General features: G+C 45.5%; 74 protein-coding genes (1 of these 74 cut by a window edge). 41 read left to right on the top strand and 33 right to left on the bottom strand.

Annotated features, from left to right (window positions below):
• Positions 1 to 809: 809 nt before the first annotated feature.
• Positions 810 to 1,832 carry a LacI family DNA-binding transcriptional regulator gene (locus FS818_RS18530; RefSeq protein ID WP_145333621.1) on the bottom strand — a complete coding sequence of 341 codons (1,023 nt, stop codon included), beginning with the start codon at positions 1,830 to 1,832 and terminating at the stop codon, positions 810 to 812.
• Positions 1,833 to 2,322: 490 nt separating this feature from the next.
• On the opposite strand from FS818_RS18530, the gene FS818_RS18525 reads away from it, so the two are divergent.
• The 3 genes from FS818_RS18525 to FS818_RS18515 all read left to right on the top strand — a co-directional run bounded on the left by FS818_RS18525 (position 2,323) and on the right by FS818_RS18515 (position 5,546).
• Positions 2,323 to 3,666 carry an ABC transporter substrate-binding protein gene (locus tag FS818_RS18525; RefSeq protein ID WP_123064072.1) on the top strand — a complete coding sequence of 448 codons (1,344 nt, stop codon included), beginning with the start codon at positions 2,323 to 2,325 and terminating at the stop codon, positions 3,664 to 3,666.
• Positions 3,667 to 3,834: 168 nt separating this feature from the next.
• Entirely contained in the window at positions 3,835 to 4,728 is an 894-nt protein-coding gene (locus FS818_RS18520) for a carbohydrate ABC transporter permease (protein WP_145333818.1), read from the top strand.
• Complete coding sequence (locus FS818_RS18515) at positions 4,728 to 5,546, top strand: carbohydrate ABC transporter permease (RefSeq protein WP_145333620.1); 819 nt, start codon at positions 4,728 to 4,730, stop codon at positions 5,544 to 5,546. Before FS818_RS18520 ends, FS818_RS18515 begins: the two co-directional genes overlap by 1 nt.
• Before the next feature lie 176 nt (positions 5,547 to 5,722).
• Here FS818_RS18515 and FS818_RS18510 read toward each other — a convergent pair whose 3' ends face one another.
• From FS818_RS18510 to FS818_RS18500, 3 genes are all read right to left on the bottom strand, one after another.
• A complete protein-coding gene (locus FS818_RS18510; RefSeq protein WP_090921690.1) occupies positions 5,723 to 6,682 on the bottom strand; it encodes an MraY family glycosyltransferase in 960 nt (319 codons plus the stop codon).
• A gap of 132 nt (positions 6,683 to 6,814) precedes the next feature.
• Positions 6,815 to 7,669, bottom strand: coding sequence for a hypothetical protein (locus FS818_RS18505; protein ID WP_145333619.1), 855 nt, complete (start codon positions 7,667 to 7,669; stop codon positions 6,815 to 6,817).
• On the bottom strand, positions 7,669 to 7,980 hold the full coding sequence (locus FS818_RS18500; RefSeq protein WP_145333618.1) for an ArsR/SmtB family transcription factor: 312 nt from the start codon (positions 7,978 to 7,980) through the stop codon (positions 7,669 to 7,671). The genes FS818_RS18505 and FS818_RS18500 overlap by 1 nt, the downstream gene beginning before the upstream one ends.
• Before the next feature lie 211 nt (positions 7,981 to 8,191).
• Here FS818_RS18500 and FS818_RS18495 point away from each other — a divergent pair, with 211 nt between their 5' ends.
• Entirely contained in the window at positions 8,192 to 8,581 is a 390-nt protein-coding gene (locus FS818_RS18495) for a nuclear transport factor 2 family protein (protein WP_145333617.1), read from the top strand.
• 889 nt (positions 8,582 to 9,470) lie between these two features.
• Here FS818_RS18495 and gntK read toward each other — a convergent pair.
• The 4 genes from gntK to FS818_RS18475 form a co-directional block, all read right to left on the bottom strand.
• The gene (gene gntK / locus FS818_RS18490; protein ID WP_145333616.1) at positions 9,471 to 11,021 is read right to left on the bottom strand and encodes a gluconokinase; all 1,551 of its coding nucleotides are present in this window, start codon (positions 11,019 to 11,021) and stop codon (positions 9,471 to 9,473) included.
• A gap of 156 nt (positions 11,022 to 11,177) precedes the next feature.
• Positions 11,178 to 12,005 (bottom strand): carbohydrate ABC transporter permease, encoded by an 828-nt coding sequence (locus FS818_RS18485; RefSeq protein ID WP_145333615.1) that lies wholly within the window; start codon positions 12,003 to 12,005, stop codon positions 11,178 to 11,180.
• A 21-nt stretch (positions 12,006 to 12,026) separates the two neighbouring features.
• Positions 12,027 to 12,977 carry a carbohydrate ABC transporter permease gene (locus FS818_RS18480; protein ID WP_260984694.1) on the bottom strand — a complete coding sequence of 317 codons (951 nt, stop codon included), beginning with the start codon at positions 12,975 to 12,977 and terminating at the stop codon, positions 12,027 to 12,029.
• Positions 12,978 to 13,072: 95 nt separating this feature from the next.
• Positions 13,073 to 14,347: an ABC transporter substrate-binding protein gene (locus tag FS818_RS18475; protein ID WP_145333614.1), complete on the bottom strand. Its 1,275-nt coding sequence runs from the start codon at positions 14,345 to 14,347 to the stop codon at positions 13,073 to 13,075.
• A gap of 402 nt (positions 14,348 to 14,749) precedes the next feature.
• Here FS818_RS18475 and FS818_RS18470 point away from each other — a divergent pair, with 402 nt between their 5' ends.
• The 5 genes from FS818_RS18470 (at position 14,750) to FS818_RS18450 (ending at position 20,982) form a co-directional block, all read left to right on the top strand.
• Positions 14,750 to 15,523, top strand: coding sequence for a GTP cyclohydrolase II (locus tag FS818_RS18470; RefSeq protein ID WP_145333613.1), 774 nt, complete (start codon positions 14,750 to 14,752; stop codon positions 15,521 to 15,523).
• A gap of 259 nt (positions 15,524 to 15,782) precedes the next feature.
• On the top strand, positions 15,783 to 16,352 hold the full coding sequence (locus FS818_RS18465; RefSeq protein WP_145333612.1) for a glycerol-3-phosphate responsive antiterminator: 570 nt from the start codon (positions 15,783 to 15,785) through the stop codon (positions 16,350 to 16,352).
• Between the two features lie 22 nt (positions 16,353 to 16,374).
• Positions 16,375 to 17,862, top strand: coding sequence for a glycerol kinase GlpK (glpK, locus tag FS818_RS18460; protein ID WP_145333611.1), 1,488 nt, complete (start codon positions 16,375 to 16,377; stop codon positions 17,860 to 17,862).
• A 405-nt stretch (positions 17,863 to 18,267) separates the two neighbouring features.
• On the top strand, positions 18,268 to 19,926 hold the full coding sequence (locus FS818_RS18455) for a glycerol-3-phosphate dehydrogenase/oxidase (RefSeq protein ID WP_145333610.1): 1,659 nt from the start codon (positions 18,268 to 18,270) through the stop codon (positions 19,924 to 19,926).
• Positions 19,927 to 19,995: 69 nt separating this feature from the next.
• Positions 19,996 to 20,982, top strand: a complete 987-nt coding sequence (locus FS818_RS18450) for a Gfo/Idh/MocA family protein (RefSeq protein ID WP_145333609.1) — start codon at positions 19,996 to 19,998, stop codon at positions 20,980 to 20,982.
• Positions 20,983 to 21,104: 122 nt separating this feature from the next.
• Here FS818_RS18450 and FS818_RS18445 read toward each other — a convergent pair whose 3' ends face one another.
• On the bottom strand, positions 21,105 to 21,392 hold the full coding sequence (locus FS818_RS18445) for a winged helix-turn-helix transcriptional regulator (protein WP_090921779.1): 288 nt from the start codon (positions 21,390 to 21,392) through the stop codon (positions 21,105 to 21,107).
• Between the two features lie 525 nt (positions 21,393 to 21,917).
• Here FS818_RS18445 and FS818_RS18440 point away from each other — a divergent pair.
• A complete protein-coding gene (locus FS818_RS18440) occupies positions 21,918 to 22,301 on the top strand; it encodes a DoxX family protein (RefSeq protein ID WP_186331753.1) in 384 nt (127 codons plus the stop codon).
• Between the two features lie 108 nt (positions 22,302 to 22,409).
• Here FS818_RS18440 and FS818_RS18435 read toward each other — a convergent pair whose 3' ends face one another.
• The 5 genes from FS818_RS18435 to FS818_RS18415 all read right to left on the bottom strand — a co-directional run bounded on the left by FS818_RS18435 (position 22,410) and on the right by FS818_RS18415 (position 25,834).
• The gene (locus FS818_RS18435) at positions 22,410 to 23,246 is read right to left on the bottom strand and encodes a DNA alkylation repair protein (RefSeq protein WP_145333607.1); all 837 of its coding nucleotides are present in this window, start codon (positions 23,244 to 23,246) and stop codon (positions 22,410 to 22,412) included.
• A gap of 84 nt (positions 23,247 to 23,330) precedes the next feature.
• Positions 23,331 to 24,035 carry a Crp/Fnr family transcriptional regulator gene (locus FS818_RS18430; protein WP_145333606.1) on the bottom strand — a complete coding sequence of 235 codons (705 nt, stop codon included), beginning with the start codon at positions 24,033 to 24,035 and terminating at the stop codon, positions 23,331 to 23,333.
• A 127-nt stretch (positions 24,036 to 24,162) separates the two neighbouring features.
• On the bottom strand, positions 24,163 to 24,681 hold the full coding sequence (locus tag FS818_RS18425) for an AbrB/MazE/SpoVT family DNA-binding domain-containing protein (protein WP_145333605.1): 519 nt from the start codon (positions 24,679 to 24,681) through the stop codon (positions 24,163 to 24,165).
• A gap of 104 nt (positions 24,682 to 24,785) precedes the next feature.
• Positions 24,786 to 25,466, bottom strand: coding sequence for a CidB/LrgB family autolysis modulator (locus FS818_RS18420; RefSeq protein ID WP_145333604.1), 681 nt, complete (start codon positions 25,464 to 25,466; stop codon positions 24,786 to 24,788).
• Complete coding sequence (locus FS818_RS18415) at positions 25,463 to 25,834, bottom strand: CidA/LrgA family protein (RefSeq protein WP_145333603.1); 372 nt, start codon at positions 25,832 to 25,834, stop codon at positions 25,463 to 25,465. Before FS818_RS18415 ends, FS818_RS18420 begins: the two co-directional genes overlap by 4 nt.
• Positions 25,835 to 26,035: 201 nt before the next feature.
• Between FS818_RS18415 and cidR the strand changes: the two genes are divergently transcribed.
• From cidR to FS818_RS18390, 5 genes are all read left to right on the top strand, one after another.
• Positions 26,036 to 26,926 carry a cidABC operon transcriptional activator CidR gene (gene cidR, locus FS818_RS18410; protein ID WP_145333602.1) on the top strand — a complete coding sequence of 297 codons (891 nt, stop codon included), beginning with the start codon at positions 26,036 to 26,038 and terminating at the stop codon, positions 26,924 to 26,926.
• Positions 26,927 to 27,349: 423 nt separating this feature from the next.
• Positions 27,350 to 28,081, top strand: a complete 732-nt coding sequence (locus tag FS818_RS18405; protein ID WP_145333601.1) for a hypothetical protein — start codon at positions 27,350 to 27,352, stop codon at positions 28,079 to 28,081.
• A gap of 237 nt (positions 28,082 to 28,318) precedes the next feature.
• Positions 28,319 to 29,176, top strand: coding sequence for a carbon-nitrogen hydrolase family protein (locus FS818_RS18400; RefSeq protein ID WP_145333600.1), 858 nt, complete (start codon positions 28,319 to 28,321; stop codon positions 29,174 to 29,176).
• 50 nt (positions 29,177 to 29,226) lie between these two features.
• On the top strand, positions 29,227 to 29,907 hold the full coding sequence (locus FS818_RS18395) for a GNAT family N-acetyltransferase (RefSeq protein ID WP_145333599.1): 681 nt from the start codon (positions 29,227 to 29,229) through the stop codon (positions 29,905 to 29,907).
• Between the two features lie 160 nt (positions 29,908 to 30,067).
• Entirely contained in the window at positions 30,068 to 30,739 is a 672-nt protein-coding gene (locus FS818_RS18390) for a GNAT family N-acetyltransferase (protein WP_145333598.1), read from the top strand.
• Between the two features lie 734 nt (positions 30,740 to 31,473).
• Here the strand turns inward: FS818_RS18390 and FS818_RS29510 are convergent.
• The gene (locus FS818_RS29510; protein WP_145333597.1) at positions 31,474 to 31,971 is read right to left on the bottom strand and encodes an antibiotic biosynthesis monooxygenase family protein; all 498 of its coding nucleotides are present in this window, start codon (positions 31,969 to 31,971) and stop codon (positions 31,474 to 31,476) included.
• A 187-nt stretch (positions 31,972 to 32,158) separates the two neighbouring features.
• Here FS818_RS29510 and FS818_RS18380 point away from each other — a divergent pair, with 187 nt between their 5' ends.
• The 3 genes from FS818_RS18380 (at position 32,159) to FS818_RS18370 (ending at position 37,716) form a co-directional block, all read left to right on the top strand.
• A complete protein-coding gene (locus FS818_RS18380; protein ID WP_145333596.1) occupies positions 32,159 to 34,477 on the top strand; it encodes a helicase C-terminal domain-containing protein in 2,319 nt (772 codons plus the stop codon).
• 204 nt (positions 34,478 to 34,681) lie between these two features.
• Entirely contained in the window at positions 34,682 to 36,181 is a 1,500-nt protein-coding gene (locus FS818_RS18375) for an alpha-amylase (RefSeq protein WP_145333595.1), read from the top strand.
• 878 nt (positions 36,182 to 37,059) lie between these two features.
• Complete coding sequence (locus tag FS818_RS18370; RefSeq protein ID WP_145333594.1) at positions 37,060 to 37,716, top strand: hypothetical protein; 657 nt, start codon at positions 37,060 to 37,062, stop codon at positions 37,714 to 37,716.
• Between the two features lie 10 nt (positions 37,717 to 37,726).
• Here FS818_RS18370 and FS818_RS18365 read toward each other — a convergent pair whose 3' ends face one another.
• Positions 37,727 to 38,479: an MBL fold metallo-hydrolase gene (locus FS818_RS18365; protein WP_145333593.1), complete on the bottom strand. Its 753-nt coding sequence runs from the start codon at positions 38,477 to 38,479 to the stop codon at positions 37,727 to 37,729.
• Between the two features lie 301 nt (positions 38,480 to 38,780).
• On the opposite strand from FS818_RS18365, the gene uxaC reads away from it, so the two are divergent.
• The 4 genes from uxaC (at position 38,781) to FS818_RS18345 (ending at position 44,808) form a co-directional block, all read left to right on the top strand.
• Positions 38,781 to 40,220 carry a glucuronate isomerase gene (uxaC, locus tag FS818_RS18360; protein ID WP_145333592.1) on the top strand — a complete coding sequence of 480 codons (1,440 nt, stop codon included), beginning with the start codon at positions 38,781 to 38,783 and terminating at the stop codon, positions 40,218 to 40,220.
• Positions 40,221 to 40,619: 399 nt separating this feature from the next.
• On the top strand, positions 40,620 to 41,198 hold the full coding sequence (locus FS818_RS18355) for a MarR family winged helix-turn-helix transcriptional regulator (RefSeq protein ID WP_145333591.1): 579 nt from the start codon (positions 40,620 to 40,622) through the stop codon (positions 41,196 to 41,198).
• The gene (locus FS818_RS18350; protein ID WP_145333590.1) at positions 41,195 to 42,922 is read left to right on the top strand and encodes an ABC transporter ATP-binding protein; all 1,728 of its coding nucleotides are present in this window, start codon (positions 41,195 to 41,197) and stop codon (positions 42,920 to 42,922) included. The genes FS818_RS18355 and FS818_RS18350 overlap by 4 nt, the downstream gene beginning before the upstream one ends.
• Positions 42,919 to 44,808: an ABC transporter ATP-binding protein gene (locus FS818_RS18345; protein WP_145333589.1), complete on the top strand. Its 1,890-nt coding sequence runs from the start codon at positions 42,919 to 42,921 to the stop codon at positions 44,806 to 44,808. The genes FS818_RS18350 and FS818_RS18345 overlap by 4 nt, the downstream gene beginning before the upstream one ends.
• Before the next feature lie 275 nt (positions 44,809 to 45,083).
• Here FS818_RS18345 and FS818_RS18340 read toward each other — a convergent pair whose 3' ends face one another.
• Positions 45,084 to 45,746 (bottom strand): hypothetical protein, encoded by a 663-nt coding sequence (locus FS818_RS18340; RefSeq protein ID WP_145333588.1) that lies wholly within the window; start codon positions 45,744 to 45,746, stop codon positions 45,084 to 45,086.
• A 472-nt stretch (positions 45,747 to 46,218) separates the two neighbouring features.
• On the opposite strand from FS818_RS18340, the gene FS818_RS18335 reads away from it, so the two are divergent.
• Positions 46,219 to 47,115 carry a diacylglycerol/lipid kinase family protein gene (locus FS818_RS18335; protein WP_145333587.1) on the top strand — a complete coding sequence of 299 codons (897 nt, stop codon included), beginning with the start codon at positions 46,219 to 46,221 and terminating at the stop codon, positions 47,113 to 47,115.
• Between the two features lie 35 nt (positions 47,116 to 47,150).
• On the opposite strand, the gene FS818_RS18330 is transcribed toward FS818_RS18335, so the two are convergent.
• Positions 47,151 to 47,732: a GNAT family N-acetyltransferase gene (locus FS818_RS18330; protein ID WP_145333586.1), complete on the bottom strand. Its 582-nt coding sequence runs from the start codon at positions 47,730 to 47,732 to the stop codon at positions 47,151 to 47,153.
• A 192-nt stretch (positions 47,733 to 47,924) separates the two neighbouring features.
• On the opposite strand from FS818_RS18330, the gene pdxR reads away from it, so the two are divergent.
• Positions 47,925 to 49,439, top strand: coding sequence for a MocR-like pyridoxine biosynthesis transcription factor PdxR (gene pdxR / locus FS818_RS18325; RefSeq protein ID WP_260989908.1), 1,515 nt, complete (start codon positions 47,925 to 47,927; stop codon positions 49,437 to 49,439).
• 133 nt (positions 49,440 to 49,572) lie between these two features.
• Here the strand turns inward: pdxR and FS818_RS18320 are convergent, their stop codons facing one another.
• Positions 49,573 to 50,208 carry a TetR/AcrR family transcriptional regulator gene (locus tag FS818_RS18320; protein ID WP_145333584.1) on the bottom strand — a complete coding sequence of 212 codons (636 nt, stop codon included), beginning with the start codon at positions 50,206 to 50,208 and terminating at the stop codon, positions 49,573 to 49,575.
• A 296-nt stretch (positions 50,209 to 50,504) separates the two neighbouring features.
• On the opposite strand from FS818_RS18320, the gene FS818_RS18315 reads away from it, so the two are divergent.
• Both FS818_RS18315 and FS818_RS18310 read left to right on the top strand, forming a co-directional pair.
• Positions 50,505 to 52,736: an MMPL family transporter gene (locus tag FS818_RS18315; protein ID WP_145333583.1), complete on the top strand. Its 2,232-nt coding sequence runs from the start codon at positions 50,505 to 50,507 to the stop codon at positions 52,734 to 52,736.
• A 267-nt stretch (positions 52,737 to 53,003) separates the two neighbouring features.
• Positions 53,004 to 53,957: a nucleoside hydrolase gene (locus tag FS818_RS18310; protein ID WP_090924098.1), complete on the top strand. Its 954-nt coding sequence runs from the start codon at positions 53,004 to 53,006 to the stop codon at positions 53,955 to 53,957.
• Positions 53,958 to 54,147: 190 nt separating this feature from the next.
• On the opposite strand, the gene FS818_RS18305 is transcribed toward FS818_RS18310, so the two are convergent.
• The 3 genes from FS818_RS18305 to FS818_RS18295 all read right to left on the bottom strand — a co-directional run bounded on the left by FS818_RS18305 (position 54,148) and on the right by FS818_RS18295 (position 58,354).
• Positions 54,148 to 55,854, bottom strand: a complete 1,707-nt coding sequence (locus FS818_RS18305; RefSeq protein ID WP_260989907.1) for a methyl-accepting chemotaxis protein — start codon at positions 55,852 to 55,854, stop codon at positions 54,148 to 54,150.
• A 385-nt stretch (positions 55,855 to 56,239) separates the two neighbouring features.
• The gene (locus tag FS818_RS18300) at positions 56,240 to 56,971 is read right to left on the bottom strand and encodes a DUF3105 domain-containing protein (RefSeq protein WP_222128827.1); all 732 of its coding nucleotides are present in this window, start codon (positions 56,969 to 56,971) and stop codon (positions 56,240 to 56,242) included.
• Positions 56,972 to 57,418: 447 nt separating this feature from the next.
• Positions 57,419 to 58,354: a zinc ribbon domain-containing protein gene (locus FS818_RS18295; protein WP_145333580.1), complete on the bottom strand. Its 936-nt coding sequence runs from the start codon at positions 58,352 to 58,354 to the stop codon at positions 57,419 to 57,421.
• Between the two features lie 357 nt (positions 58,355 to 58,711).
• Here FS818_RS18295 and FS818_RS18290 point away from each other — a divergent pair, with 357 nt between their 5' ends.
• Genes FS818_RS18290 through FS818_RS18280 form a run of 3 tightly spaced genes read left to right on the top strand, consistent with a single transcriptional unit; the run spans position 58,712 to position 61,981 of the window.
• Positions 58,712 to 59,587, top strand: coding sequence for an ABC transporter ATP-binding protein (locus FS818_RS18290; RefSeq protein WP_145333579.1), 876 nt, complete (start codon positions 58,712 to 58,714; stop codon positions 59,585 to 59,587).
• Positions 59,584 to 61,209, top strand: coding sequence for a hypothetical protein (locus FS818_RS18285; protein WP_145333578.1), 1,626 nt, complete (start codon positions 59,584 to 59,586; stop codon positions 61,207 to 61,209). The genes FS818_RS18290 and FS818_RS18285 overlap by 4 nt, the downstream gene beginning before the upstream one ends.
• Positions 61,190 to 61,981: a DUF4097 family beta strand repeat-containing protein gene (locus tag FS818_RS18280; protein ID WP_145333577.1), complete on the top strand. Its 792-nt coding sequence runs from the start codon at positions 61,190 to 61,192 to the stop codon at positions 61,979 to 61,981. Before FS818_RS18285 ends, FS818_RS18280 begins: the two co-directional genes overlap by 20 nt.
• Positions 61,982 to 62,020: 39 nt before the next feature.
• Here FS818_RS18280 and FS818_RS18275 read toward each other — a convergent pair whose 3' ends face one another.
• From FS818_RS18275 to FS818_RS18265, 3 genes are read right to left on the bottom strand one after another with little or no spacing between them, the layout of a single operon-like run.
• Complete coding sequence (locus tag FS818_RS18275; protein WP_145333815.1) at positions 62,021 to 63,139, bottom strand: sensor histidine kinase; 1,119 nt, start codon at positions 63,137 to 63,139, stop codon at positions 62,021 to 62,023.
• An 11-nt stretch (positions 63,140 to 63,150) separates the two neighbouring features.
• Positions 63,151 to 63,867 (bottom strand): response regulator transcription factor, encoded by a 717-nt coding sequence (locus FS818_RS18270; RefSeq protein ID WP_145333576.1) that lies wholly within the window; start codon positions 63,865 to 63,867, stop codon positions 63,151 to 63,153.
• A 23-nt stretch (positions 63,868 to 63,890) separates the two neighbouring features.
• Positions 63,891 to 65,144, bottom strand: a complete 1,254-nt coding sequence (locus FS818_RS18265; RefSeq protein WP_145333575.1) for an MFS transporter — start codon at positions 65,142 to 65,144, stop codon at positions 63,891 to 63,893.
• A gap of 433 nt (positions 65,145 to 65,577) precedes the next feature.
• Between FS818_RS18265 and FS818_RS18260 the strand changes: the two genes are divergently transcribed.
• The 5 genes from FS818_RS18260 (at position 65,578) to FS818_RS18240 (ending at position 90,235) form a co-directional block, all read left to right on the top strand.
• Positions 65,578 to 72,576 carry a non-ribosomal peptide synthetase gene (locus FS818_RS18260; RefSeq protein WP_145333574.1) on the top strand — a complete coding sequence of 2,333 codons (6,999 nt, stop codon included), beginning with the start codon at positions 65,578 to 65,580 and terminating at the stop codon, positions 72,574 to 72,576.
• A gap of 22 nt (positions 72,577 to 72,598) precedes the next feature.
• The gene (locus tag FS818_RS18255) at positions 72,599 to 80,230 is read left to right on the top strand and encodes a non-ribosomal peptide synthetase (RefSeq protein ID WP_186375536.1); all 7,632 of its coding nucleotides are present in this window, start codon (positions 72,599 to 72,601) and stop codon (positions 80,228 to 80,230) included.
• A 27-nt stretch (positions 80,231 to 80,257) separates the two neighbouring features.
• Positions 80,258 to 87,832 (top strand): non-ribosomal peptide synthetase, encoded by a 7,575-nt coding sequence (locus FS818_RS18250; protein WP_145333572.1) that lies wholly within the window; start codon positions 80,258 to 80,260, stop codon positions 87,830 to 87,832.
• Positions 87,833 to 88,375: 543 nt separating this feature from the next.
• Entirely contained in the window at positions 88,376 to 88,855 is a 480-nt protein-coding gene (locus FS818_RS18245) for a Dps family protein (protein WP_145333571.1), read from the top strand.
• Positions 88,856 to 88,981: 126 nt separating this feature from the next.
• On the top strand, positions 88,982 to 90,235 hold the full coding sequence (locus FS818_RS18240) for a nitric oxide synthase oxygenase (protein WP_397351792.1): 1,254 nt from the start codon (positions 88,982 to 88,984) through the stop codon (positions 90,233 to 90,235).
• A gap of 37 nt (positions 90,236 to 90,272) precedes the next feature.
• Here the strand turns inward: FS818_RS18240 and FS818_RS18235 are convergent, their stop codons facing one another.
• From FS818_RS18235 to FS818_RS18230, 3 genes are all read right to left on the bottom strand, one after another.
• Complete coding sequence (locus FS818_RS18235; protein ID WP_222128826.1) at positions 90,273 to 91,535, bottom strand: MFS transporter; 1,263 nt, start codon at positions 91,533 to 91,535, stop codon at positions 90,273 to 90,275.
• A 172-nt stretch (positions 91,536 to 91,707) separates the two neighbouring features.
• Positions 91,708 to 91,902 carry a hypothetical protein gene (locus FS818_RS28870; protein ID WP_145414021.1) on the bottom strand — a complete coding sequence of 65 codons (195 nt, stop codon included), beginning with the start codon at positions 91,900 to 91,902 and terminating at the stop codon, positions 91,708 to 91,710.
• Between the two features lie 85 nt (positions 91,903 to 91,987).
• Positions 91,988 to 92,236 (bottom strand): hypothetical protein, encoded by a 249-nt coding sequence (locus tag FS818_RS18230; RefSeq protein WP_145333568.1) that lies wholly within the window; start codon positions 92,234 to 92,236, stop codon positions 91,988 to 91,990.
• 251 nt (positions 92,237 to 92,487) lie between these two features.
• On the opposite strand from FS818_RS18230, the gene FS818_RS18225 reads away from it, so the two are divergent.
• From FS818_RS18225 to FS818_RS18205, 5 genes are all read left to right on the top strand, one after another.
• A complete protein-coding gene (locus FS818_RS18225) occupies positions 92,488 to 93,597 on the top strand; it encodes an ABC transporter ATP-binding protein (RefSeq protein WP_145333567.1) in 1,110 nt (369 codons plus the stop codon).
• A complete protein-coding gene (locus tag FS818_RS18220; protein ID WP_145333566.1) occupies positions 93,587 to 94,420 on the top strand; it encodes an ABC transporter permease in 834 nt (277 codons plus the stop codon). Before FS818_RS18225 ends, FS818_RS18220 begins: the two co-directional genes overlap by 11 nt.
• Positions 94,395 to 95,204 (top strand): ABC transporter permease, encoded by an 810-nt coding sequence (locus FS818_RS18215; RefSeq protein WP_110895773.1) that lies wholly within the window; start codon positions 94,395 to 94,397, stop codon positions 95,202 to 95,204. Before FS818_RS18220 ends, FS818_RS18215 begins: the two co-directional genes overlap by 26 nt.
• Positions 95,201 to 96,274 carry an ABC transporter substrate-binding protein gene (locus FS818_RS18210; RefSeq protein WP_145333565.1) on the top strand — a complete coding sequence of 358 codons (1,074 nt, stop codon included), beginning with the start codon at positions 95,201 to 95,203 and terminating at the stop codon, positions 96,272 to 96,274. The genes FS818_RS18215 and FS818_RS18210 overlap by 4 nt, the downstream gene beginning before the upstream one ends.
• A gap of 378 nt (positions 96,275 to 96,652) precedes the next feature.
• Complete coding sequence (locus FS818_RS18205) at positions 96,653 to 97,405, top strand: CPBP family intramembrane glutamic endopeptidase (RefSeq protein WP_145333564.1); 753 nt, start codon at positions 96,653 to 96,655, stop codon at positions 97,403 to 97,405.
• Between the two features lie 285 nt (positions 97,406 to 97,690).
• Here FS818_RS18205 and FS818_RS18200 read toward each other — a convergent pair whose 3' ends face one another.
• Together FS818_RS18200 and FS818_RS18195 are read right to left on the bottom strand one after the other, a co-directional pair.
• Positions 97,691 to 98,191, bottom strand: a complete 501-nt coding sequence (locus FS818_RS18200; protein WP_145333563.1) for a hypothetical protein — start codon at positions 98,189 to 98,191, stop codon at positions 97,691 to 97,693.
• A 125-nt stretch (positions 98,192 to 98,316) separates the two neighbouring features.
• The gene (locus FS818_RS18195) at positions 98,317 to 99,378 is read right to left on the bottom strand and encodes an AraC family transcriptional regulator (protein ID WP_145333562.1); all 1,062 of its coding nucleotides are present in this window, start codon (positions 99,376 to 99,378) and stop codon (positions 98,317 to 98,319) included.
• A 134-nt stretch (positions 99,379 to 99,512) separates the two neighbouring features.
• Between FS818_RS18195 and FS818_RS18190 the strand changes: the two genes are divergently transcribed.
• Both FS818_RS18190 and FS818_RS29330 read left to right on the top strand, forming a co-directional pair.
• Positions 99,513 to 100,100 carry an NAD(P)H-dependent oxidoreductase gene (locus FS818_RS18190; RefSeq protein ID WP_145333561.1) on the top strand — a complete coding sequence of 196 codons (588 nt, stop codon included), beginning with the start codon at positions 99,513 to 99,515 and terminating at the stop codon, positions 100,098 to 100,100.
• A gap of 24 nt (positions 100,101 to 100,124) precedes the next feature.
• Positions 100,125 to 100,259, top strand: a complete 135-nt coding sequence (locus FS818_RS29330; RefSeq protein WP_260989906.1) for a hypothetical protein — start codon at positions 100,125 to 100,127, stop codon at positions 100,257 to 100,259.
• A gap of 18 nt (positions 100,260 to 100,277) precedes the next feature.
• Here the strand turns inward: FS818_RS29330 and FS818_RS18185 are convergent, their stop codons facing one another.
• The 3 genes from FS818_RS18185 to FS818_RS18175 form a co-directional block, all read right to left on the bottom strand.
• Positions 100,278 to 101,279: a cation diffusion facilitator family transporter gene (locus FS818_RS18185; RefSeq protein ID WP_145333560.1), complete on the bottom strand. Its 1,002-nt coding sequence runs from the start codon at positions 101,277 to 101,279 to the stop codon at positions 100,278 to 100,280.
• A gap of 180 nt (positions 101,280 to 101,459) precedes the next feature.
• On the bottom strand, positions 101,460 to 102,068 hold the full coding sequence (locus FS818_RS18180) for an SMI1/KNR4 family protein (protein WP_260989905.1): 609 nt from the start codon (positions 102,066 to 102,068) through the stop codon (positions 101,460 to 101,462).
• 297 nt (positions 102,069 to 102,365) lie between these two features.
• A protein-coding gene (locus FS818_RS18175) for a DODA-type extradiol aromatic ring-opening family dioxygenase (protein WP_145333558.1) crosses the window boundary here: on the bottom strand, positions 102,366 to 102,804 show its 3' portion. The gene runs 335 nt beyond the window's last position; the window shows 439 of its 774 coding nt (coding positions 336–774); its start codon lies beyond the right edge, outside the window; the stop codon is at positions 102,366 to 102,368.

The following is a 102,804-nucleotide window of genomic DNA, read 5'->3' as shown; positions in this document are numbered from 1 at the left end:
GAAGTCGCCAGTCGCCCGAAGTCGCCAGTCGCCCGAAGTCGCCAGTCGCCCGAAGTCGCCAGTCGCCCGAAGTCGCCAGTCGCCCGAAGTCGCCAAAAGTCGGTGCCCGACTATGTAGCTCTCATCATGTGCTAACTATCGTCCAATGAACACCCTCGCGCCTGCTTATGTACTCCCCACTATGTACTGCCAAGCTACAATGCAAAGGGCGTGTATGCCCTTATTGTTATGAAGGTTTCGTTGGGCCGTCTCCATCACGCTCCAGAGTCAATTCTACATCTCTGCCTTGATGACAATGCGGCTAACGATCACAGATGACCCTATTTGGCCCGTTTTAGCTCTTTTCGAATTCTAACGATCATGAGGAAAGCTATTTTCTCGTTTTGGCTCGATAATTGCAGTTCCCAAGCCGTTTTAGTTCAAATAGCGTCGCTGGTGATCGTTAGAATTTTTACCGAGGCCAAATCCCGCAAATAAGGCTTCTGGTGATCGTTAGAGTGTAGAGGTGGAGAGAGACGTAACTAGTGCACACCGGGTTACAGCAAAAGTAATAGCTGAGTAACTATTTAGCGTCACCACAGTGTCAACCAACCCGAGCAACAGCACCAACATCAACGCCAGCCCCAGCACCAACGAACTACTATCGATCTATCCATCTAATCAGAGCCTCGTGCAATACATACCTGACACAACAGACGATGTTTCTACCCCCCACGCTCTCGAATCACAGTGCTACTCACCTTGAATAACGTGATATCCAGCCGAGTAGCCCAGTCCTTCTTTACACTACACTACACCGTCAAATTCATTTACTGATATGCCAGCAAAGTGCCGCAGGAACGGCGTAACACCAGTTCCGGCTCTACTTTGATGCAACGATTATCCATTTGTTTGTTCATCAGGTCGAACAGGATCATTGCCGCAAGACGTCCGATTTTGTCTGTATCCTGCTTAACAGTTGTGAGTGGCGGATCACTGTAACGACAGGCTTCGATGTCATCACATCCTGCAACAGCAATGTCCTCGGGAACACGGAGTCCCGCCTCTTTAAAGGCTCGTACTGCTCCGAATGCAAGCAAGTCCGTAGCGGCGAATACAGCTCGCGGCAAGACATCTGCTTTTAACAGCTGTTTGGCTGCCTCGTAACCGTCGGTAGCGGCATAATCTTGGCTGTATACCAACCATTCCGGTTTCTCTTCGAGACTAAACTGCTTTAGGGATTGTTTGAAGGCTTCTTCCCGTTGCTGCATGACGAGGGAGGCACGCTTTAGCCCGATAAACCCGAGATCCCGATAGCCATTCATATAAAATTGTTCCACCACTTTGGTAGAGATTTTCTCGTTATCCGACATGATATAACAGGAGTTCTGTCCGGTCAGCTCGATATCAATTCCGATGCACGGAATGGGACTGGCATCAAGGTCAGACACGCTACTCTCCACCTCATCTCCCGCAATGATAATACAGCCATCCACTTGAAAATATTTGGAACGTGCCAGGTAGTCCTCTCCCTGATCCAAAAATTTTTCATTGGAAAAGAAGAGTAAATCATATCCTAACAGGCCGATCTGTTTCTTAAAGGCATTAATGACTTCCACAAAAAAAGGGTGACTGAAATCGACATTCAACTTCCCTGCAAAGACAACACCCACCAGATTGGACTTTTTAGTTGCCAGTGTTTTGGCGGAAGATGAGGGGCGATAGCCTGTTTCCTCCATAATCTTAAGTACGCGTTGGCGTGTCTCTTCACCAATGTCAGGGTAGTTGTTAATAATTTTGGACACCGTTGCAACAGACACACCGGCTAAACGAGCTATCGTTTTGATATTCATTATATATCCCTCAAATTCTAAACTAGTTTCGTAGATTGTGGCTGTGTCATTTTATAGCTTTCTTGCCAACATTCTATGCCACAACTATCTTAGAGTCAATAACAGAAAGGGGAATCGTCGAGGTGAATATGATATGTATGGATATTTTTTAAGTGTTTGCACTCAAATCTAACGAAAACACCGAGATATTTTAGTAAAAATAACCTGATTTAGCTGAAAGTGAAGGCTCATTTTTACTAGATTGACAGGAAGAGCAGAGGTGGAAAAACCAAGCCACCGAATATAGGTTTCGTAAAATAAAATATGGAGTTGCTCTCAAAATGACGCTAAACCCCAGACATAACGCAGTTTCATCACATATTTTGTAAAAATTCAAATAAACTATTTACAAATTTATCAGGCGGAGTCATAATGAGGGTGTAATTAACGAAACTGATTTCGTAAATTTATTGAATTGTAAATTAATCTTGAATGGTTGGGGGAAAGTGATATGAAGAGAAAGATTTTATCTATTACACTTGTAACCGCTTTAATGTTTGTGCTTGCAGCATGTGGCAACGGTTCGACCGATTCGGACGGGAAGGCGTCTACGGATGGGAACAAAAAGGTAACGTTAAAGATCATTCACTGGCAACAAGAGAACATCAACAATTACATCAAAGAATTCAATAAAAAGTTTGAAGAGAAGTACCCGGACGTGAAAGTGGAGTATACCACAGTTCCGGCAGATGCAACGTATGATCAATTGATGCAAACACGGATGAACGCAGGGAGTACAGGGGATGTAGATATCATTCCGCTCAAGTCCAGCTTCGTGGGCGCTCCGCAGGACTGGTCTAAGGGTGCGGCTGATCCGATGTGGAAGCAATGGATCGATGCAGGGCTGATCAGTGACTTGTCGGGTCAGGCATTTATCAAAAACTATAACGAAGTTGACGTGCAGAACGCGATGACGTACAACGACAAGGTGTACGGCGTCAACATGGGTAAAGTGGCATTCACAGGCCTGTTCTACAACAAAGACCTTTTTGCCAAATACAATCTGCAAGTGCCAACGACTTGGGATGAACTGCAGAACGTCATCAAAGTATTCAAAGATAACGGTGTAGAAGCATTAGGTTTTGCAGGTAAAGATGTTTGGCCGATTGGTCTTGCGGTACAGGGGCTTCAAGCCTCCATCCATGACGACCAGCTTAGCTACATCAAAGGTCTGTGGACGGGGCAAACCAAGTTGACTGATCCGGTACAGATCGAAGTTTTGCAAAAGGCTCAAACGTTGATGAACAGCGCAATGCCTGGTTTCATGGGGATTGACTACGGAACACTGCCAAGTCTGTTTGCTACAGGTAAGGTGGCGATGATTGCGGACGGTACGTGGGATGCTACGACGATTCAAGCGGCTAACCCGGATCTGAAGTTTGGATATTTCCCGATTCCGGGCAGTAATGATGCGGCAAAAAACAAAGACTTGGCTGGCAAATACGATATGACCTGGATGGTTGTAGATAAGTCACCAAACAAGGATTATGCGCTGAAGTGGCTTGAAATGTTGTCGGAGAAAGGGAACTATACGGATTTTGTTAATGCAGCCGGATTCCTTCCGACACAGCCTGATGTAGAAATCAAGAGTGAGTTTATCAAAGACATTCAACCATACCTGGAGAACTTCAAGTTGTCCTGGGATCAGTTGTTTATTAATCGTCAGAATGTAGGACAGTACATTGCGGAGTCCAGTGTTCATGCAGAGATGCTTAAACCGGCTGGGCCAATTGCTACACCAGAGGAACTTGCGAGCAAATCACAAGCAGACTGGGATGCGGCAGCTCCCAAGTAAGCAAATGATTGGACCCGTGTACTATAAATAATTCGAGTATCGATCTAAAATTGCCATACAGAATAACCACCGGAATAGCGCTTGGGGTAAGAGCCTTCAGGCCAGCCTCGATCAAGCAAAGCTGTTATTCCGGTTTTTTGGTTTTACCCGATGAAAGGTGTGAGGACGATGTATCCGTTTGGAAAAGGGAAGGCGCGGCTGATTCCTTATCTATATTTAAGCATTCCGTTGCTGCTTTATGTCGTGTTTGGCTTTGGCCCATCACTCGTGACTGTGCTGTTTTCGTTTACCGACGCGACTGGAGTGAGAGGACAGGAGTGGAGCTTTGTCGGTTTCGAAAATTATAAAACCTTCTTTGGCGCATCTAATGCGGGAGATCGACTGGACGCGATCGGGCGATCCTTATATTTTGCGTTTGCCGTAGTCATCATCCAAAACGCAGTAGGTCTGTTCATGGCAATCCTGATTAACAAAAAGCTTCGAGGCGACAAGCTGTATCGTGCGGTATTCTTTTTGCCCGTCGTGCTGGGTGTAACGGTGTCTGGCCTGATCTGGCAGCTCGTAGCGAATCCGCTTGGCGGGCCGGCGCAGTCTCTTCTGAATTTCTTTGGTACCAGCTCCAACTTTTTCGGGGATTATAATATTGCCTTCGAGCTGATTATTTTCGTGCAAATCTGGATGTACATGGGCTACTCCATGACCATCTTCCTTGCCGGGCTGCAGACGATTCCGAGTGATCTATACGAGGCGGCTTATATGGATGGTGCATCGGGCTGGAAAGCCTTCACTAATATTACCTTCCCGATGATTGCTCCTTCTTTCACCGTGAATATGCTGTTGTCCATCATCGGCGCACTGCAAACCTTTGACATTATCTACGTCCTCACAGGCGGTAAATTTAATACAACCACTCTGGCATTTGACGTTTATGCAACAGCGTTTGGCAGCGGTACGGCGGATTATGGTCTGGCTTCTGCGGTAGCGATGATCCAGTTCCTGTTTGTGTTTACGATCTCCATGGTCGCATTGTTCTATCTTCGCAAAAGAGAGGTGGAAGTATAATGAAGCAAAGCAGAACATCAAGAACAATCAGCTACATTATTGTGCTGCTGATGCTTGCGCTATACGTCTTCCCTCTGTTCTATCTGTTTAATGTGTCGATGAAAACACAGACGGAGTATTTGCTGAATCCCGTAGCGCTGACAGAAGGCATTCGGCTGGAGAACTTTGCCGAAGCATGGACGAAGGGCAGTTTCTCGCAGTACATGTGGAACAGTGTGCTTTACACGGGCATGTCTACCTTGTTGACGTTGATCTTGTCTGTGTTTGCAGCATTCCCGCTTGCTCGTAGATACGTGAAGTTCAGCACGTTCATTTATATTTTCTTTTTGATTTCCATGTATTTGCCGAACCCGTTGATTCCACAGTTCTCTTTGATCAATCAACTGGGTCTATATAATACGCAAACGGGTTACATTTTGCTGAAAACGACGGGTACGGGCATTGCGTTTCTGATGTTTGTCGGTTATATCAAATCGGTGTCCCGCGAGTTGGATGAGGCGGCTGCCATGGACGGATGCGGATACACCCGTTATTTGTTTACTATCCTTGTTCCGTTAATGAAGCCGATCCTGGCAACAGGCATCATTCTCACAGCCATCGGGGTGTGGAATGATATTATTGGGCCGACCATTTATTTATCTGACCCGAATTATCAGCCGGTGACCAAAGGTTTGTTTACCTTCTATGGGCAGTATATGAATAACTGGCCGCTGCTGGCGTGCGGAATTTTAATTGTAACGCTGCCGCTGGTTGTGCTGTACGTTGCGTTGCAGCGTTTCATCGTCGGCGGTGCAATGGCTGGTGCGGTTAAATCATAGGTCTTTTCGAATTAGAAAAAACGACTAATCTAGATTTCTTCTTGATGTGTAGATATCGATGTAACAAGATATGGGATAACAACAGAAGCCACCCTCATTCGATATGAGGGTGGCTTCTTGTATTTCTATTGAACCATTCATTGGCATAGCTTGCATTGGGTGATCCAACGATTTTTTTACATATCCACTAACAATAAAATAATGGAGGACAGACACAGACAGGTGCTGACCAGATAGAGCACGGCAACCACCTGTTTGTGATTCAAACCGGCACGTAACAGGCGATAGTGAGCTTGGCTTGCATCGGCCTGATAGATCGCTTTGCCTTGCAGGAAACGTTTGATCACGACAAAAATATTATCGAAAATCGGTACGCCGAGCGCCAAAATCGGAATGAAAATGGACAGCATCGTTGCTTGTTTGAATGCACCGTCAAGTGCGATAACCGCTAGGATGAAGCCTAGAAACGTAGCGCCGGCATCGCCCATAAATACTTTGGCTGGAGCCTTGTTGTATTTAAGATAGCCAAGCGTTACCCCGACTAATGTGATGGACATCAGTGCAGAGTCGCTCTGGCCCTTCGTAATGGCTACGATAAACAGCGTGATTGCCGAGATCGCGGACAAACCACCAGCAAGTCCATCCATGCCATCCGAGAAGTTAATCACCGTTGTTACTCCGAAAATCCACAAGATCGTCAGAATGAATTGCAACCAGATCGGCAGGAGCACATACTCTGCGTTGAACGGATTCACGAACCCGGTAAACGCAATACCTGACGCAAAGACGAGCACTGCAGCCGAGACTTGAATAATCATTTTAGGTAGCGCAGGAAAGTCTTTTCCTTTGGTTTTGTACCAGTCATCAATCGTTCCGATCGTCAGGAGAAGCATTCCACCTGCAACCAATGCGGCGGTCTCCCAGGTCAATTCTTTAGTAAGAGCAATGTATGTCAGGAAAAATCCAGTAAATATCGCGTAGCTAGCGGTCAGTGGTATCGGTTGCCTGTGCAGCTTGCGCTCCACATCTTCCCGGGGCTTGTCCACAAAATCCAGTTTGTGCGCCAGTCGGCCCAGCGGCGGAATCAGCAGAACCACGACAGCAAAAGACAATATGAAAGCCAGTATGTACATCATAAACTCGCTTGGTTCACTCCCATCATCCTCATTTCCTCTTATTATACGAGTCCAACCCGAAATCTGTCGATGTCAGTATTGTAACCTGGAGGTTAGATAGTAATGCGCGTCAGATGTAATAGATGAAGCAAATTAGACGTTACTTTGAGGCAGGTAAGGCCCGAAGTAATCAAGTACGTTTTCGGCATGATAGCCATCATCGCCCTGCCAAGTTGCGACAAAGATAAAGTCGCCCGAACCACCTTTACGTTTCCTTGGCGTATCCCTAGAAACGAGAATACCGGCGGCCGCCCAGATTTCTAGCAGTGAGTCCCGTTCTTGTTTACTGGACGGTACACAATCCTTCCACTTTTTCTCCAGAGAGCGTGCGCTGTCTTGCGGGTCTCCTGTCTGTGAGGCTTCCAGCATCTTGGCGAGAATCGTTTGGTCTTCCTCAGTCACTTCGTAAGGGGGAATATGATTGCTCTCCGTGCTGTTGCTACTATAATCGTTGTAATCCTGAAGCAACAATTCCAGATCCAACAGGAAGTAGAGCAACCATCCGTGCCGCACGCCACTCCATTTGATTCGTTCAAAATTGAGCACGTTTAAATCTGCATCCACATATTGTTTATCCGATTGTAAACGAAGGAAGTTACAGTCCCCGCAGGCACTTGTATTGGCATGCAAAGCCGGGCGTTCACCGTAGGTATGCAGAGGCATGTTTCGTGTCAAAGCCCAGCTGGATAACGCGCTGCGCAGATACACTTTTTTGGTGGATAGGCTGTGTAGAAAGGCTGTAATGACGCGCTCTTTAAGCGCAGGGTTCTGATGCATGTGATGCAGGCGCTGTACGATCTCGTCATGGCTGATCGTGAGAGGGTCGAACATGACGCCCTTGCTTTTGGCATATTCAAAATCGTCACCCGCAAAGGGGGCGTGGGGGGATTTCCAACCGCCACCACCCCAGAATGTACTCAATAGAATTTTAGCTGCTTTTTTATCCATTAGGCTGAGCCTCCTGTTTGTAGAATCATAGCGACCAGTCCTGGAAAACGTGCAATGAGTTCGTCCTTTCTAAGGGAATAAAAGTGCTGTTTACCGTCAATGCGTGGCTGAATAATGCCAGCTTCGCGCAAGATTTTGATGTGATGGGACAACGTTGATTTGGAGATATGGTCGACTTCAAAAGCCGAGCAATTTTTCTCACCCGAGCTGGCCAGGCAGTATGCGATTTTCATACGGATGGGGTCACCGAGTGCATTGCAGACCGTGGTCAGACTCATTTCCGAAGCGGTAGGTATCGTTATAGTTCTCATAAGATAGACGTTAGCATAGTTGGCTTTTTCTTTCAATGTTCGAAAAAAATCGAAATATGTGTTGCGATGAAGCTTGGAAGTGTGGTAAGGTTCTTTTCGCATTATATTGTTCGATATTATTCGAACTGATAACATGTATAACATGTGATAAGCATACGGCATGCGATTTTTCGTTCGAAGCGACATGAGACCAACAGGAGGCTAATTATTAATGAATACAGCAGCGAACATTACGATGTTGAATAACTATTTCCGATTATTTGATGCTTCACGGACAGATCAGCGGGCTATGGAGGATTTGTTATCCCTGTTTACACCGGATGCGGAGATTGTGTTGAATGGCACTAGCCATACTGGGTTTGAGGGATTTATGAAAGCTTTCTATAATTACAACCAAGACATTAAACATATGTGGGATGCCTGGGTGCCCCAGCCGGACGGCAGTTATCAAACGAATTGGGCTGTGTGCGGACAGGCAGCGGATGGATCGGTGTATGCGAAGACGGGCGTGGATATTGCGCGTGTGAATGATGCAGGCCGGATTGTATACTTGGAAAATGTACAAGCGGACGAGAATGCGTTCAGCAAATATAATTCGTAAGAGTGAACAAACGGACAAGACTCAACAAATTCGTAACAAAGGACTAATTAAGTTTAACAAGATCCAACCTCTTCATAGGGCATTTTTGATTGAGCAGTATAATGGAGTGCTGATAATCGGTCATTCCCGTTGTGTTGTCAACTCCACAGCTTTAAGCCGTGGAGTTTTTTTTTATCTTTGGAGAGAGTGTGCCTTACATAATGAACATATTTATTGAAAAAAAGATGGAATGAAATAGGCTCTTCCCATCTCCTGATTCGGGAAGAGCCTTCATTAAGGAAAGGAGAGACAAATGAATGCTACGCTACCATGGTTGCTTCATTTCATATCCCCGTGTAGCTCACCGCTACAAAATAAGAGGTCTTGAAGGTCAGGGTGTTTGAAAAGAAGTCCCACACACGAATCGAATTCTAACGATCACCAGAGACGCTATTTGGCGGAAAAAGTAAGCTTTCAGATTCTAACGATCACCAGAAACGCTATTTGTTCGAGATAGCCGTTTCTGGGACACTTTTAACCTGAAAATGTGGAAATAAGGTGTCTGGTGATCGTTAGATTTCAAAAACCTCTGAAAAGCACTAAATAAGCTCTCTGGTGATCGTTAGCGCTTTACCTTTCACTAACTGCTACCAATGATCGTTACCATCATTCGCGTGTACTATCCGCAACCGTAGACCATTGCCATCATTCCCGTGTAGTATTCGCTTCAAGAGATAATATCGTCAAGCTTCTGCTTAGACTTCCTGCATCATTCGAACACTGAGGGCGCTAGTAATTCGCTCCAAAACCTCTAGCTCCGAGAATGGTTAACACCAGTTCTCCGCTATCCATCTCTATCCGTCTAGTTCAGAGAGAGATCCTAACTGTGCTCTATTGTGCCAGCGGATTACTACTCCTGCATCATTCGATTCTGAAATGCCGCAATATCCGCATATTCCTCTTCGAATTTGCGTGAGATGCGGATGAAAATCGGCAACAGTTCGCGATACACACGCACACGTTCCGGGTGTGGCTTATGGCGGTGTGTTGAGCCAATCATGCCGGAAACGGCGCTCAGGGAATCGATGCGGCCTGTGGCATACAGCCCGAGCACAGCGGCACCAAGGCAGGAACTCTCGATGCTTTCGGGGATGATGACATCCTGATCGAAAATATCGGCCATCATCTGCCGCCACAGCTCGGAGCGAGCGAAGCCTCCAGTGGCCTGGATCTTTTTCGGACGACCAATCTTTTCCTCAATGGCGAGCATAACCGTGTACAGGTTAAACAGCACACCTTCCAGCGCTGCACGGATCATATGCTCCTTCTTGTGATGCAACGTCAGACCGAAAAACGATCCGCGTGCGTTCGGGTTCCAGAGTGGTGCGCGCTCCCCGGTCATATAGGGGTGAAACAGCAGTCCGTCTGAACCTGGGGGTACATTTTCAGCGACACGTGTCAGGACTTCATACGGATCGATCCCGAGCCGTTTTGCCGTTTCCACCTCAGACGCCGCAAACTCATCCCGAATCCAGCGGAAAATCACGCCGCCATTGTTCACAGGCCCGCCAATCACCCATTGATCCTCCGTAAGCGCATAACAGAAAAATCGTCCTTTGGGATCGGTTACTGGTTTATCCACGACCGTACGAATCGCCCCGCTGGTACCGATCGTCACAGCAACAACCCCTGGGTCAATAGCATTTACGCCCAGATTCGAGAGTACGCCGTCGCTTGCCCCAATCACAAACGGAGTCGTTTCCGCGATACCCATCGCTTGGGCATATTCGGGATTAAGCCCTTCTTTGAATACATGAGTTGTCGGTACAAGGCTGGACAGATGCTCCGGCGTAATGCCTGCGACATGTAATGCTTCCGCATCCCATTCGAGTTTTTCCAGATTCATAAGCCCGGTGGCGGAGGCCATCGAATGGTCGATAACAAATTCAGAGAATAGCTTGTAGAACACATATTCCTTCATGGAGATCAATTTATGTGTCTGTCTGAACAAGTCCGGTTCTTCCCGGGTAAGCCACATCATTTTAGTTAGTGGAGACATGGGATGAATGGGTGTACCCGTTCGCAGGTAGATTTCATGTCCGTTCATCTCCGATTTGAGTGCTTCTGTCCACTCGGCACTGCGATTGTCTGCCCATGTCATCGCTCGCATCAACGGTTTGCCTTGTACGTCTACAGGCAGAATGCTATGCATGGCCGAGCTGAACGAAACAAACAGAATGTCGTCCGGCTGTACCCCTGCTTTAGAGGTGGCTTGATGCACGGAGGAAATAACGGCTTGGAAAATGTCCTCTGCATCCTGCTCTGCAATCGCGGGTGTTGGTGTGTATAGCGGATAATCTGCACCACCTTGTGCAACTATGCTACCGTCTTGCTTGAACAACACAGCCTTGGTTGAGGTTGTGCCGATATCTACGCCGATCATATAAGGTGAAGCCGCCATGGTGATCATCCCTCTTCCATTTCAATTACTGCGTCTGAAAGTGCTATGAATTAACGTCTGGTATCTCATCTATAGAATAAGAATATCAGACTTGAGGGAAGGATCAAAATGGCGTCACATATATACACCGCTCCAGGGAGTCTTACCTCCCCTGGGTCAGTCCTTCACCGCTCCTGCGGCAATATCCGAGATAAACTGGCGGCTGATGAACAGGAACATGATGATGAGTGGAAGAACGGCAAGCAGTGTACCTGCAATGACCATCGCATAATCCGTGTTATAGAGTCCGTTTAATTGAGACAAAGCAATTTGCAACGTGTATTTGCGTGCATCTGTTAGTACAATTAACGGCCACAGGTAGTCATTCCACACACCGATAAAGGTGAATGCACCGAGAAAAGCAAATGCTGGCCGCAGAATCGGCAATGCGACGTTCCAATACAAGCGAAAGAAATTACATCCGTCGATCCGTCCTGCATCGAGCAGATCGTTCGGGATGGATTCCGTCGCATACTGACGGATCCAGAAGATGCCGAAGGCATTGACCATGCCCGGAATAATGAGGGCTTTGAAGGAACCTACCCACCCGAACGTGGCCATCAGCACGAAGGAAGGCACCAGCGACAGCTGGGAAGGCACCATCATGGTGGCGAGCAGCAGGACGAAAAGCCATTTTTTGCCCGGAAACTCAAACTTCGCAAACGCAAATCCCGCCAGTGAATCAAAAAACAACACCAGAATGGTTACTACACCCGATACAAACAAGGTATTCAGAAAGGCTCCCCAAAAATCAATCTGCTGCAAAACCCGTGTAATATTGTTCCACAGTTCACCGCCGAACCAGAGCTGGGGCGGAAACTTGTAAATGTCGGACGTTGTTCGGGTGGACATAACCATGAGCCAATAGAACGGGAACATGGATATAAGCATGCCACCGATCAGGCCGGTATACAGCACCAGCGACTTGAGATGTTTGGACGCCATGAGCGCTCCCCCCTTGTCACATCAGGATGATTTGCCTTGAACAAGCTTCCAGTTCACGATGGAGAACAGGGCGATAATCAGGAACATGCCCCATCCAACGGCTGCACCGTATCCAAAATAATTGTTGATAAATGACTCACGGTACAAGTAAAGTACGATGGTCATACCAGCTGCTCCGGCACCGCCGTCATTGCCCACCAGCACCTGCGGTTCAGTGAACAGTTGCATGCCGCCAATCGTAGACGTAATGACCGTGAACAGAATGACCGGGCGTAGCATCGGAATGGTAATACGGAAGAAGGATTGCACAGCGGATGCCCCGTCGATTCTGGCCGCTTCATACAGCGTCTGCGGGATGCTCTGAAGTCCGGCCAGATAGATAATGGCGTTATATCCGGTCCAGCGCCAGACCACCATGGATGAGATGGCAATTTTGATGCCCCATGGTGCATTCAGCCACTCGACGACCGGAAGGCCGACCGACTGCAGCAGATAGTTAAGGAAACCGTAATTGTTTGCAAACAAAGCCCCGAAGATGATGGCTACCGCCACAATGGATGTGACGTTGGGCAGAAAGTAACCGACCCGGAACAAGGTACGGAATTTGATGAAAGGCGCATGTAGTAGAAACGCAATAATAAGAGCGAAGAAAAGCATCGGAATGGTCGAATAGATCCAGATCATCAACGTGTTGCCAACCGCTTGCCAGAATTCAGCATCGGTGAGCATGTATTTAAAATTGTTCAAGCCGTTATACGTCATCACACCGATTCCATCCCATTTGTGGAAAGCCAGATATAGTGAGAATGCGATCGGGAACAGTCCAAACACGGCGAACAGAATGTAAAAAGGCGAGATGGCAACATAGAGCGCACGATGCTCCCATATGCGGGCCCAAAGTGACTTTTGCCGGTCCAGATCGGGCAGGAACGGACCGGAATCAGGGGACGTGCGAGGTTCGGTGACAGCCATAACAACTCCTCCTTTACGGGTACGAAACCAACATTAAACGAGATCGAGTGAAGGTAACCCATATATGTCATAACCGTTGGGATCAAATACATGCCTTAACGTTGTAATTCCCGCTCGACCCGGTGCACCGTATCCGACCAGGCTTGCTGTGGATAAGCGTTTTGTTTGGCAATATCGTTCAGCCGCCGGGTGATAATGTTGTGTACAGACGGATATCGTTCGCCAAAAAAGGCATCTGGCACATGCTGTGCAGATTCAGCAAATATCGGACCTGTTGCTTGCCCGCCGAAGAAAGGTTCCTTTTCTTTCATGGCTGGTTCATCAAACACACGTGGAGCTGACGGGAACAGGTTGAGCGTCTGATACTGCTCCAGTTGGTTCTCTGGACTTTGCAGCCAGCGTATTAACTCGAAGGCCTCCTTCGGATGTTTGCTTGATTTTAAAATAGAGAGAAAGGAGCCGCCGTTATTGCCGTCTCCCCCGGGAGCGCGAGTCACACGCCATTTGCCCGAAGTGTCCGGTGCGGCTTCCTGGAGCACCTGCTTCATCCAGACTGCACCAACGAACGAGGCAATTTCGCCGTTATTCATCGCTGCATTCCAGGTGGGTGTCCAGCCGTCAGCGTTAGCAAGCAGTCCCTTTTCCTTAAAAGCAACGGCTGTGTCCCAGCTTTTGCGTACAGCAGGAGAATCCATGCCGATAAACGACCCGTCTGGACGGAAATAGCGTTCTTTAGCTTGGGAAAGCACTTGGTTGTAAACGCTTCCGATATTATCGGTCAGAAAAACCTTGCCGCCAAACTTCTCCTTTATCTGCTCTCCGGCAGCAGCATAGGCATCCCAGTTATCAATCTGGCTTGCAACCTGCTCCGGTGCGGAAGGTAGCCCTGCTTCCTTGAACAAGTCTGCACGATAGAAAAGAGCTGTTGGCCCCGTATCCATCGGAAAGCCGATCATCTGTCCATTTGGCGTCACACCCTGCTTCCATTTCCACGGCAAATACTGGTCTTCCACCTCTCCTGCGCCTAGATCATACAGGTTATAGAAGCGATCCTCGCTCGGGAATAACTCCATGATCCAGTCGTTAAGTGCGACGATATCTGGCTCACCTGAGCGTGCAGCGAGGGTGGTTTTGAGCTTGGCTTTGAAATCCCCGCCGATCTTCTGGGCAGTCAGTTCAATATTCGGGAATCTCTCTTTAGCCTTCGCAATGAGTTTGTCATCAATAGATCGATTCCAATACCACAATGTAAGCGCTACCTTTTTACTGGATGCTGAATCATCCTGTCCCGGCCAGATGGAGCATCCGCTGATTAGCAGGACACAGACCATGATGATGGCTATCCAACAGGTTCTTCTACGGCGGTTCATAGGCTAACCCCCTCATCATTAGGTTTGACGCAAGAAGTATCAAGGACTAAGGCTGGGCTTCGTGGACTACACCAATAGTGTATGAGTAGTTTCTAAACTCATACCCAATTTTCCTTAAATGAAACACGTGGATTGTGTCCATTACGTAACATAAATTTAGTAGTTACTTTAAAAATAAAAGTTACTTGACACAATATAATTTTTATTCTAAACTAACTTACATTAAGTAACTAATTATAGTGAGGATTATATAGATACGTAATATTTCGCTGTGAGCAGGGCTTGAAAACAAGATCTCTTTGAATGTATTACGTCAGCAAGTGATCCAAAATCAAAGCGGTTGCGAATGCATAATATTATGACACATTTTGAGATGAAGATGCGTAACAGGAGGAACGAACGATGATCAATTCACATATTATTCAACTGCTTGCCCCTAAAATCCAGACTTTTCCGAGTGGAAAAGAATTCATACATTTGGTGGGACCCATTAAACTGCCGGTCAATCTGGATGGGGAAACGAGAACATTTCAATGGTACAGCTGGCTGAAAACGGACAAAGCGATGGAAAGCGGCGAACTGATCGCATCTCTTGCGGGTGCTGAACTGGCAGAGCGTCAGCAATCCAGCGTGCTGGTGTATGGCGATTTTGCTGAGGCGCAGGATGCGTTGATTCGTATGCATAGCATCTGTCACACGGGCGATATCTTCGGTAGCAAACGCTGTGACTGCGGTTTCCAGCTGGAGCAGTCCATGAAGATGATTGCGGCACACGGCGCAGGTGCGCTGTTCTATCTTGCGAACCATGAAGGACGGGGCATTGGCCTGTTCAGCAAAGCAATGGCTTACATTTTGCAGGAAGAAGGTCTGGATACGGTAGATGCGAACCTGCAACTTGGCTTCACGGATGATGCACGTAATTATGACGATGCGATTGCTGTATTGCGTGCACTTCGGTCAGCTCCGGTTACGTTGATTACGAATAATCCACGTAAGCTGGCTGCACTGCAGGAAGCAGGACTCAATGTCGGCGGGCGCGTTCCGCTGTGGGGAGATCGGTCGGCATTTAATGAGAAGTATCTGCAAACGAAAGTGAACCGTTCAGGTCACTTGGCGGAAAGCGATAGCTGGACAGATGCGGGGACAGAGACACGTGTTCCACATGCACAGGCTTGATTGATTAAGGATGAATATTTGGATTTATATGGTGATTTATAGTGATCATACGTAGGTTGTAGTGTAGACGGGCTGTTACGGTACTTTTCATATTGAAAAGTGCAGTAGCAGTCTTTTTGCGGTGTAAGATACCTCGCCGGGAGGAATATGCGGCATGTCGCCTGAGTTCTGGAATTTGGCGACTTCCCCCAAATCACTTGCCGTTGGTGTGTGACGAATTATACAATATAGGCATCTGATTAATGCAGGAGGAACGATGGTGGCATTTGAGGGACAGCGTATTTTGCCAGCGGCGAAGAGTATGAAGCAGTTTGAAGCAATCATCGAAGGCCCTTATACATACGGGGTCATGTTGGAGACGCATATCGCACAGCTGCAGAGCATGATGGAGCAGGCTCGGCGGTATGGGAAGAAGATTTTGCTACATGCCGATCTGGTGCAAGGGCTGAAAAATGACGAGTACGCCGCAGAGTATCTGTGCCAGCATATTCGTCCTGCCGGACTAATCTCCACAAGGGCCAGTATCATCCAGAAGGCGAAACAAAAAGGCATTACGGCGATTCAACGGGTGTTCCTGTTGGATACCCATGCGCTGGAGAAAAGTTACCAATTGGTTGCCAAAACACAGCCCGACTATATCGAGGTATTGCCTGGTGTCATTCCGCATATTATTGCGGAGGTGTCTGAACGGACAGGTATCCCCATTATTGCAGGGGGGCTGATTCGTACACCTGATGAAGTGGAACTTGCACTCGGTGTGGGAGCGGCGGCTGTAACGACATCCAATGATGATTTGATCAAGCATTTTGGGAAATCGCTTACATTTTGATTACACACTGGAGGCACAAGGTATGGAAAAATTTATTTTGGCTTTGGACCAGGGTACAACAAGCTCCCGGGCAATTCTGTTTAACCACAGCGGCGAGATTGTGCATATGGCACAGCAAGAGTTCCCGCAGTATTTTCCCAAACCGGGCTGGGTAGAGCAAAATGCCAACGAAATCTGGAGCTCCATCCTCGCCGTAATGGCATCCTGTCTCGCGGAGAGTGGCATCAAACCCGCACAGATTGCAGGGATCGGCATCACCAATCAACGGGAAACCGCGGTGGTGTGGGATAAGCAAACCGGCAGACCGATCTATAACGCAGTGGTATGGCAGTCCATACAGACAGCATCCATCTGTGATGAGTTGAAAACGCAAGGGCTGGACGACCTGTTTCATCAGAAAACAGGCTTGCTCATTAACCCTTACTTTTCGGGTACGAAAGTAAAATGGATTCTGGATCATGTCCCTGGTGCACGTGAACGGGCAGAGAAAGGAGAGTTACTGTTCGGCACCATCGACAGTTGGTTGATCTGGAAGCTGAGCGGCGGTACCCATGTTACGGATGTTTCGAATGCTTCGCGCACCCTGATGTATAACATCTATGAGCTGCAGTGGGACGATGAATTGCTGGATATTCTGGATATCCCTAAGGCGATGCTGCCTGAAGTGAGGGGCTCTTCCGAGATCTATGCGCATACGACAGATTACCATTTCTTCGGTCATCGGGTTCCGATCGCGGGTGCGGCAGGTGATCAGCAAGCTGCATTGTTTGGTCAGAGATGTTATATCCAGGGCAGTATGAAAAATACATACGGTACCGGATGTTTCATGTTGATGAACACGGGCGAGAAGCCTGTACAATCGGATCACGGGTTGATTACAACGATTGCCTGGGGTGTGGATGGTAAAGTTCAATATGCGCTGGAAGGCAGCATTTTCGTAGCAGGTTCAGCTGTGCAGTGGCTGAGGGACGGCCTTCGCATGCTTCGTTCTTCCAAAGACAGTGAGGACTATGCGAAGCGAGTGCCTTCGACGGACGGGGTCTATATGGTGCCTGCCTTTGTGGGACTCGGAAGCCCGTATTGGGACAGCGATGTGAAAGGAGCCGTATTTGGCCTTACTCGTGGCACCACGAAGGAGCATTTTATCCGTGCTACACTTGAGGCGCTGGCTTATCAGACCAAGGATGTACTGGAGGCTATGGTGACCGATTCCGGATACCCCGTACATACGTTACGTGTTGATGGAGGCGCTGCGGCGAATGATTTCCTGATGCAATTCCAGAGTGATATTCTGGGCATTGCTGTGGAGCGTCCGTCAGTGAACGAAACGACAGCTCTCGGTGCAGCCTATCTGGCAGGCCTGGCGGTCGGGTTCTGGTCGAACGTAGATGAATTGAACCAGCATGATCATACGGAGCGAGTTTTTGAGTCTGTGATGGCCAAGGACGAGCGGGAGCAGTTGTATTCCGGTTGGCAACGAGCGATCAAGGCGGCCATGGCTTTTAAATAAAATAGATTTACGTCTTCTTCATTATATGCAAATGGTCATTTGTACTTTTTCGTCAAACATATGTTATAAATGATATTTACTGGTGGAAAAAGATGTTTCATTTACAGGGATTATCTTCCTGGATGGAGAGAATGCATTGTCCACAATAAGGAAAATTGTAAAGTTAGTGGCTTGCTTTGAAATTCCATCCTTGCACAAAAAAAGTTTTTTAAATTTTTTTGAATAATGTGTCAATTCAGGCCTTCACGCCACCGAAAATCTGTGATAGGATTAGGTTACAAGTTAAAAAATGATGTCTGGAGATCGGGAGGGACCACGTGCGTTCAGCAATTGCTGAACGAATGACGTGGTCCTTTTTTTGTTGTTTTTTAGAGAAAAATAAGGGAAATTATGGAGGGTTTATACATGACAGCAACGTTCTCGGCGGCAAAACGAACCGAATATATGGAACAAATGGCGAATGCACATTTTGACGTATTGGTGATTGGTGGAGGCATTACGGGCGCAGGAATTGCACTGGATGCGGCATCTCGCGGATTGAAGACGGCGCTTGTGGAGATGCAGGATTTCGCGGCAGGCACATCGAGTCGTTCCACAAAACTGGTTCATGGCGGCTTGCGCTACCTGAAGCAGTTTGAAGTGAAGATGGTAGCCGAGGTTGGAAGAGAGCGGGCGGTGGTTTATGAGAATGGACCCCATGTGACGACACCAGAACCAATGTTATTGCCTATATACACGGGAGGCACGTTTGGCCGTTTCAGTACGTCCATGGGTTTGATGGTGTACGACCGACTTGCTGGAGTGAAGCGCAGTGAACGTCGCCAGATGCTGAATGCCAGTGATACATCTGCAAGTGAGCCTCTGCTGCGGAAGCAGGGACTGCTGGGAGGCGGACGTTATGTGGAGTACCGAACGGATGATGCGAGACTTACGATTGAAGTCATGAAGGAAGCAGTGCGGCACGGGGTGCTGGCTGTTAATTATATGAAAGCAACTTCTTTTCAGAAGGAGAATGGAACGATTACAGGCATCCATGTGATGGATCAACTAAACGGAAATCGTTATAAACTAATTGCGAAAAAAGTAATCAATGCTTCGGGGCCATGGGTAGATACCCTCCGTGAAGTGGATGGCTCACGTCAAGGCAAAACGCTACAGATGACCAAAGGCATTCATCTTGTATTTGACGGGGCACGATTCCCGCTACGGCAAGCGGTTTACTTTGATACGCCAGATGGACGCATGGTCTTTGCGGTGCCGCGGGATGGCAAAACCTATGTAGGTACAACCGATACCGTATTCCGTGATGACCCGGCTCATCCGTTAATTTCGGAGTCAGACCGTGATTATGTCATTGATGCAGTGAACGGCATGTTCCCGGATGTCCGGATTCGTGCAGAGGATGTAGAGTCAGGCTGGGCAGGCGTGCGTCCATTGATCCATGAGGAGGGTAAGGGCCCTTCAGAGATTTCGCGTAAGGATGAGGTCTGGGTATCGGATTCCGGCCTGATTACCATTGCCGGAGGTAAATTGACGGGGTATCGCAAAATGGCCGAGATGGTCGTGGATCTGGTTGCACGTCAGATGCAGCAAGAGTTCGGGTACACCCCGGGACCTTGTGTAACCAAAAAGATGCCGATCTCCGGCGGAGATGTTGGCGGTTCGGCCGGATACGTCACGTACACCGAACGCAAGATCAAGGATGGCGTTGCCCTAGGTTTGGACCGGAAAGCGGCGGAGCGGCTTGCCCGTACGTATGGCTCCAACGTGGATGCGCTGTATGAGCGCATGCCTGACCCGCGAGCCAAGGCAGAGCTTCAAGGCATGCCGCAAGAGCTTTTGCTGATGCTTCGTTACGCGATGGAGGAAGAGATGGCGGCAACGCCCGCTGATTTCTGGGTACGCCGAACGGGAGATTTATTTTTCCGCATCGATGAGGTACGCCGTTATAGATCAGCAGTCAGCATGTATATGGCAGAACAGCTTGGCTGGTCAGAACAGCAGGTAGCAACCTACGCTAAGGAATTGGATCAACTGTTGCTGGAAGCATCCGGCAAGAGCTAGAAGAGCAGGAATTTGCCGAGCCGGGTCGAATGGAACATGTAAGCGCGTAACAGAGAGGGGATTACATCCATGACATTACAGATCGGAATCATAGGAACAGGCTGGTTCAGCAAAGTACACGCAGATATTCTTACACGCATGGAAGGTGTTCGTGTCGCAAGTGTATGCGGAACAACACTCGAAAAGGCAGAAGCGATGGCTTCCGTATATGATGCAGCGGGTTACGATAATCTTGAACATATGCTGGAAGGTGAGAAACTGGACGCCGTATACATCTGTGTACCTCCGATGTCTCACGGATTCATCGAGTCAGAGTTGATCAAGCGGGGCATTCCGTTCCTGGTGGAAAAACCATTGAGCACAGGAATGGACGTACCGCTCCAGATACTGGAGCAGGTGCAACAGTCTTCTTTGTTAACCTCTGTAGGCTATCATTTCCGTTACCAAGGTGCTGCGCAGGTCATGAAACAAGCCATGCAGGAGCAAAAGGTGGGCATGGCTCTGGGGCGCTGGATGGGCGGCATGCCTGGCGTTGGTTGGTGGCGCCGTCAAGACGGATCGGGAGGCCAGTTTGTGGAGCAGACGACCCATATTGTGGATCTCCTGCGTTTCTGTGCAGGCGAAGTGACGGAAGTCTATGCGGTTGCAGCCCAGCGCAGCATGCATGAGAAGCATGAGCATGTGACGGTGGATGATGTCGCTAACGTGACACTGAAGCTGGAAAGCGGTGCGATTGCAAGCATTGCGAATACGTGTTTACTGCCTGACGGTGAGGGTGGAGCAGGGCTGCAATTCTACACGGATGCCGGTGTGTGGGACTGGACACCTGACCGTCTTCTGTTACCGAGTGCGGCTTCGCATCCGATGGCAGGACTTGAGGTTTCAGCTGGACAGAATCCTTATGAACGGGAGAACGAAGCATTTATTCATGCACTTCGCACGGGAGATCGATCACGCATTTTGTCCGATTACGCAGATGCCTGCCGTACACAGGCGATCACCGTCGCTGCTCAGGAATCCGTGGACTCCGGCCTGCCTGTAAAGATCAAAGCTTAAACAGATCGTTAGCGCACAAAAACGCCTGCGACCCGAACCATGTTCTCTGTGGTTCCGGGTGCAGGCGTTTTTCCTATAAAATTTAGGATAAATAAGACCTCTTGTTTGTAGTTGTATCTGAACTACTTCAATTGTTGCTGTTCTTTTAACCAGTCCGAAGACCAGCTGTAGATTTGATTAATAACAGGTTCAATCGCTCTACCTTTAGGGGTAAGCTCATATTCCACACGGGGCGGAATCTCGGGATACATATGCCGGGTTACGATGCCTTCCGTCTCCATCTCTTTCAGACGCTCCGATAACAGCCGTCCGCTAATCGCCATCTCGGCCTCCAGTTCCGTGAACCGTTTTGGTCCGGACAGCAGCTGATACATAATCAGCAGTACCCACTTTTTCCCGATGATGTCCATGGCTTGTGTAATCAGACAAGGGCTTGGGGATTTTACTTTTCTCAGCTTCAACGTGTTTCACCTCGATTCATGGAAAATGTGCAATACAAGCTATATAAAAGGACAAAAGCTTCTGCCGCTCTGGAAAATAAAAGTCCTTCATGTGAAGGGTGGTCACTACAAAATATACTGTAACATACCTTTTGTATGTATTATACATCATTTTACGAAAAATTACTTGATGAAATTATCTTATTATTATATACTAACTTCATAAAAGTAAGTTTGTGAGTAATAATGCGTATTATAAATGTACATACCATTTCCGGTTAAGTTGTCACACAATCAGAGCAGTGGATAAACCTCGGTAATTTGAACGTTATCAAAATTCTAGGGAATTTTATGAAACTACAGTTTCTCCTAGGGAACTTTTACATAGATGAGTGCTGCAGCACAAACTGTATTTTGCTGAATTTTGTGCAGAAAAGATTAGCGATAAGTTAAAGATTCTCAAAATAACACTTGGACGAATGGGAGATGGAAGATATGAAAAGGGTGTTGGGATATGTTTTTTTGGTGGTGCTGGCAGGTGTTTTCGTCATGACGGGATATACGAAAGTTACGGGAGCGGAGATGATGATTGATACCTTCGAGAGTTTCTCTTATCCTACATGGACGATGTATTTGATCGGTGTGTTGGAACTGCTTAGTGCGGTTGGGTTGCTCATTCCGCGTACCCGTATTCTGGCTTCGGGAATACTAACGTTCATTCTGATCGGAGCTGTAGGCAGCCATTTAATCTATGCACAATATGCGGCTATACCGCTCCCGGCAGTATTGCTTGTAGCAAACATCGTCGTGTTACTGGTTAGTCTGCACAGACTGGAAGAAGAAGAGAGCAACATGGATATGGATATCGTACAGGCATAGTTAGAGTATAGAAATTCGTTTTCATAAATAAATGAGTAACGCCCGTTATCCATTGAAGGATGTGCTTGCCTCTAATTTGTTTAGATGTAAGCACATCCTTCCCGCGCATCAGATACTTCGTTGACCACGCTTAACGATTCGTTGTGTAGGTTTGGTATCCGATTGTTCGATCCACATGGCACATGTCTGCCGAACCCAATCCGGGTTTGTTTTACTGGCATCGTTCAACCAGTTGCTGACGGAGTCCTGTACATAGGGGTGTGCATCGGATTTCACAGGGGATAGCAAGGGAAGGGCAATCTCCGGATGATCTTTCAAAGGCTGGATGTGTTTCGCCCATACCCCGCGAGGACGGGTGGATTCAATGGCGAAGCGGCGAATCATCGGATCGGGATCGCTACTCCACGGGATTAAATCTTGGAGGGCCGTTAATAAATCTGCACGGATGGAATCCCGCACGGCCATCCAGGCGATCTCTCTTACGCCAAAGTGAGCATCCGCTGCAAACGGGCGGATCTGCTCCAGCTTTTCCGTCACATGCAGATGGGGATTCAGCCCAATGATATAAGCTACCCAGCAGCGAACACTGTCTGATCGGTGATTTGCTAACCATATGAAAAGGTCTGCTCCGTCCTGCCTTGGTATTCCCTCCATATATTCCAGCCAGAGTGAGCCTATTGCAGGGATAACTTTCATGATGCGGTGTTGATCCTTCGGCTCCAATTTTCCATAGACATCCTGTGTGGAGATGGGAACATCAAGTTCGCGGGTGATCTGTTGCAAAAGAAGAATATGGTCTACCGCCAGCCACTCCGTCAGATTCACGGATTCGATCGTTCCGCTTTGTAACAGGTGGCGAATGTGTTCTGGAATTTCGGCGGCTTTACGCGCACCTTTGCGAAGTAGGATATCTTCGTTGATGGTATTGTCAGGGCTCGTTTCCATGGTTTGGCCTCCTTGCTTGTCTGCATTCATTTATACATAACGTACAATGAAACAGGTGCACAGGGATGTAAGGCAGCTTACAAGTTATCCGTCTTGCAAAGGGGAAATTAATTGGCGAAAGGCCTTGAGTTCACTTGCATGAAGAGAAGCTGATTTGAATCCGGTACGGATACGGCCTGATTGCGAGAGTTCTTTTATAGCTACCGTAACAGATTCCCTGGAGGCACCTGCCATCCAGGCAATTTCCTGATGTGTAATAGTACACTGAATCAGGCAGTATTCATCCTTTTTCGTCCAACCCATTTGCTCGGCCAACCGACATAAACTATGAATGATTTTGTCATGCAAATTCCCGAGTGCAAGAGTCTGTGTCAGTTCACTCATTCGCTTCATTCGTTCACTCAGCACATGCATCATTCTCATCATAAATGCCGGATGATCGATTAAAAACTGCTCAAATCGGTTTCTGTCCATCAGGCAGATGTCGCAGTTCTCCAGCGTTTCGATATATAAATCACGCGTGCCGAGGGAAATGCCCTTCATTTCTCCAAAAACGTTACCTTCACTCAACATATCCACCGTAAATTGTTTTCCCTCAGGGCTTAATGTATACAAGCGAACTTTGCCCCGTTTGATAAAATAAAACCCTTCTGTGAATGTATCCGGTCTCTGAATGGTTGTATGTTTAGGGAGTGTTGTTATCGACGTCATACTGTCCATCTCAACGAGATCAGCCTCGGATAAGGAAGACATGAGGTCGAATTGAGACAGATACATAATTTTATCCATGAGACTCCTTTCGCTCACCATATAAAATGATAAAAAAAGAAGAACCCGATGAAGCCAGGGTTCTTTGGCAGCGTGCTATCCATTGCTTAGGAGTACGCTGTTTATTTATGATGATATGCCGTTCCAGCTATAATAACTTTTTTAGTTGAGAGACGCGTCCCTGGCTAATGCCAAGTTTCTCCGCAATTTGCTGTTGAGCGAGGCCAGGATTCTGTTCAATAATCTCTTTCATCTGTTGCAGCATGCGCGCCGTTTTTGGCCGCAGGTCGGGGTAGTCCTGATTCGCAGCAGCATCTCCTTCTTCCCAGGAGGAAGCTGAGGCAGCAGCGGGTTTAGGCACAGGACGTTCTTTGGGTGCAGAAACCTGTTTGTTTTCAGGTACGAACCAGTCGGGAGTGTCATCTGGGTGTTTTAATTGAATCGCACAAGTCCGGCAGATGAATTGCTCTTTGAAATACATTTCCGTATCCACGTCACCGCAAAAAATACACAATGTTGATTTGTACTTTCTTAAAATCAACTCTTTCCCTTCAATGAAAAATTCAAGCGGATCGCCGATATGGATTTCCATTGTATCCCGCATCTCTTTGGGAAGGACAATTCGTCCGAGACGGTCCAGAGATCTCTTCATTCCGGTTCTTTTCATCGCATCTCCCCCGCAATATTAACATTAAAACCTGTCCTTATTGTAAGGAAGAAAGGGCTTTAATACAACAATAATATTTCAAAAAAAAGGGATTATTCCAACTATTATGGGAAAATAAGTTTGGAGAGCGCGGGAGCGACGGCTAAAGTGAAGAGCGCAGCCAAAACCATGGAGATACTGGAGATCGTTCCTGTCAATGAACTGAGCTCGAAGGCTTTCGAAGTTCCTGTGCCATGAGCACCTGTTCCGAGGAGTGTACCGCGAGCAATCTCGCCATCAATACGAAGCATTTTGACGATAGAAGGCCCCATAATAGCCCCAAGTAGCCCGGTCATAATCACGAATACGGCCGTCACTGCCGGGATGCCCCCGATAGAAGCAGATACATTCATCGCAATGGGCGTTGTAATCGAGCGCGGAATCAGACTATGAATCAAGCCGGAGTCGAGATGCAACCATTTTGCAAGCATAGCGGAAGAGAGTACAGCCACAATTGAGCCGGTCATGACACTGATCACAATCTCGGAAATATGTTTTTTGAGTACATGGAAGAAGGTGTAGAGCGGTACGGCAAAGGCAACCGTAGCAGGTTGCAGCAGAAGGCTAAGCCATTTGCCTCCGCTACTATATGCGGCATAATCCGTTCCAGTCACTAGAAGTATGCCTACAACCAATAGCGGCGTAATAAGTAGCGGTGACAGATATACTTTGGGCAGACTGCGATACATTTTCTTGGCAACCAAGTAGATCCCGACCGTTAACAGCAAACATAAAAATCCAATCATCCGGTGTGACGCTCCTTTCGTTTGGCAATACGTGTAGCAACAAGGCCGGTACAGGCCATAACCAGAAATGTGCTTAGCAGCACGATAAATAAAATTTGCAATCCGTCATGCTCCAGCATAGGCATGTAATTCATGATGCCAACCGCCGACGGGATAAAGAATAACAGCAGTTCACCGAGCAACCATGCCGCTCCGACCTCAATCCAACGCAGCTTCACCACGCCAGTTTGCAGCAAGACGAACAGCACGATCATTCCGAGAATAGACCCGGGTACAGGCAGGTGGAGAGTACGGGCCAGCAGGTCCATCAGCAGTGAAAAAACCATTAGTAACGCAATTTGCATAATCCCGATGCCCCATTTTTTCACGCGAATCCCTCCTTTATATATATCAACATGTGTCTAATAAATTTGCTTTGAATATTTGTGAAAATGAATGGAAATGTTGCTTCGTATCACAAATTTTACATCGCATTCTTTCATGAGTAAAATGCATATTAAGAATGTTTTCTATTCCATTTATCTATGTTGATAATAGATGGAGCCAGAATCACAGGAGGGGATGAGACGATGGATATTCGTCATTTGCAATATTTTCTCGAAGTTGCCCGGCAACAGAGCTTTACAAAGGCCGCCGAGGTGCTGTATATCACTCAACCTACAATAAGTAAGACGGTTAAAAGTCTGGAGGAGGAGCTGGGCGTGACCTTGCTGGATCGATACGGTAAACAGGTGCAGCTAACGGATGCGGGGCATGTCTTTTTTCGGCAGGCGCTGGAGATTGAAAAATCGTTCCGTAGTCTTTCATCGGAATTGGACGATCTGATGAATTTGAAGAAGGGACACCTGCGCATTGGTCTACCGCCAATGGTAGGATCGAGTTTCTTTCCAATGATTATCGGTGAGTTCCATAAAGCGTATCCCCAAGTGAGCATTCAATTGTTTGAGGATGGGGCGAAAAAAGTGGAGGCTGATGTCATCAGCGGTGCGCTGGATATCGGTGTGGCGGTGTTGCCGACGGTCGATGAACTGCTCGATCATTTTGTGTTTGTTCAGGAAAAGCTTAATCTGCTCGTGCATCCTTCGCATCCCCTTGCTGAAAAGGAGTCGGTCGCACTCCATGAACTGGAACAGGATGCGTTTGTTTTGTTTCGGGAAGATTTTGCGCTCCATGACCGCATTATTGCGGCTTGCCAGCAAGCTGGATTCCAGCCGCATGTGGTCTATGAGAGTTCCCAGTGGGATCTGTTAAGTGCGATGGTTGCGGCGAATCTGGGTGTGGCCTTGCTACCGGAGACGATCTGCCGTGAGGTTGATCATATGCGCGTAAGAATCATCCCCGTTATTGAACCGGTCATTCCTTGGCAACTCGGCATGATCTGGCGGAAGGATCGATATCTGTCATTTGCTACCCGTGAATGGATCGGATTTACCCAGTCCATGCTGGGGAACAGAGAGTGAGGTCGATCCTTGAGCCTGAGCATCCATAGGTTAGTTATCGTTTGGAGTTCCGTTATGAATGGTCAGAAGCCCATTACTCAATCACTAATGATCTGATTAACGGGCTTTTTCCAGTTTTATCGATCTTTTCTTCTAATTTTATTGTCATTCCAACCGATATAAAGTTACTGAGGGGGTGTGTATTAGGAAGATACTAGTAAGGGAAGCATACAAGATTTCCGGAAAAAGATAAGTTAAAAATGGGTTGGTGTCTGAGCGTTCAGAAGTTAGATGATTTGAAGTCTGTGGAAAATATACAGAGTAGAGTTCGCGGTAATTACATATATTTACCACCTGTGACATGTGAAGTATGAAGTATGTTATATGTAGCTCGAATTTCAAAAGAGATGCCAATTATTCTTAATTCGAAAGGGTTGTGCAAAGTTGAAGAAACGTACTGCAAATAAAGGATTCAAGTTGTCTATAGTGATTGGTTTGATGACGATTATGCTGGTAGCTTGTGGTAAGCCGTTAACCGAAAAACTATACTCAGAAACAGTACCCGATGATATTAAAAATAGCACTGAAATCACGCAAGAAGATAAAGATCTCTTGGGGAAGGCTATCTTATATTCAATGGGTAGCAATACGGATCTTTCTACTAAAACGGTGGGTCAAATTATAACCGATGAGAAGCAAAGACAGCTGAAGCTTGAGGAAGAAGAGAAGAAGAGACAGGAAGAAATCAAAAGAAAACAGGAAGAAGCTGAAGCAAAAAAACAAAGTGAACTAAAACTGTTGGATGAGTCTGTACAGGTTGGTTTAATCAAAAAAAGTGTGACATTGAAAGACACGAAAAAATGGATATTCAGCGACGTTATACATATGACGCTTGACTTGAAAAACATTTCGGACAAGGATATTAAAGGGTTTCAGGGAGTCATTACCTTCAAAGACATGTTTGATAATGAGATCAAGTCACTAAACGTTAAATATGATGAACCTATCAAAGCCGGAGCTTCCACGTCTTATGAGGGTAGTTTCGAATTAAATCAGTTTATGGATAAAGATACTGAGCTTAGGGAGACACCTTTAGAAAAAATCAAGGTTGAGTTTGAGATGGATCAAATCATCTTTGGTGACGGCAATATTGCGAAACGTTCGGATATTGAGTAAATTAGTTTAGGCATTGAATTGAATAAATTAGTTTTAGGGATTGATTGGATAAATGAGTCTACTAAAAGTCTCTTCATAATATGAAGAGGCTTTTTTGTATAAAATTGTGCATGATGTAGATGGATGAGTATCGTAGGTATCGTTGCTAAATCGGCTTATCCCCATAGCTATAGCATTAGATAAATCATCGGATCATTGATACAATATAAACACAAATACTAGTGGGGGTGTGGACTTATGAAACTGCGGGTATCCGCTGTGCAATATCAATTGCAGACAATCCGTTCATTTGAGGAATTTGCCGCTCAAGCGGAGCATTACATACGGACAGCTGACGAATTCGGGACGGAATTTGTGCTGTTTCCTGAATTTTTCACAACCCAATTAATGTCCATTGGAGACGCAGAAGGAAATGCGTTAACGATTGAAGATTTGCCTGATTTTACAGGGCAATATGAGCAGTTGTTCGTCTCCCTTGCTGCCAAATACAATATGCATCTCATCGGGGGCACTCACGTTATTCGGAAGGAAGGCAAGCTGTATAATACGGCGCATATGTTCTACCCGGATGGACGAATTGCACGCCAGGCCAAAATTCATATTACGCCTACCGAAGTGACCGAGTGGAACATGGCTGCGGGTGACGGACTGGAAGTGTTTGATACGTACAAAGGCCGCATTGCGATGCTGACCTGTTACGATATTGAATTTCCCGAAATTGTACGTATGGCGAAAGCCAAGGGAGCAGACGTGATTTTCTGTCCTTCTTGTACGGACGACCGCCACGGATTTTACCGGGTACGGTATACGAGTCATGCTCGTGCGGTGGAGAATCAGATTTACGTTGTATTAACCGGAACGGTGGGCCATCTGCCTACAGTGGATTTCATGCGTGCCAATTATGGACAAGCTGCGATCATTACCCCGAATGATGTACCATTCCCTCCGCGTGGCATTCTGGCTGAGGGTGAGATTAACAACGATATGATTGTAACCGCCGATCTCGATCTGGATTTGCTCTACGAGGTACGTGAACGGGGCTCAGTAACAACCTGGCGTGACCGCCGTACAGATCTGTACACCGATTGGGAGTAGATCTGTTTTTGGAAGCCGAGTAGAGTTAGACAAAGGAGGGGTTAAGCGGGATGTATGTCAAAGAAATGCTGATAACGGCAGCGGGTGGCAGTGACAAACTGGGTAGAGCTAAAGCGGTCATCCGCAATTATGCGGCCCATGACTTTGAAGAGCTTATTCGTATACAGGCAGAGAGCTTCCCACCACCATATCCGGAGGAACTTCTTTGGAACCAAGAGCAACTCAGTAGCCATATTCAGCATTATCCTGAAGGAGCCATCTGCATCGAGGTGAATGGGGAACTGGCTGGCTCAATGACTTCACTTCGAATGCAGTGGGATGCTGCGCACCCATCCAGCCATACGTGGGCAGAGGTCACCGATGATGGATATATCCGCAATCACCAGCCGGATGGGAACACGTTATACATTGTTGACCTCTGCGTCCGGCCGAAATATCGGAAGTGGGGGCTCGCCCAGCTCATGATGCAGGCGATGTACCATCTTGTCATTGCACAGGGGATGGATCGTTTGCTTGGGGCAGGGCGGATGCCGGGATATCACCGGGTATCCGAGCAAATGTCAGCACAACAGTATCTGGATCAGGTTGCCGATGGAGAGAGGCATGACCCGGTTATTTCTTTTCTGCTACGATGCGGGCGTATGCCTGTTGGAGTGACTGCCGATTATCTGGATGACGAGGAATCTTGTCATTACGCGGCTCTGATGGAGTGGCGCAATCCGTTTAAATAGGGAAGTTGTTACTTCCATGTGCGCATCCAGCTTTAAATTTTGTGGGTTTTTAATAAAAATTCAATCGTGCTGATGTTCTTGAGATTGCTATACGTTAGAATGAATGACTGCAATCGGCGATTTCACCGAATACATACTTGAAATAGGGAGGAATTTATCTATGGAATTTACACGTATTACATCCATTCAGGACCCGCTGTTCGCTCAAATGCACAAGCTGATGCAGGAAATTTTCCCGCCAGAGGAAGTGCTGGATTTCCCGTTATGGGCTGAACCATTGGAAGACCCGGGCATTCGGGTGTTTGTCGCTGTACATGAAGGCCAAGTGGTTGGTGCGACGGAGTACCGTTACTACGAGGACTGGAACGTGGCCATGACTGATTTTACGATTATCGGACGAGAAGGCTTGGGAATCGGCGCATTCTTGGCGAATCGCCGCAAGCTGGATCTTCAGCAGCTCGCTGCTGCCAATGGCAAGTCGTTGTTTGGCATGTTTGCCGAAATCTACAATCCATATTTGACTCAGGATCACGCGTTTGGCGGCATCAAACCGATGGACCCGTACGTGCGCCGCGAAGTGTTGTCCCATCTGGGTTATCAGCGTCTGGACTTCCCTTATGTTCATCCATCCTGGCAAGGCGACGGTGAAGCCGTGGGAGGATTGGACCTGTGCTTTATGCCGGGCGATGAGTCTCTTGCGCAACTGCCAGCCAGCTTGGTGTCCGATTTCCTAAATCGATACTATGCTGTGTTGCCAAACAAACCGCAGGAATGGCTGGCTATGGTGGAGCAGTTGAATGCGCGTGAATCCGTGGCATTGCGTCCGTTGTAAGTTGAAGCACTGTATCGGATGTAGAGCAACTAGGCTGCTGAGAACACCTAAACTATAAAAGTAAAAAATCATAGATGGAGTAAAGTTAAGAAGTATAAGAGCGGAGTTATGGTGCTAGTGCTGAGTTAGATATGGATATGAATGGGGTGCTGGTGCTGGAATTTGAGCTGGTACTGGAACGTGGTATACGTATAACTAAAGTATAAATGTAAGTACCCGTAATTCAGTCTGTTTCAGTTCTGGATTGCGGGTACTGATTTTTTCGATGAAGGGTAACTGAGGCTTTCCTGAATCCTGAATAAAGTTGAATAAACCTGAATAAAGGATGAGGAAATGCGCTAACGATCTCAGAAAGCCTTATTTGGGAGTTCAAGCACACGTTCAAAATCTAACGATCAGGAGAGAGCTTATTTTAGCGAAAGGAGGCTATTTTAAAGAAAATAATGCAAAATTTTTCAAAATAACTCTCCTGAGATCGTTAGAACTTCAATGAATACGAGATGGTTCATGTTACACTTCTGCGTTGATGCCAACTCGTAACTTCGCACCACTTACTTCGCAATTCATGCTTATGCGAGAGTCCCATACTCTGCGATTCAGATTTGTGAGCAACCCCGCAACGTCATGTTTTGTGGCTGTTGAACTCGGCGGTATGAATGCTCAACCAGGGTCTCTGAAATCCTAGCTCCAGCAGTTCTACTTAAGCGTAACTCGCGAACTTCACTCCACTATCTCTACTCAATTGTATAGGTCGTCACAAATGAAGGTCGCGGGAACATGGCTGGTTTCTGTGCCGTCAGCCCTTCACTCGTGCTGCGATTGCGGTGAGCGTGGTTGTAGGCTTGCGACTGCTGCCAGCCTTTGAAATGTTCTTCCTTTTGCCACAGTGTCAGAACGACATACGTATCACCTTTGAGTGGACGGAGCACACGAATACCAATGAATCCAGGCTCATCTTCAACTTTGCGGGCACGATTCTTAAAACGTTCCTCAAAATCATTCCGACCATCTTCTGTGACAGGAATGTTGTTCAGCACAGCGAAGCCACCACCTGTCCATGATCCGGCATCGTCAAATGCTTCATATGCAGCCACCTGCTCATCCGATTCAATGTCCAGCAAACGATCAGTGGTTTCCAGAGCGAGAAGTACCTGATCTTCAGCGCGTAGTGTCAGATGTGGGTATGCTGCAAGTGCATCTGGAAGTGGAGATGGAACCAGATAAATATACATAGGAAGTTTGCCCCCTCTTAAAATACGTAAACTCCATCATAAGTTTGACTATACTTTCGTGATCTAGTTCAACTTATACAACCCAACATAGCATACGGGAACGGACGAGTCCAATTTGCCAAAAATCTGGTTAGAGGAGCCTGTTTCGTGATAAAGTAGAACCACTACTAGCAGAACGGGTGATCGTATGAAAACAACAATTCGGATATCAGTCAGGCCGCTGGTCGAGTATGTTTATCGGAGCGGCAGCATCCGTCCGGGATTCCGCACCAATGCCTCGATGCAGGAGGGAACGCGAATCCATCAGCGTGTGCAGAAGGCATATACCGAAGAGGATTTAAAAGAAGTAGTACTGGAAGCCGAGCTTCAACATGGGGATTTGACCTACGTCATTGAAGGGCGATGTGACGGCTTGATTCGCCTGGAGGGTCAATTAACGGTGGATGAGATCAAATCCACGGCGGGTAACCTGGACGAGCTGGAAGGTGGCCTCGACGTGCACTGGGCCCAGGCGAAGATGTATGCCTATATGTATGCCGTGCAGCATGGTGAGCCTCGGATGCAGGTGCAGTTGACGTATGTGCATTCGGTGACGGGTGAAGAGCGGCGGTTTCGCCGCATGGCGGAGCGGCAGGAGCTGGAGCAGTTTGCGGCAGAAGTTATCGCCGGATATGCACCGTATGCGGAGATGATTGCTGCCTATGAAGCGGAGCGGGACGTTAGTGTGCGCGAGCTTCCGTTTCCTTTTCGCAAATACCGGGAAGGACAGCGTAAGCTGGCAGGCGCAGTGTACAAAACGATTCGTGAAGGACAGGGACTTATGGCCAAAGCGCCTACAGGCATCGGTAAGACCATGTCCGTGCTCTTTCCTACGGTGAAAGCCATCGGTGAAGGCGAGGCCAGCCGTTTGTTCTACCTGACCGCGAGAACGACAACGAGAGTGGCGGCGGAGGAAGCTTTTGCCCGGATGCAGGCGGAAGGGTTGAACATGCATGTCATCAGCCTGACGGCGAAGGATAAAATTTGTTTCAAAGACGAGGAAGCCTGCGACACGGGACAGTGCGGCATGTGTGAAGGGTATTATGACCGAATTAATGGTGCTGTGCTGGACATGCTGGAACATGAAACGTTGATGACAAGGCCCGTTATTGAGCAGTATGCCCGCAAACATCGGGTGTGTCCGTTTGAGTTTTCGCTGGATGCGGCATATGCAGCCGATGCGGTGATCTGCGATTATAACTACATTTTTGATCCGCGTATCTCCCTCAAACGTATGTTGGAGGAACAGAAGCGCAAGACGGTGCTGCTGGTGGATGAGGCGCATAATCTGGTGGATCGTGGGCGTATGATGTTCTCGGCAGAGCTGGAAAAAGCCGTATTTCTGGATGTCAAAAGAGAGTTCCAGACGCTGGACAGCAGTGTACCTGCCGCCAAAGCGATTGTGGATTATACCGGAGCCATCGACAAGTATCTGATCACCCTTCGTAAAAACGGCGGAGAAGAGGGCAAGATCATACAGCAAGAAGCACCAGAGGAACTGATTGAACGGCTTGAGCCATTTGTCATGGTGGCGGAGCAATGTCTGGCCGAGGGTGGGTCTGGCCATGCTGAGACGGATCAGCTGTTGCTTGATGCCTATTTTACAGCGCAGAACTTCGTACGAATTGCCAGGTTATATGACGAGCGTTTTATCACCTATGCAGAGTGTGTACGAAGCGAGGTACGGGTGAAACTGTTCTGTCTGGACCCGTCTTTGCTACTGCGTCAGACGGCGAAGGGTTTCCGCTCAACCATTCATTTCTCGGCAACCTTGTCACCTCTTCGGTATTACCGCGATATGCTGGGAGCAGAGGAAGAGGACTACACCCTGCAGATTCCGTCTCCGTTCAACCGAGAACAGCTGGATGTGCGGCTCATGCCTCTGTCTGTACGTTATAAAGACCGGGAGCGGTCCAAACGCCCGATTGCCGAGATGTTACAACAACTCGTATCCGAGTGGCCGCGTAGCAATCTGCTGGTCTTTTTCCCTTCCTATCCGTACATGCGTGAGATTTATCAAGCATATACACAGCTTCCGGGGGCCAGCGATGCGGATACGGTGATGCAGGAGCAGGGCATGAACGAGCAGGAGCGAGAGCAGTTCCTGGCGGCGTTTCAGCCGCATCCTGAGCGCACACGTCTTGTTTTTGCCGTAATGGGCGGCGTGTTCTCCGAAGGAGTCGATCTGCCGGGAGACCGTCTGAATGGCGTTGTCGTTGTAGGTGCAGGGCTTCCGCAGATCGGTCTGGAGAACAACGTGCTGAAGGATTATTTTGACAAGTCGGGCCGCAACGGCTTTAACTACGCCTATGTATTTCCGGGCATGAATAAAGTGCTTCAGGCCGGGGGCAGGCTCATTCGAACGGAAGAAGATAAGGGTGTGCTTGTGCTAGTGGATGACCGTTTCATGCAGGAGCCGTATCGTTCTCTTTTACCTGACGAATGGATGGATTATAAACGGATTTGATGACGTTTACGTTTTTTTATGTCTTTATCGTGTTGTTTTCATTGGTTTACGAAAAATTTTCTTTGAATTTCTTAACATTCTTTCATTTTCATGATTGAAACATAGGGTAATCGGGTTATAACTTGGTTAGCACGAACGAACAACGGCGATACCCTATCCGTTCCGCGGTCCGCTTCGAATGCAAATCAAGGAGGTCGGTTTGTGATGAAGAAAAATCATACGATGATGCAGTTTTTTGAATGGCATTTGGCTGCAGACGGCGATCATTGGAAACGACTGGCTGACATGGCCCCGGAACTGAAAGCAAAAGGCATAGACTCCGTATGGGTGCCTCCTGTAACGAAGGCAGTGTCTGCAGAGGATACAGGTTATGGCATATATGATCTGTACGATCTGGGTGAATTTGATCAAAAGGGTACGGTACGCACGAAATATGGCACCAAGCAGGAACTGGTGGAAGCCATCGCAGAATGTCAGAAGAGCGGCATTGTCGTTTATGTGGATCTCGTAATGAATCATAAGGCCGGAGCAGATGAGAAGGAAGTCTTTAAGGTGATTGAGGTTGATCCCAACGACCGGACGAAGGAGATTTCCGAACCATTCGAGATTGAAGGCTGGACGAAGTTCACATTTCCAGGCCGGGGCAATGAATATTCTTCCTTCAAATGGACATCCGAACACTTCAACGGCACCGATTTTGATGCAAAAGAAGAACGTACGGGTGTGTTCCGCATTGCCGGCGAGAACAAAACCTGGAATGAAAACGTCGATGATGAGTTTGGCAACTACGATTATCTGATGTTTGCCAATATAGATTATAACCACCCGGATGTACGGCATGAGATGATTGAGTGGGGGAAGTGGCTGATCGATACGTTGCAATGCGGCGGGTTCCGACTGGACGCGATCAAACATATAAACCATGAGTTTGTTAAAGAATTTGCAGCAGAGATGATCCGCAAACGCGGGCAGGATTTCTACATCGTCGGTGAGTTCTGGAATCCAAACCTGGATGCCTGTCGTACCTTTTTAGATACGGTGGATTATCAAATTGACTTGTTTGACGTGTCGCTTCACTATAAATTTCACGAAGCCTCGTTGGCGGGGCGTAATTTCGATCTTTCCAAAATTTTTGAAGATACCCTGGTTCAGACGCATCCAACCCATGCGGTCACCTTTGTGGACAACCATGATTCACAGCCTCATGAGGCTTTGGAATCATGGGTTGGCGATTGGTTCAAGCCAAGCGCGTATGCACTGACGCTGCTACGTCGTGACGGATATCCCGTCGTCTTTTACGGCGATTATTACGGGATTGGCGGACCTGACCCGGTGGAGGGCAAAAAGGAGATTTTGGACATTCTGTTGTCCGCTCGTTGCAACAAAGCCTATGGAGAGCAGGAAGACTATTTCGATCATCCCAACACCATTGGTTGGGTTCGCCGCGGCGTGGAAGAGATGGAAGGCTCCGGTTGTGCGGTGGTCATCTCGAACGGGGATGACGGTGAAAAGAGAATGTTTGTCGGGGAGCATCGTGCCGGGGAAGTCTGGGAAGACATGACCGGTAGTTGTGAAGATTCGATCACCATTGAGGAAGATGGCTGGGCTACGTTCCACGTCTGCGGCGGAGGGGTGGCCGTCTGGGCATTGCCGGAAACGAGAGAGAACTGTGGCACAGATACTGTAAATACAGATACAGAGTAATGTACGTTCGTTCGCAGAAGGCATAAGCTGGACGCTGGAATAGATATGGCTGGTGTTGTAGATACAGTAGTGCCCAAGTACTCAAGAAAAACGGATGCTGAATACTGATGTAGATACCCATTGGTTGAACGACAGATGGAGAAGATCAAAATAACCGTGGGCTCATGCTTGCAAGAGTAAGCTTTGAAGCTTTGGCATAGTTAGTACGTAATAAATTAAAAAGTTGATACGATAAAGAATCGTAAGCTAGGATGAAACCACTTGAAGCTGAACTGCATCCCACCTGTTCGATCGTGTCCAACGAGGGAGGGCAGTTCAAACAGACACGCTGTGGCGTGCTGATTCAGGTGGTTTTTTCTATTTTGTAACTCCGATTTACAAGTTCGCAGGCTCCGGAATTCAAACGTAGAGAACTCGAATTCGAATTTGGAGAACTCGGGAATTCTAACGATCCCAGGAAAGCTTATTTCCCCCTAAACCGGACGGTTGGAAATCTAACGATCCTCAGTGAGCTTATTTCACCAAAATTCAGCCAAAACGGTAGCATTTACAGCAAATTCACCCAAATAACGTTTCTGGTGATCGTTAGAATCATAAAACCTCAAATATATGCCAAATAAGGTTTCTGGTGATCGTTAGAGTAAAATATGTGGCCAGTTCGAGTTACAAATCAACAATATCCTCTTGCTCTCGCTTACCAAGCTGAGCATTTAATCCACATCCACTCCACAGACGAATCAATTACTGTGTTACCAAGGATGAACTGCACATCCTCTATAAACTTTGATAAAAATCATTAGAATATATGGTATAATCATCCAAAAGAAGTGAGGAATCCTATGAACTAGGTTGCATTATCCAGCAAGAAGGGGGCTAACATGCAAACCCAAACCCAAACTAAAGACCCGACTACACAAGCGAGGAAAAGAAAACGTCTCTTTTTACTTGTTCTGTGTCTGCTTGTAACAGCAGTGTGTCTGGCAGCATGCAGCTTTGGTGTAGAACACGGGCCGCGTGGAGAAGTACAGCGAACAGACAAGTATACGTTTAACACGGAACGCAGGGATATAGAGGCACGCATGAATAAGGATCGGGAGAGTTTCCGAGAAACCCTGCCAGAGAGATATCATCTGGCCGCAACAGTGGATGTGAACCCCGGATCTGAAGCGGACGGGATCACATATGAGATTATACTTAATGATGTTCGCATACCAATGATGAATGTCCTTCAGTCGTTCACGCTTGATTCCGACATGATTCATACGCTTCAAGCAGCTGAACTGTTCAACTCGAATGTGAGTAATACATATGAAACAACAATGGGACCGGGTAAGGAGCCGCCAGGATTGAGTTTGTCGAGAAGTTATGTTCTGAAACCCGAATCCGAAATTAGCCCTGAATATCTTCAGAACTACACTGATGTGTATGTCAAAATATCATATGGACCAGAAGATCAGCGGACGGAGGAATATTTTCATCTTAAAGCAAGGCCATCTTCAAGAATGATTGAATATATGAAATCATGGGAGGGCTAAGCCCTCCGAATTACTGATCCAACTCAAAGGACTCCAGCGTGCCAGCCATGCGCAGATCGTCCGCGTACGTACGGTTGAATGTTGCTCGTTTGTCCACATCGGCATATTCGTCATGATAATGCATCAGTACCGTTTTCCTTCTCACTTCGGCGGGCAGCTGCTCCAGATCCTTCAGTGACGTATGGGATTTGATCACCAAGTCATGCATATGGCATTCATGGAAAATCAACTGCACATCGGGTGCGATCCTCTCCACTCGCTCACGATCAAGCGTGCTGTCTGCACTATAGTAAAAATAAGGCTTCGCCATCAGTCCGTTGCTGACCATGCCGGGAACATGCTTCGTGCGAAATGTCTCAAATGTGACTCCGCCGAGCTCAAAGCTTCCGCCATCCGGTAGCGGAATGACATCATAATAGTCGCTCATTGTACGCTCGCCGTCCGTTGTATACCGCATCCCTGGAGAGAGGATGTTCCACAGTGGATCAACCAACTCTTCATGAATGAACAGGCGTGGCTTGCGATCCCCGACAATCTGCGCATAGTAGCCCAGCATCTGAACCCCGTTAATATGATCCTCATGCAGATGGGTGATAAACACATTATGAATACCTGTCATCGCGAAACCATATTCCTTGAGCGCTTTGGCATTAGACTCTGGAAAATCAATAACCAGATGGGTATCGCCGAATTCAGCGAACATACTGTTGTGATGTTGTTCCACACTAAACATATCTCCTGTGCCTAGAAAAGTGATTTTCATCGCATTTCATCTCCTTGTTTGGCAAATGTAAGACCGCTGTAGGTTCAAGCTTCAATTTCAATATCCTGTACGGATTCTATCTTAGTATATCAATATTAATATTAGTAACATCAGTATCAATCTTTAAATCAGTATCATTCACGTTAAATCCAGTATACTGTGTTTCCGGGAGTGTGCCTAAACCAACCTTTTTTGAGAACGCTATCATTTTATATTGAACTTTGGCGCCAAACGGTGTAGCTTAAAGATGGAAGTGAACCTAAATGAACGTAAACTCACCTAAAGGGAGCGTGCAAGGCGAATGAAATCTTTTCTGGATGAACAATTTTTACTTCACAATGAAACGGCGGTCAGACTGTACGAGCAATATGCAAAAGACATGCCGATTATGGATTATCACTGTCACCTCAGTCCTCAGGAAATTTACGAAAACAAAACATTTGGCAATCTGACAGAGGCCTGGCTGTACGGCGATCATTACAAATGGCGTCTGATGCGGGCTAACGGCGTTGAAGAGAAATATGTGACGGGCGGCGAAGGCGTAACGGATTATGATCGTTTCCTTGCTTATGCCAAAACAGTGCCGATGATGATCGGTAACCCCCTATATGCATGGTCACACTTGGAATTACAACGTTATTTCGATGTCCATGAAGTGCTTAATGAGAAAAGCGCCCCAGCGATCTGGGAAAAAGTAAATGCCCAACTAACCGGCGAAGGTTTCGGTGCGCGTGATCTGATTACCAAATCCAATGTCACCGTGGTATGCACCACCGATGACCCAACCGATTCCCTCGAATATCACCTGAAGATTCAGGAGATTGAAGGTTTTGACACAGCCGTACTGCCGTCTTTCCGCCCGGATAAAGGGTTGGAATTAAACCGGGATACATTTATTGAATGGGTAGGCAAGCTTTCACAGGTTGTGGGCAAGGACATTACAGATTATGACTCATTCCTGGCTGCGCTGGAATCCCGTGTGGAGTTCTTCCATTCCGTAGGCGGCCGTGTCTCTGACCATGCACTGGACTATGTGCCTTATGCTGCAGCGACACGCGAGGAGGCATCCGCTGCATTTGCCAAAGCACTCGCTGGCGAGAAAGTTTCACGCACGGAAGAGGACGGCTACAAGACGGTTACACTCACATTCCTTGGCAAGCTGTATGCGGAGCGTGGTTGGGTCATGCAATTCCACATCAATGCAGCGCGTAATAACAATACGAAAATGTTCAAGAAGCTCGGGCCTGACACAGGGTACGATGCCGTGAACGATATGCCGTTATCAGCGGCTGTTATCGGATTGCTGGATACGTTGGAGCAGCAGGATGCTCTGCCAAAAACGATTCTCTACTCCCTTAATCCAAGGGATAACGAAGTGCTTGCTGCCATTATTGGTAGCTTCCAGGGTGGAGGCGTTCCAGGTAAAATTCAGCTTGGCGCGGCATGGTGGTTCAATGATACGAAGGATGGCATGCTCGCTCAGATGAAGGCGCTCGCGAATGTGGGGCTACTCAGCCGTTTTGTCGGCATGTTGACTGACTCAAGAAGTTTCCTCTCGTATACGAGACATGAATACTTCCGCCGCTTGCTCTGTAACCTGATCGGTGAATGGGCAGAACAAGGCGAAGCACCAAACGATATGGAGCTGCTCGGTCAGATCGTACAAGGTATCGCCTACAATAATGCTAAAGACTATTTCCCGTTTGCTACTGTGCCAAAAAGCGTGTCTGCTTCCAAATAAATACCGATCCAACAGGTCTACTTTAATAACATTGCATCGCAAAGAATTCTATTTCAAAAGGCTGCCCAGTTCTTCCGTTTGTCCTTAACCGAACGGAGAGATTGGGGGCTTTTTTGTTATGCTGATGGATCAGAGTCATCATGCTGTCATTGTACAGTAAGTGATGATATGGGCGAACATATGGCATGAAAGGCCTGTGGGCATTGGATGCTTTTGACATGAATGAAATGATTGACATATGCATAAGCTGATAATATACTTAGGTAACCTAATTAATTGTGTTGCTATTAAATTGGTTTGCTATTAGATTGAATGGCTATTAAATAAAAGACCTACTTAATAGGGAAACTATTAATTGTTTTACGGGACATGATGTTCCGATGAAGGGAGGACGATGAGATGACTGGGATTGATCCGGTAGCCCAGAAGCTTTTATATTCCATCATGCAGTTTAACAAAGGCAAATGGAGACAACATAAACCGCATGGACGCAATCACAACGAAATTATGGTACTCGCTTGTTTGCTTCATGGGGCACATCCAGGGGAGCGCATGGATTGGCGGGATAATCCGCCCGATTTCGAGAGCCATTTAAACCAGGAACATCCGGGATTAAAAGTGTCCGAAATTAGCGCTTTAATGCGTGTAAAATCACCGACCATTACACCCGTGATTCGCGGCCTGGAGGATGAAGGGCTGGTTGAGCGGACGATGGACCCCGAGGATCGCCGGGCTGTACGGATTACGATTACAGATGCTGGCCGTGCGATTATTCGTGCAGCCCATGAAGAACGAATGGCTACCTTCAACAGACTGGTTGAACATTTGGGCGAAGAGGATAGTTTGCAACTGGCTGGACTGCTCAGCAAGGTGTATACCTTCTTTGATGCACAGGTTTCCGGGCATGATGAAGGACATGAAAACGACAATAAAGCACCTGATACAGAAACACCCGAACAAGGAGATGATACGCCATGATGAAGTTATTTCGCATGTTAAAGCCCTATCGTATTCCGATTATTTTTATTTTGGCACTCATCTTTCTGCAAACGATGGCGGAGCTGTACTTGCCTACGTTAATGGCTGATATCGTCAACCTGGGTATCGTCAAAGGCGATGTACCTTATATCTGGAAAATTGGCGGTTTCATGCTACTGATTGCCATTGGCGGAACCACATGTTCCATTATCGCGAGTTATCTGTCCTCGCGCACAGCAGGCGGATTTGCCAAGCAGCTGCGCAGTAGAGTGTTCCGGCATGTTGAGAATTTTTCACTACAGGAATTCGACAAGCTGGGCACCGCTTCATTGATTACGCGTACAACGAACGATATTACACAGGTGCAGAACGTATTAACGATGATGCTACGCATGATGATTATGGCTCCGATGATGTGTATCGGGGGGATTTTCATGGCCGTTTCTCAGGACGCGAAGCTGTCCACTATCTTCCTGGTTGTTCTGCCTGTACTTGCAGGAGCAATCGCCTTAATCGGTTCCAAAGGATTTCCGCTATTCAAGCAAATCCAGAAAAAGCTCGACCGCCTTAATCTGGTCCTGCGTGAACAGCTGACAGGTATCCGGGTTGTTCGTTCTTTTAACCGTGGCGAGCATGAGCGTGTTCGTTTCAACGGGGCAAATACGGAATTAAGGGATGCGTCGATCAAGGTCAATGTCCTGATGGCGACCGTTATGCCCGTGATGATGCTGGTCATGAACTTTTCGATGATTGCCATTCTGTACTTTGGTGGCCTGCGTATTGATGGCGGTCATATGAACATTGGTTCCCTGATTGCCTTTGTGCAATATGCGATGCAGATTATGTTCTCGCTGATTATGGTATCCATGATTTTTGTAATGATTCCAAGAGCATCAGCTTCGGCAGAACGGATCAATGAAGTGCTTGATATGCAGCCCGATCTGTATGACCCTGCACAGCCCGGCACGATGAAATCGATGCAAGGAACGATTGAGTTCGATCGTGTCACTTTCCGCTATCCGGGTGCAGAAAATGCTGCCCTGTCCGATATTTCGTTTACGGCTCGTTCCGGTGAAACGACAGCGATTATCGGCGGTACGGGTTCAGGCAAAACCACATTGCTCAGCCTCATTCCGCGTTTCTATGATGTGACCGAAGGTACTGTGCGTGTGAATGGGGCCGATGTGCGGGAGCTTAAACAAGAAGAACTTCGATCCAAAATCGGGTTTGTCCCGCAAAAGGCCGTCCTTTTCACCGGTACGGTTGCAGATAACATTCGGCAAGGTAAGGATGATGCGAGTATGGATGAAGTTATTCATGCGGCACGTACGGCCCAAGCCGAAAACTTCATCTCCGAGATGAAGGAAGGGTATGACAGTCTGATTGCACAAGGCGGGAATAATGTGTCAGGTGGACAGAAACAACGTTTGTCCATTGCACGCGCACTCGTTCGCCGTCCTGAAATTTATATTTTCGATGACAGTTTCTCGGCCCTTGATTTTAAAACGGATGCCAAACTTCGTGCTGCGCTCAAATCGGAAACGACGGAAGCGGCTGTGCTGATCGTAGCTCAGCGGGTAAGCACGGTAATGGATGCAGACCGTATTCTCGTCATGGATGAGGGCAAAATTGTCGGTTCCGGAACACATAAAGAGCTGCTGGAGAACAATGAAGTATATCGTGAGATTGTATCCTCCCAGCTTACTGAGGAGGAGATCGCATGAGTGAACGTACAGCACAGCACAAAGCATCCAGTGCTCCACGCGGACCCGGACCGGGTCATCCTGGCGGCGGAATGGGTATGCGGCCTCCAGCCGAGAAAGCGAAGGATTTCAAAGGTACACTGCGCCGATTGGTTCAGTATCTCCGGCCACACAGCTCTCGTCTAATCGGCGTGCTGATTGCTGCCATTCTAAGTACCGTGTTTGGCATTATTAGTCCGAAGATTATGGCTGAGGGTACAGATATCCTTGCCCATGGAGCCATTGCGATAATGCAGGGTGTGCAGGGAGCCGGGATTGATTTTCCAGCTTTGATGCGAGTATTGTACCTGTTGCTTGGACTGTATCTGCTCAGTGCCGCTTTTGCGTATGTACAGCAATATCTGATGGCTGGTGTAGCTCAGCGGGTCGTCTATGATATGCGCGAGCAGATCAGTGCCAAGGTTGGACGTTTACCGCTGAAATATTTCGATTCCCGTACACATGGAGAGACGCTTAGCCGTGCAACCAATGACGTGGACAATATCAGTAACACACTGCAACAAAGTTTGGCCCAGTTCATTACGTCCGTTGTGACGATTGTGGGTGTCATCATTATGATGCTGACGATCAGTCCATGGATGACGCTGATTACGATTTTGACTTTACCGCTTAGTGTCGTGGTCGTTATGCTGGTTGCTTCCCGTTCGCAAAAGCATTTTGCCGGGCAACAGAAGTCGCTTGGTGAACTGAACGGTCACGTAGAAGAAATGTATACCGGCCACAAGGTGGTCAAAGCCTTTGGACGTGAAGAGCAATCCGTACAGCAGTTTGAGAAAGTGAATGAAGAGTTATATGCATCGGGTTGGAAAGCTCAGTTTATCTCCGGGATTATTATGCCCTTGATGAACTTTGTCGGTAACCTGGGATATGTGCTGATCTGTGTGGTCGGCGGGATTTTTGTTACACGGGGTTCCATCTCCATCGGGGACATTCTGGCCTTCACACAGTATTCGCGTCAGTTCACACAGCCGATTAACCAGATTGCCAACATCTCGAACATTATTCAATCCACGATTGCTTCGGCAGAGCGTGTGTTTGAACTGCTGGATGAGGAAGAGGAAGTTCCTGAGTCGAAACAACCTGCAACGTTGCGTTACCCGACAGGGGCTGTAGCTTTTGAGGCAGTGGATTTTGGTTATAAAGAAGATGAACTGCTCATTCGCAATATGAATATTAATGTGGCACCAGGTCAGACCGTAGCTATTGTTGGGCCGACAGGTGCCGGGAAAACAACACTGATTAACTTGCTTATGCGGTTCTATGAACTCCAGAGTGGCCGGATTACTATTGATGGCATTAACATTAAAGACATGTCCCGTGGTAATCTGCGTGGTCTGTTCGGTATGGTGCTTCAGGATACGTGGCTGTTTAATGGTACAATCCGGGATAATATTGCTTATGGACGGGAAGGTGCAACGGAAGAGGAAGTGGTTAAAGCCGCTGTAGCTGCGCATGCCGATCATTTCATTCGCACACTGCCGGACGGTTACGATACGATTTTGAATGAAGAGGCGTCCAATATCTCTCAAGGTCAGAAACAACTGCTGACGATTGCGAGAGCGATTCTGGCGAACCCGTCTATCCTGATTCTGGATGAAGCAACCAGTAGCGTTGATACACGGACCGAGGTCTTTATCCAGAAAGCGATGAATGAGCTGATGCAAGACCGTACAAGTTTTGTTATCGCTCACCGTTTGTCTACCATTCGTGGTGCCGATCTCATTCTGGTCATGGATCATGGTAACGTTATTGAGCAGGGCAATCATGAGGAACTGATGGCGAAACAGGGCTTCTATGCCGATTTGTACAACAGTCAGTTTACGGAGCAACAACCACAGGCGATCTAACAGACTAGAGTGGATATCTAAAAGGCTGTCAGGACCCGTCAGGATTGTCTAGAACCATAGTTTTTTGGGAAAATAGAACCTCCACCACGGTGCTCTTCGCACCTCTGGTGTAATATAAACCCAAACAAACGGGACGTCGCAGTCGTTGCACTGCTTCGTCCCGTTTGTGTTATCACTGCTATGCCACAAAGTTTTCCTGCGGATCGATGTTGTGCCTTGTCCCGCCAGCCATGTTCGCTTGCAGATATGCAATGTATGGAAGGCAATTTAACGTACTATTTAAGCTTGGTTCTCCACAGGAAACCCTTCTTACCTTCACTGGTGCTCTGATGGTTCTGTATGATTTCCTCTTCCTCTTTCGTATCAGCATGCTGCTTTGTTTCATGTTCAGCTATATCCTGCAAGTTTTCCTCAAGGTGATGGAGGGTAGCTTCCTCCAGTGATGCCGTTGCCGGTTCACCAGGCAGGCCTTCGCGCTGTTCAATCATACGCTTAACCACTTCATAACAGTCGTCGATATGTTTGTTGCCCACATACCGCATGGCAGTGAAGCTGAGAGCGGCGGCGAGACCTTGCCCCGCAAACGGAACAAACTTGGCGACCGATTTAGTCGCTACTCGTACACCTACCCGTTTGAGCACCTGAACGACCAGTTCCTTCGTGACCATACGGCCGATGATTTTACTCCCGATCGACATCACAAATCCGTAAATCATGGACTTCGTCTCAGGGTCCATGCCGTCGAGCTGTTTTTGAGATAATCCGAATTTATTGTTAATGGCAGGTAACAGCTGCATCAGCATTCCCACATCAGCGATGACATCTGTACCGGGAAGCGGTACGAGTGTGGAGCCGGCTGAAGCAGTTGCTCTTTTGCGAACCATCGTACGGCATTCCTTGCGAACTTGCTCTAATTGCTCCATTGTAGCTGGAATCATAGGGAATTCCTCCATTCGTGTATAGTGTACATATAACCGTTTTGAAGCGAATTGAATGGGTTGCTCCCGCGAAGTTGTTGCTTATATCTCATAGGTTGCGGAGGAACCTTTTTTCTCATGCATACATCCGGTTAAAGCAGGTAATGGCTATAAGAGCAGAGATGGGAAACGATGATAAAAGATGATGATACATTTGTTGTTACAGACAGAACAGAAGCTTTATTTTTATAGAATAATAACATACAGCTCACGTTGCCATAAATGAAACGAAAGTAGCTTGTCCTGTACAGCTATCTGGTATTACGCATGAACAACAAAAACGATGCATATTCCGTCTGTTGCTTCTTCATATGAAGCTTCACCTTCACAACCACGGTTCGCATGTCACGATCATGCGCTGAGCCATGGTTTTGTTTATCACTTCAACCTTTTTGGGTAAAGGGAAACAAGCATTGGAATGGAGGAAAGCAGCATGGAATGGAATAAAGCCTTGTTAATACATCATCTTCATGCAGGGAAAGCCAATCGGGAGAATACATTAGGTCTGGTCACAGGCGTACTTGCTCCAGCTATTCATGAATTGGTCGTGGTTCGGACGGATGAACCGGGTGAAGGAGAGAAGCTGTGCCGGAAGCGCGGGGAAGAGTTCAATGTGGTGTTTATTCTGGGCGGCGACGGTACGGTGCATGAGTGTGTGAACGGGCTGGCATCCTTGCAAAATCCTCCACAGATCGGTGTACTTCCAGGCGGTACATGTAATGATTTTGCACGTTCACTTGGGATTTCACCGGATACAGAGACAGCGGCACAAGAGATGCTGGCAGGTCGTGTTATCTCGGTGGATGTGGGACGAGCAGATGATCGGGTGTTTACGAACTTTTTCGGAATAGGGCTCATCAGTGAGGCTTCACAGAACATTAACGAGAATTTAAAAGGGGCGCTCGGCAAAGTCAGTTATTTCATCAGCACACTCCAGACGCTAACCCGTTCCGAGCCATTTCAGTATGAGCTAGAGATCGATGGAGAGCGGACAACAGGCGAAGCGGTGATGATCTACGCGGCGAATGGACGTTTTCTGGGCACGAATGCGTTACCGTTTGCTCCGGATGCGTTGCAGGATGGTAAGTTGGATGTGCTTATTATTCATGAGACAGGCATTCCACTTCTGCGTGAGGTGCTTTCACATAAGCCAGAGGGAGAATGGCAACCCCGGAATGAGAGTATTTCCTACTTCAAGGCGTCTACGTTGAAAATAAAAACAGATGTACCAATGCCAGCCGATACGGATGGCGAATTGTACATGGAGACACCCGCCGAGCTGTCGGTGCTGGCGGGTCATCTGCATTTTCTGACCGGGGCGGAGGAATAACCTCCCCGGTTTTTGTATTTTTTGCGTGAACTCTATCATTTGTCTATTTTCAGATGTTTCTCCCGGAACTCATGCTCAAGAATGCTCATCAGAATGGCATCATGATACTGGTGATTGTAGTACAACATGTCCCGCTTCACGCCTTCACGCTGGAAGCCGAGCTTCTCATACGTGCGAATGGCGCGTTCGTTAAAAGCAAAGACCTCCAGCTCGATCCGGTGTAGATTGGCAATGCCGAAGCCGTAGTCCAGCATAAGCAGTAGCGCTTCACTACCATATCCCTTGCCTTGGTGAGCTGGCTGATCGATGGCGATGCGAATATGTGCACTGCGATTTTTGGCATGCATGTCCATCAGAGCGACATCCCCGATGATTTCGTCGGTGTTTTGTAATGCAATAAGCAGGTTCAGTCGCGAGTCGTCCTGAGCTAAACTCTCTACATACTTTTCAACCTGAGAACGGATAAAGCTCGCTTGAGTTCCTGTTTGTTTACGCATTTCGGGCTCAAACAGGCTTGGATAATAAGCATCCACATCGGTGATATCGAATGGGCGCAGGTAAATGCGTTCAGTCTGCATGAGTTTGGCGATACGATTTGTAGATGTAAGGTGTGACATAGGTTGGTTTCCCTCCTGATCTATTTCAAGCAAACTTGTGAAGCGCGAGATTTTTGAGGCATCTAGCGTGTTGTTTCGCCTGAATATTATTTGCAATTCCTTGCTTCTGACATGAGTATATCTCAATGCTGTATACTTCCAAATATACAGTTTTAATAAAATGAAAAGGACAGATGGAGTGAGGCAGTTATGATGCAATTACCTAAACTTGATGAGCACGACAGTGCACCCGTCTATATTCAGCTTTCGGATCATATCAAACGGGAAATTTTAAGCGGAGAATTGGTGGAACACAGCCGTCTTCCTTCTGTGCGAAAATGGGCAGAACTGCTGGGCATAAGCACAACACCAGTGGAAGCAGCGTACCAGCAACTTATTGCGGAAGGATACGTATATAGCGAGCCACGTAGAGGTTATCGCGTTCGAGCTGTGGTCGAAGGTTATCACGATATGCTATTGGGGAAGTCCGATATACCTTCGGCAGAAAATGAAAAAGAGGTTAACTATACCCGTACAACCAACAGGCAGGAACAGGCAGGTTCTACAGTAGTATCACCAGACCTACAGAGCTTGCGTCCGGTGACGAATGTTACCTATGATTTTCATATGTCGCACAATGATTTTAGCCTGTTTCCTTATGTGAAATGGCAGCAGTACGCGAACCGGGTGTGGCGTGAAGAATCCAAAGGTTTATTATTTTACGGAAACCCGCAGGGTGAGTGGGGATTGCGCAACGAGATTGCAGCCTATTTAGGACAATTTAGAGGAGTTCGTTGTACGCCTGAGCAGATCGTGGTAGGTGCAGAGCAACATCTGCTTATGTCCTTGCTTACACAGACGATGCTTCGGAAAGGTGGAGTTCGATCCATTGCCGTGGAGAACCCCGGGTATCGCCTGTTACCCGGAACCTTTCGAAATTATGGATACGGGATTATCCCAATCTCGCTGGACAGCGAAGGCATAAATCTGGATGAACTGGATCAGGCAGATGTGTCGTTAGCTGGTGTTTCCCCGTCGCATCAGTTTCCCATGGGCATGCCGATGCCTATCAGCCGCAGGCTCGCTTTGCTGGACTGGGCGGAACGTTCCGGGGCCTATCTGATTGAGGATGATTATGACGGTGAATTCAGATATTCCGGCCGTCCCATTTCTTCGATGCAAGGACTGCGGGAGAACGCTCCTGTCATCTATATGGGGGGATTCTCTCAGGTGCTGGCACCTTCCTTTTGTGTGCACTATATGGTCTTGCCGAAGGCGCTCCTTCCCCATTTTGGCGAGGTTTATCGAACGGTTCTGTTCGAACAGTCAGCTTCACGTCTGCATCAGCGGACATTGGAGTTATTCATGCGAGACGGAGAGCTGGGTAAACATATTCGTAAAATGCGCAACCTGTATAAACGCAAACATGACCTGACTGTGCAGGCCATCCAGCAGCATTTCGGGAGTCAACCCGGAATGGAGATCAAGGGCGAACAAGCCGGATTCCATCTGGTATTAAGGCTGATCAACCCGAATGCCGCCAGGAATATGGTGGCTGCGGCGTTAGGGATGGGTATACGTGTGGCCTCGGCGGAGTATCTGTGGGCAAACGGAAGTGCTCCGGCTGACGGCAAAAGAGAGTTTATCATCGGATTTGCCGGCATTGAAGCAGAGAACATCGAGCCAGGCATCGCTGCGCTGGCGCGTGTATGGGAGACGTTCTGCTGATCTACGTCAAGGTTGTTCTAGCCCAATTTGGCCGATTTAACGATCACCGTAATCTTACTAAATGTTCTCCATGTGATGCCAGATGCGCACATGGAACGGTAGAGGGTAAGGTGTGTTTACACGTCTAATCATCCTATGGATGTTTAACCGCTCCGTTCAAAAAGAGTCCGACGAGTTCCTCGGCTAGTTCGGCAATCGTATCGTGCATACGACGCACTTCCTCACGATTGGCGAGCATCAGCAGGGACGTGAAGGCCTGAGCAAGCAGCAGGGGATTGGCCTCTCTCAGATACCCATGATCCATTTCCCGCTGGAAATGTGTAGCGAGAACTTCGAAGATACGATTTTCCGCATCCCGGATCTGAGCAAACTGGTCGGCATTCAGATACGTTTCGGCTTCACGCATCATCGTTTCCGTATCCACATGAGACTGTTGCATCTTGGCATCCGCCACGTTGACCAGCCGTTTGTACAACGTGCCGGGTTCTTCAAGCCGCAGTGTGGTCTGTTGCATGCCCATCGCCATCATACGGGTAATGGCTATGGTGAAAAGTTCCGGTTTGCTCGAAAAATGATAATAGATCGATGCTTTGGTCACCTGACATAACGAAGCGATCTGCTGAAGGGAAACGGCTTCGTATCCGTATTCCATAAACAGCCGTGAGGCCGTCATTAGGATGTTATTGTAGGCGGAAGCTTGATCTGTACTTGCTTTGGGTCTGCCTGGAGCACGCGCCGGGCGTGCTTCTTTTCTTGTTTTTTTGTTCATCATACTCGACCTCATTTACGATAAAATAACGTATTGTGACTTTTCAAAAAATTAGGGATTGCATAATTAACCTTCCGGTATATATAATTAACTCGATTATATTATGACCCATGGTTCATTTCCATACCATGACATTAATTTAAAAGCTGTTTTTGATAAAAAGATTTCTCGTATGAGTTGAACTGTTTACTTTGCACAGCTACTTTCCAGGTTATTCTGTCATCGAAGTGTCTGTGCAAACCATCTTTCTGTTCAACTTATATGGATTAAAACAAAACTAGGGAGATGATTAGACCATGCAGGAAGGTTCAGGTTATGGCCGCTTCGTAGCGGGCAAACGAAGTAAATGGGTGACACTGCTCGTATGGATTATCATTGCGGTTGTACTTGGTCTGGTGTGGCCGGCAGTAAATCAACGTGAGACCAACAACGCACAAGATTTAAGTGATTCAAAACCTTCCGTACAGGCCGCTGCCTTGGCGAAAAAGGAATTCCCTGGCGGCGAGGGCTTACCCGCGCTGATTGTCTGGCGTAACTCTGCTGGACTCACAGAGGATCAAATCCAGCAGATTCAGGCGTTAACCGAGCGATTGGATCAAGACCCAGTGGAGCAGCAACAGTCCGTTGTGCCACTGTATCAGCTGCCACCGCAGGCGATTAAAGGTCAGCTCTCGGAAGACGGAAGCACCATCGTCATGCCGCTGTTTTTCAACAAAGATGCCGACTCAGAGCAACTGAAGGCAGGTGTAGAAGGGTTAGAGGAGAAAACAAAAGCCATCTTCGGCATGAATCCATTTGATACGGCAATAGATACTGAAGGCAAGTTAATTGCACGCGTAACCGGACCAGTGGGCATATCGATTGATGCAAGCGGATTGTTCTCATCCGCCGATGTGTCTCTGCTCATCGCAACTGTCGTGCTTGTACTCGTGTTGCTCTTGCTGATCTACCGTTCACCGGTGCTAGCGATCATTCCGATTATTGCCGTAGGTTTCGCTTATATGGTCACCAGTCCGATTCTCGGATTTATGGCGGATCAGGGCTGGATTACAGTTGACGCCCAGTCGATCTCCATCATGACTGTATTACTCTTCGGAGCAGGTACGGACTACTGTCTGTTTATGATCTCCAGATACCGTCAAATTCTCTATCATGAGCCGGATAAAAAGAAAGCGATCTTCCAAGCCATCACCGGTTCATCTGGCGCGATTGCGATGAGTGGATTTACGGTTGTCGCAGCTCTACTCGTATTGCTGTTAGCTGAATACGGTGCATATCATCGTTTTGCCGTACCTTTCAGTCTGTCCATCTTCATCATGTTTATTGCAAGCCTGACACTGGTTCCGGCGCTGCTGGCCATCTTCGGACGGGGATCGTTCTATCCGTTCGTTCCACGTACTCACGAGATGGAAGTGGAGCGGGCGAAGAAAAAAGGCAAACCGGCTCCGGCTCCGCGTAAAGTCCGTGAAAGCTGGATCGGACGCATCGTAACGACTAAACCTTGGACGGTTCTGGCGATTACGGTAGTGCTGCTCGGTGGACTGGCTGCTTTTTCAACACAAGTGAAATTTACGTACGACTTGTTATCCTCCTTCCCGGAAAATGTACCTTCCCGTGAAGGCTTCAAGGTCATTGGGGAGCAATTTTCGCAAGGTGAGCTCGCTCCAGTTAAAGTGATCGTGGATGCCGGGGGCAAAGAGACAGATCTGAAAACACGTCTCGAATCACTGGATTATATCAGCAAGGTGGGTGACCCGCAGCAAGGCGCGGAGAATGCCAACATTACGGCGTATAACGTAGAGTTCAATCTCAATCCTTACTCAATCGAAGCGATGCAGCATATTCCTGACTTGCGGGCTACGGCGGAAGCGGCATTGAAAGACGCCGGAGTTACCAATGTGGATCAACAAGTGTGGATTGATGGGCAGACTGCCGAACAATATGATATCGAAGTCGCTGGAGAGCGGGATGCAAAGATTATTATTCCGGTCGTCATCGGTATGATTACACTGCTACTGCTGCTCTATCTGCGCTCGATCGTTGCGACGGCATACTTGATTGTCACTGTAGTCCTGTCGTATTTCTCCGCACTGGGCCTAGGCTGGATCATTATCCACTATGGACTTGGAGCAGAAGCGATTCAGGGAGCCATCCCGCTGTACTCCTTTGTCTTCCTCGTAGCACTCGGCGAGGATTATAACATCTTCATGATCTCAAGCATCTGGCAGAAACGCAAAACGATGCCACTTCGTCAGGCGATCAAGGAAGGCGTAGGTGAGACAGGATCGGTCATTACCTCTGCAGGTCTGATTCTGGCGGGTACGTTCGCCGTTCTGGCAACCTTGCCGATTCAGGTGCTGGTGCAGTTCGGGATTATTACCGCGGTAGGTGTTATGCTCGATACGTTCCTGGTTCGTCCGTTCATGGTGCCAGCGATTACAGCGTTGCTGGGCAAATGGGCTTTCTGGCCAGGCAAGTATACGGAGATTGCCGAGAAGCAAGAGAAGAAACCAACCCGATCCCTGTAAACCATGGAGAGGGACAGATGGACGGCGGGGCTTGATGCCCGTGGTCCATCTTTCTTTTTACCAGAGGCGAGAGCCTTGGGTTTGTATGTCTGAGATGGAATGGATAAGCTGGTAAAAATGCGCAGGATATGTTGCGGATACGGGATTCTTTGGGTGCGGAAGGTTTACTCGGCTTAGGGTTATGGGACATAATAGAAGAAGCGTCGGCCTTGGGCAGACGGACAAGTTCACATCAATGGGGTAACCAGAGGAAGGATGAAAGCAAGCATGACGAACAAACTGAATGTGTATTTCAATCATGACGGCGGCGTGGATGATCTCGTATCGCTGTTTATGCTTCTGCAAATGGACAATGTAAACGTAACCGGTGTATCGGTTATTCCGGCAGACGGGTATTTGGAGCCGGCAACCGATGCGAGCCGTAAAATTATCGATCGTTTCGGGACGTATTCTATCGAAGTGGCTAAATCCAATTCCAGAGGCAAAAACCCGTTTCCAGCTGCATGGAGACTGCACTCATTCTATGTAGATGCACTGCCTGTTCTGAATGAATCCGGCAAAATGGAAGCGCCGCTCTCGGCTATTCCTGCGCATCAGCATCTAATTGAGAAAGTACGTAATACCGAAGGCAAAACATTGCTGTTGTTCACTGGCCCGCTGACAGACCTCGCGCGTGCGCTGGACGAAGCACCGGACATCGAAGAGAAAATCGACAAGCTGGTATGGATGGGCGGTACATTCGAACGCGGAAACGTAGAAGAGCCGGAGCATGACGGTACGGCGGAATGGAACGTATTCTGGGACCCGGAAGCGGCTTATCGCGTATGGCAGAGCGGCATCCAGATTGATCTGGTTGCACTGGAAAGCACGAACAAAGTACCTCTTACACCCGCAGTCCGTAACCGCTGGGCAGCAGAACGCCGCTTCGAAGGCGTGGATTTCCTGGGGAACTGTTATGCAGGTTGTCCGCCACTGGTGTACAGTGAAACCAACTCCACGTATTATCTGTGGGATGTGCTGACTACGGCTTCCGTAGGCCGCGAGGACATCGTGAAGAAAAAAACCGTGAACTGCATCGTTATTCCAGATGGCCCAAGCCAAGGCCGCACGGTGGAGCAAGCGGACGGACGTCCGGTACAACTGGTGTATGATACAGATCCGGAAGCATTTTTCACATACATGACGGATTTGGGTAAAAAAGCTGCTCCGCAGCGTTACTAATGATCGGCAGCCGCAGGGCTGACCTTCATGTAAGATAAAAAGACCTTTATACGATACGTATCAACGATACGCATCGTATAAAGGTAAGAGCTAAAGAAAGCCGCAGGCTGTGTTCCGATGATCGGGAAGAATCCCGATGATGTGGATCACTGCCATGCGGCTTTTTGGTGTGGAGCAAGTGGGCAACGAACTAGATCTTAAAGCGGCTGATCAGGCCATTCAGCTCGCTCGATAAAACACGTAGCGACTCGGCAGAAGCACTGATCTCACCCATGGATTGCAGCTGCGTTTCGGCAGCCTGAGATACCTTCTGGATGCTGGATGAGGATTCTCGCGAGATATGTTCCATGTTTTCAATGGATGCCGACACTTCCTCCGAGCTTGCTGACAGTTGTTCAGAAGCTGCGGACACTTCATGCAGGCGCTCGTTGATCGTTTCAATGCCGCCATGAATGGAGGAGAACGATTGACCTGCCTCTTGCACAACGGTCAGACCGGATTGCACCGCTGTAGTGCTTGCCGACATATGTTCTGCAAGCAAAGAGGTCTGACGTGTCATCTCTGCAATCAACTCGGCTACATGTTGTGAAGATTGCTCGGATTCTCCTGCAAGCTTGCGGACCTCGGAAGCAACTACGGCGAAACCATTGCCGTGTTCACCTGCACGGGCTGCTTCAATACTGGCATTGAGTGCGAGCAGATTTGTCTGTGAAGCAATATTTTTCATCAATTGGGCTACCGATTCAATCTGGCTGGAGTAATCCGTAAGCTGGGTCGTCGATGCGGCCATCTGTACGTTGGCCCGATGAATCCCGTCCATGCTACGGATGGCTGTATCCAGCTTCGCCTGTCCTTGAATGGCATCGTTCGTTGTCTGTTGTGATACGTCGGCAACTCTGGAAGAAGAATGAGCAATGTGCTGCATGCTACGTGTGATTTCTTCCATGGCTACAGTGACTTCTCCAGCGCGTACCACCTGTTCGGAAGCCCCTTGTGCAGTATGATTCGTATGCTCTGCAATCCGCTGACTGGCCTCGGCCGTTGCCTGGGAATGCCGGGATACGCCTTCTGCGGCGTGAAGCAGGGAATCCGAGCTTTGGCGAATGCCCGTCATGACTTGCCGGGTATCCGTAACCAGGTGTTTGAACTCGGAAGCGAGCTGGCCAATTTCGTCTTTGCGTCCAAGCTCCACGTTGACGGTGAGGTCCCCTTTTCCAACTTCGGCAATGAGCTGTTTCAGCTTCACCAGTGGCCTTGTCAGATAACGTGCGAAAATATACACCAGCAATACACTGAGCAATACAATCGCCAGCGCTGTCCAAACCATCGTGATGCGGTTGCTCGACATGAGTTCATAGACGGCGGTAGAGTCCAGATCTGCGCCTACAATGCCTAACATCTTGCCATCCGATCCATGAATCGGTACATAAGCGGTAATCGTAGCCCCGTAATCTTCATCCCGAGTAAGCTCTCCGCGAACGGATGTGTCTTCTGAAAAGGCTTGAAGCATGCCATCGTACAGTGTTTCCTCCGTTGTACCGTACGGGGAAAAATCATCCTCGGCTACATCCGGCGCGGCCCCGTCTACCACGTAATAATACGCAACCTTTCCACTTTCCTCGCGTGTGCCAAGTGTGTACAAATATTTGAGTCCGTTGGCTTCACGCAACTGGCTAAGTTGTGCGCGCAGCGTATCGTAATACGCCGTTTTGTCCTGCCCCGTGCTGAGTGGAGCATACAGTGTCGTATCAATCAAAGCGGCTGCCCGTTCAGCTACAGCCTGTGCCTGCATCCCCATCGATTGTTCAACCAATTGAGCAGACGCCTGATACATGGTGATGCCCAAAATGGCCCCCGCAGCCAGCATCAAACAGGAAAAAAACAAAAAAATTCGCATAAACAAACTATTCATCGTTCCAATTGCTCCCCCTTGTGAGCGTATATGTTATGTATGCATTTCTACTTCCATTTATCGGCATATGATTGGGAAAGGATTAGGGGAGGGGGCGGAGGTTGACGCTGGTATTTTATGTGGCGGCATCCTGCTGTGTTCAGTTGTGGGGCCTAACCATCCTGAGAAGCGCTAATTGCTTCTTTTGGAACAGTTGAAAATGTAACGATTCCCGAGAGACCTTATTTTGCGTAAAAGGATTGTTTCTGAGCGTAAGCTCTCCTTTTTCAGGAGATAAGGGTTCTGGAGATCGTTACATTTAAATTTGCCTATAGTGTTTATTTTACATCAAAGGGGTTATATCTCTTCTTACGCGGATTGATTATCCACGCTACATTGTTCCGCCGCCTTGGCGAATGGATGGCGGGATCTTCTCAGGCCCTTGATTGATGTAACGATGGATAAACGTACCTACCTTGGCATCATCAAACTTGTCCAGCTTCATTGTTTTGGTCCAGGCGGTCACAACGACCTCGCTACCGTCAGGAATATCTTTGTTGGGTACGGCAAGAATGCCTGACCCGGCTTGGCGAAATTTTGCGAGATATTGGAGATGCTCCTTCAGCTCGTTACTGGCATTTTCACGATAATAGATGATGATGTCTCCATGCTCCATGTTGTGAACCAGATAAGGATACCCCGGGAAGTCGGTATAAAATCCAAATTGGATATCATGTGGATTATGTGGACCTGATGTCGGTATTTTCATTTCATACTGGATCGGCTCCTCGGTGTGGGTGGCTCCATAGTATTTGTCATCCGTCACATCAATGGTTGCATTGTTCGGGAGGTCGGCTACATCATATGTCTTTCCGGCACCTTGAAGGAAGAAAAATCCAAATGAGATGATTGATACAGCCATCAGAGCATGAGCCGTAAGCCGAATCGAACGACTTTTCTTCTGAATGGTTGCTCGTTCGTTCTTTTTCATATGACTAACAATTTTGCCACGTGTACGTGATGCCCAGATATAAGCTGCAATCGAAAGTAGTAGCACAGCGGCTCCAATGATCAGCCCCAGATATGAGGTACCTGTTTGTTGTTCCATTTGCATATGATCCATGTGGGTCATGTCCATTCCAATTCCTCCGCTTTCGTCTTAAATTAGTTCATATTTACACTACGCAATGTAGTGATAAAGGTGAAGCAAAATAAAGAAAAAATACAAACAAGCTAAATAAACATTAGAAACCAAGCAAGAAACAAAGAAAAAACAGTAGAGCAACCATCAATCAAAGCTTAGCAATACGAAAGCAAACTTGTCCGTACCTACGACTGAAGAAACGAGCTACATTTCCTAATCCAAAAGGCTGATATACTCCCCTCTAGAGAGCAAAGTCGCCTATCCCGATACTCACTCCTATAAGTAAATACAAACATATTTTTTACACTACACATTATAGTGTATGGAATATGATCCGCGCAATGTTGCCTTTGGCAAATGAAAAAGACCCCCCCCCACAATCGGGGGAAGTCACCATTTCAGCAATTTTAAGTAGAAGAAACGAATTTACAAGCGTCCAAACGGCGAGAATAACGGGCTCAACAAGCCAGCTATAGTCGAAAATAACAAACGATACATTAAGTAAAACAATACAGCATTCACAATCAACACGCTGTACGTGCTGTCAATGGCAGCTTTGGTTCGATTGAGCGGATGCTGGAACAGCACCGTATTCATCGCAACAAACACCATAATATACGACAGCACCAGTAGCGAGATCGCAAACGAGTAGGAGATCACAATCATCAAGTTAGCGAGCAGAAGCGTAGCGATTGCAGGGACCAGTAAAGTTCCGAACTGGGCAACCAGAATTTTCGGACGGAACGTAATTCGTTCCAGCTTAAGTACACCATAGATGAGCGCAACAGCAGCAACCAGAATAATAGCTGAAAACAGGAGCGGGCGCAAAAATCCGCTAATAAATATGCCTTCCGCACCGAGGCGGCCAAATGTGATCAGAACATATGTAGAGGTTAATACAGCAAACAATGCCATCGTTAGCCACCCGTTCAGGGCATGCTGTTCGCCGACGGTTTTCATCGATTGATACGGACGAGCCAGTACGCTGAGGAAATAGGTCAGGTATTGTTTGCTTACTTCTTTGGCTTGTTGTACTTTCTCATTCTGAACGAAGTTGTTCCATTGATTGCCACTACTGCTGTGAGCAGAACCATGCTCCCTCGCATCATTGTTACTGGAATCGTCATGATCATGAGCAGGTGACGGGATTGGTGAGATGGATGAGCTTGCGGATACCGCTCTATTCGAAACGGGCTCCTGCGTGCTGGACCAGCGGGTGTATTCCGAGCTTGCATCAGATGAGTCTGTGTGTGCTACAGATTCCACATTATTGTCTGATTCATGTGTTCCATTCAGGTTAGAGCCGCACCTCTCGCAAAAACGGGCATCTCCATTTTCGTGATTACATACTGGACATTTCATGTCGTAAGCCTCCGATTTATTAAAATTTAAATAGTGGATACATTGTGTCTAATTTTACCGTTCGATGCCGAACTTTGTCTATGTATCACCTATAAATACCCAAAAAATACTTGTGAAACAGAGGAATGACCATGTTATATTTTCAAATTTACATAAAGAGGAAGCACGATTATGACGTCTTTATTGAAATTACCGATTATTATCGACCTGAAGAATTCTGCACAGACAATGAAAAAAATATATAAATATATCTAGGATTTTACTATTTTTTTAAACACGTACGGTATTCTTAAATTACTTAAAGGAGAAGCTGTTGCTAGGGTTAATCAAAATTTAGAGTGTAAATGGGGGATTTGAATGGAATTAACGATGGATCATGTTAATAAAACCTATGGCTCTAAGCAAGCATTAAGAGATATGTCTCTACATTTAAAGCCAGGAGTATTGGGATTACTTGGCCCTAACGGAGCAGGCAAATCGACACTCATGCGTATATTGGCTACCATTGAGAAGCCTACAAAGGGAACTGTTAGTTGGAATAACATAGACATTGCTAAAAATCCTGATGAATTAAGGAGTGAGTTAGGGTACTTACCTCAGGACTTTGGTGTATACCCTAATATGAATCCGGTTGAATTCTTAGAATATATAGCAGCTATGAAAGGCTTGACTATGAAGTCGGCTAAGAAACGGATTGACGAACTTTTGGAAGCACTCAACCTTTCTCATGCACGAAAGCGTTTGTTGGGTGGATTTTCAGGTGGGATGAAACAGCGAGTAGGCATTGCACAATCATTGTTGAATGATCCCTCCCTTTTGATTGTTGATGAACCAACGGTTGGCTTGGACCCTGAGGAACGGATAAATTTCAGAAATCTATTGTCCTCTCAATCCTCTAATCGCATTGTAATTTTATCCACTCATATCGTGACGGATATCGAATCAATTGCTCCGAATATTGCGGTTATGTCCGAGGGGCGTCTCATAACCTATACAACACCAGAACAATTTATTCAAACGGTCGATCACAAGGTGTGGGATTACGTAATTCCCTCGACTAGCTTGCAGGAGGTACAGGAGAAATATGCAATCAGCAGTGCAATTCATCGGCGCGATGGAGTGCACGTCCGCATCGTTTCGGACGTTCGTCCCGGTGAGAATGCGGTACCGTTGCAACCTTCACTAGAGGACGCTTATTTGTACTCTGTAGCTGCTTTAGGAGTGACACCATGAGAAGTAATTACTTATATTTACTCAAAGGAAATGTAATCCAGGAAATGAGAAGGTACTCGTTTCTGTTGATTATGGGTATCACCTTGTTCCTTGGATATGCTTTGATTCCTGCGGCGTCGGACGGTTATGAGGTCTTCTATATCAAGGGTGTACGGGGTATTTATAATTCATACTGGCTAGGTGCAATGGTTGCGATGCTATCTACCATGCTGTTATGGCTGTTTGGATTTTATATGCTAAGAAGTAAAATTTCTGAGGATCAGCGCCTGAAGATGGGTCAAATTATCGCATCTACACCTATTCGTAATCTTCGGTATATATCCAGCAGATCGTTATCAAATTTTTGTGTGCTTATGATCATTGAACTGGTACTAGTAGTAGCCTTTATGGGAATGCAGTTGCTTCGGGGAGAGGATTTGCACATCAACCTTGCAGCTTACTTGCTCCCTTTGCTATTTGTAAGTATCCCCTCTTTGCTACTTTTATCAGCATTTACAGTGCTGTTTGACGTTTTTCCTGGGTTAAAGGGTGTATTAGGGAATGTATTGTTTTTCGCCATTTGGATTTTTCTTAGTGTGATGTCTATTTCAAACTCCAGTAGTCTATGGGATGTTTTTGGGATAAATGCAATCCAGACGGGAATGACGAAAGAGGCGGCAACTCATTTTGACTTTATTTCCGCAAATGAAATAGGAGGAAGTATCGGCTACTATCCCATTGAAGGGAGAACCCCTACCTTTGAGTGGAGCGGGGTGAATTGGACGGGTCACTTACTAACTTCGCGTTTGATTTGGGTACTCGCGGCAATGTTTATCATTCTGCTTTCTTCTCAGTTGTTTAATCGATTTGCAACAGTTAAAACAGCTTTTTCTGTCAGGCTTCCTGATCATGACACGAAGAATAAAGTGGTAGAACGTGAGGACCGCAAATCTTATCAATTATCGCCTGTGAAAAAAGATAAGAGAGTGCGCTTGTCCCGTTTAGTTAGAGCTGAATTTCGTATTATGCTAAAGGGAATGTCTATCTGGTGGTATTTGCTGGTGTTAGGTTCGATGGTGGCGAGTTTGCTGGTACCATTAGATCAGATCAAAAGCTGGCTGCCTGTTCTTTTGCTATGGCCTCTTGCAATATGGTCACAGATGGGAAACAGAGAGTTTTTTTATTCCACGAATGAAATATTATTATCCAGTTGCCCACGTCTGTATAAGTTTTTCTCTGTCTGGATCGCGGGTGTTTTAGTGACACTACTCATTTCCTCTGGCGCTCTCATCCACTTTTTTCTGGAAGGGGAGCTTACGTATATCTATTCATGGGTAGTGGGTCTTATTTTCGTTCCGACTTTAGCTTTAACGCTGGGGACAATGACCCGATCGAGAAAGCTTTTCGAGGTATTGTATATGCTGTTGTGGTATCTGGGCCCTGTAAATGATCTTCCGTATTTGAATTTTTTAGGAATTCCAACAGGATACGTGGCTTTATATATGATATTGACGTTTGTGCTTTTAGTGGTAGGTATTATGATACAGTACTTTCAGGAAGGAAAGTTATTTTATGGTTTTAAAAAGGATGCCAAAATAAATCGGCCTATCAAAGGAGAATATCATGAAAAAATGGAGAAATAAGGTATCGTCCCTGTTGTATGTCAGTATGCTGATAGTGATTATCTCAGGTTGTAGTTCAGACTCTGATGCGAAGATTGAAGTGAAAACGTTCAATAGTGACAATATAAAGGAAATTTATGTTCAAACAGATAGTCAGAATATTGAGCTAACCCAGTCGAGTAACGGAAAGATTGAAGTTAGATCAACGGATAAGGATGTAACAGCAGTGGAAGAGGGGGCCGCACTTAAGGTGAATGCCCCGGGATCTTCAAGCATATTTAATCCTAAAACGACTACGGTATACGTAGCTTTACCTAATCAGCTCTATGATAAGGTGAATTTAACTACAAAGTCCGGAAAAATTACAGGAAAAGATAGTAAATCAAAAGAACTGAATGTATCTGGAGATTCCGGTTCTATTGATATTAATGGATTTGAAGGGGAGAAAATTGTAAGTCGTATGTCGGCAGGGGATATTAATTTGGTAGGGATAAATGGCGGGATGGAGGTAAGTGCAGATACCGGTAGTATTAATATTTCTCATAAAGGAGAGATCGAACAGAATAGCAGTGTCCGAAGCAATAGCGGTAAGATTGAGGTCGAGCTGGATCCTGTCCCATCGTCACTAAGAATTAATGCCGTTACGAACTCTGGTCAAATTGAGTCTTCGTTGGAGTCCTCTTCTGATCCATCCAGCTCTGATAAAGAATTACATGCCCAAATTGGTAAGGTAACAGATGAAAGTCCTGTACTTTCTCTTGAAACTTCTTCCGGAACCATTGTGATTAAATAATAGCCTGAAAAGACCACACATACTAACAAGCGCTGATTTCTAATCAGCGCTTATTTCTTTGATATAAGGTAAAGTGATATAAACTATAGTACCTTTTGAGAGCTCGCTATCCATGCTAATCAAGCCATTATGGGCAATAATGAGCTGTTTTGCAATGGCCATTCCGAGTCCGGTACCAAATTCCGGTGCATGCGTAGTAGAGCCCCGATAATATTTTGTGAATATATTTTTGAGCGTTTCTGGTCGCATACCTACTCCGTTATCAAAGATGATTAGTTCTATTGATGAATCATTTTTAAAGGCTAATGTTAGTTTGATCTCAGTACCTGCCGGATTATGAATTACCGCATTCATTAATAGATTTTGTAAAGCCCTATACAGTAGGCGTTCATCGTAGCTTGTCATAATAGTCTTTTCCTCAGTGTGAAAGCTTATCTTGTATTCTGCAGAATTGGGATTATTGCGTATATCAGTAATTAGGTTTTCTATGAAAGATATCAGGTTTCCGCTTTTAAGATGAATAGGGATCTGAAATGTTGCATTTTCAATTTGCAAGGAGAGATTAAGATCCTGAATTAACCTCTCTAAGTGCAGGCTTTTATTATGAACTTCAAGTAAAAAGGATTGCTGTTCCTCTACACTCCAAATATATTCATCATTCATCAGCAAAGCAGTGTAGCCAGTAATGTAGGTAAGCGGAGTTTTGAGGTCATGTGATATCCCGGCAATCCAGTCCCGCTTGGATTCTTCCATGTTTTTTCTTTCCAATTCTGCTTCTTGCAGGCTATCGGCTAGAATGTGTATATTATCGATGACTTCTTTATATAAACGATAAGGCCGTCTGAGCTTGTGTTTCTTGGTGTATACTTTATTCTTTCTAGTAACTGGAGCTTCGTATTTTCCTTTTGTCAAATTATCAATCCATGACATGATAAACCATAGCGGGCCCCCGAAATACCAACTAAAAACTATGCTGCACATCATGATATTAACCACAAAGGTTAGTGTTACAAATAAATCATAGTTTGTGTTATCAGCTGTAATACCTAGAACAGGTAAAATTATTTCTGTTGTTAAGATGGTCATGAACGCCATGCTCAATAGCCAAGCCAGAAAACCTAAAATAAAGTGAATACCGTAACGAAGCTTAACTTTCATTTTCGGTCCCTTCATTGTGGGGGGATGAACTTGTAACCAATTCCCTTAAGATTAATAATAATTTCGGGTGATTTTGGATTGATTTCAAGTTTTTTTCTTATTTTTGAAATATGCATGGTCACTGTCTTTTCTTCCCCATAAAAAGGTACCCCTCCCCATACCAATTCATAAATCTGTGAAGTGGAGTAAATCCGATTTGGATTTCTTAAGAAGAAACGAAGGAGGTCCAATTCCTTAGCCGTGCATTCGATTTTTTGATCGTCAAATATTAGCAGGGCATCGGACGGCTTAAGTATAAGCCGTCCTGCCCGGATTTCCTGATTTTCCTGTGTAGCATAGGACGGAGTTTGGTATTTTTTTTGTCTCCTGAATAGAGCCTCAATCCGAGCTACGACCTCTAATGGATTGAATGGTTTTGTAATGTAGTCATCCCCGCCCACGCTTAACCCCGTTAATTTATCAAAATCACTCGAACTTGCCGAGATAAATATAATCGGGGCATTGGTGTGGCTTCTTACCATACTGCATAGCTCAAAACCATTCATGTCAGGTAGCATGACATCCAGTATGAGTAGATCGTAATTAGTTTTTCGAACCATTTCCAACGTTTGTTTTGCATTTGTACAGCGGTCTATATGTGTATAATGCTCCTTTTTCAAGGTCACTTCCAATAAAGTTAGAATGCCTATTTCATCATCCACTAAAAGTATCTTTTCGTTTTTTACCAAGGTAGGAATTCCTTTCCGCTAGATTATGCATTTCGAATCGGACGAAACATTAACATCATCATGACACAAAATACACATACGATGACTCCAAAGTAAACCAGTATTTGAGAAATCTGCAGACCTTTATTAAGAAAAAAAGAAATCAAGGCTTGTGATAGAGGTACGAGTCCTGTCGTTGCTGTAGTAACAAGGCTTAAAACCCTCCCGATTTTATCCTGAGGGGTTCTCTCCTGAAGCAGAGTGACAAAAAAAGTATTACTAAAAGAGATAACGAACCCGATTATGCCTAATAATACCAGGGTTTGCAAAAAGTTTACGCTAATCCCTAAAAATAAAATAGCAAGTCCGCATAGTGCAAGACTTAGAAGAGAAATCAATGCTCTTCGTTTTTGGATCTTGGACACTGCGATAAGGACTCCACCAGCAATCATACCTACAGTTACAGACATTTCTAGGTAACTGAGTGTTAATGCGCTTCCATGTAAAACTGAATTTACAAGTAACGGAATAGCCATAGATAGTGGGCCCGTGAGAAAGAAACCAGCTACGATTAAGACAATAATAATGGCTTTGATGAACGCATCCTCTTTTATGAAATGGATACCTTCCTTCCATGCCTTAACAAGATGCAAAGATTCAGAAGAGGAATGCTGGGCTTTATGCATGTATTTACTGACAAATAGTGAAGAAAATGCTCCAAGAATTAAAATTACCGAAATACTTCCAAACAAATGATGGTAAGAACCATAGGTAAGAATAATCCCCCCAATCAAAGGCCCCGCCAAAGTGAAAAATTGCTGAATGATTTGAGATAATGAGTTGGCTTGAGCTAGATGATTCTCTGAAACGATTACAGGAATGAGTGAGGATGAAGCCGGCCAATAGAATGCTTCTAAAATCCCGAATAATATAGCAAAGGTGACGACTGCGTAGAAGCTTAAGATATCTGATAGAAAACAAAGCACCATAACGATTAACAACAGACCCCGAAATATATCGGATAGAAACATAATATATGTTTTTTTGTAGCGGTCTGCCAGAATTCCTGTAAAGGGCATTAGTACTAGACGTGGGATGGCTGTAGCCATCAGTACAATACCTAAGCTGTTACCCGCTGTTAGGTGATTTACGACATACCATGATTCTGCTAAAAGGTAAATTGAAATCCCAGAACTGTTGAATGTGATTGAAAGCAGGACAAGAAGAAATGAGACATTTTTGAACAATGAAGATTTTTTTTCTTGTGGTTGCTTGGACATTTCCGCATAAGTTCCCATGTAATATCCCCTTAAGCATATTTATTGCAAGCAGTGTGGATGATACTTTTTAGTCGACTTAGATACTCATGTGAGTGAGAGATTTAAAATTTAAATTGACACGATAGTCGTTGGATTCTCCTCCCTTACTCCGTAGTAATAAATCCTCTTTTCCTGATTGCATATTCTTGAAGTTTGTGCTGACTTAAGAATTAGTTGACGTAATACAATGTAACAGAGTGGATAAAATTACTCAATTTTCTTTTTTTTATGGAATAACATAGAAAATTATATCTTAAAAGCAAAAGATTATATATATATAAATTCATAAAGTGTGGGGTTGACAAAACATACCATCAAGAGTAAGTTGTTAGTGTGATTATACATAATTTTGAATTTATAGACATTTTTCTAATTTTTTCGATGCTCATTACTCGGAAAAGAGGGGGATTTTGTGGATAATTTGACTCAACATTCGCTAAGAGCGAATGAGGTTGCTGATGTTTATAAGCGTTATATGGGTGGATTCGATCACTATGCAGAAATTCCCAATCAAAAAATGGAAATTACGGTTGAGAATAAAGACACAAAGGAATTTATGGTTGAGCTTCTTCCCGAAGAGATGAAGGAACTGGTTAAGCAGGGTGCAAAAACAGCAAACACGTTGGCGACTCTTTTATATACGATTTGGGGTATTATTCTACAAAAGTATACGAGTACAGAGGACATTGCTTTTGAAAGAAGGATACATCAGGAAGGGGAGGATGAAACCCGAAGTATATTTCCTTTCCGTATGCGTAGCAAAGATAACGAAACGATCTCGCAGTTATTGGAACGTATAAATGTGAATGAAAGGAAACTGACACAGCTATTATTTTCAACAAATACTGTGTTTGACCAGGTAGTAGCGCCCCATTTTTTTATCCTCAAGCAGAGCAATTCCATTCATGAGTATAAAGATGATTTTCACGTGATGCATAAAAAGGATTTGGGTGTATACGCCTTCTTAGGGCAGAATCTAAAGTTGAAATTTGTGTTCAATCCGAATGTCTATACAGAAGAATTTGTACAAAGTATAGCTTTGCAGTATAAGCGGATTTTATTTATTGCAATATCCAGTCCTGAGATGCTTGTGAGTGATGTGAGCATGGTTAGCCTGGAAGAGAAAAATTATTTACTAGGGATAAATGGAAATTGTGTGGATTTTCCTCGAAATCAAAGCATCATTGGTTTGTTCAGAGAACAGGCACAACGAAGTCCTTGCAACACGGCACTTATTTTTGAGAGAGGAACCCTCAGCTATCAGGAACTTGATTCCAAATCAGATGCAGTAGCGCACTATTTATGCAGTCAAAGTATTGGACCAGGGGATCGCATAGCATTAATGAATGATAGAACTCCTTTTATGATTATAAGCATTTTAGGAGTGTTGAAATCAGGTGCTGCCTATGTACCTATTGATCCAGCCTATCCTGAAGAGCGGGTAGCGTATATGCTTTCAGATAGCAAGGCAGCGCTCATGTTGGTTGAGGAACAATATGAAAGTATAACCGCAAATTATGATATATCCGTAACCATTATTAATAAAATCCTTCAAAACGACGACACTGTCTACTCCAATGAACTCCCACCACAAGATCCGCATCATGAGGCATATATTATCTATACTTCTGGTTCCACAGGCAAGCCTAAAGGAATACTGACAACACACTCCAATATTATTAAAACAGTTGTAAATTGCGGCTACATAGAATTAACTGCTGAAGATAAGCTGCTACAACTGTCCAATTATGTATTTGATGGTTCGATATTTGATATTTTTGGCACACTTTTGAATGGAGCTCAACTGGTTCTTGTTCCCAAAGAAACTTTTTTAGATCCTACTCAACTCTCGGATCTCATTCAAAGGGAGCAAATCACTATAAGCTTTATGACAACCGCATTATTCAATTTGTTAGTGGATATTGATATACATAGCCTAAAGTCTCTGCGGAAAATTTTATTTGGTGGAGAGCTGTCCTCGATAAGACATGTACAACGAGCTTTTGAGGTACTTGGAGAAGATCGGATTATTCATGTTTACGGGCCTACGGAAACAACTGTATTTGCAACGTATTATCCTATAACCTCGGATATTATGAAGCTGGATTTTGTTCCGATTGGACGGCCTATTTACAATACGAGTGTGTATGTCCTGAACAACGATAATCAGCTTCAGCCGATCGGGGTTCCGGGAGAATTGTATATAGGCGGTGAGGGGCTGGCTAGAGGATATTTGAATAGGGAAGAGCTCACTGAAGCTGTATTTGTGAAGCATCCTTTTATTGATAGGGAACGAGTGTACAAAACTGGTGATTTAGTCCGCTGGACTAGAGACGGACAACTTGAATTTTTGGGGCGACTGGACAATCAGGTCAAAATTAGAGGGCACCGTATTGAGCTAGAAGAGATTGAAAAATCTATAGCTCAGCATCCCCAAATTAGTCAGGTAGTGGTATTGCCGCTAACAGATAGTGAAGGGCATTATACAAATCTGTTTGCTTATTATATCTCTCAAAACAAAGAGGAAATCACGAACCTCAAAGAGTATCTTTCATTTGAGCTACCTGCTTATATGGTTCCATCCCAATATATTGCCATGAAAGAATTTCCATTAACACCCAATGGGAAAATTGATAAAAAATCATTTCCTTTACCCGTGCCCTCCGCGCGGACAAATTATGAGGCTCCATCCAGTGAGACGGAAGCAAAGCTGGTAAAAATGTGGAGTGGGATTTTTCAAAATGTGAGCATCGGAATTCATGATAACTTTTTTGATCTGGGCGGGCAGTCTCTTAATGCAATGATGCTTATTTCACAAGTAAAGAAGGAGTGGGGAATTTCAGTATCCATACGGAATTTTTTTGAACAACCTACGATCCAACAACTGGCTCAGTATATCCAGGTTGCTCACCAAGATCATTCGCAGGTGCAGATTATTCTGGAACCTTGTGAAGAAAGAAAGTATTATCCGGTATCAGCAGCTCAAAGAGCAATTTATACCATACAACAATTGGATGAACAGGGATGCGGTTATAACATCACTTCAGTCCACTATATTCAAGGAAAGATAGATCATCAACGTTTGGAGGACGCTATTAATTCCTTGATTCAAAGACATGAAAGTCTTCATACCACTTTTCATTACGTAGATGGGCAACTCGTTCAAAAAGTCAATCCTGAAGCAAGAGTCCGCCTGGAAACATATAGTATTCATCATCTGGAGGAAATTTCTGATTGTATTCAATCTTATATTCAACCCTTTGATTTGGAAAAGGATCTATTATTTCGTGCCTCTCTGCTAAAGAGAGGGCCTGAGCAATATATATTCATTATGGATACACATCATATTGTTATGGATGGTATATCCATGAATATTTTCTATAAAGAACTGTCTGAATTGTATCAGGGGGGAGTGCTACCACTCAATACCTATCAATTCAAAGATTATTCTGTATGGGAAGATCAAGTACTCCAAACAACGGAGTATGATGCTAAAGCTGAGTTTTGGCAACAAAAATTTTCAGATGAGATTCCTATATTAGATTTACCGACCGATTATTCCCGAGCTCCACAGCAAAATTTTGAGGGAAGTCGAAGTTATTTTGAGATGGATCAAGACTTGGTAATTGATCTTAAAAAAATAACAGATCAAAGCGGTACGACTACATTTATGGTTTTATTAGCAGCTTATCATGTGCTCTTGTCAAAATGGAGTGGACAAGAAGATATTATTGTTGGAACAGCTGTCGCGAATCGTAATCATGTTGAATTAAATAATGCCATAGGTATGTTTGTAAACACGGTGGCTCTTCGAAATACATCTAATGGGCAGCAGACCTTTTTAGAATTACTGTTAACTATAAAAAAGAGAACACTACAGGCATTTGAACATGCTGATTATCCATTCGAAAAAGTGGTTCAAAATTTAAAGCAGAACCGGGACGCCAGTCGGAATCCATTATTTGATACCATGCTCATTATGCAAAATATGGATCAACACGAGTTGATTATAGATGGTGCGGTCGTTGAACCGCTAAATGTGGCCAGTAACCAATCGAGATTTGATCTTTCCTGGGAGTTCTATGGAAAACAACATTTAAGCTTTGCAATTGAGTACAGTACTGCTTTGTTTCAGAGTGAAAGCATTAGCAGAATGGCAGAACAGTTTATTTTTATACTGAGACAAATTACTAGCTTTCCTCAGATTCAACTGCTGGATATAGAGGTACTGTCAGCGAACCAGAAAAAGATTATACTAGGTGAATTTAATAATACCTTCCAGCCCTATCCTGAGTATAAGGTCGCTCATCAATTATTCGAGGAAATAGTAGCATCCAGGCATAATCATACTGCTATCGTTTGTGGTGAACGGCACGTCTCTTATCTGGAGCTTAATCAATGGGCGAACTCACTGGCTCGGACATTGCGTTTTGAACTTGGAGTAAAACGCGAACAATTTGTAGGTATTATGATGGATAGGTCTATTGAGATGGTCGTTGCAGTATTGGCCGTACTTAAGGCAGGGGGGGCTTATATGCCGATTGATCCTACCTATCCTGTCGAGCGGATACAATATATGTTGAAAGATAGTAGAACCCATTGGCTATTAACTCATTTGGATGTTCAGGTACCTACTGACTATCCGGGGGAAGTTCTGAAAGTGGAGCTATCAGATTACAAAACAGAAACTACCTCTGATAATCTGCCGAACATAAATACAGCTCATGACCTGGCTTATATGATCTATACATCCGGATCTACTGGAAATCCAAAAGGAGTCATGATCGAGCATCAGGGATTAAGTAACTTTTTATTGACAGCCCCTACGTTGGGTATTCATGAAGATTCAAGAGTTTTACAATTTGCCCCATTTAGTTTTGATGGATCAGTTGCAGAAATCTTTCAGACCCTCCTCTCCGGTGCGACATTATATGTGGAGAAGAAGGAGAACATTATTTCGGATCTCTTGCATATGCTTCGGGAAAAGAAAATTACAGCCGCTATTCTTCCACCCAGCATGCTGAGAGCGGTAGAATACAAAAGCTTACCTCATTTGAAAACAATAACAACAGTAGGGGAAGCTTGTAGCAAGGAGCTTGTAGAGATATGGGGAGAAGGCAGAAATTTCATTAATGGATACGGGCCAACGGAAGCGACGATCGGATCTACTTTGGGGGTTATCACCAAGCATACAGACAAAATTACAATAGGGAAGCCTATACCCAATAAAAAAATATATATTGTGAATTCTAATATGCAGCTACAACCGATCGGGGTGTCTGGAGAAATTTATATCGGTGGGGCAGGAATTGCAAGGGGATATTGGAATAAGCCGGACCTTACCAAGGAGAAATTTGTTAATAATCCGTTTGGAGAAGGTCGAATCTATAGATCGGGAGATTTAGGTCGATGGTTGCCGAATGGTACTATTGAATTTATGGGTCGAATAGATCATCAGGTTAAAATTAATGGTCACCGTATCGAAATGGAAGAGATTACAGAGACGCTTTTAAAGCATCCAAGTGTCTTGGAAGCCATTGTTATTGATTGTCAGGAAGAGCAACATACTAAATTAGCTGCTTATGTAGTACTGAAAGATGACAGTATCCGTGAAGAGTTATGGACATATTTAGGTGCCCTACTGCCTCAATATATGATCCCTAACTATATTGTTACACTATCTTCATTGCCTTTGACTCCTAATCTGAAGATAGACAGAAAAGCTTTGCCGGATCCTTATCTAGGTGTTTCCGAAGCTGTGACCTACGTTGAGCCCTCTAATGAAATAGAAGCTCTTTTGGTATCCATTTGGCAAGAAATTCTTAAAGTTGATCGTATAGGTTTGCTGGATCATTTTATTAAATTGGGCGGAGATTCAATCAAGGGTATTCAAATTGCGGCTCAGTTAAGCAAACACCACTATAAATTGGATTTAAAAAGGCTCTATGAGTATCCGAGTATTATAGAATTAGCCCCATACGTTGTTCCTATCCGTAAGGAGTCCGAACAACAAGCTATCATAGGACAAGTGCAACTAACACCGATACAACATTGGTTTTATGAGCAGGGATTTCCCGAAGATCAGCATTGGAATCAGTCTATTCTTCTTCCGGCGGATACGATATGGGATGACAAACGAGTCGAAAAGTCCTTGATGAAGCTTATTGAACATCATGATGCGCTACGTATGAAATTTATTAAGGAACAAAATCAAGTTATTCAAATGAATCAGGGATTGGATCATAAGAGTTTTGAATTTCATGTCTTTCATTGGCAAACGGAGATGGACTGGGAAGAGAGCATGAAGAAGGAAACGAGTAGACTGCAAAAAGGTATGAATCTTTCTGAGGGTATCTTAATGCAAGCGGGACTTTTTAAAACACCTGAAAAAGAATACCTGTTTATAGCCGTTCATCATCTGGTGATTGATGGGGTTTCATGGCGTATTCTTCTGGAGGATCTTAATCAGGTATATACACAGCTTGAACATAATCTTGAGGCAGTCCTTCCTTCAAAAACCGATTCGTTTAAGGAGTGGAGTTATGCTTTACAGGAGTATGCGAGCACACAACAATTCCAAAATGAATTCGGTTTTTGGGAAAATCAAGATAGGTTTATACGGCAACAGCTCTCTAAGAACCGGGAAAGTGCACGTAGATGCACCATGCAGGATAGCAAGGTAATTTCAATTATATTTCCGAAACGAATTACACAGGATCTATTGACTCAGGTTCACCGTGCATTCAACACAGAAGTTAACGATATTTTACTGAGTGCTCTTGTATTGACCATGACTCAATGCACAGGGAATCCAATGATATCCGTTTCCTTGGAAGGCCATGGAAGAGAAAATATCCACAGAGAAATTAACATCAGTAGAACACTGGGATGGTTTACATCCATCTTTCCAGTCATCTTCACATTGGACAATCTTGAGATCGGGGAAGTTATTAAAACGGTCAAAAATACACTGCGGAGCATCCCTAATAAAGGCATAGGCTATGGAATTATGAAGTATATATGTGCGGACAAATTGACCCATGCACCGAGTCTATCCACGGGAATCAGCTTTAACTATTTAGGTGTATTTGATACGGGAACTTTATTACAGGGATTGGGCCAATCCTCGATTTCTATCGGAGACTCAATAAGTCCACTTACACCGATGACGAATGAGTTAGAAATTAATGGAGCGGTTAATCAGGAAACTTTACTGTTGGAATTCCGATATGATCCGAACCTATATGCTAATCAGGCGATGAATAGGCTCGTCGAGACATTTCAAGCAAGTTTGTACAATATTATTCAGTATTGCATGGAGAAAAAGGAACAGGTACTGACATCAAGCGATTTTAGTGCCAAAGGAATCAATCAAGAGGAACTGGATTTATTCCTGAATTCCTTAAACTAAAACAGGTATTGAGGTGCTGGGAATGATAGATAAAAAGAATATTAAAGATATGTATGAGCTATCTCCTCTTCAGAAAGGTATTCTGTATCACTATCTACAAGATTCCAAATCAAGTGCCTATTTTGAGCAAATGGTTTTATCCATTAATGGCACGGTTGATATTTCTGTCTTGGAAAAGAGTATAAATGCTTTAATTCAGAAGTATGACATTCTAAGAACAACCTTTATACACAGTTCCTTCAATACGCCTATTCAGCTTGTTTTGAAGGAACGCCCCACCACATTAATCTTTAAGGATTTATCGCATATGGATGAATCAGAGCAACATTTTTATATGGAAAGATTCAAACTCGAAGATCGAGAAATCGGTTTTGATCTTCAGTCGGATGTTCTGATTCGTTTTGCCCTGTTCCAATTAAACGCACTCGAATACCAGCTTGTCTGGAGTCATCATCATATTTTAATGGATGGATGGTGTATTGAGCTTGTACTTAAAGACTTGCTTCGTTTTTATCATGAATCGTTGAGTGGTAATACGATATATGTCGATCATGCATTTCCATACAGTAGTTATATTAAGTGGCTACAACAACAGGATAGCGAACAGCCCCTGGCATACTGGGAAAACTACTTGCAGGATTATGATGAATACGCTTCTCTGCCAGGTGATAAAACGACAATTTCGACGGATTATCAGGCTGGAACGAGTATATTTGAGCTTAGTGAGCAAGCAACAACTCTATTGTCGAAGATTGCAATACAGAATCAGGTCACACTGAGTACAGCATTTCAAACACTATGGGGAATTCTGTTGCAAAAGTACAATAATACAGACGATGTCGTATTTGGGACAGTTGTTTCGGGCAGATCTGCGGACGTTGAGCATATCGAAAGTATCGTAGGTTTGTTTATTAATACAGTTCCAGTACGAATAAGTAGCCAGCCGGGGCAAAGTATTGCAGATTTGATGCGGAATGTGCAGCAACATGCTGTACACATTGAGAAGTACAGCTATGTATCTTTGTCAGAGCTTGCAGAGCATTCGGGATACCGAAGCAATATAGTTGACCATGTAATTGTTTTTGAGAACTACCCGTTAGATATGAAATTATTAAATATGGAAGCCAGCCTACCCTTTGAAATTACAAATATGGAGGCTTTCGAACAGACTAATTATAATCTGGATGTTACGGTTTATCCGGGCGAACACATGAAGGTTGTTATTACGTATAATACCAATTTGTATAGTGATCCCTTTATCAACAGAATCAGTACCCATTTTCAAAATATGATTTTTCAACTTGCTCAAGATCCGGGTATGAACGCGAGTCAGTTGGATATCATTTCAAATGATGAACGGAAGAGGATTTTAGAGCAGTTTAATAACACACGTCAGGATTTTGCGAAACATAAAACCATTCAAGAGCTGTTTGAGGAGCAGGTAGTGCGCTATCCGCATACGGAAGCAGTTGTATATGGAAATACCTCAGTATCTTATTACGAATTAAATATCAAGGTAAACCAGGTTTCTGAACGTTTACGGGAGTTAGGTGTTCGGCGTAATGAATTTGTCGCCGTCATGACAGACCGCTCTATAGAGATGGTCATAGCCATTTTGGGTGTTATCAAGGCAGGTGCAGCCTATCTACCGATCGACCATTCCTATCCAGAAGAAAGAATAGAACATATGCTGAGAGATAGCGGTGCGGCATATTTAATTCGTGACAGGAATACATCTGTCTATTCCCATTTTTGGGGGCACACCCTATGGATTGATGATCCTTTGATGTTCAAGGGGAATGGGGAGAACATTAAGAACGTAAATCAGGCGGAAGATCTGGTGTATATGATTTACACATCGGGATCTACAGGTAAGCCTAAGGGGGTAATGGTTGACCATCAGGCCCTGCATAATTATAGCCTTGTCGCTGATATGTATTATATCAAGCATGGGGAGCGTGTTCTACAAACGGCTTCTCTTAGTTTTGATGCGTCAGTCGGTGAGATTTTTTTAACGCTCCTGAATGGGGCAACCTTAATTGTTGTGAATAAAGATTTTATGCTATCAGGCGAACCATTCATGCATTACTTACGCGATCAAAAAGTTTCTTCCATACAGTTTGTACCATCTATGCTGAAGATACTACCCTATATGGAATTACCAGATTTAAAACTAATCTCCACAGGAGGAGAAGAGGTGGAGTCGAGTGTTGTCGAGAAGTGGGGCAAAGGTAGGGTCTTTTTGAACGCTTACGGCCCTACGGAGACGACCGTTGATGCGACACATGCTGTATTTGAGGTTTCTACCAAAAATATCCATATTGGAAAGCCTGTTTACAATAAGCTGGCTTATATCGTGAATAAAGATGGAAAGCTACAGCCCGTTGGAATAGCAGGGGAGCTGTGCATTGGCGGAGAGGGGCTTGCTAAAGGTTATTGGGGACAAGAAGAACTCACCGCAGAGAAGTTCACGCCCAATCCGTTCAGACCAGGGGAGAAAATGTATCGAACCGGTGACTTGGCCCGTTTTTTGGAGGATGGAAATATTCAATATTTAGGTCGAATGGACAAGCAGGCCAAAATAAGAGGCTACCGAATTGAGTTAGGTGAAATTGAGGCTGTATTACGTGAGCAGTCGTCTATAAAAGAAGCTGTGGTTATCATTTACGGTAAAGAGATAGGACAAGAGGAGTTATGTGCCTATATCGTAACAAATCATCAGGATATCCAGCAAGATGTGCTTAGAGCAGCTTTGAAAAAGAAATTACCAGAGTATATGATACCTTCCAGTTTTACAGTAGTTCAGTCCATCCCGCTGACACTAAGTGGAAAAGTGGATAGGAAGAAGTTACCTGATCCTGCAACAATGGATGCGAACTCGGAAGAGATTACGCTTAACTCTACGGAGGAGGCGCTACTCCAAATATGGAAGGAAGTCTTGGGCAAAACAAATGTTAGTATGACTGACCCATTTTTTTCGATAGGAGGGCATTCTTTAAAAGCCCTGATGTTGCTATCGCGTATCCAGAAGTCACTAAAACTCAAGATCTCTCTACAAACGATTATGACCCATCCCACAATTCGGGAACTGGCTAAATATTTAATGAAGGAAAAAATAACTTTAACTTACCCCTCTATAATTCAAGTGCCGAAAGCGGAGTATTATGCGGTATCTTCAGCCCAAAAAAGACTGTACTCAGTTCAGCAATTAGATGGTATAGGGACGAGCTATCACATTCCATTTATTTTTGAGCTGAAAGGGAAATTAGACGCAGCACGATTAAAAGGGGTCATTGAGGACCTGGTAGATCGGCATGAGGCCTTACGTACATCTTTTCATTTAATCGGAAGTGAGCTTAAACAAAAGGTTCATGACAAGGTAGATTTTCTAGTTGAGTATATGGAATCAGCCACTGAAGAAGCGACATTATGGATGCAACAATTTATGAAGCCGTTCAAGCTGAATGAAGCGCCTCTAATTCGCGTCAAGCTGATCAAGCTGAATATGCAACGTCATTTTTTACTAATGGATATTAATCATATTGTTTTCGATGGGTTATCTGCCGATATTTTGCTTGATGAGATGATGAAATTGTATCGGGGTGAAAGTCTTCCTGAACTGCATATTCAATATAAGGATTATTCGGTATGGCAGCAACAACTGGCAGAGCATGATGAAATGAAAAAACAAGAGAGATATTGGTTAGACCAAATGCACGGGGAGTTACCTACCCTTGATATTCCTACCGATTATCCGCGTCCTTCTGTGCAGCAATTCGAAGGGAATATTTATAATATTCAAGTAACACCGCAATTAACGGGAAAATTAAATGAATTTGCGAAACAGCATCATCTCTCTGTATATACGGTTCTTCTCTCTGTATATAACGTACTTTTGGCTAAATATACGGGGGCAGAGGATATTATTGTAGGGACCAATACTGCAGGCCGTTCCCATTTTGATGTAGAACCTGTGGTCGGTATGTTTGCAAGCACGTTAGCAATTCGGAGTTTCCCTTCACCGTCGATTACCTTCAAGCAATTCTTAATGAATGTGAAGCAAACGGTTTTCGCAGCGATGGAAAATCAGGATTATCCGCTGGAAAAGCTACTGGAACGACTTAACATCCGCCGGGATATAAGTAGAAATCCATTGTTCGATACGATGTTCGTATTTGAGAACCCGGACACTCAGATCAGCCGAGATACAGATATCCATTTTTCAGCACTTCCTATGAAATGGAATCATTCCAAGCTGGACTTGACCTGGTATATTCGGGAGAAGAATACGACAGATATACAGATTTTTATTGAATATAGTACGCAACTGTTTGAAAAAAATACTATTGAGGGCATGTCAACTCACTTTATGCATCTTTTAGACCAACTTTTAGAACATCCCGATGATATGTTGGGCGATATAGAAGTGATTACGAAAGTAGAGAAACATAAGATATTAACAGAATTTAATGACACGGGGGTTATATATCCTTCGTTTAGGCCAGTACACCGCATATTCGAGGAACAGGCTGAAAAAAAACCGAATAGCACAGCTTTAATTTTTGATGGTCAGTATATGAATTACGCAGATCTGAACGAACGTGCTAATCAACTGGCAAGACATTTACAACAAAACGGAATTACTCGAAACAGTATAGTCGGCATCATGGCAGAGCGTTCCTTTGAGATGATGATTGGCATCATGGGCATCCTCAAATCAGGAGCTGCATATATGCCTATTTCACAGGATTTTCCTAAAAAGAGAATTAAATATATGATCGAAAACAGCGGGGCGAACCTGTTGCTGACAACGAAGTCTCTAGAAGATCACCTGGAAAATATAGATGTTAAGCGCGTGAATCTTGATAATCCCGAAATATACTGCGGTGATATAAGCAATTTGCTTTCTGTAAATGAAGAGCATGACCTTGCCTATATTATTTATACTTCAGGCTCAACAGGCCAACCGAAGGGGGTCATGATTGAACACGGTACATTATTCAACCGTATTACCTGGATGGTCAAAGAATATAACATTCAGGAACACGATGTGTTTTTGCAAAAAACCCCGTATGTATTTGATGTATCTGTTTGGGAGCTAATGATGTGGTTCTTTACGGGCGCTCGTTTATGTATTCTAAAACCGGAAGAAGAAAAATCACCGCAAAGTATGATAGATGTTATCCAGCGATATGTTGTTACAAGCATTCACTTTGTTCCTTCCATGTTTAATAGTTTTTTGGATTTTATAGAGATTCCATCCTATGCAGAACAGATTCTAAGTCTTAAAAGAATATTCACAAGCGGTGAAGCTTTATTGCCCAATCATGTGTCCAGATTTCATAGGTTAGGTCTTTCTACGGGCTTATACAATTTATACGGACCTACGGAAGCCACAGTCGATGTTTCTTTTTATAATTGTTCTCCGCAGGATGAGATTAGAACTGTTCCAATTGGCAAGCCAATTGACAACGTTATGTTATATATCATTAATCAGAAGAATCAGCTCCAACCCATTGGTATTCCAGGAGAACTATGTATTTCAGGTACGTGTCTAGCCAGAGGATATATTAATCGTGACGACTTAACTGAGCAAAAATTCGTAGAAAACCCGTTTTTATCTAATCAAAAGATGTACAAAACAGGAGATCTTGCCCGTTGGTTACCTGATGGGAATATTGAGTATCTTGGCAGAATAGATAATCAGGTCAAGATCAGGGGCTATCGTATTGAACTAGATGAGATTACAGGTAAATTGTTAGATTACAGTTTGGTTAAAGAGGGAGCTGTTGTCACCAAGTATGATCATATGAATATGCCTTACTTAAGTGCTTATTACGTATCGGAAACTTCGTTGGATAAAGCGGACATCAGAATGTTTTTAGCAGAACAACTCCCAGATTATATGATTCCGTCTCATTTTGTACAATTGGAAAGGCTTCCTTTGAACCACAACGGGAAATTAAATGCCAAGGCTTTGCCTGAGCCCGATATAGCTGTTGCGAGCACCTACCTTGCGCCAGAAAGTAAACAGGAAATGCTGTTGGCCAGTATATGGTCTGATGTTCTACAGGTGGAGCGAATTGGAGTAACAGATAACTTTTTTGAACTGGGCGGGGATTCCATTAAGGCTATTACGTTTGTGGCTAATCTTAGCAAGCATAACTTGAAGGTCGAGGTATCTACGTTTTTAAAACATCCATCTATACAGGAAATTACGCCCTATCTTCAGGAGAAAACAATCAGAATTAGCCAGCAGCCTGTAGTAGGAGAGGTGAGCCTAACGCCAATCCAGCATTGGTTCTTTGAGCAGAAGCTGTCTGATATAAGTCACTGGAATCAATCTGCGCTTTTGTATCGTCCAGAGGGTTGGAACAGTGAAGAAATTAGCACGGCAATGGACCATATAGTCCAACACCATGACTCGCTTCGAATCATTTTTGCTGCAAATTCTGAAGGGTACTATCAGATGAACCGTACCATGGTGCCTGGGATTTACGAGCTTGAAACTTTTGAGATACATGATGATACGGAGGTGGGAACTGTTATCCAGCAACAAGCAGAGATCCTTCATCGAGCACTCGATATTGAAAAGGGACCGCTAGTTCGACTGGGACAATTTAAGACGGGGCACGGGGACTATCTTATATTTGTTGTGCATCACTTGCTCATAGATGGAGTATCCTGGCGGATCTTATTCGAGGATTTCTCGACAGCATATGAACAAGCAGTGAATGGGATGGCAATCGTCTTACCTGATAAGACAACGTCCTATCTGGAGTGGAGCCACCAGTTGATTCAGTACGCACAAAGTCATACACTCCTTCAGGAAATTCCGTATTGGTCAAGGATACAGCAGTCTCCAGTCGTTTTGATTCCGGATAAGCCATTTTCCTCACTGGATCGTGAAACGACTGGCGAAATCACGAGTGAACTGGATAAAAAAGTATCGGAACAATTAATTACTACGGTTCATAGAGCCTATCGGACCGAAATAAACGATATTTTATTGGCTGCACTGGCTCTAACCATTAGAAGATGGTCAGGCCAATCAGATGTTGTCGTCAGTCTGGAGGGTCATGGACGTGAAGAAATTATGGACCACCTGGATATATCCAGAACGATAGGATGGTTTACCAGTATGTATCCTGTGCTATTTCAGCTTCCGAAAAATGATGTATCTGATGTAATTAAAACCGTCAAAGAAACATTGAGAAAGGTTCCAAAAAAGGGGATCGGCTACGGTATATTGAAGTACCTCACCCCGGATTCATTAAAGAATGGATTCATTCCTGTACCTAAGCCTCAAATATTGTTTAACTATCTTGGTCAAATTGATACTCATGGAACTCAAGAGTTTACGATGTCTAATTTTGCAACAGGCAAGGCATATAGTGAACCTGTGGATGGAGCTCGGGATATAGAAATAAACGGAATGTTTTCTGAAGGACAGATGAAGTTTATTTTAAGTTATCAAACGGGTGTATTCTCACACTCCACTATGGAGGCCTTCAGCCAAGAATTCCTTAACAATCTTAAGTATATCGTACGACATTGCTCGGAACAGGAGAACGTTGAATATACACCTAGTGATTTTACGGTTGAGGATTTAAGTATGGAGGAACTTGGCGATATCTTCTATGCTCTTAAATAAAACTTGCATAACGGAGGAGGCATACAGATGGATAAAAATAATATTCAAGATATGTATGAATTGACACCCATGCAAAAAGGGATTTTGTACCATTTTATGAAGGACAGCCAGCAGAATTCTTATTATGTACAAGGTTATGCCCAAGTAGAAGGGGATATAAATCCTCTTCTTTTGGAGAAAAGTTTTAATTTTGTTATTCAAAAGCATGATGTATTGCGGACTGCCTTTGTACAAGAAAAGCTTAAACAACCTATACAAATTGTATTTAAGCATAGGGAAGCAAAGTTGGAAGTGCAGGACATTACTCATCTAAATGAAGCTGAGCAAGAGTTGTTCATAAAGAGATATAAAGAGGAAGACCGAACAAAGCCATACCAACTGGCAAAGGATGTTCTTATTCGTTTACATCTAATAAAGACATCCTATCGCAAGTATATTCTGCTGTGGAATTTTCATCATATTGTTATGGACGGATGGTGCTGGAGCCTGGTATTTGAAGAGATTCTTATGGTATATGGAAATCTCATTCATAATCAACCTATACCCCATCAAACAGTTACAAAATATAGTGAGTATATTCAGTGGCTTAAAAATCAGGATACCGAGGCGGCGGAACATTACTGGCAAACTTATCTGCAAGATTATGAGGAAACAGTCACTATTCCACGGCAGTACAAAGGAAACGGGGTGGCATATCATACGGAGGAATTTTCGTGTTTATTAAGTGAGGCCACTACGGAGCAATTAACATCACTGTCACAAATGCAGCATACAACTTTGAATCATGTGATACAAACAGCCTGGGGGATATTACTGCAAAAATATAACCGTACCCATGATGTCGTGTTTGGTGCAGTTGTGTCCGGTCGTCCTCCCGAGGTTCCAAATATTGAGCGTATTGTAGGTTTATTTATTAATACTATTCCGGTACGAATGACCCTAAAGTCAGGAGATACCTTCAGTAGCCTACTAGCTACAATGCATGATGGAATGATTCAATCTAAGCCCTTTGAATATAGCTCGCTTGCGGACATACAAGCTAAATCAAACTGTGGGGGGCAACTGTTTGATCATATCTGTGTGTTTGAAAACTATGCCTCTTCACTGGATGCTCTGCGTGAATTACAAGATTATTTGGGTTTCGCCATTCATGGAGGAGGCGGAGTTGAACAGAATAATTATAATTTAAGCATTGTGTTTTCACCTGGAAAGCAGATGGAAGTCAGCTTTGTTTTCAATCGGGAGGTATACTCGCGATCTTTTATAGAAAATTTGGCTAATCATTTTCAAAATATTATAGATTGTGTACTACGCAATCCTGATATTGAAGTAGATCAAATAAAACTAATTACACTGGAGGAAGAGCAAAGACTACTAGCACTTAGTCACCAGAATCAGGCTGATTATCCTGATGGTGAGACCATCACAAGTCTATTTCAGACGCAGGTGGTAAAGACCCCTGATGCAGTTGCTTTATCCTACAATCAACAGACACTTACTTACAGGCAACTAGATGAGATGTCTAATCAGTTGGCAAGATATCTTATACAGAAAGGTATCGCATCCGAGACCGTTGTTGCTATTTCCGTTGAGCGCTCATTGAAGATGGTAGTTGGAATACTAGCCATTATCAAAGCAGGAGCTACCTATATGCCTATAGATCCGCATTATCCTGTAGAGCGTATGGAGTACACACTGGAAGATAGCCGGGCTTCCTTCTTATTGGTTGACGATTCTTGCCATATACCTGCTAATTATACAGGCCAAGTGATTACTCTTCACGATGATCAATGGGCTCAGGAGTCGGGACAAGCGCTGGCAGAGCTAAATACCCCGTGCTCCAGAGCATATATTATCTATACCTCAGGCTCCACTGGGAAGCCCAAGGGGGTCATGGTTGAACATAGGAATGTAGTCCAACTCCTTTTCAACAGTACAAATTTGTTTGATTTTGATCATCAAGATGTATGGACTATGTTCCACTCGATGTGCTTTGATTTTTCGGTATGGGAGATGTATGGATCGCTTCTCCAAGGAGGTAGACTTGTTATTGTGCCCAGAGAGACTGCTCAGGACGCTACTCAGTTTAGACAATTGCTTCTGGAAGAAAAGGTTACCGTCCTGAATCAGACCCCTTCAGCGTTTAATATGCTGTCCGCTCTGGAGGAATCCGATTCGAGTCCACTTCATATCCGTAAGATTATTTTTGGTGGAGAAGAGCTATCTCCTGTCCAACTTAAGAAGTGGAAGCATAAATACCCTCATACAGAATTGGTTAATATGTATGGAATTACGGAAACTACTGTTCATGTAACTTATAAGAGGATTACGCAAGAAGAGATAGATAGCAATAGGAGTAACATTGGAACTACGATGGCGACCTTAAACGCATATATTTTAGACGACAAGCAACATCTTATGCCTATTGGGGTTCCTGGAGAATTGTACGTTACGGGAGGGGGGGTTACAAGGGGTTATTTGAATCGAGCAGAGTTGACTGAGGAACGGTTTATAGATAACCCGTTTAAACCAGGAGAAAAAATGTATAAGTCCGGAGATCTCGCCAGATGGCTACCCAACGGTGATATGGAGTATTTAGGTAGAATAGATCACCAAGTGAAAATCAGAGGTCACCGTATTGAACTCAATGAGGTGTCTACTCAGTTGCTGATCTATCCGGGTGTTAAGGAGGGTACTGTACTAGCCAAGCAAGATAAAGATGGCTATAGCTATTTGTGCGCATACCTGGTTCCAGACGATCATTACAATTTGGAAAACTTGCGTCAACATATGGGAAATAGTCTCCCGGATTATATGGTACCTTCTTTTTATGTGGAAATGGAACAGTTACCTATGAATTCAAACGGCAAAATCCAACGTAGCAAACTACCCGAACCGGCACACATAAAAAAACAGGATCTTCATGTAATAGAGCCTGTTAATGAGCTGGAATTCAAACTTCTAAATATTTATCAGGATGTGCTAGGTTTTCAACATTTAAGTACAACGGATCACTTTCTAAAACTTGGCGGTCATTCGCTTAAAGCAGCTATGCTGGTATCCCGAATACATAAAGTTCTGGAAACCCAAGTTTCGATCCGTGATATATTGTTGAATCCAACGGTTCGCGAAATGGCGAGATTGATTAATTCCAGAGACCATTCGGAGCAGGCATTTTGGATTCAAGCACATGAACATCGTGATGTGTACCCGGTCACTTCCCAGCAAAAGAGACTGTATTCTATTCAGCAATTGGATCCAGCGGGGATAAGCTATAATGTACCCTTCGCTGTTGAAATAATCGGGAGCATCGACAAAGAAAAGTGGCAGTTAGCAGTACAAAAACTGGTTGAAAGGCACGAGCCGTTAAGAACATCCTTTCATCTGGAGAACGGCCGACTTATTCAACGAGTTCATAATCAGGTTTCTTGCCCCATAGTATATAAGAAAACCAATGAGGAAGAACTCGAATCCCATGTGTCAGCCTTTATTCAGACGTTTGAACTGAGCCAGGCTCCGCTGGTACGGACAGTTCTGTTGGAATTAAGTATTACCAAGCATATTTTCATTATGGATATTCATCATATTATTTGCGACGGATTGTCTCTGAATATATTAATACAGGATTTACTACATATATATCAAGAGAATGCTCTGCCGCTCATTCAGCTTCAATATAAGGACTATGCAGTTTGGCAAGAGGATTGGCTACATTCTTCGGCGTTTAAACAGCAAGAGCATTTTTGGATGGAGCGTTTTTCCGAGGAGTTGCCTATTCTCCATATTCCAACTGATTATCGTCGTCCCCCTCGGCAAACGTTTGAAGGAGAGCAACTATTTTTTGAGTTGGATGCTACAACGACAGCCAAACTCAAGGAATTAGCCGTGTCTGAGCAGGTCACATCATATATGGCATTGTTCTCTGCTTACACTATACTTCTGGCTAAGTACAGTGGACAGAAAGATATTATTGTAGGTTCCCCGCTTTCAGGAAGGAGAACGGGACAGTTGGATCATACCGTGGGCATGTTCGCCAATGTCGTTCCCATGCGTAATAAGCTTGAATACGAGCAAACCTATGTGGACTTTTTACAGCAGGTGAAGACAGAAATGCTGTTGACTTATGAGAATGGAGATTATCCATTAGAACTGTTATTAGAGCAGTTGCCTTTACAACGTGATCTCAGTCGCAATCCTTTGTTTGATACCGTGTTTACCTTGGAAGATATCGAAGAACTGGACATTCAGATGTCCAATATCGAGCTTAAAGAGTATAAAATAGGTACCCAAAGCGCTAAATTTGATCTGACATGGGAAATTCGTTTGGGAGAAACGATTGAAATCCATCTGGTTTACAATAAAAGTTTGTTTGCCGAAGAAACTATGGAGCGTCTTATCGGCCATTTTCAGCAAATCATCCTACAGATTGTTGATCATCCGGGCGTCCTGATAAGAGATATTCAACTTCTAACAGATAGGGAGCATCATGAGATTCTCCATCATTTTAATCCTCCTGGAAATCTATCTGATCATAGACAATCGACTGTTATTGAGCTGTGGGAAGAACGTGTTGCCCAAACTCCAGATGCTATTGCATTGGAATGGCGGGAAGAAAAGTTAACGTATCGACAAGTGAATGAGCAAGCTAATCAAATAGCAAGAGTATTACGGAGCCGAAATATTAGTAGAGATCAGGTTGTTGGTATAATGTTGTTTCCATCTTGCCTGAGAGTAGTAAGTGTCATGGGCGTATTAAAGGCGGGAGCTGCCTATTTACCTATAGACCCTCTTTATCCGACTGAACGTATATCCTACTTCATGGAGGACAGCCAAGCTCAATTGTTGATTACAGAGCGGGATTTGCTTGGCAATGTAAATGTTAACTTAGGAGCTGCCGATCAAATTCTATTCATTGATGATCGATTGGCTATAGATGAGCATGATACTTCCAATCTTGAAAGCGTAACTCGACCTGAAGACATGGCCTATGTCATCTATACCTCAGGTTCAACTGGAAAGCCTAAGGGGGTCATGATTGAGCATCATAGCCTATGCAATTTTTCTAATTTAGCTACTACGTTTAATATAAAGGAAGGAAGCAGGGTATTACAGTTTTTTTCCTTTAGCTTTGATGCTTCCGTGCTTGAAATCTTTCTCGCGCTTTTATCTGGAGCGACGCTGGTCATTGAGGATCGAAATGTACTGCTGGAATATGGAGTTGGACGATGGTTAAGAGAGCACACGATTCATGCAACGATATTACCGCCTTCTCTTTTAAGAACTCTTCCCTATGAGCCGATCCCTAGCTTGCATACCCTTATAGCTGGGGGAGAAGCGTGTACCATGGATATTGTTGAAAAATGGAGTGAGGGTCGTACCTTTGTGAATGCATATGGACCGACAGAGGGCACTGTATGTGCTACGGCAGCCATATTTGACCAAGACTCTTCCCGTATTACAATTGGTCGACCGGTTGTAAACACCGATATATATATCGTGGACGAACATCATCATCTGCAACCCATAGGGGTGCCAGGAGAATTATGCATCAGCGGGCCGGGATTGGCTAGAGGTTATCTGCACCGACCTGAGTTAAGTAGGGAAAAGTTTATACCTAACTTGTTCAGAGAGCACCAGCGTATGTATAAGACCGGCGATTTGGCTCGCTGGCTACCTAACGGGGAAATTGAATATTTGGGCAGAATAGATGATCAGGTAAAAGTAAGAGGATACAGGGTTGAGCTTGGGGAAATAACGCAGGGGCTATTAAAACATGAGGCAATTTCTGAGGCATGCATTCTCCCGGTTACGAGCGTAAATGATGTCGTATCTCTGGTCGCATATTATGTATCGGAAGAATGCTTTACGACTGCTATGCTACGTAAATTTTTGAGCAAGGAGCTGCCTGACTATATGATCCCAGCTCATTTTGTCCATTTGTCGGCCATGCCGCTAACTGCAAACGGGAAAATAGATACTAAAGCGCTACCACAGCCCAAAAATTCATCCGAAACTAAAGTGGCACCTGGAAATGAGCTGGAACAGTTGTTAGTGGACATATGGGGCGAAGTTTTATCCGTATCGAATATAGGCATTGATGATCATTTCTTTGAGCTGGGCGGAGACTCTATTAAAGCTATACAATTAGCTGCCCAACTGGGACAAGCAGGCTATGCCGTGAAAATAAAAGATATTATGCAATTCCAGACGATTAGAGAGTTGATTTCTAATTTGAACGGGGAGAACACTTTAAGTATTGGCGAACAAATGGTGGTAGGGGAGGTACCCTTAACACCCATTCAAAAATGGGTATTCAACCTGAGTGATAATCCTTTTCATTGGAATCAGGCAGTTATGATGTATAATCCAGAAGGTTGGAATACGCAAGTTATCGTCGAGGCTTTTGAGAGAATTACCAAGCATCACGATGCACTAAGAATACGTTTTAAATATACAGATGAAGGCTTGGTACAGGAGAATTTGGATGAAGCAGGTCGGCACTTCGATATTGAATTATTCGATTGGACCACGTCTGAAAAAATTGAATTTCAGATCGAACAAGAAGCTAACCGATTACAGGAAAGTATTAATTTATCACAGGGTCCGCTGGTTAAACTGGGAGTATTCCGAGCAAATGATGGAGATCACTTGCTCATTATTATTCATCATCTGGTTGTTGATGCAGTTTCCTGGCGCATCATTATGGATGATTTTGAGTATCTGTACGAGGGTCTTAAAGAGCATCAGGATCCGCGACTGCCTACAAAGACGACCTCGTTCAAGACTTGGAGTAAGGAATTATCTGCATATGCAGATAGCACTGACTTTTTTCAGGAAAAGGATTACTGGAAAGATGTATTAAAAGAGAGAGTGCCTCGACTTCCGGTTGAATTGGCGGAAGGAGTAGGATCTCATGTATTTAAGGATATGGACTTCATAGATGCTTCACTTACCCAGGAAGAAACAAAAGCGTTATTAATTAAAGCCCCTTCCGCTTATAACACTGAAATCAACGATTTGCTACTTACAGCATTGGTCAAAACGATTAAGGAATGGACGTGCCATCCTAACATAGCTGTCGATGTAGAAAGTCATGGAAGAGATGAATTCAGAGAACATCTCAATTTGACACGGACGGTAGGTTGGTTTACTTCCTTTTATCCTGTAGTCTATGATGCCAGTGGGGATTTTCCGGGCGAGCTCATTCAGAGGGTTCAACATACGCATGCCAAAGTGCCCCATAATGGGATTGGCTATGGTATTCTAAAATATTTGTCGGATCCGCAGTATACTGAGGATCTGGAGTTCACTTTATCTCCAGAGATATTATTTAATTACTTGGGACGGTTCGAGGATGGACTGAAGCATGAGAAAATTATTTCTTCCTCTATGCCTATGGGTGAACTTATTCATCAGGATATGCAGTGGCCCTACAACCTAGAAATGAACGCCTTTATCGTAAATGAAATATTCCACTACTCTTTGCGATTTAATCGGCGGTTGTTCACTCGTCGTACTATGGAAGCACTAGCGCTAAAATATCAGCAAAACTTATTGTATATCATTGATCATTGTGTTCATATAGGATTACAAAAAGTCTAAATAAGGGATGCCTGAATACAGTCCCCTCCGCCAATTTATTGTATCGGGGGGAGGGCTCTAAGCTCATGTAGGTGCTAAAAATAGAGCCTGGAAGCGTAGGGAGAAGTCTATAGAGCGAAGAAGGAGTCCCGACTATTACAAAGGTGCTCATGGATATGAGTACCAAATGATAGAAGGTACACCGATGTGAAAGGACCTGAAGCAGAGCTTCAGGTTTTTTTATGTTATAGCCCGGCCTGTGAGAATGTTCGCTGTTCACTTTGTTCGTTAGGATTATAAATAAAACGGGGGTTCGATCTGCTGTGCTTGATGAAGCTCAGCTTCATTGAATCTTCATTCGCAGGAGGGGACAAAACACTTTGCAAAGGGGATAAGCAGTGATATAATTAAAACAAGATTTAGATTAAGTCTAAATTAAAACATTTAGAAATAGATTCTGTACTATTAAACACCCGATTTGATGTTTTCAAAGCCAAATGGCACATGCTCGGTTCGATAACCAAACTTACATTTCAATTCATAATCTGAGAGGGGATAAATTCCATGAGTACAATCCAAACTAATCCAAACACTTCTGTAACAAACACAGCTAAATTTCAAGAGGTCTTGAACCGTCAGATCGCAGGTTGGTCTGTCCTTTACACAAAGTTGCATAACTTCCATTGGTATGTCAAAGGACCACACTTCTTCACACTTCACGCCAAATTTGAAGAATTGTACAACCTGGCTACAGCGAATATGGACGAGGTTGCTGAGCGCCTTCTGACCATTGGTGGTCGTCCTGTAGCAACGATCACAGAACAACTACGTCTATCCCCAATTACTGAGGCGCAGGGACAACTGTCTGCCGAAGAGATGGTTGATCATGTTGTTGCCGATCTGAATGCGATGCTGCATGTGATTCGCCAAGGCATTCATGAAGCAGGGGAAGTTGAAGACAATGCGACTGAAGACATGATGATCGGATTCACCGCTGCGCTGGATAAAGAGATCTGGATGTTAAACGCATTTTTGGGCAAATAATCTAGGCCAACCTGTGTCCTGACAACGATATGTAGAGTCCGTGAACAAACGTCCCGTTCGCTTACAAATCCGGTGTGCTTCCCGTATAATAATGGCATCCAAGATGTACAGAATGGTGGAATGAAAATGCGGACAGACCTGGAACGATTGCAGGAAGAAGCCGAACGGTTTATATATACAAGTTACGAAGAGCTGGGCCATACGCGTGAAGACGCAGAGGCCCGGCTTATTGCCATTAAGCAAGAGATGGACAAAACAGGAACCTATACCCATACTGCCGAGGAACTGGAGCATGGCTGCAAAATGGCTTGGCGGAACAGCAACCGCTGTATCGGGCGGCTGTTTTGGGATAAGTTACGGATCGTGGATGCACGCCATGCGGATACCGCAGGAGCGGCTGCGCAGGCTGTGCTGGATCATATCCATAACGCTTCAAACGGAGGCAAGATCATCCCGACGATTACCATCTTGCCACCAGCCGGCCCGGATGGAACGCCGATCCGCATCTGGAATCACCAGCTGATTCGTTATGCAGGCTATGAGACAGAACAAGGTATTATAGGTGATCCTGCTTCCGTTGAACTGACCAAAGCGGCCACTTCGCTCGGCTGGCAGGGAGCTCGGGGCGATTATGATGTGTTGCCGATCATTATTCAAGCTCAAGGACAGGCCCCGGAGTGGTATGTAATACCAGAGCAGGAGATCATCGAAGTGCAGATTGAGCACCCGGAGCGAGCGGAGATTGCTGAACTGGGTCTGCGTTGGTACGGGGTGCCGATGATTGCTGACATGCGGGTCGAGATCGGGGGCATTAACTACCCGGCTGCGCCGTTTAACGGCTGGTATATGGAAACGGAGATTGGTGCGCGAAACTTTGCCGATACATTCCGATATAACAAATTGCCAGATGTAGCTGCTGCACTAGGGTTAAACACCTCGAGCGAAACGACACTGTGGAGAGATCGGGCTCTGGTGGAGCTTAATGTTGCTGTATTGCATTCGTTCAAGAAGGCTGGAGTGAGTATCGTGGACCACCATACGGCTGCATCACAGTTTGCCCTGTTTGAACAGCGGGAAGAGAAGGCTGGACGAGAGCTGACCGGAGACTGGGTGTGGCTGATTCCACCGGTATCCCCAGCCACTACCCATATTTTTCACAGTTCCTACCGGAATGAGATTGTGAAGCCGAACTTTTTCCATCAGGACCCTGCATACAGGTTTCAAGATGGGATGGCTATTGCCGCAGATGTCGGTATCAGTGAGCAACACCATAAGCACCATGAGAACCCGGATCATCAAGAGCACCGAGAGCATACGTCCGATGAAGCCAAACAGTCACAGGCTGGGATTACACCAATGAAATGCCCGTTTGCACATTAATTTGTGTGAGCGGGTTTTATTTTTTGAAGCAGTCCCCTCACCTCTCTTTCACCAGGTACCTGCTCCGCATGATGGCTTGAACGGCGATGGCTGCCGCGATCAGAATAAGATTTAAGACAAATACAGCATACAGAGACAAGGTCTCCATTAGAAGTGCTGCGAGTAGGGGAGATACCATAGAGCCGATCTCGGCTGACGAGACAATTTTACCAATGACGGTGCTTCGATTCACTTCAGGAGTGTGATCCCCGATATGTGCAAAAAAGGAATCCATGTAACAAGCTCCGCCAATGCCGCCGACGAACATGCCAAGGTACACCCAGAGGTGGACAGATGTACTGAGAAAAACAACGACTTCAACGCCGATCAGGAACATGCCCAGCATGCACAGCAGGAGCCGATCACCCAAGCGGTCGGAGAGAAAACCGACAAAAGGGGCAGCGGCAAGGGTAGAGATTCCGGCTATGGTAAAGGCCAGACTGGCAGAGAAGGTATCCCACTGCATGATTTGGGTTGCATAGAGTGCAAAATACGTCAGGAATACGGCGTAGGCACTCATCTCCAGGACATGCACCGTTATGTATCCTGTAAGCGGGACAGAAATAGGACCTGTGCCACTACTTGGTCGAGACTGATTATTGGAGGCATACTCCTGAGCAATCTTTTCTTGACGTGAAGTATATGCTGCAGGAGGCGAAGAGAGGACTTCACTATCCTTCGTCTCTAGAGTGGGTATGGAACCGAATGAACCATACGTTGATTTGTTTTGCATACCGATAACAACAACCATGGCGATCAGACAACAGCATGCAACCAGCCAGAACGGAACGGACAGCGGTACGTGGAGCGTAAGCCAGCCACTGATGACCGGCCCTAGGATCATGCCCCCACCCTCGCTGCTGCTGATGTATCCGTTGTATAGTCCCCGGTTATCGCTATTTCCTCCGTCACTGATGATGGAGCGTACGATGACGGTCAGCCCGGTTGAGGCCATTCCTTGCAATAGCCGCAACACACCAAGGAACAGGGGCGTAGAGGCAATGGCAAAACCGGCTGTACATATGGCAAGCATCAGTAGCATAAGGACGAGAGATATTTTGGTCCCTACATGGCGATAGAGGGCAGCGGCAGGCAGCCCGCCGGCTACTTTACCTAAATAGAACAATCCGAAAATGAACCCCATCTCCCAGCCAGATAGGCCAAGTTGGTCGATATATATCGGAAAGAGGGGCAGAATCATAAATCCCCCCATCTGGCTAAGAAAACAGACACTCATCAAAAGGGGTAAATTACGACGCATTTCCATGGTCTTCCTCACCTCAACTCCATGATATGGAGTCCCGGCGTCATTCATTCTTTTTGAATCACTTCGAAAAATTAAAAATAAATCAAAAAGGAACGTAGCAGATGTAACTGCTACGTCTTCTTCTGAGACTAATGCTGCGAAATTTAATGCTGAACAGTGTTTCCCGTCAGTGATGATGGTGGGGGTGTTTATTTTCATGGTCAGGCATAACAACGTTAACAACGGTTTTTTGAATATGTGTTGCATGGTTTGTGTTTTCTGCATTGTTTTTAGATTTGTTTTTCGCACGATTTTTAGAGATGAGTTTGCTTTTGTTGGCAGCTTTGCTTTTTGGCGAGAGCGGTGAGAAGAAGTTAGTCATGGTAAAGCCTCCTTCATTAAATATACGTTTTATTTTTTGAATCTATCAATTCATATGGACAGGCTAAGATAATGAACTAGATAGATTACCAGTAAGGATTGCAGCCGGGATTGCAGTGATGGTGATGATGATGGTGTGGATGATGATGGTGGTGTATATCTTTCTCTTTCGATTCAGGCAGAATGACGTTCACGACGGTTTCCTGGATATGCTCCGACTTGCTTGTGTTACCTGCGTTGTTTTTAGATTTGTTTTTCGCGCGGTTTTTGGATACCAGTTTGCTTTTGTTGGCAGCTTTACTCTTTGGAGAGTGTGGGGACAAGTAGTTAGCCATGAAGAATACCTCCTTGTGATGGATATACGTTATACTATTCCGAATCTATTAATTCGTTTGTATAGAAGACTAATTCATAAGAAAATAGATTTATTGCCATATTATTAATATCTGTAACGTACGCGCGTGACCTTTCAAAACAAAAGAAAATGGGTTAAATTATTCATATTCGAGATATGACTTAATTAAAGTCGTGTATAATAGGTAAGGTTTCTTAGGATCTACCCAAGGATAAGGGGGCGACGTGAAGCATGTCAGAACAACAACCGATCATTCGGTTCGAGCGGGTGACACAGCAATATGACCAGGATGAGGCTGTATTGAAAGCTGTCAGCTTTGAGATTGAACGTGGGAAATTTTATACGCTTCTCGGTCCGTCCGGCTGCGGTAAAACAACGATATTACGGCTGATTGCCGGCTTTGCGGAGCCGACCGAGGGCAGCATTTATTTTAACGGAGCTTTGATTAACAAGGTGCCTGCGCATCAGCGTCAGGTGAATACGGTATTTCAGGACTATGCGTTATTTCCACATTTGAATGTATTCGAGAACGTGGCCTTCGGCTTGCGGATTAAAAAAATGAAAACATCCGAGATTCGTAGCAAAGTGCTCGAAGCTCTCAAATTTGTTAATCTGTCCGGTTATGAGAACCGGGAGATTGGCGAGATGTCCGGCGGACAGCGCCAGCGTGTGGCGATTGCCCGCGCGATTGTGAACGAGCCGGAAATTTTGCTGCTGGACGAGCCTTTGTCAGCGCTCGACCTGAAGCTTCGTACCGAGATGCAATACGAGTTACGGGAGCTGCAGCAACGGCTGGGTATTACGTTTATTTTTGTCACGCATGACCAGGAAGAAGCACTCGCGATGTCCGATGAAATCTTTGTCCTGAACGGTGGTGTCATTCAGCAGAGCGGTACGCCGAATGATATTTATGATGAGCCGATTAACCGTTTTGTCGCGGACTTTATTGGAGAGTCGAATATCGTGGCAGGCAGGATGAAGCAGGACTTTGTCGTTGAGTTTGCAGGTGCACAGTATGAATGTGTCGACCAGGGTTTGCAAGCGGACGAGCCCGTTGAGATTGTTATCCGCCCAGAGGACTTCGAGATCACAACCGAGGAGCAGGGCAAGCTCAAGGTGAAGGTAGACTCGCAGCTGTTCCGCGGCGTGCACTACGAAATCTCGACCTACGATGACGCAGGCAACGAATGGTTGATTCATTCGACGAAGAAAGCGGTCGTGGGATCGCGCATCGGGCTTTATTTTGACCCGGAAGCCATTCACGTCATGCGTTTCAACGAAACCGAGGAAGAGTTCGACAGACGACTCGAAGCTTACCAAGAGGCCGCTCATGCAGACTAAAGCCAGCACGCGCAATGCGTATCTGATTCCCTATGTGTTATGGATGGTGTTGTTCGTTGTAGCGCCGGTGTTGCTGGTCATCTATTATTCGTTCTTTGATGTGGAGGGCAACTTCACACTGGGCAACTATGCGCGGTTCTTTACGCCAGTGTATATGCAGATGACGCTTAGCTCATTCTGGTACGCATTTCTGATCACGGCGTTCTCGCTGCTGATCTCGTATCCAACGGCATATATGTTGACTCGGACGAAGCATAAGCAGCTGTGGTTGTTGCTGATTATTTTGCCAAGCTGGATCAATCTGCTGTTAAAAGCGTACGCCTTTATCGGCCTGTTCGGCACATACGGTCTGACCAACTCCCTGCTGGAAGTGGTGGGCATTGGGACGCAGCAGATATTGTTTACCGATTTCAGCTTTATCTTTGTTTCGGTGTACATCTTCATTCCGTTTATGATTCTGCCGATCTTTAACGCGCTGGAGGAGATGAACCCGTCCCTGATCTATGCTGCACGGGATCTCGGCGCTTCATCGTGGCTGACGTTCCGCCGCGTGATCTTTCCGCTGACGATCAGCGGGGTGAAATCAGGCTGTCAGGCGGTATTCATCCCGGCGCTGTCCCTGTTTATGATTACCCGCCTCATTGCGGGGAACCGTGTTATTACGCTGGGTACGGCGATTGAGCAGCATTTTCTCGTTACCCAGGACTGGGGCATGGGTTCGACGATTGCCGTCTTTTTGATTATCGCGATGGCGGTCATTATGTTTCTGACCGGATCAGGCAAGAAGGAGGTGCGAAATGGGAAGAAACGGAAAACTGTCTAACGTTTATCTGGCGGTGGTGTTTGCCATTTTGTACGCGCCGATTGCCTATTTGATCTTTTATTCGTTCAATAGCGGCGGTCATATGCGGGGGTTCGAAGGCTTTACGCTGGAATGGTACCGGGAAGTTTTTGCGGACACCCGGCTGCTCATTATCGTCTTGAATACGTTTATTATCGCGCTGTTGTCCTCGGCGATTTCAACCATTCTGGGTGTGGCGGGGGCACTGGCGATTTATCATGTCCGTCGCAAACGGACCAAAAACACGCTGTTATCGCTAAACAACGTACTGATTGTTAGCCCGGATGTCATTATCGGTGCATCGTTCCTGATTCTGTTTACGATGATTGGCATCAAACTGGGCTTCACTTCGGTATTGCTGTCACATATCGCATTCAGTGTACCGATTGTTGTGATTATGGTGCTCCCTAAGTTACAGGAGATGAGCCCAACCTTGATGGATGCGGCTCGCGATCTGGGTGCAGGGTCATGGCAAATACTGACGCGTGTCGTGCTGCCTTACGTGAAGCCCGGTATTTTTGCTGGATTTTTCATGGCTTTGACGTATTCACTGGACGACTTTGCCGTAACCTTCTTTGTGACAGGGAACGGCTACTCCACGCTCTCAGTGGAGATTTACTCCAGAGCAAGGCAGGGTGTGTCACTGTCGATTAATGCCCTGTCTACCTTGTTGTTCCTGCTCACGGTGTTGTTAGTGGTTGGATATTACTTCATTAACCGCCGTGCAACACGCATACCACCTGGAGGAAAGGGGCTGCGTCCATGAAACAGTTGGTCCGGACATTCGCGCTTGTGTTTGTGGCCGCATTTGCCCTGATGATTCTGGCTTCGTATCTGAATAAAAGTCAGGGATATTCCGGTGGAAACACGCTGACGATCTACAACTGGGGCGATTATATCGACCCGGATCTCTTGAAGGAATTCGAAGAAGAATCTGGCATGAAGGTCATCTATCAGACGTTTGATTCCAATGAAGCGATGTTGACCAAGATTGAACAAGGTGGCACGACATTTGACGTGGCGATTCCTTCCGAATATGCGATTAGCAAAATGAAAGAAGAAAACCTGCTTGTTCCGATCGACCACAACAAGTTGCCCAACCTGAAAAACATCGATGCCCGGTTCCTGAACTTGAACTATGATCCGGATAACCAATTCTCTATCCCTTATTTCTGGGGAACGGTGGGTATCGTGTATAATCCGGAGCTGGTGGGTGGCCTGACATTTGACAGCTGGAATGACCTGTGGGACCCGCGTTTGAAAAATCAGATCCTGCTGCTCGATGGTGCCCGTGAGGTCATCGGTATGGGGCTGAATAGTCTGGGGTACTCACTTAATGATACGAACGAAGAACATCTCCAGGCTGCACTCAAAAAACTGTCTACCCTGACTCCAAACGTGAGAGCCATCGTTGGGGACGAGATCAAAATGCTGCTTGCCAACGAAGAAGCCGCGGTCGGACTCGTATGGTCCGGGGATGCATCGGAAATTATGGATCAGAATGACAAGCTGGATTACAAGGTACCGGAGGAAGGTTCAAATCTCTGGTTCGACAGCATGGTCATCCCGAAAACAGCCAAAAACGTGGACGGCGCGCACCAGTTTATCAACTTTATGCTGGACCCGGATCATGCCGCACGCAACGCAGAGTACGTGGGATACTCCACACCGAATGCGGAGGCACTTAAGCTGCTGCCAGAAGATATCTCGCAGGATGAACGCTTCTATCCGGACGAGACACTGACAAGCAAGCTGGAGGTTTACAACAATCTGGGCAAAAAAATGCTATCGCATTATAACGATCTGTTCCTTGAATTTAAAATGCATAGTAAATAATTGTCCTCCAGTCTACGCAAACTGCGCGAACTGCAACGAATGCAATAAGTGCAACAAGTGCAACTCAAATACCCCTGAGCCTATGGGTGGCCTCAGGGGATATTTGACGTTGAGTGAATTCTAGGTTCTGAGGGAACGAAACGAAGAGCGTGGCAAAAGGTTTCGAACATAGCATTGATCCTAAGACCGCTCTGACAATTCTGGTTGCCGGGAACTTTATTTACACCCGTGCGTACTAAAGCCCATAACCCCGAATATGAAGAGTATATCGGGATGGAGGGGACGGAACGGATGAATTGGAGAAAAATCTCTGACTGTGCAGATGTGATGTTTAAATTGATTTTGTCTTACTAAAATGAAAAGGAAAGGAGGGGCGTGATGTTAGTCGTTATCGTGCTTGTGCTGTTATCTTGGCTCTTGCTTCGTTTCACGATCAAGCAACCGTTGTCTGTGCTCGGGTACCATCCGGCAGGGTTGCGTCTGCGGCAATTTGCCATAGCTTTGCTGTTGGGTATCCTTGTGTCCTCGGCGGTTCACTGGACAGAATCCCTGGTCACTATGTCAAACTGGAAGCTAAACCCGGAATATTCCTGGGCTGATTTTTGGAAAGCGAGTTGGTGGAACTTCAAGTCGGTCTGGTTTGAGGAATTGCTTTTCCGTGGTGCACTGCTTGTACTTATGATTCACGGGTTAGGAGTCCGATGGGGAGTCGTACTTTCTTCCATGGCTTTTGGAATGTATCACTGGTTCTCGGGCGGTGTGTTCGGAAACATCCCGGTAATGATTATTGTATTTACAACGACCTTTATCATGGGCTTGGTTTGGGCATATGCGTATGCCAAAACCGGTTCTATAGCTCTTGCAGCAGGTAGCCATCTGGGCTGGAACGGAGCATCATCCATCCTGTTCTCTGACGGCCCGAACGGCGAGCAGTTATTCGTTCAAGTGACAGGCATAAGCTACATGCCACTTGCCGGAATACCTTCACTGATTTTCTTTATCGCGTCAAACGCGGCCCTGCCTCTGATCCTTTTCTTCTGGATCAAATACAACATAGCTACGCAATCAAAACCAAGCCAGGCCACGTCAATAGACAGCCCGACACCGACCTATGAATCAGAAATCTCCTAAAAAAAACAAAAAAACATCCCTTGATCACCTATGTATCAGGGATGGTTCCTTTTCTTTTACCCGCTCTAGAGCAATAGCACCATAGTGCGATATCAGATAATTAACAAGTTACACATTAACGGAGAGGGCAGAGATAAGCTGTAGAAGCGAAGCGCTCGCCTTTACCACCGGATTTTCACATAGAATATGTGATTCAAAAAAATCCGGGGGTAACAGCGATTGGAAGATTACTCTGCACTCGGAGTGCCTTAGTGTAACTCAAGGAGTTTATCTTTTATCATGCCACTACATATGCTTTTTGCGCCCCATGATGAGATACGCCCCGCCCACAATGAGCACTATCGCTACGAAAGGTTGAATATAGCTCATACTGCTCAGTACGGAACCGATCGACATGACTGTGAAGAACAACAGGGAAAGCACCGTCAGAATATTAATCGGAATCAGCAACCATTTATTTTTGCCGCCAAACCAGTAGAGTTCAAACAAACCGACCGCTGGCGCCAGAATGAAGCCCGGCCACATGGTGCCCCAGTTACCAAACAGCATCGCGATCTGGCATACAATACCCACGGTCAGCAGCAAGCCGCCGGGAACGAGCAACCCAACGCCACGGCCAATCATGGAGAAGTACAGCCAGTGGAAGAACAGTCCAAGCGGAATCACAAATAACGTAGGCCAGAAAGTACCAAAGATAGTGCCTGGGCCCATTGTGCCGCCTTGATTCAGAATCAGATATACACCGAGCAAAATCAGGACAGGTGCAAGAATCGTACGTTTAGCCATAGTTTCTCTCCTTTTGAATATGGAATCTTTCATCCGTGCAATATGTATCATCACTTTCGTTATACACAGCATACCACGAACTGGAAAAAGGAAACCTCCGTCTTTGGCGTTAAACTTATCCTAGACTAAAGTCTAGGTATGGGGTTACGGTTCTCTCCCTGCCCGGTCGCCAGATTAGCCCGGTATTGCCCCGGGGTCTGTCCTGTCCACTTTTTGAACGCATTCTGAAAAGCACTTTGTTCTGAAAAATGCAAGGCATAGGCGATATCGCCGACAGCATAGTTGCCTTTTTGTAAGTAACGCTGCGCCATTTCCTTCCGTACCTGAACGGAGATTTCGTTAAACGTTGTACCTTCTTCACGCAATCTGCTCTGTAGTGTGCGAATGCTCACGCCGAGATGTGCTGCCGTGTGTTGTAATGTGGGGAAGAAGGAAGGCAGACTCTCCGTGATTAAGCGGCTTACTTTGCTGGAGAAGGGCTGGGAGGCATACAGGTCTGCCCGGGTCTCCTCCGCCATGGACTCGAAAACCTTCAACATCCTGGCATCCGAATATAAAACGGGCAACGTCAGGACCTCTTTGGATAGACGCAGCAGGGTTTGGGTAGCACCGAACTCGGGAGTGACCCCAAGGGAGTTCACGTAAACAGACAGATCACCTGCCCCGTCAGGGGCTTCGTGACGGAATTGAACTTCTCTTACCACGGCCCGGTGATTCGCCAACTTGTTGATCAGATGTAATACCGAAACAGCCATATCCTCTACGCAATGGCGAGACATGGGGATTTCTTCATTTTGCACAGACAACTGAATGATCACATCCGGCCCATCGACCTTCCACTCCAGTTGAAATCCACTATACAAAATATCGTTATACCGCTGGTACGCGCCAAGCGCGTCACCAATCGTTTTGGAATGCATCATCACATATCCGGGCAGACTTAAATCCGCAAAATCCAGCCGCCCACCCTGGTTTAATCCAAAATAGGGATCATTCGCATAATCAGCAGCACGCCGCATGATCCGTTCCAATTCAGTGACGGGAATCCGGGCATCCGGGTTCTCCAAGATGGAGGGGTCTACATCGATGTCTTTAAAAAAGGATTCCGTGTCAAAACCTTTGTGTACCAGCGTTTTCAAAATAGGATATACCATGGATATCGGGACACTTTGATTAAGATGTTTCATAATTCCTCCGTTTGCGCGAATCCGCAATGATTCAGCGCCCTTGATCATTTGTTTATGCCTTCGTTCACTCTATGCTTGTGATATGTCCGTTTCATCGGTCTTCATAGATCATATTATACAGGAGGAACACAAGTATGAATGCAAATAAAATTCTCATCATTAACGGTCACCCTGACCCGCAAAGTTACTGCAAAGTACTGTCAACGTCTTACGCAGAGGGAGCAAGGAAAACCGGGGCGACTGTGGAAATGATCGATCTGAGCGAGATCGAGTTTAATCCTAATCTCCGATACGGCTATCGTCAGCGGACAGAGCTTGAACCCGATCTGCTGAAGGCACAGGAGCTCATTCGCTGGGCTGATCATTTGGTGTTTGTGTATCCGACGTGGTGGGGAACGATGCCTGCTGTGCTGAAAGGGTTTATTGATCGGATTTTCCTGCCGGGGTTCGCCATGAGATATCGCGACAACTCACCGCTCTGGGACAAATTGTTGAAAGGCAAGTCTGCACACCTCATCGTGACATCGGATACACCACGTTTGTACAATACATTGGTATATAGACAGGCAGGGCACCGAATCATGAAATCCAACATCCTTAAATTCAGCGGTGTATCCCCTATACGCGTGACCGACATTAGTCCTATCCGCAAGTCTACAGACGCGTTCCGTCGGAAATGGCTGGATAAGGTGAATGAAATGGGAATGAAGCAGGTACGGTGATCCGGAGAGGGATAGCCATATTAGATGAGCATCGCACATGAGGAATACGGAACAAAGGGACAGGAGATAAAAAAGATCGAAGAATACAAAAGAAACGAAGCAGAACACACCCTGCTTCGTTTCTTTGTTGTACAGATGAAGCAGGGATATGTTAGCTAGTATCCTGCGATTTCTCTGCTATTTGATAACATCCGAATGTTTCTTGCCCCAGCTGTTCACGCCGTCGTCTTCGATAATGGAGATCGCCGCGTCAGCAATATCCGGGTTTGTCATCAGTTTCTCCTGAATCCGGAACTTGATATCGTCCGCATCCGCGAGACTGAGTCCCTTGGTCAATTCAATCAGACCCTCGACATGGTAATATCGGCCTTCCTGAATAATTCGCATCATTTGAATATCAGCCACATGGCTGTCTGCCAAAATCGTCTGGGACACCTTGTCCTCGATATCCTGCGGTGCGGCGACACCGATCAGACCGATCATGTTGTCATAGCCGACACGGAAAGCAACGGCGATCATCAGACATCCGATGATGGTGGTGACAATCCCGTCCAGCAAAGCAAAGTTTGTCAGTGCAATGACAACAACAGAAACGAGCGCAAGCGTTGCTCCAAGCACAGCTACAACGTCTTCGTAAAATACAAGTCGGGTTGGAGGTGCGGCGCGCCCTACATTTTTAATCGCTGCAGGCACCAGGGCAAACCCTGTCGCTTTGGGCGCACGAGCTTCTTTCAAGATTTCCTTCATGGCTTTGATGAGGATGGCTCCATCGATCACAATATTAAGCACAAGCACACCAATGTTGATCCACAGTCCGCCCGAGTGACCAGCAGGATGCTTGAGTAAATGAATGCCTTCGTGAATGGTTTCATAGGCCATAATCGTCACCACAATAACGGCAATCATACAGAAAATGTTGATGACCCGTCCGAATCCGGTCGGGAAGCGGCGTGTAGGTTTTTTCTCGGATAATACACTTCCGACAAATACAAACCCTTGGTTAATGGCATCGGCCAGTGAATGCATCGCTGACGCGAACATGGCGCCGCTGCCACTGAATATAAAGGCTCCTCCTTTACATAGTGCAAGTACGGCGTTACCCGCCATGGCTACAGCAGAGGATGTGTTGCCTTTTTTGACGAGAGACATAAAGCTCTCTGACTTCGGTTGTTCAGCCACTTCGGTAGTTCCTCCCAGATATGTAGTTGGTGTAGAAAGACAGTCCTTCTTTCGGTAGCTTGTGCATTTCCACTAAATGTTATTATAACCGCCTTTACAACTCCCAGCATTATAAAAAAATGGTCATATCACTATCCAGACGAAATGGCTGTTCATATAATAGATGTCATTCAATTTGACTTAGTATTCGATCACATCGATCTCACGCAAGTTACGATTGGATTGCTCCAGCAATTCGGTGAAGGTTCCGGCTACGTAATAGACAAAGTCAGGATCATGTTTGAACATAATGATCTGTCCATATGTTCCTTGCTCCGTTGGATCAAAATCCAACATCAAATACAGCGAACCGCCTCCCAGCTTGCCAAAGGTAATCCATGATTTCTGATGCAAATAAGGCTTGATTCGTGGGTCCAGCTCACGCATTTCTTCTTCGGAAAAATAGTCTTCCATCCGAATCTCTACAGTACCGTCATGTTCTCTCTTCATTTGTTCCAGCGATAACATGTAGAAGACCGTATCTTCATTTTGTGCGGCATCACCTGGAAAAAGGATGTGAAAGGCATATCCGCTGCCATTTTTACGTTTGTAGAATGCCCGGAAATCTGCCGGTAGACGTATACTGTAATATTGTTCGAATGCGTCAAGCTCCTCATCGGTTGCTCCTTCCTGTTCGCGGTAGGCTTCCAGCAACTCCTGGTTCTCCTCATCCTGCACCTTTTCTTCCAGCAGCTCCAACAACTCTTGCATGAGTTCATCGATCCGTTGTTCTGATTTTGGTTCTGACATCATGTTTCGCCTCCTTATGAGCGGTTCGCATGTCATACTCGTCTGGTAAATCTGATGATGAGATGGTTTCCCATTAGTATAGATTTACTCCGTAAGCTCGTACAAGAAACGATAGACCCAAGCGGGAGTCCTGAATATTGAACGAGTATGGATGTGTAAAAGTGCACTTGTGGTCTATGCAATTGCATTCAGCCGCCTAACAATATCTCAAAAAAGCGTGAGTAGCAGGGTTTCCCCGTGACTCACGCTTTGGTCTCTATTTGGTATCTATATGTTTTAAACCAATCTCATGTTTCGTTATTCAAATCTCCAGCATGACAAACTCAAGTTGCCTAACTGATATGCCCGGAACAAGAGAGAAGCTTGTTTCTTCTCATCTCCTGCACCCATGGCGATCAGGATTGGTACAAAATGCTCTGGCGTAGGAACCGCTGCCTGTGCAGACGGAGCAAGCTTGTCATACGCGAACAGGGCATTGGTATCCCAGCGCTCCAGCTTATCTTGAAGCCAGCTGTCGAATTCCATAGCCCAGGAATCGACACCTTGACTTTCCCAGTTCAGACGGCGCAGGTTATGCACGGTTCCACCGCTGCCAATGACAAGCACGTCTTGCTCCCGCAAAGAAGCGAGTGCTTGGCCTACCTGATACTGCTGCTTACCCGTCAGATAACGGTTCACGGACAGAGCAATTACAGGAATGTCTGCCTCGGGATAAAGCAGGCGTAGTACAACCCAC

The organism is Paenibacillus xylanexedens (genome assembly GCF_007680605.1).
Lineage (GTDB): Bacteria > Bacillota > Bacilli > Paenibacillales > Paenibacillaceae > Paenibacillus > Paenibacillus xylanexedens_B.
This window is presented reverse-complemented; position numbering and strand designations above follow the sequence as displayed.

Coding starts and splice junctions, on each gene's coding strand:
- FS818_RS18195 (WP_145333562.1), bottom strand. CDS start 99,378: ATGAAACATCTTAATCAAAGTGTCCCGATATCCATGGTATATCCTATT.
- FS818_RS18245 (WP_145333571.1), top strand. CDS start 88,376: ATGAGTACAATCCAAACTAATCCAAACACTTCTGTAACAAACACAGCT.
- FS818_RS18285 (WP_145333578.1), top strand. CDS start 59,584: ATGAGAAGTAATTACTTATATTTACTCAAAGGAAATGTAATCCAGGAA.
- gntK (WP_145333616.1), bottom strand. CDS start 11,021: ATGGCGGCTTCACCTTATATGATCGGCGTAGATATCGGCACAACCTCA.
- FS818_RS18345 (WP_145333589.1), top strand. CDS start 42,919: ATGAGTGAACGTACAGCACAGCACAAAGCATCCAGTGCTCCACGCGGA.
- FS818_RS18305 (WP_260989907.1), bottom strand. CDS start 55,854: ATGCGAATTTTTTTGTTTTTTTCCTGTTTGATGCTGGCTGCGGGGGCC.
- FS818_RS18455 (WP_145333610.1), top strand. CDS start 18,268: ATGACAGCAACGTTCTCGGCGGCAAAACGAACCGAATATATGGAACAA.
- FS818_RS18505 (WP_145333619.1), bottom strand. CDS start 7,669: ATGGATAAAAAAGCAGCTAAAATTCTATTGAGTACATTCTGGGGTGGT.
- FS818_RS18530 (WP_145333621.1), bottom strand. CDS start 1,832: ATGAATATCAAAACGATAGCTCGTTTAGCCGGTGTGTCTGTTGCAACG.
- FS818_RS18190 (WP_145333561.1), top strand. CDS start 99,513: ATGAATGCAAATAAAATTCTCATCATTAACGGTCACCCTGACCCGCAA.
- FS818_RS29510 (WP_145333597.1), bottom strand. CDS start 31,971: ATGTATATTTATCTGGTTCCATCTCCACTTCCAGATGCACTTGCAGCA.
- FS818_RS18330 (WP_145333586.1), bottom strand. CDS start 47,732: ATGTCACACCTTACATCTACAAATCGTATCGCCAAACTCATGCAGACT.
- FS818_RS18320 (WP_145333584.1), bottom strand. CDS start 50,208: ATGAACAAAAAAACAAGAAAAGAAGCACGCCCGGCGCGTGCTCCAGGC.
- FS818_RS18310 (WP_090924098.1), top strand. CDS start 53,004: ATGACGAACAAACTGAATGTGTATTTCAATCATGACGGCGGCGTGGAT.
- FS818_RS18425 (WP_145333605.1), bottom strand. CDS start 24,681: ATGAAAAGAACCGGAATGAAGAGATCTCTGGACCGTCTCGGACGAATT.
- FS818_RS18355 (WP_145333591.1), top strand. CDS start 40,620: ATGACTGGGATTGATCCGGTAGCCCAGAAGCTTTTATATTCCATCATG.
- FS818_RS18205 (WP_145333564.1), top strand. CDS start 96,653: ATGTTAGTCGTTATCGTGCTTGTGCTGTTATCTTGGCTCTTGCTTCGT.
- FS818_RS18335 (WP_145333587.1), top strand. CDS start 46,219: ATGGAATGGAATAAAGCCTTGTTAATACATCATCTTCATGCAGGGAAA.
- FS818_RS18470 (WP_145333613.1), top strand. CDS start 14,750: ATGATCAATTCACATATTATTCAACTGCTTGCCCCTAAAATCCAGACT.
- FS818_RS18520 (WP_145333818.1), top strand. CDS start 3,835: ATGTATCCGTTTGGAAAAGGGAAGGCGCGGCTGATTCCTTATCTATAT.
- FS818_RS18485 (WP_145333615.1), bottom strand. CDS start 12,005: ATGGCGTCCAAACATCTCAAGTCGCTGGTGCTGTATACCGGCCTGATC.
- FS818_RS18370 (WP_145333594.1), top strand. CDS start 37,060: ATGCAAACCCAAACCCAAACTAAAGACCCGACTACACAAGCGAGGAAA.
- FS818_RS18495 (WP_145333617.1), top strand. CDS start 8,192: ATGAATACAGCAGCGAACATTACGATGTTGAATAACTATTTCCGATTA.
- FS818_RS18525 (WP_123064072.1), top strand. CDS start 2,323: ATGAAGAGAAAGATTTTATCTATTACACTTGTAACCGCTTTAATGTTT.
- FS818_RS18295 (WP_145333580.1), bottom strand. CDS start 58,354: ATGAAATGTCCAGTATGTAATCACGAAAATGGAGATGCCCGTTTTTGC.
- FS818_RS18420 (WP_145333604.1), bottom strand. CDS start 25,466: ATGATTGGATTTTTATGTTTGCTGTTAACGGTCGGGATCTACTTGGTT.
- FS818_RS18300 (WP_222128827.1), bottom strand. CDS start 56,971: ATGGATCATATGCAAATGGAACAACAAACAGGTACCTCATATCTGGGG.
- FS818_RS18440 (WP_186331753.1), top strand. CDS start 21,918: ATGAAAAGGGTGTTGGGATATGTTTTTTTGGTGGTGCTGGCAGGTGTT.
- FS818_RS18290 (WP_145333579.1), top strand. CDS start 58,712: ATGGAATTAACGATGGATCATGTTAATAAAACCTATGGCTCTAAGCAA.
- FS818_RS18200 (WP_145333563.1), bottom strand. CDS start 98,191: ATGGCTAAACGTACGATTCTTGCACCTGTCCTGATTTTGCTCGGTGTA.
- FS818_RS18515 (WP_145333620.1), top strand. CDS start 4,728: ATGAAGCAAAGCAGAACATCAAGAACAATCAGCTACATTATTGTGCTG.
- glpK (WP_145333611.1), top strand. CDS start 16,375: ATGGAAAAATTTATTTTGGCTTTGGACCAGGGTACAACAAGCTCCCGG.
- FS818_RS18500 (WP_145333618.1), bottom strand. CDS start 7,980: ATGAGAACTATAACGATACCTACCGCTTCGGAAATGAGTCTGACCACG.
- FS818_RS18215 (WP_110895773.1), top strand. CDS start 94,395: ATGGGAAGAAACGGAAAACTGTCTAACGTTTATCTGGCGGTGGTGTTT.
- uxaC (WP_145333592.1), top strand. CDS start 38,781: ATGAAATCTTTTCTGGATGAACAATTTTTACTTCACAATGAAACGGCG.
- FS818_RS18255 (WP_186375536.1), top strand. CDS start 72,599: ATGATAGATAAAAAGAATATTAAAGATATGTATGAGCTATCTCCTCTT.
- FS818_RS18375 (WP_145333595.1), top strand. CDS start 34,682: ATGAAGAAAAATCATACGATGATGCAGTTTTTTGAATGGCATTTGGCT.
- FS818_RS28870 (WP_145414021.1), bottom strand. CDS start 91,902: ATGACTAACTTCTTCTCACCGCTCTCGCCAAAAAGCAAAGCTGCCAAC.
- FS818_RS18475 (WP_145333614.1), bottom strand. CDS start 14,347: ATGAACCGCCGTAGAAGAACCTGTTGGATAGCCATCATCATGGTCTGT.
- FS818_RS18250 (WP_145333572.1), top strand. CDS start 80,258: ATGGATAAAAATAATATTCAAGATATGTATGAATTGACACCCATGCAA.
- FS818_RS18395 (WP_145333599.1), top strand. CDS start 29,227: ATGTATGTCAAAGAAATGCTGATAACGGCAGCGGGTGGCAGTGACAAA.
- FS818_RS18365 (WP_145333593.1), bottom strand. CDS start 38,479: ATGAAAATCACTTTTCTAGGCACAGGAGATATGTTTAGTGTGGAACAA.
- FS818_RS18435 (WP_145333607.1), bottom strand. CDS start 23,246: ATGGAAACGAGCCCTGACAATACCATCAACGAAGATATCCTACTTCGC.
- FS818_RS18350 (WP_145333590.1), top strand. CDS start 41,195: ATGATGAAGTTATTTCGCATGTTAAAGCCCTATCGTATTCCGATTATT.
- FS818_RS18210 (WP_145333565.1), top strand. CDS start 95,201: ATGAAACAGTTGGTCCGGACATTCGCGCTTGTGTTTGTGGCCGCATTT.
- FS818_RS18380 (WP_145333596.1), top strand. CDS start 32,159: ATGAAAACAACAATTCGGATATCAGTCAGGCCGCTGGTCGAGTATGTT.
- FS818_RS18275 (WP_145333815.1), bottom strand. CDS start 63,139: ATGAAAGTTAAGCTTCGTTACGGTATTCACTTTATTTTAGGTTTTCTG.
- pdxR (WP_260989908.1), top strand. CDS start 47,925: ATGCAATTACCTAAACTTGATGAGCACGACAGTGCACCCGTCTATATT.
- FS818_RS18450 (WP_145333609.1), top strand. CDS start 19,996: ATGACATTACAGATCGGAATCATAGGAACAGGCTGGTTCAGCAAAGTA.
- FS818_RS18400 (WP_145333600.1), top strand. CDS start 28,319: ATGAAACTGCGGGTATCCGCTGTGCAATATCAATTGCAGACAATCCGT.
- FS818_RS18230 (WP_145333568.1), bottom strand. CDS start 92,236: ATGGCTAACTACTTGTCCCCACACTCTCCAAAGAGTAAAGCTGCCAAC.
- FS818_RS18430 (WP_145333606.1), bottom strand. CDS start 24,035: ATGGATAAAATTATGTATCTGTCTCAATTCGACCTCATGTCTTCCTTA.
- FS818_RS18390 (WP_145333598.1), top strand. CDS start 30,068: ATGGAATTTACACGTATTACATCCATTCAGGACCCGCTGTTCGCTCAA.
- FS818_RS18510 (WP_090921690.1), bottom strand. CDS start 6,682: ATGATGTACATACTGGCTTTCATATTGTCTTTTGCTGTCGTGGTTCTG.
- FS818_RS18180 (WP_260989905.1), bottom strand. CDS start 102,068: ATGTCAGAACCAAAATCAGAACAACGGATCGATGAACTCATGCAAGAG.
- FS818_RS18280 (WP_145333577.1), top strand. CDS start 61,190: ATGAAAAAATGGAGAAATAAGGTATCGTCCCTGTTGTATGTCAGTATG.
- FS818_RS18240 (WP_397351792.1), top strand. CDS start 88,982: ATGCGGACAGACCTGGAACGATTGCAGGAAGAAGCCGAACGGTTTATA.
- FS818_RS18225 (WP_145333567.1), top strand. CDS start 92,488: ATGTCAGAACAACAACCGATCATTCGGTTCGAGCGGGTGACACAGCAA.
- cidR (WP_145333602.1), top strand. CDS start 26,036: ATGGATATTCGTCATTTGCAATATTTTCTCGAAGTTGCCCGGCAACAG.
- FS818_RS18265 (WP_145333575.1), bottom strand. CDS start 65,144: ATGGGAACTTATGCGGAAATGTCCAAGCAACCACAAGAAAAAAAATCT.
- FS818_RS18480 (WP_260984694.1), bottom strand. CDS start 12,977: ATGGCTGTCACCGAACCTCGCACGTCCCCTGATTCCGGTCCGTTCCTG.
- FS818_RS18445 (WP_090921779.1), bottom strand. CDS start 21,392: ATGGACATCATCGGGAAAAAGTGGGTACTGCTGATTATGTATCAGCTG.
- FS818_RS18220 (WP_145333566.1), top strand. CDS start 93,587: ATGCAGACTAAAGCCAGCACGCGCAATGCGTATCTGATTCCCTATGTG.
- FS818_RS18340 (WP_145333588.1), bottom strand. CDS start 45,746: ATGATTCCAGCTACAATGGAGCAATTAGAGCAAGTTCGCAAGGAATGC.
- FS818_RS29330 (WP_260989906.1), top strand. CDS start 100,125: ATGAGCATCGCACATGAGGAATACGGAACAAAGGGACAGGAGATAAAA.
- FS818_RS18235 (WP_222128826.1), bottom strand. CDS start 91,535: ATGCGTCGTAATTTACCCCTTTTGATGAGTGTCTGTTTTCTTAGCCAG.
- FS818_RS18315 (WP_145333583.1), top strand. CDS start 50,505: ATGCAGGAAGGTTCAGGTTATGGCCGCTTCGTAGCGGGCAAACGAAGT.